The 111,201-nt window shown below is 65.2% G+C and carries 113 protein-coding genes and 1 riboswitch (2 of these 114 running past the window's edge); of the genes, 56 read left to right on the plus strand and 57 right to left on the minus strand.

Translation table 11 applies throughout. The features are described 5' to 3' along the window. The 6 genes from QCE63_RS24165 to QCE63_RS24190 form a co-directional block, all read left to right on the plus strand. Positions 1–368, plus strand: partial view of an amino acid ABC transporter substrate-binding protein gene (locus QCE63_RS24165; protein WP_309836542.1) — the final stretch only. Its footprint begins 589 nt before the window's first position; 368 of the gene's 957 nt are visible here — the last part of the coding sequence; its start codon lies off the left edge, out of view; the stop codon is at positions 366–368. Between the two features lie 121 nt (positions 369–489). Further along, positions 490–1,749 carry a hypothetical protein gene (locus QCE63_RS24170; RefSeq protein ID WP_309836543.1) on the plus strand — a complete coding sequence of 420 codons (1,260 nt, stop codon included), beginning with the start codon at positions 490–492 and terminating at the stop codon, positions 1,747–1,749. Positions 1,750–1,804: 55 nt separating this feature from the next. Beyond that, complete coding sequence (locus QCE63_RS24175) at positions 1,805–2,533, plus strand: NAD(P)-binding domain-containing protein (protein ID WP_309836544.1); 729 nt, start codon at positions 1,805–1,807, stop codon at positions 2,531–2,533. A gap of 404 nt (positions 2,534–2,937) precedes the next feature. Beyond that, the gene (locus tag QCE63_RS24180) at positions 2,938–3,195 is read left to right on the plus strand and encodes a hypothetical protein (protein WP_309817052.1); all 258 of its coding nucleotides are present in this window, start codon (positions 2,938–2,940) and stop codon (positions 3,193–3,195) included. A 43-nt stretch (positions 3,196–3,238) separates the two neighbouring features. Next, positions 3,239–3,496 carry a hypothetical protein gene (locus QCE63_RS24185; RefSeq protein WP_309836545.1) on the plus strand — a complete coding sequence of 86 codons (258 nt, stop codon included), beginning with the start codon at positions 3,239–3,241 and terminating at the stop codon, positions 3,494–3,496. Positions 3,497–3,537: 41 nt separating this feature from the next. Next, complete coding sequence (locus tag QCE63_RS24190; protein WP_309836547.1) at positions 3,538–3,795, plus strand: hypothetical protein; 258 nt, start codon at positions 3,538–3,540, stop codon at positions 3,793–3,795. Between the two features lie 66 nt (positions 3,796–3,861). Here the strand turns inward: QCE63_RS24190 and QCE63_RS24195 are convergent, their stop codons facing one another. From QCE63_RS24195 to QCE63_RS24205, 3 genes are all read right to left on the minus strand, one after another. Next, a complete protein-coding gene (locus tag QCE63_RS24195) occupies positions 3,862–4,233 on the minus strand; it encodes a BON domain-containing protein (protein ID WP_309836548.1) in 372 nt (123 codons plus the stop codon). Positions 4,234–4,436: 203 nt separating this feature from the next. Next, positions 4,437–4,829, minus strand: a complete 393-nt coding sequence (locus QCE63_RS24200; RefSeq protein WP_309836549.1) for a hypothetical protein — start codon at positions 4,827–4,829, stop codon at positions 4,437–4,439. Then, positions 4,802–5,050 (minus strand): hypothetical protein, encoded by a 249-nt coding sequence (locus QCE63_RS24205; RefSeq protein ID WP_309836550.1) that lies wholly within the window; start codon positions 5,048–5,050, stop codon positions 4,802–4,804. Before QCE63_RS24205 ends, QCE63_RS24200 begins: the two co-directional genes overlap by 28 nt. A gap of 746 nt (positions 5,051–5,796) precedes the next feature. Between QCE63_RS24205 and QCE63_RS24210 the strand changes: the two genes are divergently transcribed. Further along, entirely contained in the window at positions 5,797–6,072 is a 276-nt protein-coding gene (locus QCE63_RS24210) for a hypothetical protein (RefSeq protein WP_309836551.1), read from the plus strand. Between the two features lie 92 nt (positions 6,073–6,164). Here QCE63_RS24210 and QCE63_RS24215 read toward each other — a convergent pair whose 3' ends face one another. Beyond that, positions 6,165–7,625: a PLP-dependent aminotransferase family protein gene (locus tag QCE63_RS24215; protein ID WP_309836552.1), complete on the minus strand. Its 1,461-nt coding sequence runs from the start codon at positions 7,623–7,625 to the stop codon at positions 6,165–6,167. An 87-nt stretch (positions 7,626–7,712) separates the two neighbouring features. Between QCE63_RS24215 and QCE63_RS24220 the strand changes: the two genes are divergently transcribed. Beyond that, positions 7,713–8,342 carry an FMN-binding negative transcriptional regulator gene (locus tag QCE63_RS24220; protein ID WP_309836553.1) on the plus strand — a complete coding sequence of 210 codons (630 nt, stop codon included), beginning with the start codon at positions 7,713–7,715 and terminating at the stop codon, positions 8,340–8,342. Between the two features lie 184 nt (positions 8,343–8,526). Beyond that, positions 8,527–9,675 (plus strand): porin, encoded by a 1,149-nt coding sequence (locus QCE63_RS24225; protein ID WP_309836554.1) that lies wholly within the window; start codon positions 8,527–8,529, stop codon positions 9,673–9,675. A 9-nt stretch (positions 9,676–9,684) separates the two neighbouring features. Here the strand turns inward: QCE63_RS24225 and QCE63_RS24230 are convergent, their stop codons facing one another. Continuing rightward, positions 9,685–10,716 (minus strand): porin, encoded by a 1,032-nt coding sequence (locus QCE63_RS24230; RefSeq protein ID WP_404990173.1) that lies wholly within the window; start codon positions 10,714–10,716, stop codon positions 9,685–9,687. A gap of 233 nt (positions 10,717–10,949) precedes the next feature. On the opposite strand from QCE63_RS24230, the gene QCE63_RS24235 reads away from it, so the two are divergent. After that, the gene (locus QCE63_RS24235) at positions 10,950–12,251 is read left to right on the plus strand and encodes an aspartate aminotransferase family protein (RefSeq protein ID WP_309836555.1); all 1,302 of its coding nucleotides are present in this window, start codon (positions 10,950–10,952) and stop codon (positions 12,249–12,251) included. 9 nt (positions 12,252–12,260) lie between these two features. Here the strand turns inward: QCE63_RS24235 and QCE63_RS24240 are convergent, their stop codons facing one another. The 3 genes from QCE63_RS24240 to ampC form a co-directional block, all read right to left on the minus strand. Next, positions 12,261–14,231, minus strand: coding sequence for an aconitase family protein (locus tag QCE63_RS24240; protein ID WP_309836556.1), 1,971 nt, complete (start codon positions 14,229–14,231; stop codon positions 12,261–12,263). Positions 14,232–14,324: 93 nt separating this feature from the next. Further along, positions 14,325–15,218 (minus strand): LysR family transcriptional regulator, encoded by an 894-nt coding sequence (locus QCE63_RS24245; protein ID WP_309836557.1) that lies wholly within the window; start codon positions 15,216–15,218, stop codon positions 14,325–14,327. Positions 15,219–15,221: 3 nt separating this feature from the next. After that, entirely contained in the window at positions 15,222–16,427 is a 1,206-nt protein-coding gene (gene ampC, locus QCE63_RS24250; RefSeq protein WP_404990188.1) for a class C beta-lactamase, read from the minus strand. 108 nt (positions 16,428–16,535) lie between these two features. Between ampC and QCE63_RS24255 the strand changes: the two genes are divergently transcribed. The 7 genes from QCE63_RS24255 to QCE63_RS24285 all read left to right on the plus strand — a co-directional run bounded on the left by QCE63_RS24255 (position 16,536) and on the right by QCE63_RS24285 (position 23,601). Beyond that, positions 16,536–17,417 carry a LysR family transcriptional regulator gene (locus QCE63_RS24255; RefSeq protein WP_309836558.1) on the plus strand — a complete coding sequence of 294 codons (882 nt, stop codon included), beginning with the start codon at positions 16,536–16,538 and terminating at the stop codon, positions 17,415–17,417. A gap of 107 nt (positions 17,418–17,524) precedes the next feature. Further along, entirely contained in the window at positions 17,525–18,034 is a 510-nt protein-coding gene (locus tag QCE63_RS24260) for a MarR family transcriptional regulator (RefSeq protein ID WP_309836559.1), read from the plus strand. A 4-nt stretch (positions 18,035–18,038) separates the two neighbouring features. Continuing rightward, on the plus strand, positions 18,039–20,141 hold the full coding sequence (locus QCE63_RS24265) for an FUSC family protein (protein WP_309836561.1): 2,103 nt from the start codon (positions 18,039–18,041) through the stop codon (positions 20,139–20,141). A gap of 34 nt (positions 20,142–20,175) precedes the next feature. Further along, positions 20,176–20,385 (plus strand): DUF1656 domain-containing protein, encoded by a 210-nt coding sequence (locus QCE63_RS24270; RefSeq protein ID WP_309817100.1) that lies wholly within the window; start codon positions 20,176–20,178, stop codon positions 20,383–20,385. Next, on the plus strand, positions 20,382–21,347 hold the full coding sequence (locus QCE63_RS24275) for an HlyD family secretion protein (RefSeq protein WP_309836562.1): 966 nt from the start codon (positions 20,382–20,384) through the stop codon (positions 21,345–21,347). Before QCE63_RS24270 ends, QCE63_RS24275 begins: the two co-directional genes overlap by 4 nt. Continuing rightward, on the plus strand, positions 21,344–22,807 hold the full coding sequence (locus QCE63_RS24280) for an efflux transporter outer membrane subunit (RefSeq protein WP_404990174.1): 1,464 nt from the start codon (positions 21,344–21,346) through the stop codon (positions 22,805–22,807). Before QCE63_RS24275 ends, QCE63_RS24280 begins: the two co-directional genes overlap by 4 nt. Positions 22,808–23,025: 218 nt before the next feature. Further along, positions 23,026–23,601 (plus strand): DUF1003 domain-containing protein, encoded by a 576-nt coding sequence (locus QCE63_RS24285; protein WP_309836564.1) that lies wholly within the window; start codon positions 23,026–23,028, stop codon positions 23,599–23,601. Between the two features lie 12 nt (positions 23,602–23,613). Here QCE63_RS24285 and QCE63_RS24290 read toward each other — a convergent pair whose 3' ends face one another. From QCE63_RS24290 to QCE63_RS24315, 6 genes are read right to left on the minus strand one after another with little or no spacing between them, the layout of a single operon-like run. After that, positions 23,614–24,240 carry a nucleoside/nucleotide kinase family protein gene (locus QCE63_RS24290; protein ID WP_309836565.1) on the minus strand — a complete coding sequence of 209 codons (627 nt, stop codon included), beginning with the start codon at positions 24,238–24,240 and terminating at the stop codon, positions 23,614–23,616. Beyond that, on the minus strand, positions 24,240–25,115 hold the full coding sequence (locus tag QCE63_RS24295; RefSeq protein ID WP_309836567.1) for a sugar phosphate isomerase/epimerase family protein: 876 nt from the start codon (positions 25,113–25,115) through the stop codon (positions 24,240–24,242). The genes QCE63_RS24290 and QCE63_RS24295 overlap by 1 nt, the downstream gene beginning before the upstream one ends. Further along, on the minus strand, positions 25,112–26,134 hold the full coding sequence (locus QCE63_RS24300) for an ABC transporter permease (protein WP_309836568.1): 1,023 nt from the start codon (positions 26,132–26,134) through the stop codon (positions 25,112–25,114). Before QCE63_RS24300 ends, QCE63_RS24295 begins: the two co-directional genes overlap by 4 nt. Continuing rightward, positions 26,131–27,144 (minus strand): ABC transporter permease, encoded by a 1,014-nt coding sequence (locus tag QCE63_RS24305; RefSeq protein ID WP_309836570.1) that lies wholly within the window; start codon positions 27,142–27,144, stop codon positions 26,131–26,133. Before QCE63_RS24305 ends, QCE63_RS24300 begins: the two co-directional genes overlap by 4 nt. Next, on the minus strand, positions 27,137–28,651 hold the full coding sequence (locus QCE63_RS24310) for a sugar ABC transporter ATP-binding protein (RefSeq protein WP_309836571.1): 1,515 nt from the start codon (positions 28,649–28,651) through the stop codon (positions 27,137–27,139). Before QCE63_RS24310 ends, QCE63_RS24305 begins: the two co-directional genes overlap by 8 nt. A gap of 19 nt (positions 28,652–28,670) precedes the next feature. Further along, positions 28,671–29,663: a substrate-binding domain-containing protein gene (locus QCE63_RS24315; protein WP_309836572.1), complete on the minus strand. Its 993-nt coding sequence runs from the start codon at positions 29,661–29,663 to the stop codon at positions 28,671–28,673. Positions 29,664–29,904: 241 nt separating this feature from the next. Here QCE63_RS24315 and QCE63_RS24320 point away from each other — a divergent pair, with 241 nt between their 5' ends. Next, the gene (locus QCE63_RS24320) at positions 29,905–30,960 is read left to right on the plus strand and encodes a substrate-binding domain-containing protein (protein WP_309836573.1); all 1,056 of its coding nucleotides are present in this window, start codon (positions 29,905–29,907) and stop codon (positions 30,958–30,960) included. Positions 30,961–30,977: 17 nt separating this feature from the next. Here the strand turns inward: QCE63_RS24320 and QCE63_RS24325 are convergent, their stop codons facing one another. Beyond that, on the minus strand, positions 30,978–32,534 hold the full coding sequence (locus QCE63_RS24325; protein ID WP_309836574.1) for an AMP-binding protein: 1,557 nt from the start codon (positions 32,532–32,534) through the stop codon (positions 30,978–30,980). Between the two features lie 267 nt (positions 32,535–32,801). Here QCE63_RS24325 and QCE63_RS24330 point away from each other — a divergent pair, with 267 nt between their 5' ends. Further along, complete coding sequence (locus QCE63_RS24330) at positions 32,802–33,860, plus strand: hypothetical protein (RefSeq protein WP_309836575.1); 1,059 nt, start codon at positions 32,802–32,804, stop codon at positions 33,858–33,860. Between the two features lie 19 nt (positions 33,861–33,879). On the opposite strand, the gene QCE63_RS24335 is transcribed toward QCE63_RS24330, so the two are convergent. After that, positions 33,880–34,776 carry a LysR substrate-binding domain-containing protein gene (locus QCE63_RS24335; RefSeq protein ID WP_309836577.1) on the minus strand — a complete coding sequence of 299 codons (897 nt, stop codon included), beginning with the start codon at positions 34,774–34,776 and terminating at the stop codon, positions 33,880–33,882. Between the two features lie 99 nt (positions 34,777–34,875). On the opposite strand from QCE63_RS24335, the gene phnA reads away from it, so the two are divergent. The 4 genes from phnA (at position 34,876) to QCE63_RS24355 (ending at position 40,333) form a co-directional block, all read left to right on the plus strand. Then, on the plus strand, positions 34,876–36,099 hold the full coding sequence (gene phnA / locus QCE63_RS24340) for a phosphonoacetate hydrolase (protein WP_309836579.1): 1,224 nt from the start codon (positions 34,876–34,878) through the stop codon (positions 36,097–36,099). A 48-nt stretch (positions 36,100–36,147) separates the two neighbouring features. Next, a complete protein-coding gene (locus QCE63_RS24345; RefSeq protein WP_309836580.1) occupies positions 36,148–37,434 on the plus strand; it encodes an MFS transporter in 1,287 nt (428 codons plus the stop codon). A 58-nt stretch (positions 37,435–37,492) separates the two neighbouring features. Next, positions 37,493–38,731, plus strand: a complete 1,239-nt coding sequence (locus tag QCE63_RS24350; RefSeq protein WP_309836581.1) for a glycosyltransferase family 87 protein — start codon at positions 37,493–37,495, stop codon at positions 38,729–38,731. Positions 38,732–38,878: 147 nt separating this feature from the next. Further along, positions 38,879–40,333 carry an MFS transporter gene (locus QCE63_RS24355; protein ID WP_309836582.1) on the plus strand — a complete coding sequence of 485 codons (1,455 nt, stop codon included), beginning with the start codon at positions 38,879–38,881 and terminating at the stop codon, positions 40,331–40,333. 95 nt (positions 40,334–40,428) lie between these two features. Here QCE63_RS24355 and QCE63_RS24360 read toward each other — a convergent pair whose 3' ends face one another. Further along, positions 40,429–41,577, minus strand: coding sequence for a ParB/Srx family N-terminal domain-containing protein (locus tag QCE63_RS24360; RefSeq protein ID WP_309836583.1), 1,149 nt, complete (start codon positions 41,575–41,577; stop codon positions 40,429–40,431). 215 nt (positions 41,578–41,792) lie between these two features. Further along, positions 41,793–41,981: riboswitch (FMN riboswitch) on the plus strand. 87 nt (positions 41,982–42,068) lie between these two features. On the opposite strand from QCE63_RS24360, the gene QCE63_RS24365 reads away from it, so the two are divergent. Beyond that, on the plus strand, positions 42,069–42,566 hold the full coding sequence (locus QCE63_RS24365; protein WP_309836584.1) for a 6,7-dimethyl-8-ribityllumazine synthase: 498 nt from the start codon (positions 42,069–42,071) through the stop codon (positions 42,564–42,566). A 43-nt stretch (positions 42,567–42,609) separates the two neighbouring features. Here the strand turns inward: QCE63_RS24365 and QCE63_RS24370 are convergent, their stop codons facing one another. From QCE63_RS24370 to QCE63_RS24410, 9 genes are read right to left on the minus strand one after another with little or no spacing between them, the layout of a single operon-like run. After that, complete coding sequence (locus QCE63_RS24370; RefSeq protein WP_309836585.1) at positions 42,610–43,404, minus strand: glucose 1-dehydrogenase; 795 nt, start codon at positions 43,402–43,404, stop codon at positions 42,610–42,612. Between the two features lie 19 nt (positions 43,405–43,423). Continuing rightward, positions 43,424–44,884: an FGGY family carbohydrate kinase gene (locus QCE63_RS24375; RefSeq protein ID WP_309836587.1), complete on the minus strand. Its 1,461-nt coding sequence runs from the start codon at positions 44,882–44,884 to the stop codon at positions 43,424–43,426. Between the two features lie 10 nt (positions 44,885–44,894). Further along, positions 44,895–45,977, minus strand: coding sequence for an ABC transporter permease (locus QCE63_RS24380; RefSeq protein ID WP_309836588.1), 1,083 nt, complete (start codon positions 45,975–45,977; stop codon positions 44,895–44,897). 19 nt (positions 45,978–45,996) lie between these two features. Beyond that, the gene (locus QCE63_RS24385) at positions 45,997–47,532 is read right to left on the minus strand and encodes a sugar ABC transporter ATP-binding protein (RefSeq protein WP_309836590.1); all 1,536 of its coding nucleotides are present in this window, start codon (positions 47,530–47,532) and stop codon (positions 45,997–45,999) included. Beyond that, positions 47,529–48,164 (minus strand): DUF2291 family protein, encoded by a 636-nt coding sequence (locus tag QCE63_RS24390; protein WP_309836593.1) that lies wholly within the window; start codon positions 48,162–48,164, stop codon positions 47,529–47,531. The genes QCE63_RS24385 and QCE63_RS24390 overlap by 4 nt, the downstream gene beginning before the upstream one ends. Before the next feature lie 57 nt (positions 48,165–48,221). Then, positions 48,222–49,166, minus strand: coding sequence for a D-ribose ABC transporter substrate-binding protein (locus tag QCE63_RS24395; protein WP_309836594.1), 945 nt, complete (start codon positions 49,164–49,166; stop codon positions 48,222–48,224). 60 nt (positions 49,167–49,226) lie between these two features. Then, positions 49,227–50,024: a GolD/DthD family dehydrogenase gene (locus QCE63_RS24400; protein WP_309836595.1), complete on the minus strand. Its 798-nt coding sequence runs from the start codon at positions 50,022–50,024 to the stop codon at positions 49,227–49,229. A 21-nt stretch (positions 50,025–50,045) separates the two neighbouring features. After that, positions 50,046–50,990: a transketolase C-terminal domain-containing protein gene (locus QCE63_RS24405; RefSeq protein ID WP_309836597.1), complete on the minus strand. Its 945-nt coding sequence runs from the start codon at positions 50,988–50,990 to the stop codon at positions 50,046–50,048. Beyond that, the gene (locus QCE63_RS24410; protein WP_309836599.1) at positions 50,983–51,834 is read right to left on the minus strand and encodes a transketolase; all 852 of its coding nucleotides are present in this window, start codon (positions 51,832–51,834) and stop codon (positions 50,983–50,985) included. Before QCE63_RS24410 ends, QCE63_RS24405 begins: the two co-directional genes overlap by 8 nt. A gap of 191 nt (positions 51,835–52,025) precedes the next feature. On the opposite strand from QCE63_RS24410, the gene QCE63_RS24415 reads away from it, so the two are divergent. Continuing rightward, entirely contained in the window at positions 52,026–52,793 is a 768-nt protein-coding gene (locus QCE63_RS24415) for a DeoR/GlpR family DNA-binding transcription regulator (protein WP_309836601.1), read from the plus strand. Between the two features lie 18 nt (positions 52,794–52,811). On the opposite strand, the gene QCE63_RS24420 is transcribed toward QCE63_RS24415, so the two are convergent. Genes QCE63_RS24420 through QCE63_RS24435 form a run of 4 tightly spaced genes read right to left on the minus strand, consistent with a single transcriptional unit; the run spans position 52,812 to position 55,646 of the window. Continuing rightward, on the minus strand, positions 52,812–53,537 hold the full coding sequence (locus QCE63_RS24420; protein ID WP_309836602.1) for a GGDEF domain-containing protein: 726 nt from the start codon (positions 53,535–53,537) through the stop codon (positions 52,812–52,814). Between the two features lie 2 nt (positions 53,538–53,539). Beyond that, complete coding sequence (locus tag QCE63_RS24425; RefSeq protein WP_309836603.1) at positions 53,540–53,935, minus strand: DUF1987 domain-containing protein; 396 nt, start codon at positions 53,933–53,935, stop codon at positions 53,540–53,542. A gap of 19 nt (positions 53,936–53,954) precedes the next feature. Then, positions 53,955–54,518 (minus strand): SiaB family protein kinase, encoded by a 564-nt coding sequence (locus QCE63_RS24430; RefSeq protein WP_309836604.1) that lies wholly within the window; start codon positions 54,516–54,518, stop codon positions 53,955–53,957. A 12-nt stretch (positions 54,519–54,530) separates the two neighbouring features. Beyond that, on the minus strand, positions 54,531–55,646 hold the full coding sequence (locus tag QCE63_RS24435; protein WP_309837324.1) for a SpoIIE family protein phosphatase: 1,116 nt from the start codon (positions 55,644–55,646) through the stop codon (positions 54,531–54,533). 473 nt (positions 55,647–56,119) lie between these two features. Between QCE63_RS24435 and flhD the strand changes: the two genes are divergently transcribed. From flhD to QCE63_RS24485, 10 genes are all read left to right on the plus strand, one after another. Beyond that, positions 56,120–56,437, plus strand: coding sequence for a flagellar transcriptional regulator FlhD (gene flhD / locus QCE63_RS24440; protein ID WP_309836605.1), 318 nt, complete (start codon positions 56,120–56,122; stop codon positions 56,435–56,437). 12 nt (positions 56,438–56,449) lie between these two features. Then, the gene (flhC, locus tag QCE63_RS24445) at positions 56,450–57,064 is read left to right on the plus strand and encodes a flagellar transcriptional regulator FlhC (protein ID WP_309836606.1); all 615 of its coding nucleotides are present in this window, start codon (positions 56,450–56,452) and stop codon (positions 57,062–57,064) included. A gap of 134 nt (positions 57,065–57,198) precedes the next feature. Next, positions 57,199–57,945, plus strand: a complete 747-nt coding sequence (locus QCE63_RS24450) for an SDR family oxidoreductase (protein WP_309836607.1) — start codon at positions 57,199–57,201, stop codon at positions 57,943–57,945. Between the two features lie 75 nt (positions 57,946–58,020). Then, entirely contained in the window at positions 58,021–58,935 is a 915-nt protein-coding gene (locus QCE63_RS24455; protein WP_309836608.1) for a LysR substrate-binding domain-containing protein, read from the plus strand. 155 nt (positions 58,936–59,090) lie between these two features. Further along, positions 59,091–60,110 carry a MoxR family ATPase gene (locus QCE63_RS24460; RefSeq protein ID WP_309836610.1) on the plus strand — a complete coding sequence of 340 codons (1,020 nt, stop codon included), beginning with the start codon at positions 59,091–59,093 and terminating at the stop codon, positions 60,108–60,110. A gap of 15 nt (positions 60,111–60,125) precedes the next feature. After that, on the plus strand, positions 60,126–60,989 hold the full coding sequence (locus QCE63_RS24465) for a VWA domain-containing protein (RefSeq protein ID WP_309836611.1): 864 nt from the start codon (positions 60,126–60,128) through the stop codon (positions 60,987–60,989). Then, complete coding sequence (locus QCE63_RS24470; protein WP_309836612.1) at positions 60,986–61,846, plus strand: hypothetical protein; 861 nt, start codon at positions 60,986–60,988, stop codon at positions 61,844–61,846. The genes QCE63_RS24465 and QCE63_RS24470 overlap by 4 nt, the downstream gene beginning before the upstream one ends. 4 nt (positions 61,847–61,850) lie before the next feature. Continuing rightward, on the plus strand, positions 61,851–62,831 hold the full coding sequence (locus QCE63_RS24475; RefSeq protein WP_309836613.1) for a vWA domain-containing protein: 981 nt from the start codon (positions 61,851–61,853) through the stop codon (positions 62,829–62,831). Further along, complete coding sequence (locus QCE63_RS24480) at positions 62,828–63,367, plus strand: MxaL protein (protein ID WP_309836615.1); 540 nt, start codon at positions 62,828–62,830, stop codon at positions 63,365–63,367. The genes QCE63_RS24475 and QCE63_RS24480 overlap by 4 nt, the downstream gene beginning before the upstream one ends. A 95-nt stretch (positions 63,368–63,462) precedes the next feature. Then, positions 63,463–64,278 carry an MxaL protein gene (locus QCE63_RS24485; RefSeq protein WP_309837325.1) on the plus strand — a complete coding sequence of 272 codons (816 nt, stop codon included), beginning with the start codon at positions 63,463–63,465 and terminating at the stop codon, positions 64,276–64,278. 10 nt (positions 64,279–64,288) lie between these two features. Here QCE63_RS24485 and QCE63_RS24490 read toward each other — a convergent pair whose 3' ends face one another. Then, entirely contained in the window at positions 64,289–65,254 is a 966-nt protein-coding gene (locus QCE63_RS24490) for a hypothetical protein (RefSeq protein ID WP_309836617.1), read from the minus strand. Between the two features lie 224 nt (positions 65,255–65,478). Between QCE63_RS24490 and QCE63_RS24495 the strand changes: the two genes are divergently transcribed. Both QCE63_RS24495 and QCE63_RS24500 read left to right on the plus strand, forming a co-directional pair. Next, positions 65,479–65,853 (plus strand): hypothetical protein, encoded by a 375-nt coding sequence (locus tag QCE63_RS24495; protein WP_309836619.1) that lies wholly within the window; start codon positions 65,479–65,481, stop codon positions 65,851–65,853. Between the two features lie 15 nt (positions 65,854–65,868). Then, positions 65,869–66,060, plus strand: a complete 192-nt coding sequence (locus QCE63_RS24500; protein WP_309836621.1) for a helix-turn-helix transcriptional regulator — start codon at positions 65,869–65,871, stop codon at positions 66,058–66,060. 18 nt (positions 66,061–66,078) lie between these two features. Here QCE63_RS24500 and QCE63_RS24505 read toward each other — a convergent pair whose 3' ends face one another. Beyond that, the gene (locus QCE63_RS24505) at positions 66,079–67,134 is read right to left on the minus strand and encodes an NAD(P)-dependent alcohol dehydrogenase (RefSeq protein ID WP_309836623.1); all 1,056 of its coding nucleotides are present in this window, start codon (positions 67,132–67,134) and stop codon (positions 66,079–66,081) included. A gap of 49 nt (positions 67,135–67,183) precedes the next feature. Continuing rightward, positions 67,184–67,603 carry a heme-binding protein gene (locus tag QCE63_RS24510; RefSeq protein WP_309836624.1) on the minus strand — a complete coding sequence of 140 codons (420 nt, stop codon included), beginning with the start codon at positions 67,601–67,603 and terminating at the stop codon, positions 67,184–67,186. A gap of 167 nt (positions 67,604–67,770) precedes the next feature. Between QCE63_RS24510 and QCE63_RS24515 the strand changes: the two genes are divergently transcribed. The 3 genes from QCE63_RS24515 (at position 67,771) to QCE63_RS24525 (ending at position 69,861) form a co-directional block, all read left to right on the plus strand. Further along, positions 67,771–68,463 (plus strand): dihydrofolate reductase family protein, encoded by a 693-nt coding sequence (locus tag QCE63_RS24515; RefSeq protein ID WP_309836626.1) that lies wholly within the window; start codon positions 67,771–67,773, stop codon positions 68,461–68,463. Between the two features lie 141 nt (positions 68,464–68,604). Beyond that, positions 68,605–68,973, plus strand: a complete 369-nt coding sequence (locus QCE63_RS24520) for a response regulator (RefSeq protein ID WP_309836627.1) — start codon at positions 68,605–68,607, stop codon at positions 68,971–68,973. 141 nt (positions 68,974–69,114) lie between these two features. Beyond that, positions 69,115–69,861, plus strand: coding sequence for an ATP-binding protein (locus QCE63_RS24525; protein WP_309836628.1), 747 nt, complete (start codon positions 69,115–69,117; stop codon positions 69,859–69,861). On the opposite strand, the gene QCE63_RS24530 is transcribed toward QCE63_RS24525, so the two are convergent. From QCE63_RS24530 to QCE63_RS24540, 3 genes are all read right to left on the minus strand, one after another. Continuing rightward, positions 69,828–70,265: a hypothetical protein gene (locus QCE63_RS24530; protein WP_309836629.1), complete on the minus strand. Its 438-nt coding sequence runs from the start codon at positions 70,263–70,265 to the stop codon at positions 69,828–69,830. The genes QCE63_RS24525 and QCE63_RS24530 overlap by 34 nt on opposite strands. A 38-nt stretch (positions 70,266–70,303) precedes the next feature. After that, positions 70,304–70,531 (minus strand): hypothetical protein, encoded by a 228-nt coding sequence (locus QCE63_RS24535; protein ID WP_309836630.1) that lies wholly within the window; start codon positions 70,529–70,531, stop codon positions 70,304–70,306. Between the two features lie 263 nt (positions 70,532–70,794). Beyond that, positions 70,795–71,064: a DUF4148 domain-containing protein gene (locus QCE63_RS24540; RefSeq protein WP_309836631.1), complete on the minus strand. Its 270-nt coding sequence runs from the start codon at positions 71,062–71,064 to the stop codon at positions 70,795–70,797. A gap of 104 nt (positions 71,065–71,168) precedes the next feature. Here QCE63_RS24540 and QCE63_RS24545 point away from each other — a divergent pair, with 104 nt between their 5' ends. Next, on the plus strand, positions 71,169–71,462 hold the full coding sequence (locus QCE63_RS24545; RefSeq protein ID WP_309836633.1) for a hypothetical protein: 294 nt from the start codon (positions 71,169–71,171) through the stop codon (positions 71,460–71,462). Positions 71,463–71,492: 30 nt separating this feature from the next. Here QCE63_RS24545 and QCE63_RS24550 read toward each other — a convergent pair whose 3' ends face one another. The 5 genes from QCE63_RS24550 to QCE63_RS24570 form a co-directional block, all read right to left on the minus strand. Continuing rightward, entirely contained in the window at positions 71,493–72,896 is a 1,404-nt protein-coding gene (locus QCE63_RS24550; RefSeq protein ID WP_309836634.1) for an NAD-dependent succinate-semialdehyde dehydrogenase, read from the minus strand. Between the two features lie 120 nt (positions 72,897–73,016). Further along, positions 73,017–74,471: a mechanosensitive ion channel family protein gene (locus tag QCE63_RS24555; RefSeq protein WP_309836636.1), complete on the minus strand. Its 1,455-nt coding sequence runs from the start codon at positions 74,469–74,471 to the stop codon at positions 73,017–73,019. A gap of 72 nt (positions 74,472–74,543) precedes the next feature. Continuing rightward, positions 74,544–75,491: a LysR family transcriptional regulator gene (locus QCE63_RS24560; protein WP_309836637.1), complete on the minus strand. Its 948-nt coding sequence runs from the start codon at positions 75,489–75,491 to the stop codon at positions 74,544–74,546. A 57-nt stretch (positions 75,492–75,548) separates the two neighbouring features. Continuing rightward, positions 75,549–76,781 (minus strand): MFS transporter, encoded by a 1,233-nt coding sequence (locus tag QCE63_RS24565; protein WP_309836639.1) that lies wholly within the window; start codon positions 76,779–76,781, stop codon positions 75,549–75,551. Between the two features lie 114 nt (positions 76,782–76,895). Continuing rightward, entirely contained in the window at positions 76,896–77,024 is a 129-nt protein-coding gene (locus QCE63_RS24570) for a hypothetical protein (protein ID WP_309836641.1), read from the minus strand. 159 nt (positions 77,025–77,183) lie between these two features. Here QCE63_RS24570 and QCE63_RS24575 point away from each other — a divergent pair, with 159 nt between their 5' ends. Further along, on the plus strand, positions 77,184–77,624 hold the full coding sequence (locus QCE63_RS24575) for a hypothetical protein (protein ID WP_309836643.1): 441 nt from the start codon (positions 77,184–77,186) through the stop codon (positions 77,622–77,624). Positions 77,625–77,678: 54 nt separating this feature from the next. Continuing rightward, a complete protein-coding gene (locus QCE63_RS24580; RefSeq protein WP_309836644.1) occupies positions 77,679–78,785 on the plus strand; it encodes an NADH:flavin oxidoreductase/NADH oxidase in 1,107 nt (368 codons plus the stop codon). Between the two features lie 16 nt (positions 78,786–78,801). Here the strand turns inward: QCE63_RS24580 and QCE63_RS24585 are convergent, their stop codons facing one another. From QCE63_RS24585 to QCE63_RS24615, 7 genes are all read right to left on the minus strand, one after another. Further along, on the minus strand, positions 78,802–84,345 hold the full coding sequence (locus QCE63_RS24585; protein ID WP_309836645.1) for an AAA family ATPase: 5,544 nt from the start codon (positions 84,343–84,345) through the stop codon (positions 78,802–78,804). Positions 84,346–84,570: 225 nt separating this feature from the next. Continuing rightward, positions 84,571–85,383 carry an enoyl-CoA hydratase/isomerase family protein gene (locus tag QCE63_RS24590; RefSeq protein WP_309836646.1) on the minus strand — a complete coding sequence of 271 codons (813 nt, stop codon included), beginning with the start codon at positions 85,381–85,383 and terminating at the stop codon, positions 84,571–84,573. Between the two features lie 178 nt (positions 85,384–85,561). Then, a complete protein-coding gene (locus tag QCE63_RS24595) occupies positions 85,562–86,347 on the minus strand; it encodes a type 1 glutamine amidotransferase domain-containing protein (RefSeq protein ID WP_309836647.1) in 786 nt (261 codons plus the stop codon). Positions 86,348–86,448: 101 nt separating this feature from the next. Continuing rightward, positions 86,449–87,435 (minus strand): HlyD family secretion protein, encoded by a 987-nt coding sequence (locus QCE63_RS24600; protein WP_309836649.1) that lies wholly within the window; start codon positions 87,433–87,435, stop codon positions 86,449–86,451. A 41-nt stretch (positions 87,436–87,476) separates the two neighbouring features. Beyond that, the gene (locus tag QCE63_RS24605; protein ID WP_309836650.1) at positions 87,477–87,683 is read right to left on the minus strand and encodes a DUF1656 domain-containing protein; all 207 of its coding nucleotides are present in this window, start codon (positions 87,681–87,683) and stop codon (positions 87,477–87,479) included. After that, on the minus strand, positions 87,670–89,145 hold the full coding sequence (locus QCE63_RS24610; protein WP_309836652.1) for an efflux transporter outer membrane subunit: 1,476 nt from the start codon (positions 89,143–89,145) through the stop codon (positions 87,670–87,672). Before QCE63_RS24610 ends, QCE63_RS24605 begins: the two co-directional genes overlap by 14 nt. Continuing rightward, a complete protein-coding gene (locus QCE63_RS24615) occupies positions 89,142–91,298 on the minus strand; it encodes an FUSC family protein (protein WP_309836653.1) in 2,157 nt (718 codons plus the stop codon). Before QCE63_RS24615 ends, QCE63_RS24610 begins: the two co-directional genes overlap by 4 nt. A gap of 327 nt (positions 91,299–91,625) precedes the next feature. Between QCE63_RS24615 and QCE63_RS24620 the strand changes: the two genes are divergently transcribed. The 3 genes from QCE63_RS24620 (at position 91,626) to QCE63_RS24630 (ending at position 93,838) form a co-directional block, all read left to right on the plus strand. Then, a complete protein-coding gene (locus QCE63_RS24620) occupies positions 91,626–91,970 on the plus strand; it encodes a BON domain-containing protein (RefSeq protein ID WP_309836654.1) in 345 nt (114 codons plus the stop codon). Positions 91,971–92,108: 138 nt separating this feature from the next. Beyond that, entirely contained in the window at positions 92,109–92,387 is a 279-nt protein-coding gene (locus QCE63_RS24625) for a hypothetical protein (protein WP_309836656.1), read from the plus strand. Between the two features lie 197 nt (positions 92,388–92,584). Beyond that, positions 92,585–93,838, plus strand: a complete 1,254-nt coding sequence (locus QCE63_RS24630; protein ID WP_309836657.1) for an ATP-binding protein — start codon at positions 92,585–92,587, stop codon at positions 93,836–93,838. Between the two features lie 24 nt (positions 93,839–93,862). Here the strand turns inward: QCE63_RS24630 and QCE63_RS24635 are convergent, their stop codons facing one another. The 3 genes from QCE63_RS24635 to QCE63_RS24645 all read right to left on the minus strand — a co-directional run bounded on the left by QCE63_RS24635 (position 93,863) and on the right by QCE63_RS24645 (position 96,066). After that, positions 93,863–94,543, minus strand: a complete 681-nt coding sequence (locus QCE63_RS24635) for a response regulator (RefSeq protein WP_309836659.1) — start codon at positions 94,541–94,543, stop codon at positions 93,863–93,865. A 122-nt stretch (positions 94,544–94,665) separates the two neighbouring features. Further along, positions 94,666–95,202 carry a DUF3331 domain-containing protein gene (locus QCE63_RS24640; RefSeq protein ID WP_309836661.1) on the minus strand — a complete coding sequence of 179 codons (537 nt, stop codon included), beginning with the start codon at positions 95,200–95,202 and terminating at the stop codon, positions 94,666–94,668. A 186-nt stretch (positions 95,203–95,388) separates the two neighbouring features. After that, the gene (locus QCE63_RS24645) at positions 95,389–96,066 is read right to left on the minus strand and encodes a response regulator (RefSeq protein WP_309836662.1); all 678 of its coding nucleotides are present in this window, start codon (positions 96,064–96,066) and stop codon (positions 95,389–95,391) included. A 325-nt stretch (positions 96,067–96,391) separates the two neighbouring features. On the opposite strand from QCE63_RS24645, the gene QCE63_RS24650 reads away from it, so the two are divergent. The 4 genes from QCE63_RS24650 (at position 96,392) to QCE63_RS24665 (ending at position 99,829) form a co-directional block, all read left to right on the plus strand. Next, entirely contained in the window at positions 96,392–96,736 is a 345-nt protein-coding gene (locus QCE63_RS24650) for a response regulator (RefSeq protein ID WP_309837327.1), read from the plus strand. 510 nt (positions 96,737–97,246) lie between these two features. Then, on the plus strand, positions 97,247–98,653 hold the full coding sequence (locus tag QCE63_RS24655; protein ID WP_309836663.1) for a cytochrome ubiquinol oxidase subunit I: 1,407 nt from the start codon (positions 97,247–97,249) through the stop codon (positions 98,651–98,653). A 22-nt stretch (positions 98,654–98,675) separates the two neighbouring features. Continuing rightward, a complete protein-coding gene (gene cydB / locus QCE63_RS24660; protein WP_309836665.1) occupies positions 98,676–99,674 on the plus strand; it encodes a cytochrome d ubiquinol oxidase subunit II in 999 nt (332 codons plus the stop codon). An 11-nt stretch (positions 99,675–99,685) separates the two neighbouring features. Next, the gene (locus tag QCE63_RS24665; protein ID WP_309836667.1) at positions 99,686–99,829 is read left to right on the plus strand and encodes a hypothetical protein; all 144 of its coding nucleotides are present in this window, start codon (positions 99,686–99,688) and stop codon (positions 99,827–99,829) included. A gap of 133 nt (positions 99,830–99,962) precedes the next feature. On the opposite strand, the gene QCE63_RS24670 is transcribed toward QCE63_RS24665, so the two are convergent. After that, entirely contained in the window at positions 99,963–100,961 is a 999-nt protein-coding gene (locus QCE63_RS24670; protein ID WP_309836668.1) for an AraC family transcriptional regulator, read from the minus strand. A 342-nt stretch (positions 100,962–101,303) separates the two neighbouring features. On the opposite strand from QCE63_RS24670, the gene fdnG reads away from it, so the two are divergent. Genes fdnG through QCE63_RS24690 form a run of 4 tightly spaced genes read left to right on the plus strand, consistent with a single transcriptional unit; the run spans position 101,304 to position 106,532 of the window. Further along, positions 101,304–104,372 carry a formate dehydrogenase-N subunit alpha gene (gene fdnG, locus QCE63_RS24675; protein ID WP_309836670.1) on the plus strand — a complete coding sequence of 1,023 codons (3,069 nt, stop codon included), beginning with the start codon at positions 101,304–101,306 and terminating at the stop codon, positions 104,370–104,372. 9 nt (positions 104,373–104,381) lie between these two features. Then, the gene (fdxH, locus tag QCE63_RS24680) at positions 104,382–105,311 is read left to right on the plus strand and encodes a formate dehydrogenase subunit beta (protein WP_309836671.1); all 930 of its coding nucleotides are present in this window, start codon (positions 104,382–104,384) and stop codon (positions 105,309–105,311) included. Then, a complete protein-coding gene (locus tag QCE63_RS24685; RefSeq protein WP_309836672.1) occupies positions 105,298–105,963 on the plus strand; it encodes a formate dehydrogenase subunit gamma in 666 nt (221 codons plus the stop codon). The genes fdxH and QCE63_RS24685 overlap by 14 nt, the downstream gene beginning before the upstream one ends. 53 nt (positions 105,964–106,016) lie before the next feature. Further along, complete coding sequence (locus QCE63_RS24690; protein WP_309836673.1) at positions 106,017–106,532, plus strand: DsbA family protein; 516 nt, start codon at positions 106,017–106,019, stop codon at positions 106,530–106,532. 27 nt (positions 106,533–106,559) lie between these two features. On the opposite strand, the gene QCE63_RS24695 is transcribed toward QCE63_RS24690, so the two are convergent. Both QCE63_RS24695 and QCE63_RS24700 read right to left on the minus strand, forming a co-directional pair. Next, on the minus strand, positions 106,560–106,868 hold the full coding sequence (locus QCE63_RS24695; RefSeq protein ID WP_309836675.1) for a putative quinol monooxygenase: 309 nt from the start codon (positions 106,866–106,868) through the stop codon (positions 106,560–106,562). A 52-nt stretch (positions 106,869–106,920) separates the two neighbouring features. Continuing rightward, positions 106,921–108,717, minus strand: a complete 1,797-nt coding sequence (locus QCE63_RS24700; RefSeq protein WP_309836676.1) for an FAD-dependent oxidoreductase — start codon at positions 108,715–108,717, stop codon at positions 106,921–106,923. Positions 108,718–108,963: 246 nt separating this feature from the next. Between QCE63_RS24700 and QCE63_RS24705 the strand changes: the two genes are divergently transcribed. Beyond that, a complete protein-coding gene (locus QCE63_RS24705; RefSeq protein WP_309836677.1) occupies positions 108,964–109,806 on the plus strand; it encodes an SDR family NAD(P)-dependent oxidoreductase in 843 nt (280 codons plus the stop codon). Between the two features lie 47 nt (positions 109,807–109,853). Here QCE63_RS24705 and QCE63_RS24710 read toward each other — a convergent pair whose 3' ends face one another. Both QCE63_RS24710 and QCE63_RS24715 read right to left on the minus strand, forming a co-directional pair. Further along, on the minus strand, positions 109,854–110,207 hold the full coding sequence (locus tag QCE63_RS24710; protein ID WP_309836678.1) for a BON domain-containing protein: 354 nt from the start codon (positions 110,205–110,207) through the stop codon (positions 109,854–109,856). 44 nt (positions 110,208–110,251) lie between these two features. Beyond that, positions 110,252–110,467 (minus strand): DUF4148 domain-containing protein, encoded by a 216-nt coding sequence (locus QCE63_RS24715; RefSeq protein WP_309836680.1) that lies wholly within the window; start codon positions 110,465–110,467, stop codon positions 110,252–110,254. Between the two features lie 235 nt (positions 110,468–110,702). Here QCE63_RS24715 and QCE63_RS24720 point away from each other — a divergent pair, with 235 nt between their 5' ends. Further along, positions 110,703–111,026 (plus strand): MoaF-related domain-containing protein, encoded by a 324-nt coding sequence (locus tag QCE63_RS24720; protein WP_309837329.1) that lies wholly within the window; start codon positions 110,703–110,705, stop codon positions 111,024–111,026. 27 nt (positions 111,027–111,053) lie between these two features. On the opposite strand, the gene QCE63_RS24725 is transcribed toward QCE63_RS24720, so the two are convergent. After that, positions 111,054–111,201 carry the 3' end of an SDR family NAD(P)-dependent oxidoreductase gene (locus QCE63_RS24725; RefSeq protein WP_309836681.1) on the minus strand. 647 nt of this gene lie beyond the right edge of the window, so the window shows 148 of its 795 coding nt (coding positions 648–795); its start codon lies off the right edge, out of view; the stop codon is at positions 111,054–111,056.

The following is a 111,201-nucleotide window of genomic DNA, read 5'->3' on the forward strand; positions in this document are numbered from 1 at the left end:
TCCAGGTCGTGCCCGATCACGCGCAGGGCTTCGCGCAGGTAGCGGACGGCCAGGCCGATGCCTTCGCCACCGACGACGTCCTGCTCTACGGACTGATCGCCGCAAACGCCGGCAACGGCGGCGCATACCGCGTGGCGGGCGATTATCTGTCGTATGAACCCTACGGCATCATGTTCCGCAAGGACGATCCGCAGCTCGCGCAAGTGGTGAAAGACACCTTCCAGGAACTCGCGGCCGACGGCGAGATCGAGCGTCAATACACGCGCTGGTTCCTGACGCGCCTGCCTTCAGGCGCCAGCCTCGACATGCCGATGAGCGCGCAACTCGTGGGCATCATCGAAACGCTGGCGGGCGGAGAACGGCAGTGAAGCGCTGACCGCTTCCGCACCGCAGTTCGAACGCGCCGAACCCCGCTTTCGCACGCCGCCCCCTAGGCGGCGATCCCGTCTGTGACTACTTTTGACACAAATTTCGTCACGGACCAGACTCATGAGCGCAAGCGAGCGCAGCGTATCGACCTTGACCGGCTTGCTCGAGGCCGTATCGAACGCGGAAGTTCACCATATCGCCGTCACCGCCGACATCGCGGACATGCCGGGCTTCCGCTTGCTGCCCGGCCAGACGCTGAGCGGCGCCAGTGGCCGCGTGAAGCTGCACTTCGCGAAGGGCGAGGACGGCGTGCAGCTGACCACAGACAATTGCGTCGCGCGCATCGAGCTGAATGCCGATGCGGACCGGCGCGCCATTCATAACGACACGAGCGTGATGCGCCTCGGGCGCATCGACCTGCATGATCTCCGCACGCGCGGCATGGTGCAGCTGCTGGCGCGCGACAATGTCCGCAGCGGCCATATCGCGGCGGAAAACATCGACATCGTCGCGGCCGATACGCGCGCCCATGGAACCCGGCACCGCGGCTATGGCGTCGAGGTGGTACCGGGCGTCTTCACCATCTGGAACCAGCACGACGACCATTTCGTGACCATCACGGCCGACCTCAAGGCCGTCAGCGCGGGGCGCGGCGGCGCGCCCGTGAACGGCAGCGGCATCTTCGTCGGCGGCGCGGGCGATGCCGGCGGCCAGCTGATCGTCGGCCGCATGGAAACTGGCGCCATTCACAGCGATGGCGGCATCGAACATGGCACGGCGGATCGCATCGCGGGCGGCGTGTTCGTTTCCTCCGGCGCCTGCGTGGAGATCGTGCACAACCGCGGACCCGTGACGACCTACGGCGCGAACGACATGGTGCTGGACAACTGGGGCACGGTCGGCTCGTGGGTCGCCGAGGAAAAGCTCACGTCCTACGGCCCCAGCGCCACCGGCTTCGTCAACTTCGGCACGCTCGGCCTGTTGCGGACCCACGCGACGATCGAAACCTTCGGCTTCGGGGCGCGGGGCTTCAGCGACTATGACGGGACCGTGCAGTTTGCCGATATCGACCGCATCGTCACCCATGCGGATGGCGCCGTCGGCATTCAGGTGAGCCGTCCGCTCGGCTCGCTGACGGTTCGGCGCGGCGTCGAGACGCATGGAGCCGCGGGCGAGTCGATGGTGAAGGGTGTCGTGGTCACGCTCGATGCCACGGCGCTCTGCATTCGCAACGGAGCGGCCGTGCGGAAGATCGCCGTCGATGGCGGGCTGCTGACGCACGGCCGCGGCGCCGCGCCGCTCCGGCTGCACGGCACGGTGGAGGACCTGCGCATCAGCGACGGTGCCGGAGCCCTGGGCGGGGGCTTCGCAGCGGTATGAGAAAGAACAACAGCGTCCGCGCGACGCGCGCAATCGGCATGACTCAAGGGAATCCATGAAAACGGCAATCATCGGTCTCGATCAGATCGGCGCTAACCTGTCGCGCAGTCTTGCGCTCGCAGGCGAGTCCATCCTGATCGCGGATCGCGATCACAGGAAGTCGCGCGCGTTCGCGCTGCAATGCAATGGCCGCGCGCACGCCGTCGGGGTCAGCGAGGCAATCCGGCGCGCCGACATCGTGATTCCGTGCATCCACTTCGCCGCCATTCCGCAGTGGATCGAGCGTTATCGCGAGGAGTTGCGCGGCAAGATCGTGGTCGATCCGTCGAATCCGATTGCGCCTGACGGCCAGGGCGGCGTCATGAAGATCCTTCCCGACGATGAATCGGCCGGGCAGATCCTTGCGGCGTTGATGCCGCCCGGCACGAAGTTGGTCAAGGCGTTCGCGTCGATCCGTCCGGAGTCGATGCACGCGGCCGCCAACCGCTGGCCCGATCCCGCCGTGCTGTTCTATGCCGCCGACGACCTCGCGGCCGGCGACGCCGTCGCGTATCTGATTGCGTTGAGCGGCTTCGTGCCGCTGTGCGTGGGCGGTATCGACCAGTCGATCCGCATCGAGGCGTTCGGCGATCTCAACGAGTCGGGCGCGCTGGGGAAGCTGGTTTCGTACTGGGAGGGCCGTGCGCTGCTGAGAGCGTCGCCGCGGTATTCGCGCGCGTCTGCCGTCAAGGCGGTGAGAGAGGTGAAAGAGGTGAAAGAGGTGAAAGAGGGGAAGCCGTTTTAGACAAACCGAAAAAAGCGGAAGGGACTTCATAGAGCCGAACCGCACGCCTGCACGAAGAGCGCGTCTCTTCGTGGTTTGTGCCACGTCGTCTTCCTCCTCCGGAGGATTTGCCCGCTACCAGAAGCGGGCTTTTTTTTGTGGCGCTTCCGCGCGCCGCACATCGTGTTCGCCGCGCGGCGACAGGTCATCGGTTCGCTGTCTCGCCCGACCCGACACTCGGCAGTGACGCATGCACGCCTGGCCAGCGATGCATGCATAATGAATTCAAAATTAATTATTCAAAATCAGATACTTATAAAAAGTATCGAGCAACGGCAACGCGACTGGCACGGCTCTCGCATTAGATGCTGCGAGCGCAACGAATGATGCTCAACCAACCCAACCAGCCATTCAGGAGATTCATCATGTTGAAGATCGACAACCTCGCCGTCAGCAAAGAACTCGACCGTGCCGAAATGGGCGCCATCGTCGGCGGCAGCGTGTTCCAGAACAACGCCATCAACGCCAACCTGCAAGCTGCCGGCGTGTCCTTCGCCAGCCCGCAGACCAACGTCGCCCCCGTCACGCAAGTCGATGCCTCGCAACACCTCGACCTCGACGTGAAGTCCATCACGAAGTCTGTCGGCGCACTCGGCAGCGCGCTGGGCGGCATCGCGCTCTGATCCGCATCCGTCCCATCCCCATCACGCCTTCAGGAGACCCGTCATGTTGAAGATCGACAACCTCGCTGTCCACAAGGACCTCGACCGTGCCGAAATGCGCGCCATCGCAGGTGGTTTCAGCATCATGCAGAACAACGGCATCAATGCGAACTATCAAAGCGGCGTCTCGTTCGCCAGCCCGCAGATCAATGTGGCGCCCGTGACCCAGGTCGATGCCTCGCAATACACCAAGCTCGATCTGACCAACGTGACGAAGTCGCTCGATTCCCTCGGCAGCCTGCTGCAGGGCGTCAAACTCTGATTCACCCGTTGAACACCCCTCTCATCTCAAGGAGCATCATCATGTTGAAGATCGACAACCTCGCCGTCAGCAAGGAACTGGACCGTGCCGAAATGGGCGCCATCGCCGGCGGCAGCGTGTTCCAGAACAACGCCATCAACGCCAACGCGCAAATCGGCGGCGTGTCCTTCGGCAGCCCGCAGACCAACGTCGCACCGGTCACGCAAGTGGATGCGTCCACGCACACGGACCTCGACGTGAAGAGCATCACGAAGTCGGTCAATGCGGTGGGCAGCCTGATCGGCGGCATCGCGCTGTAAGGCGGGACGTCACGCGGGGAGAAGGAACCAGACAACTGTCTCCTTCTCCCCTCCGGCTTTACCGGCTCATTGCCCGCCTTCCTGGATCGTCAGCGCATTCTTCACCGAGCGCACGCCGCTCACGCCCTTGGCAATCGACGTGGCCCGATCGATCTGGGTCGCATCCTGCGCATAACCGGCCAGCGTGATGGCGCCGTTCTTTGCAATCACGTTCATGCCGACCACATCCACTCCGCCCTTCTGAAGCGCCTGTGTCACTTGCCTGCTAAGCGCACGATTGGCCTTGCGCACCGCCTTCTTCGACGTGCCCGCGCTTGCCGAAGGCGTACCGGACTGACCCGCGGCCGAGCCGGAATCGCTGGTCTGCGACCACGCGCTGACGGATGAAACGAGCACCACTGCCACGCCTGCCAGCCTGAGCATCTGAATCAGTTTCATTGTCGAGCTCCTGTCCTTGAGGCCACGCTTGAGGTCATGCCCGAGGTCATGTTCGGGCACGATGGGAAGCGCCGTTTCATCCAGGCGCGCCTCGAAACATTCTAGTCGGCGCCTTGCAGGATGAAAGTCGGACTTGCACGCCTTCTTGCAGGAAGGACCGCTTCGGCAGCGCGCTTTCAGGTCTGATCAAAGCACGCCGTGCCTCAGTGCGCGATGACCGTCGTATCACCCGGTTTGTCCGGCTTCGTGATCCAGATCAGCGGGATGATCGTAATCGTGACGATGGCTGCGCAGTGGAACACGTCGTCGAGGACGGGCATTGCTGCTTGCGTCTGCGCCGTGTTCAGCAGCGAGTGATAGCCCGATCGGGCTGCTTGGGCTGGATTGCCGGGCCAGGATGGCGTGATACAGGATCGTGCGGTCGTTCCACACGACGCTCGCCAACGATGTGCCGATGCCGCCGCCCAATATGCACGCGAAAGTGGAGAGGCGGTGATCGTCAGCGGCGCGAAGAACAGCGCCTTCGGAATGCCCTGCAGCAGCGTGGGCAGCACGATGTGGTCCCCGCTCAACTGGACATGGAAGAACGAGCGCATGGTGTACGCGATTGCGAAGCCCGGTCCATCGCGGGCCCCGCGCCGCGCTCGGCGGGCAGGCTTGCACCGGTTTCCCAGTGCGCGGGCGGCGCGATCTGTTTGTCGCTGCCGATGCCCGCGTAGTCAACGCTGCCCGCCAGGCTCAGCGCCGCGACGAACGCTGACCACGCGGTCCACGCTGGCAGACGTCGCCGTCCCTGTTCACCGAGAAAGCAGTTCATGCTCCAACTCGATTGCGCATGACCGCATCCTGAAGAACAAGGGCATGGACGCGAAGAGCGAGCTTGGGTAGCTGCGGCGGCTCGCACCCGGCACGCCCGTCTTCTAGGCGGAACCCGCGATGCCATGACGGCGTCTCTGCAACGGGACCAGATGGATTGCCGCGCGATGCCCGCGTGCCGCGTCGACGACGCAATCCGCGTAGTCATCGAAAGTCGTCTGTATCAGGTCACGGCCTATTTGCGATGTCCCGGCAAACGCCAACATCGATAACATCGACCCCGCTACGAGGATCGAAACCGTTATCGCCACTGCTCTATTCATGACAGCCACTGTTGAAGATGTTGATGGTCGATGACGCCTGTGCCTCGATTCGATCCCTTCGGATTTCGAATCGTTGAACAAAGCGGCTGAACGGTTCGAAGCATAGTCCCGGCATGTCGGCCGGACTAGAGCGCGACGGATGAATCGCCAGTTCGACGACATCGAACGGACGCGCGGCAGCCATTCCGGCAACCGTTGGTCCGCTGCTGACACCTGGCGCTCTACAGTTTCCACGACGCAGACAGCCCGGTGCCCGTCGAAATGGCCTCCCAGCCCCGATGAAAGTCCGCTCAGGCTTGCAGCACAAGGCTCTGACGGGATTTATCGCGGCCTGCATGCTGCCCTGGCACACCTCTCGCATAAGTAGGTGCGAGCGCAACGATTGGTGCTCAACCAACCCACCGAACCACCCAGGAGACTCATCATGCTGAAGATCGACAACCTCGCCGTGACCAAGGACCTCGACCGTGCCGAAATGGGCGCCATCGTTGGCGGCACCATTTTCCAGAGCGGCACCATCTTCCAGAACAACGGCATCAACGCCAATGCGCAGATGGGCGGCGTGTCGTTCGCGAGCCCGCAGACCAACGTGGCTCCCGTCACGCAAGTCGATGCCTCGACCCACACCGACGTCGATCTGACCAACGTCACGAAGCAACTCACCGCCGTGGGCAGCGCACTGGGCGGCATGAAGCTGTAAGCATCGCCGGGCAGCACACGAGGAGAAGGCGCTCACGCGTCCTTCTCCTTTTTGTTTTTGGTTTTTTGCCTTTTGCCTTTTGCCTTTTGTATTCAGCGCGCTTCGAACACCTTCACGACGCGCCCCAGCGTCGCGATGCCCCGGCGGATCTGGTCCACGGTCAGGCTTGCATAGCCGAGGATCAACCCCGCGACACGGACCGATGCCGCGCGACGCGCACTCGCGAAGAGCGGCGACACCGGATAGACGCCGACGCCCGCCTCGAGCGCCGCAGCGACCAGCGCAGGTTCGTCATCGGGCCGCAGCGAGGGCAGCCACAGCAGCACATGCAGGCCGGCCGCGGTGCCCGCCACGCGCGCGTCGGCGGGCAAGGACGCGGCAATGGCGTCCAGCAGCGCGGCGCGCCGCCGCTCGTACTCGCGACGCATGCGGCGCACATGCCGTTCGTACGCGCCGCTTTCGATCAACGACGCCAGCACGCGCTGTTCGAGCACCGACGCGTGGCGGTCGCTCAGACGCTTGGCCTGACGGAACACCTGAACCAGCGCATCCGGCAGCACCAGATAGCCGAGCCGCAGATGCGGCGACAGCGCCTTCGAGAACGTGCCGATGTAGATCACGCGGCCGCTCGAATCGATGGACTGGAGCGCGTCGATCGGACGCTGGCCGTAGCGGAATTCGCCGTCATAGTCGTCTTCGATCACCCACGCTTCGTGTGCCTGCGCCCATTGCAGCAGGCCGAGACGCCGCCCCACCGGCAGCACCCCGCCAAGCGGAAACTGATGCGACGGCGTCACGTAGACCAGCCGCGCACCGCCTGCGGGCAAGCGGCGCGTGTCGAGGCCGGCGTCATCGACGGGCACCGGCGAGAGCCGCCCGCCAGCCGCTTCGAAACTGTGACGCGCGATCAGATAGCCGGGATCCTCGAAGGCGAAGGCATCGCCGGGATCGAGCAGCAGCCGCGCGCACAAGTCGATGCCCTGTTGCGCGCCGCTCACGATCAGAATGCGTTCGGCGTCGCAGACCAGTCCGCGCGCGCGCCGCAGATACGTCTGCAACGCGCGGCGCAGCGCGGCGTCGCCTTCGGGCGGCACGTAGTAGAGACTGTCCTGCTGGCGCAGCAACTCGGCTTGCCAGGCGCGCCGCCAGAGCTGCGCCGGAAACTCGCGCGCAGCCACCGCGCCGTACAGGAAGTGAATGCCGCCCGGTGCGGGAAGCGGCAGCGGCGGCGTCGCGATGCCGGCCACGCGCCGCCCGAAGTCTGACAACACCGGCGGACGCACTGACGAACGCTTCACCCCCGTCACGGCCGGCGCAACGGGCGGACTCGCGACCCGCGCCGCGCGTCCCGCCGACGTGAGCAGGAAGCCTTCGGCCGCGAGTTGCTCGTAGACGGCGGTCACGGTGGTGCGCGAGACCGCCAGGTCCGCCGCCAGCGTGCGGGTCGAAGGCAGGCGGGCGCCCGCGGGCAAGGTGCCGTCGGCCATCTGGGCACGCAGCATGTCGTAGATGCGCCGGCTGGTTCCGGCGCCCGGTACGCCCAACTGGCCCATGCGAATTCCCTCAAACTGGATCTTCTCATTGTGCCTGTTTCACGCGAGAGTGTCGTCTTCCGCTCCCGTCCCGTTCGAGGTTTCACGATGTACATTCCGCCGCACTTCGCCGTCACGCGTCCCGACGAACTGCATCGCATCATCCATGCGCATCCGCTCGGCACGCTCGTCACGCATGACGCGGCCGGGCTGGACGCGAACCACATTCCCTTCGAGTTCGATCCGGACATCGGCACGCATGGACTGCTGACGGCGCACGTCGCGCGCGCCAACGACATCTGGCAGCGCTGTCCCACCGGCACGCCGGTCATGGTCGTCTTCCGGGGCGCGCAGGCGTACATTTCGCCGAACTGGTATCCGAGCAAGCACGAGGCGCACAAGCAAGTGCCGACGTGGAACTACGAAGTCGTTCATGCGCACGGCACGCTCACCATTCGCGACGACGAACGCTTCCTGCGCGGCATCGTGGCGCGGCTGACGCGCCGTCATGAAGCGAACGAACCCGCACCGTGGAAGATGGGCGACGCGCCGGCCGATTTCATCGAGGGCATGCTGCGCAACATCGTCGGGATCGAGATTGCGCTGACCTCGCTGGTGGGCAAGTCCAAGCTCAGTCAGAACAAGGAAGCGCGCGATCGCGATGGCGCCGCCGACGCACTCGCCGCGCGGGACCACGACGAACTCGCCGAACAGATGCGCCGCGCTGGTCAGGCCTGAGTCGCAACGGCGCGTTTCCGGTTTGCAGGATGATGCGGGATCGAACGGTCATGCATGGGCTGCGGCATCGCACGTGCATGCTTGCGTCGAACAGCCTGGCGCGGCGAAACTGACCAGATGACGCACGCGAGCGCATGCCTTCATGCGTTCGATGTCCGGGCACTCGATCGCACCGACCGATGCCATGCTGACCCGAGCCGTCCCTGCCCTCGCGTTGAGTCTCGCCGGCGGCATCGCGCAGGCGCAGGGCAGCGTCACGCTATACGGCGTGCTGGATACCGGCATCACCTATGCGAACCACGTCGCTTCAGCGAGCGGCAGCAGCGCGCTGCTGCGCCATGGCGATGGCGTCGCGCAGGGCAACCGCATCGGGCTGCGCGGCACGGAAGCGCTCGCCGATAAGCTCGATGCCGTCTTCACGCTCGAAGAAGGTTTCAGCACCGGCGACGGCACGCTCGCGCAGGGCGGCGCCGAATTCGGCCGGCAGGCGTGGGCGGGACTGGAGCGGCATGGCGTCGGTTCGGTGACGCTGGGGCGCCAGTATTCGCTGTCGCGCGACATCCTGCACGACTACGCGATGGGCCATCTGACCTCCGCGGGCAACTACGCGTATCACATCAACGATCTCGATCAGCTGAACCTGAGCCGCATCAACAATGCCGTGCGCTTCACCAGCGACGACTTCGGCGGCTTCTCGTTCGGCGCCTTGTATGGCTTCTCCAATGAAGCGGGCGCCTTCGCGGGGTCGCCCGCTCCCGGCTCTTCACAAACGATGAGCTTCGGCGCGAAATACGCGGCGGGGCCGTTCTCGATCGGCGCTGCCTTCACCGATATCCGCTTTCCCGGCAGCGCACTGCCCGCGTTTCCATCGGCGGTCGCCAACATCGAACTGGGGACGCTCAGCCGCTTGCGGACCGTGGGCGTGGGCACGAGCTATAACATGGGCAGCGCAAAGCTATGGGGCCTGTGGACCCATACGCAACTCACACCGGTCGACGCGCGCAGTTCGACGCTGAACAACTTTGAGATCGGCGCCCGCTATCGCGTCGACACGGCGCTCAGCGCGGGCCTGGGCTATACCTTTTCAAAACTCAGCGGACTGTATGGCGGCAAGTGGCATCAGGTGACAAGCGTCGTGGATTACACGCTGTCGAAACGCACCGATGTCTACCTGCTCGCCGTCTGGCAGAAAGCGTCCGGCAGCAACGAGATCGACGGACACGAGGTGCCCGTGCAGGCGCAGATCGGTTCGAGCACGAGTTTCATCGGCACGTCAGGCACAGCGGCCAGTTCGCAAGTGGCCTTGCGCATCGGCTTGCTGCATCGCTTCTGAGTGCGTGCGTCAGAAGCGCTCGATCATGCCCAGTTGCACGCCACGTATCGGCGCACCGGGATAAGCCGCCGGCAAGCCGACCACGTTCACGCCGCGCAACGTGAAGGTCGCGTCACTTCGATTGCGCAGCAGCGCGCCGCTCGCATATAGCAACAACGCCGGCGAGACATCGTATTCGCACGCGACGCTGAACTGGTCCGCATCGTTGTCGCCGCCCGAGCGGTCGCGCGCGAACGCGTAGCCCAGCGATGCGCGCAGGCGCGGTGAGAACGCATAGCGCATCGACACCGACACGCCGTCGTCGTGATAGCGCGGCGTGCCGCCGTCGCCGTTGAAGTACGCGACGAAGGCCGTCGCATGGCCGAAGCGATACGACACGCCGCCGAGATTCGAGCGCAACGCGCCGCTGCCGTTGGTCTGCTGATGCGCATACGAGACCCGGAACGGGCCGTTGCGATACGCAACGGTTTCATACGAGCCGCCGAGGCCGTTGCCGTCGCCGGCGTCGCGCAAGGCGAGCATCAAGGTGGTCGTGAAGCCGTGGATGTCGGGCGACAGATAAGCAATGCCGTTGTCCGTATAAGGCGTGATCTTCGACAGGTTGTTGAGCCCCGACGCAATCGTGCCCGCGCCGAACGCGTCGAGCCCGCCCTTGAACGGAATGTAGATCGGCGAATACTGGCGGCCCATGCGCAGTTCGCCCCACGGCGCGCCGACACCGATCCACGCCTGCCGGTTGAAGATCGTATTGGCGGTGGCGAAGGTGCCGTCTGCCGAACTGAAGCCGCTTTCCAGATCGAACAGCAGGCGCGTGTCGCTGCTCAGCGCTTCCGAGCCGCGCACGCCGAAGCGCGACCCGCGATACGCGCCTGAATCCATGCGCGGCGTCCAGGAGGAACCGGGATCGGTGACTTCGATACTGGTATCGATCACGCCGTAGAGCGTGACGCTGCTCTGCGCATGGACCGCGCCACACATGAGCACGGCGGCGAGGGAGAGAAAGTAATGACGGATTGCGCGGGCGGTTCGGTTCAGCACCATCGATGAAGTATTGTTATTCGATTGAAAGCGCGAATGAAAGCGCCCGCATGCATGACTGCCAGGCGCGCCGCCCGCCATCATAACCGTGGCAGAAACAATGCGTGCCTTCGTGCAAAAACCAGCAACAGGTATTAGCCCCCTTTCTGGCTCACATTAGAACTATTCGATTCTCCGTCGCCGCGCGGCCCACTAGACTGCAGGTTCCCTCCTCTCATTCCGTCCGGAGACGCACCGTGTCCCTGAACCAAGACGCACGCTTTTGGCGCAACGCCCAAGATCATCTGATCCGCTACGGCGCCACCTTCCAGCCGATGATCATCGAACGCGCGCAAGGCAGCTTCGTCTATGACGCCGACGGCCGCGCCATCCTGGACTTCACCTCGGGACAGATGAGTTCGGTGCTGGGCCACAGCCATCCGGAGATCGTGTCGGTCATCAACGAATACGCGGGCAAGCTGGACCATCTGTTCAGCGGCATGCTGTCGCGGCCGGTCGTCGATCTCGCGACGCGCCTCGCCGAAGTCGCGCCGGGCGCTCTCGACCGCGCGCTGTTGCTGAGCACCGGCGCCGAATCCAACGAGGCCGCCATCCGCATGGCGAAGCTCGTGACCGGCGGCTATGAAGTGGTCGGATTTGCGCAGTCGTGGCACGGCATGACCGGACACGCGGCCTCCGCCACGTACAGCGCGGGCCGCAAGGGCGTGGGACCGGCGGCAGTCGGCTCGTTCGCGATACCCGCGCCCTTCACCTACCGGCCGCAGTTCGAGCGCAACGGCCATTACGACTACCTCGCCGAACTCGACTATGCGTTCGACCTCATCGACCGTCAGTCGAGCGGCAATCTCGCCGCTTTCATCGCGGAACCGATCCTGAGTTCGGGCGGCATCATCGAGCTTCCCGAAGGCTACATGGCGGCGCTCAAACGCAAGTGCGAGGAGCGCGGCATGATGCTGATCCTCGATGAAGCGCAGACCGGCGTCGGCCGCACCGGCACGATGTTCGCCTGCGAGCGCGACGGCGTCACGCCCGACATCCTCACGCTCTCAAAGACGCTCGGCGCGGGCCTGCCGCTCGCGGCCGTGCTGACCACCGCGGAGATCGAGGAACGCGCGCACGAACGCGGTTATCTGTTCTATACGACACACGTCTCCGATCCGCTGCCCGCCGCGGTCGGTTTGCGCGTGCTCGACGTGGTCGAGAACGAAGGACTGGTCGCGCGCGCGGGCAAGATGAGCGAACGGCTCAGAGGCGGCCTGCTGGATCTGATGGAGCGTTTCGACTGCATCGGCGACGTGCGCGGACGCGGCTTGCTGCTCGGCGTGGAAATCGTCAAGGACCGGCACACCAAGGAACCCGCCGATGGCCTCGGCGCGAAGATCACGCGTGCGTGCATGGAGCTGGGCCTCAGCATGAACATCGTGCAGTTGCCGGGCATGGGCGGCGTGTTCCGCATTGCGCCGCCGCTGACCGTCAGCGAGGAAGAGATCGACCTCGGCCTCGACCTGCTCGGCCAGGCAATTCAACGCTCGCTCTGAGCGTGGCGTTCAGGCGGCGTCCGCGTCGAAGCGGCTGCGCAATTCCGCGAACGATGTCACGCTGCCTGCCAGCGCGCTGGCCGCGACCGTCGGCGGGCTCGCGAGCCACACCTTGCCCGGACCCGAGCGGCCCGGGAAGTTACGGTTGATCGCGCTGATCGTCACCTGCGCGGATTCCGTCGACGAACCCGGACCGCAGTTCGCGCACGCTCCGCAAGCGGGCTGCAGCAGGATCGCGCCGACTTGCTCGAACGCCTCCACATAGCCTCGCGCGATGCAGTAGTCGCGCACGTCCTGCGTGCCGAATTGCAAATACAGCCTGACGTGCTCCGGCACGCGCAGTCCACGCGCCGCCGCCCAGGCGAGCACCGCGTGATAGTGATCGAAGTCCTCGCGCTTGCCCGCCGTGCAGGAGCCGCCATACGCGATATCGATACGCGGCCGTTCACCGAGCGCAGCCAGCGCGACGCCATTGCCGGGATCGCCGGGTGCGGCGAGCATCGGCGTGAGCTGCGCGCAGTCGATCTCGATGCGGCCCGCGTAATGCGCGTGTGCGTCGCTGTGCATCCACGGTTCGATGACGAATTCGATGCCGCGCCGCTCCTTGAGAAAGCGCACCGTCTCCTCGTCCGGCGCGACGATGCCCGTGAAGCCGCCCAGCTCGGCGGTCATGTTGGTGAGCGTGGTGCGCTCGTCGGTGGAAAGATTCGCGATGGCCGTGCCGGTGAATTCGAACACCTTGCCTACGCCCGCGCCTGAGCGGATCGCGGGGTCCGCGAGCAGATGCAGCACGATGTCCTTGGCGGTCACGCCGGCGGGCACCGGTCCGCGCAGCTCGATGCGCAGCGACTCCGGCACCGTCATGCGCACCGCGCCCGTGACGAAGGCGTTCGCCATGTCCGTCGTGCCCACGCCGAACGCGACGCAGCCCAACGCGCCGCTGTGCGGTGTATGCGAATCCGTGCCGGCCACGACCTGTCCCGGCAGCGCGTAGCGTTCCGCCATCATTGCGTGCGAGATACCTTCGGAGCCTTCTTCGCGTTCGCTGGCGTCTTCGTTCAGATAGCCGTGATTGCGCACGCCGTAGTCGCGCGCAAATGCACGATGCGCCGCCGACAACTCGCGCACATCCGGCAGCAAGCCGTTCTGCACGTGCAGTTCGCTGCGGTGCGAATACGAAAGATGATCCTCGAACGCGAGCATGCTGTTCACGTCGTGCAGCGCGAGCGGCCGGCCGAAGGTCGCGTGCAGCATATGCGCGGCCATGCCCGTGTAGTACTCGTGGATGAAGCGCCAGTCCGCGCGCACGAAGATGCCGCTGCCCGCTTCGATCGATGCATTCGTGATGTCCGTGGTCAACGCATGGCGCGCGAGAATCTTCTCGACGAGCGTGCGCGGCGTGGCGTCGTCGGAAGGCGCGCTCATGCTCACGTTGCGCATATGCGCCTGGCCGTATCGCAACAGGCCGCCGCTGCGGAGAATCGCGGCCGCGAGCGGATCGCGCCCTTCGACGAGTTCATCGATGTCGATCGCTTCGCCCCGGCGAATGCGCTCGATCAGGCCGAAGTCCGTCGAGGTGAACAGGCCGAGATTGTCCGCGTTCTGCCGATAGATGCGCTCGAAGCTGCGCGCGATCACGAGCCGGATGCCCGCATGGCATTCCGCCAGCGGACTATGTTCGCGCGATGAACCCTTGCCGTAGCGGTTGCCCGCTACCGTCACCTGGAAACCGCCCGCGCGCACCGCATCGCGGCCCAGCGGACGGCGCCCGTCCACATGAAAACCGACATACGGACACTGGCCGAGCCGTTCGTCGAAACGCGTCAGTACGCTGATGGGCGTGATTTCGTCGGTGGAGACATCGTCGCGCAACGGGGCCGCCGCTTCCGCCGACAAGTCTGCGCCCGCCAGTTGCCGTTCGACTTTGTCCGCGTCGGCGCTCAGAAACAGAATCCGCCCGTTCAATTGCAGTGTGGCCATCGCATTCTCCCTGTCTGCCAATCTAGACCGGGACGCATGCGCGGCGGAAGTGCCGGATGAGCAGCGGGGACATCGCGGAATGCGATGTCCGCGTTAACCCTCTCTCTCGATCAACACATCGATCAGCGCCTGAACCGCCTTCAACCGCGAAGACGTGCGCGGCGCATGCACGCGTAGTGAACGCGCGCTGGCCCAGGTCTCGTGCAGCGGCACGCGCACGAAATTGCGCGATCCCGCGAACGCGGATGCCGCGCTCGTCGGCACGATGCCGATGCCCAGCCCCGCCTCCACCATGCGGCACTGCGCGTCGAAGCTGTTGACGGTCACGGAGACATTGAGCGCCGCGCGGGCCGCGTCCGCATGTTCCTTGAGCGTCTGATCGAGCGAGCCGCCCGCCTGCAAGGCCACCAGCGGAAAGCGCACCACGTCCGCGAAGCTCAGTGCATCGGCTTGCGCGAGTGCGTGATCGGGCGGCAGCACGACCATCAGCGGATCGGCGGCGAAATGCCAGGTATCGAGACCGGCCGGTGCGTTCGAACGCGCCGAGATGCCGACGTCCGCGCGGTCGTCGAGGCACGCGCGGATGACTTCATCGCTGATCTGCTCGGTCAGGGCGATATCGACGAGCGGGTAGCGCGCCTTGAAGCGCGTCAGGCGCTCGGGAAGAAAGCCCACGATCGCTGACGCATTCGCATGCAGCCGCACCACGCCGGCCACCTGTCCGCTCAGCGACTGGATCTCGCGCGCCATGCCTTCGAGCTGACTGTGGATGGAGCGCGCGCCGGCATAAGCGTGCTGGCCCGCCTCCGTCATCTGCACACCGGCTGGCGAGCGGATCAGCAGCGCCGCGCCGATGGCGCTCTCCAGGTCCGCGATACGCCGGCTCAACGCCGAAGGCGCGATGTGCGCCCGGCTTGCCGCCCGCGCGATCGATCCCTCTTCAACCACGGAGATGAAGAGCTCAAGACTGTAGGGATCGATCCGCATGCGTCATCGCTTGTCGTTTTGCTTGTCGTTCTGAGGTGCGCCGGTCAGCGCCGTGATGATCGCATACGCGGCCTTCACCCGGTCGTCGTTCGGGATGTTGCGGTTCGCCAGCATCACGATGCCCACGCCCTCACGCGGCACGAACGCGATATAGGTGCCGAAGCCATTCGTCGAACCGGTCTTGTTGATCCAGACGTCGTCGCGCGGAGGCTGCGGCGGATCGATGGCGGTGACGGGCGTCGCGTTCAGGATCATCGGCTGGCCGTTTCCTTCCAGCAGCGCGGGCAACGCCGCCGGATACGGATACTGTTCCCAGATCAGGTCCTGCGTCATCGGACCCGCGTTGAAGTAACCGGCGTGCGTCGCTGTGACCGCGCGCTGCCATGCCGGATCGACACGTACCTGATGCACCTGATTCATGTTGATCTGCATGAAGCGGGTCATGTCGGCGGCCGTGGTGCGCACGCCATACGCCTCGGAGGACAGCACGCCGCCCTTCATGCGGATCGGCCGGTCGTCCTTCGCATAACCTTGCGCATAGTCGCGCTGTTTGGCGGCGGGCACGCGCATGTACGTGTGCGTCAGGCCGAGCGCGGGAAAGAGGCGCGTCTGCATCAGCGCGTCGAAGTCCTGGTTCATGGCGTTCGCGGTAATGAGCCCGAGCGTCCCGATGCCGGGATTCGAATAGGTGCGCACCGTGCCGGGCGGCCGCGCCGGACGCCACGCGCTGAAGTACTGCAACAGTTGGGCGTTGTCGTGGATTGCATCGGGAACCTGAAGCGGCAAACCGCCCGGCGTGTGCGTGCCGAGATTGAGCAGCGTGACCTTGCCGAACTCGCTGCCGTTCAGGGACGCAAGATACTTGCTGACGGGATCGCTGAAGGACAAGTCGCCTTTCGTCTGTGCATACGAGGCGAGCGTCGCGGTGAAGGTCTTGCTGACTGAGCCGAGCTCGAACAAGGTATCGCGCGTGACGGGCTGCTTCGTCTCCTTCGATGCCACGCCGTAGTCGAACACATACGCGCGGCCTCCGACGACGACGCCCACCGCCATGCCCGCAATGCCGTGCAGCGCCATCAAGGGCTTGATGGTCGCATCGACCATCTGGCGGACGCTTGCGTTATCAGAACTCGCGGCCGGCGCCGCACTGCTCGCGCCGACAAAAGAAAAACTGGCCAGTGCCAGACATACCCGCTTGCGGATTTTCATGTTCATTGAAGCTTCTCATAAGTGCCGTGATTGATCCGAGGCGAAATATCCGCCGTTTCAGGCTGCGCCGCAATCGACGATAATTTGCCCAAGCCAAAAGAAAAACTTATGCGAACCTTGCGTCCCTATCTTCCGCTGAATGCGCTGCGCGCGTTCGAAGCCTCGGCGCGGCACCTGAGTTTCACGCGCGCCGCGCAGGAACTGAGCGTGACTCAAGCCGCCGTCAGCCAGCAGGTGCGCGCGCTCGAAGAGCGGCTCGGCACGCCGCTCTTCAAACGCCTGCCGCGCGGTCTCGGCCTCACCGACGAAGGCCGTGCGCTGCTGCCCGTGCTGAGCGAATCGTTCGGCCGCATGGAAGCGGTGCTCAAGCAGTTCGAAGGCGGGCATTTCCACGAAGTGCTCACGGTGGGCGTGGTCGGCACCTTCGCGGTCGGCTGGCTGATGCCGCGCATGAAGGCCTTCGCGCAAACGCATCCGTTCATCGAATTGCGGTTGCTCACGCATAACAATCTCGTCGATCCGGCATCGGAAGGACTCGACTTCGCCATTCGCTTCGGCACCGGCGCGTGGCCCGCGACGCACAGCGCCCTGCTGCTCGACGCCCCGCTCGCGGTGCTGTGCACGCCCGAGATCGCGCGCAACCTGCACACGCCCGCCGACCTCGCGAACGAAGTGCTGTTGCGCTCCTATCGGGCGGACGACTGGACCAGTTGGTTCGAAGCCGCCGGTCTCGACGCCTGGACCCTGAACGGCCCGGTGTTCGATTCCTCGCGCCTGATGGTGGAAGCCGCGTTGCAGGGCGCGGGTGTCGCGCTCGTGCCGTCGCGCATGTTCGAGCGCGAGTTGCGTACCGGGCTGCTGGCACGGCCGTTCGACATTGAAGTGAAGACCGGCAGCTACTGGCTCACGTGGCCGCGTTCGCGACGTCTCTCGCCGGGCATGCGGCTGTTTCGCGACTGGATCGTCGCCGAAGCAAGCGCGACGCCCTGAGCCTTGTTCGACGAGCCTCTCAAGCAAGCCAGCTGAAAGAAAATTCCTCCGTTGTTTATCGTTCGATAGGAGGCTAACGAATAGAGTTCTGGCTATAATCGCGGCCCATGACCTCTCTCGACCTCCTGCGCCGCTCCGTCAGCAGCACGCTCGTGCTCGCGGCGCGACGCTGGCGCCGCACCAGTCACGGCGTGCTCGCCTCGTATGGTGTATCGGAAGCCTGCGCGGTGCCGCTCCTGACCGCCAACCGCCTCGGCGAGGCCGTCCGCCAGGTGACCCTTGCGGAACATGTCGGTATTGAAGGGCCTTCGCTGGTGCGGCTGCTCGACCAGTTATGCGCGGCAGGCCTCGTGCGCCGCGACGAAGACCCGGAAGACCGCCGCGCCAAGACCATCACGCTGACCGACGAAGGCCGCGCCGTCACCACGCGCATGGAAGAGCGGCTGGTCACGCTGCGTGCGCGGCTCTTGAAGGGCGTGAGCCGCGCCGACCTGGAAACCACGTTGCGCGTACTCAACGCCTTCAGCGACCTGTCCGACGGCAATCTCCTTGCCGCGATGGCCGCCGTCGAGCCGCTGCCCAAGCCGGCCCGGCCCGCCGCGAAACGCGGAGCCTAGCAACATGTCCTTTCCTTCCGCGCGCGAATGGCTCTTCTCCGCCAAGACCTTCGCGGCCGCGATGATCGCGCTGTACATCGGCCTTGCGCTGCAACTGCCGCGTCCCTACTGGGCGATGGCGACGGTCTATATCGTGTCGAATCCCTTCGTCGGCGCGACGCGCTCGAAGGCGCTCTACCGCGCGCTCGGCACGATGATCGGTGCGGCGGGCGCCGTGCTGATCGTGCCGCCGTTCGTGGAATCGCCGTATCTGTTCAGCGTGGTCGTCGCGTTGTGGACCGGCACGCTGCTGTATCTCTCCATGTTCGACCGCAGCGCGCGCAGCTACGTGTTCCTGCTGGCGGGCTATACCTTGCCGCTGATCGCGCTGCCCGCGGTCACGGACCCGACCATCGTCTTCGATCTGGCGATGACCCGCACCGAGGAAATCCTGCTCGGCATCGTGGTGGCGAGCGTGGTGGGCAGCGCGGTGTTTCCGAGCCGGCTCGCGCCGACGCTCGTCGAACGAACCGACGCCTGGTTCCGCGACGCGGCATTCTATGCGAGCGAAACGCTGTCCGGCCATATCGCGGGCGCGAAGATCTCAGCGACGCGCCAGCGGCTCGCGGCCACAGTCAATGGCCTGGAACTGCTGCTGAGCCAGCTGACCTACGATCACGCGCGGCCCGACATCATCCGCCGCGCGCGTGCGTTGCAGGGCCGCATGCAGATTTTCCTGCCGCTGATTTCGTCGATGGCCGATCCGCTGATCGAACTCGTCGACAAGCACCGGCAGTATCCGGACGGACTCGAAGCGCTGCTGAAGGACGTCGCGGAATGGGTCGGCACGCCGGCGCCGCGCTCGGCGGAAGAGATCGAGCACGAAGCCGCGCCGGATGCGTTCCGCGCGCGCATCCTTGCCATGCGCCCGTCCGTCGAGGCATTGGCCACGATGGACGGCGCGCTGCTCTCCAATGCGCTGTGGCGGCTCGGACAGGTGATCGATGTCTGGCAGGACATCCGCGCGCTGCGTGCGGCGATCCTCAACGAGACGAGCGAATGGCGTCCGCACTTCCGGCACTGGCGGCTGGGCGGCACGGCGCGTTTCTTCGACCGCGGCATGATGCTGTTCTCGACTGGCGTCGCGGTGAGCGCAATCATCGTCGCGTGCAGCCTGTGGATCGAATCCGGCTGGAACGACGGCGCCGGCGCGGTGACGCTCGCGGCCGTGGCCTGTTGCTTCTTCGCCGCGCTCGACGAACCCGCGCCGCAAGTCTTCACGTTCTTCGTCGCGACCTGTATGAGCGTGGTGCTGGCCGGCCTGTACGTGTTCGCGGTGCTGCCGCACGTGCATGATTTCCCGATGCTCGTCATCATCTTCGCGGTGCCGTTCCTCATCATCGGCACGCTGATTCCGCGCCCGCGCTTCAATCTCGTGACCATGCTCGTGGCGGTGAACACGGCCACCTTCATCAGCATCCAGAGCGCCTACGAAGCCAACTTCTTCGTCTTCATCAACAGCAATCTCGCCGGCGTGGCGGGCCTGCTGTTCGCGTTCATCTGGACGCGCATGACGCGGCCGTTCGGCGCGGAACTCGCCGCCGCGCGGCTCACGCGGTCGGCGTGGGCGGATATCGTGGTGAGCGCGTCGTCGGCGGAAGTCATCGGCGATCAGCGCAATCTCTACGCGCGCATGCTCGACCGCCTGATGCAACTGCTGCCCCGCCATGCATCGAGTGATTCGCAGCGGCATCCTTCCATCGAGAGTTTCCGCGATTTCCGCGTCGCGCTGAATGCGCTCGACCTGCGCCGCTCGCGCCGCAAGCTGCCGGCGGAACTCCAGCATTCCGTCGATGCCGTGCTTGACGCACTGCGCGGCTATTTCCAGTCATGCATCGCGCGCCGCGCGCGCCAGCCGGTGCCGCCGGAGCTGATTCACGGTATCGATTCGGCGAGCGCGCAGGTGGCTGCCCGCGCCATTGCGCAGTCGCCGGCCGCCGACGCCGTCGCCGAAAGATGGCTGCGCGACACGTTGCACGCGCTGGTCGGCATGCGCCTGTCGCTGCATCCGCCTGAAGAGCAGACGGCCGCGCAGAACGGCGCCGCGCCCCGTGAGGAGCCGGCATGATTCTCGTCACCTCTTCATCAACGGAACGCCCAACATGATCGGCGAAATCGACATCCTCGGCGTGTTTGTGCCGGCCGTGCTGGTGCTGATGTTCGTCGCCTACCTCGTGAACCTGGCGATCCGCACCGTGCTCGCGCGCGTCGGCTTTTATCGGTTCGTCTGGCATCGCTCCATTTTCGATCTCGGCATCTACGTGCTGGTGCTGGGTCTTGTCGTCATCGTTTCGCAGCGGCTCATCTCGTGAAAAAAACCTGGTTCTCCCTCGGGCAGATTCTGCTTACGCTCATCGTCGTGACCATTGCGGCCGTCGTGCTGTGGAAGCTGGTCGATTACTACCTGTTCGCGCCCTGGACCCGCGACGGGCACGTGCGCGCCGACGTCATCCAGGTTGCGCCGGACGTGTCGGGGCTCATCACCGAAGTGCACGTGGCCGACAACCAGCAAGTGAAGAAGGGCGACGTGCTGTTCGTGATCGACCGGGCCCGCTATGCGCTGGCGCTGCGCAACGCGCAGGCCGCCGCTCAGCAGCGCCGCGCGACGCTCGATCAGGCGCGCCGCGAAGACGTGCGCAATCGCTCGCTCGGCAACCTCGTGGCGCGTGAAGTGACCGAGGAAACCCATTCGCGTGTGGAGACGGCCACCGCCGCTCTGGCGGACGCCGAAGTCGCCATCGATACGGCCCGGCTCAATCTCGATCGCACCGAAATCGTCAGCCCGGTGGACGGCTATCTGAACGACCGCGCGCCGCGCGTCGGCGAATACATCGCGGCCGGACGTGCGGTGCTCTCCGTGGTCGACATGCATTCGTTCCGCGTGGACGGTTACTTCGAGGAAACCAAGCTGCACGGCATCGACATCGGCCAGCCAGTGGACATCAAGGTGATGGGCGAGCCGAACGTGTTGCGCGGGCATGTGCAGAGCATTGTCGCGGCGATCGAGGACCGTGACCGGCAACAAAGCCCGAGCCTGCTGCCGAACGTGAACCCGGCGTTCAGCTGGGTGCGGCTCGCGCAGCGCATTCCGGTGCGCGTGACGCTCGATGAGATTCCGGCGGACTTTCGTTTGATCGCGGGCCGCACGGCGACCGTGTCGGTGCGCGGCATCGGGCCTGCGATCGGCAAGCGCGCGGCGTCGGAGACATCGCCCGCTTCGGCGCCCGCGCCGACGTCGAGCGTCGCTGCGCCGGCTTCGGGTGCCTCGCAATGAACGGCGTGCGCACGATGAAGGGCTTGGCATTCGCGGCGGCGACGGCCTTCGCGCTGGCCGGCTGCATGACGGTCGGGCCAAACTATGCGCTGCCCGACAAGGCCGCCGTCAACGCGCCCTACGCAAACGCGCCGCTCGAAGGCGCCGATCAGGCGCCCGTCACGCAGGGCGCGGTGCCGTCGAAATGGTGGCGGCTCTATGACGATCCGGTGGTCGATCAGCTCGTCGAGCAGGCGCTCGCGTCAAATGCGGATCTGCGCGTCGCGGCGGCGAACCTTGCGCGTTCGCGTGCCGAAGTGGAGTTCGCCAATCAACAAGGCGGCTTCTCCGGCAAGTCGTCGGCGGCGTTCCAGCGCGCACAGGAATCGGCGGAACAGTATCTGTTGACGGAGAAACTTCCGGTCGTCAACGAAGGCGCGCTCGACCTGTCCGTCTCCTACGAGCTCGATCTGTTCGGCAAGATCAAACGCGGGATCGAAGCCGCGAACGCGGATGACGAAGCCGTCGAGGCCGCGCAAGACCTCGCGCGCATCACGGTGGTGGCGGATGTCGTGCGAGCCTATGTCGAATCGTGCTCGGCGGCGGAGGAACTGGAGATCGCGCGCAAGTCGCTGGATCTGCAAAAGCAGCGCGTGAAGCTCACGCAGCGTCTGCGCGACGCAGGCCGTGGCAATCAGTCCGAAGTCACGCGCGGACAAACCCAGGCCGATACGCTCGCCGCCGACATTCCGCGGTTCGTCGCGCGCCGCCGGGTTGCGCACTATCGCCTGGCGATGCTGCTGGCGCGCGCGCCCGCCGACCTGCCCAAGGCCGCGCTTGCCTGCCGCAAGCTGCCCCGGCTGCGCGCGCCGATTCCGGTCGGCGACGGCGCGGCGCTGCTCAAGCGCCGCCCCGATGTGCGTCAGGCCGAACGGCAACTGGCGTCATCGACGGCGCGCATCGGCGTGGCGACGGCGGCGCTGTATCCGTCGGTGAGTCTGGGGGCGTCGGTGGGATCGGTGGGCGTCGCGGAGGATTTGTTCGGCGCGAATACGAACCGCTGGGCGTTCGGTCCGCTGATCAGCTGGAGCTTTCCGATCAACGGCCAGCGCGCCCGCGTGCAGCAGGCGGAAGCATCGAGCAGCGGCGCGCTCGCGCACTTCGACGGCGTCGTGCTGAAGGCCTTGCAGGAAACGCAGAGCAATCTCGCGACGTATGCCTCGGACACCACGCGCGCCGATGCCTTGCGCATCGCGTACCGTTCAGCCACCCAGTCCGCCGATGAAACCAACCAGTTGTATCGCGCGGGCCGTGAGTCGTTCCTCAACGACCTCGACGCGACGCGCACGCTGACTGGCGTGGCCGCACAGGTCGCCGCGGCCGAAGGTCAGGTGGCGGTGGATCAGGTGAACCTGTTCCTCGCGCTCGGCGGCGGCTGGGAAACGGACGAAGCGGTCGCGCAGAACGGCAAGGGGAAGTAAGGGCACGAGAAGGCCGTGCAGGACCGCAGTCGCGCGTGCAATCCAGAAAAGGCTTCGTGCGCGGACGGAAACGGACGAAGCCGTCGCGCAGAACGGCACGAAGAAGTAACGGCGCGAGAAGCCGTGCAGCACCACAGCCGGGCGTGCAATCCGGAAAGGCTTTGCGCGCGGAAGGATCTAGAGTGGGGAGCTTCAGTCTCTCTGCTCCGGATTCCGCCATGACGCCCGATCAGCCGTCACCCTCCTCAAGCCACGACGACCCGCCATCGGTCGACCATCTGCGCTTCCAGTTGCCGGTCCTGCATTTGTCGAGCGCCTTCGGCAACAACTGGTTCGCGCTCAAGGCCGAGGCGTTCGCGCGCTTCTTCGGCACACCCACGTTCCTGCTGGCGCAGACCTTGATCGTCGTCGTGTGGATCGGTCTGAGCGCCGTGCAGCTCATTCACTTCGATCCCTATCCCTTCGTGCTGTTGAATCTGGCGTTCAGCCTGCAATCCGCCTATGCCGCGCCGATGATCCTGCTCGCGCAGACCCGTCAGGCCGACCGCGACAAGGCGTTCTCCGATGCCGACGCGCGGCACCGCGAAGCGCTCGCGCTTGCCTCGACGCGCCGCGACAAGGCGCTCGCGCAGCAGGCGATGCAGATCGAAGCATTGCTGAAGCAGAACACCGAACTGACCGCGCTGACGCGCGAACTGGCGGAGCAGATCGCCTCGCTGACGCAAGGCGTGCATGAGAAGCTGACGCGCGAGAAACACGCGCGGGCGCCTGACAAGCAGCCCACGCTCATCTGAAGCGCGTCAGCGTCAGGCGGGCGCGGGCCAATTGAACTGCATGTCGGCGCGCAGCCGGGTCGAGTCGATGAGCCGCGCGTTCACATCGTCGGTCTGGCTGACCCACTGTTCCGCCGCCTCCTCGCTGCGGCCGAAGCTCACGTGTCGCGAGAGCAGCCGCGAACGCCGCAGGTTCTGATCGACGTTCACGAACCAGACTTCGTCGAGCAGCGGTTTCACGCCCTGCCAGTGGCCGTGTTCCAACAGCAGGTAGTTCCCTTCGGTCACGATCAGCGGCACTTCCGGCAGCACCGGAATCGCCCCGGCGATGGGTTCCTCGATCTCGCGCCGGAACGCCGGCGCATACACGACCTCATCCGGCCGTTGTTCACGCAACCGACGCAGCAGCGCGACATAGCCGGCGCTGTCGAAGGTGTCTTCCGCGCCCTTGCGTCCCGCGCGTCCGAGCCGCTGAAGCTCCACGTTAGCGAGATGGTAGCCGTCCATCGGCACGACGACGGCCTGACCCGGCAAGGCATCGAGAATGGCCTCCGCCAGCGTTGACTTGCCCGCGCCGGGCGCGCCGACCAGACCGAGAATACGGCGTCCGCCTGCATCGGCGAGACGTTGCAGACGTTCGAGATAGAGTCCGTCGATCATCAGTGATGCGCCCTCGCCTTCGCTGCCGCACCGATGCCGCCCGCCATGAACGCGCGCGCGTGCTTCGCGAGGTCCATGCCGTCGTCCCACAGGTTGCGCCAGATGGCGAGCGCGTTCGACAACTGCTCGTTCACGACCGTCGACGAGAAGCTCTCGAAGGTCACGACGCCCTGATAGTCGATCATCGCGAGCGCATGGAAGAACTGCGAAAAGTCGATGGTGCCCGAGCCGAGATAGCCGCGATTGCTCTCGCCGATATGCACGTAACCGAGCCGCTTGCCGCATTGCAAGACCGGCTGCATGAAGTCCGATTCCTCGATGTTCATGTGGTACGTGTCGAGATGCACGACCACGTTGGGCGCATCCACTTCGTCGATGAAAGCCAGCGCCTGCGAAGCCGTGTTCAGCAGATTGCTCTCGTAACGATTCACCACTTCGAGCCCGAGCGTGACGTTCTTTTTGAGCGCGAAATCGGCGATGCGCTTCAGGGATTCGATCGCATTGCGGCGGCCTTTTGGCGTGATCGGGGCCGAGTACTTCGCCATCGCGCCGTACAGGATGCCGCCGAAATAGCCGCCGCCAAGTTCAGCCGTGATCGTGATGCCCTCTTCCAGCAACGCGACGCCGCGCGCCACGACGGCCGGGTCTTCGTTCGACACGTCCGCGTCGAAAGTCAGACCGCGCGAGCAGCCGATTCCGAGCCCGTGCTCTTGCAACAGATCGCGCGTGAGCGCCAGATCCATGACCTTCGGACCATGCAGCGACAGCTCGACCAGATCGAAACCGGCCTCCCTGGTCTGGCTGATGACCTTGCGCGTCGATTCCGGCGTCAGGTCGCCCGCCCAGACCAGTGCATGTACGCCAAGCTTGTTCATCGTGCCACTCCCTCCGATGCGGTCGCGCGTCTGCGGACCCGGGTTCTTGAAATGCCGCGGGCCCACGCCCAGCGGACGAGCATCACCACCAGCAGGAACACGCCCCACAGCGCGGTGGCGAGGTGCTGGTTCGCGCCGAGCAAATTGAGCCCCGACGCGATCACCTGCAGGATCACCAGCGCGATGACGACCGGCGCCACGCGCCCGAAGCCGCCGAACGGATCGACGCGGCCGAGAAAGCACGCCAGCACCGAAATCAGCAGGAAGGCCTCGCCGTGGCCGACGCGCACCGAGTTGAACTGCGCGGCCATCACGATGCCGGCGACGCCGCACATCAGCCCCGACAGCATATAGATGCGCGTGACGGCGCGCGTCGTGGCGATGCCGGAATAGCGCGTCGCTTCGAGATTCGAGCCGATCATGCGGGTGGCGAAACCCAGCCGCGATCGCGTCATCACGACATGCCAGACCAGCGCGCAGCCGATGAAAATCCATAATGGAATCGGCACGCCCAGCAGCACGCCGTTGCCCATTTCGCGCACGAAGGGCGGAAAGCCCGAGATGTCGCCGCCGCGCGTGAGGAATTCGCCGAGGCCGCGCAGGAAGATCATCATCGAGAGCGAGACGAGAATCGGGCTCGCGCCCGTGCGCGCGATGACCGCGCCCATCACCCAGCCGGATGCGGCGCCCGTCGCGAGCGCGGCAGCCATGCCGAGCGCCACGGCGGCCGCGCCCGCGTCCGCGCCGCCATGCGTGTGCAGCACGTAGGCCATCGCGAGGCCCGAGATATTCGCCGTGAAGGTCACCGCGAGATTGAAGCCGCCGGAGATGAGCGGCATCAGCATGGCGAGCGTGAAGAAGCCGAGTTCGGGCAACTGGAACGCCACCGAGACAAAGGTGCTCGTCGTGAAGAAGCGCTCTGAGGCGAAGCTCATCACGATAATCACGATGACCAGAAAGCCCAGCAGGCCGGCGACATCGGCGGGCACGAGCGAGCCGGCGGGAGCGCGCGTCTTCATGGCGCCGCCTTCGCGCCCGACGACGCCAGCCGCGCGCCGACCAGCTTCGTGAAGCCACCGCTCGACAGGGTGATTGCGATCAGGATGATCGCGCCGATGATCATCTTGAATGCATACGGCGAGATGCCGAGCAGGTTCAGGCCGTTGGCGGTGATGGCGGTCAGCAGGATGCCGAGGATCGCGCCGAGGATCGTGCCGCGTCCGCCGCCCAGCCGCGCGCCGCCGAGCACCACGGCGGCCAGCACGTCGAGTTCGCGGCCATACAGCGCGTTCGGCACGACTTCCTGGACGTAGTGCGCCTGCATCAGTCCCGCGATGCCCGCCATCATGCCGAGCCAGCCGAACGCCACATAGTGCATCGCGCCGATGTTCACGCCGACGCGCCGGGCGGCCTCGGGGTTGTCGCCCATCGCGTAGAGCTGGCGGCCGGTGGTCGTGCGGCGCAACAGCAGCCAGGTGGCCAGCACCGCCACCGCCATGACCGCGACCGGCAGCGCAAGCGTAGCGACGCCGCTGGGCGTATCCACATGGACAATGGACACGCGTTCGACCCACCAGTCCGGCAAGTCGTAGATGGACACGCCGCCCGTCAGGAACATCAGGCCGCCGAAGAAGACGTTGAAGGTAGCGATGGTCACGACAATCGACACGATGCGAAAGCGATAGATGATGGTCGCGTTGATCGCGCCCAGCAGGAAGCCGAAGCACGCGGCAGCGAGGAAGCCCAGCGCCCAGTTGCCGCCGCCGAGCCGCATGACGGTCAGCGCGGTCAGATACTGCGCCACCGAGGCGCCCACCGCGAACGAAATATCGATGCCGCCCGCGATCAGCACCACCAGCAAGCCCACGGCGAAGATGATGTTGACCGAACTCTGGTTGAGCAGGTCGAACAGGTTGGAGAGCGTGAGGAAGGTCGTGGTCGTGAGGCTCAGGCCGATCATCATCGCGACGATGACGAGCAGCAGCAGCGCCTCGATCGAACCGATGCCGAGTCTGCGCAAGTCAGGCATGGACGTCTCGCTCGATGTGTTCCATCGTGGACTTGCCCGGCACGTATTCCCCCGCGATGCGGCCGTCGCGCATGTGCAGGATGCGGTCGGCGTTGAAGTACACCTCGGGGATCTCGTCCGAGATCAGCAGGATCGCCATGCCCTGCGCCGCCAGGTTGTGAATGATCGCGAAAATGCCGGCGCGCGCGCCCACATCCACGCCGACAGTCGGCGAATCGAGGATCAGCAGCTTCGGGTTCGTGGCGAGCCACTTCGCCAGCACGATGCGCTGCTGGTTGCCGCCTGACAGCGTGGACACCGCGTCGTCCGGCTGGCCGATCTTCACGGCGAGCTGCTTGATCCAGTCGTCGATCAGCGCGCCGCGCCGGCGGGCCGAGATCAGGCGCGCGGCGTCGAGCAGACGGTCGAGCACGGCCGCGACGGTGTTGTCGCCGATCGATTGCGGCTGCACCAGACCGAGTTGCAGCCGGTCCTCGGACACGTAGGCGATGCCGGCTCGAATCGCGTCGCGGTTCGAGCGCAACGCGATTTCACGGCCGTCCATGTGAATCGATCCCGCGCGCGGCCGCGTCATGCCGAACAGCGACAACGCAAGCTCGGTGCGTCCCGCGCCCAGCCGTCCCGTGATGCCGAGAATCTCGCCGCGGCGAATGCTGAGCGCGATGTCGCGATACTCGCGCCCGCGCGACAAGCCCCGCACTTCCAGCACCACGGGCGCGGCCGGACGATCCGTCGCGCGCACCGCGTAATCGAAGGTGCGGCCCGTCATCAGTTCCGTGAGGCGCGTCTGCGTCATGCCCTGGGTGGGAAAGGTGCCGACATACTGGCCGTCGCGCAGCACGGTCACGCGCGTGCAGACTTCGAGCACTTCAGCCAGCCGGTGGCTCACGAACACCACGGCAATGCCGTCGGCCGAGAGCCGCCGCACGATGTCGAGCAGCGCGCCAGTTTCGGCGTGACTCAGCGAGGCGGTCGGTTCGTCCATGAACACGAGGCGCGCGTCGCGCACCAGCGCACGGGCGATCGCCACGATCTGCCGCTGCGCAATCGACAGCGACCGCACCGACCGGCCGAGATCGAGCGTCACGCCAAGCCGCTCCAGAATGCGCCGCGCCGCCTGCTTCATCCGCCCGTAGTCGACGAAACGCGGCCACCCGCCGAGGTTCTGCTCGAACGCGATGTTCTCGGCCACCGTCATCTCCGGAAACAGCGCGAGATCCTGCCAGATCACCTGGATGCCGAGGTCGCGCGCCTTCGCCGGATCGAGGCCCGCGATGGACTCGCCGTCCATCAGCATCTGCGCGCCGGCCTCGGGTTGATATACGCCGTTGATGATCTTGATGAGCGTACTCTTGCCGCAGCCGTTCTCGCCCGCGAGACACAGGACTTCGCCCGGCATCACGTCGAACTGCACCGAACGCAGGGCACGCACGCCGCCGAAGTCCTTCGAGATGGCGTCGAGCTTCAGCAGGGGCGTGCGCGCGTCGGTGGCGGCGGGCTGATTCATGTGCGTTGCGGCGACCCGTTCACAGGCCGGTTTTGGCAAGATCGTCGACGGTCTTCTCGTTCAGGTCCACGAGTTGATCGACGATCAGGTTGTGGCCGTCCGGATGCACGACGCCCAGGCCCGGAATGTTCGTGCCGTCCTTCACCGGCTGGCCCTTCGCGACCATCGTGCCGAGCGTCACGAACACTTCCCCCGCCTGCTCCGGATTCCACATGAAGCCGCCGGCCAGCACGCCGTCGTGAACCAGACGCCGCCCTTGCCCTGGCGAGAACGGCCCGAGCACCAGCACCTTGCCCTTCATCTGCTTTTCCTGCACCGCGCGCGCCGCACCAATCGGACCCTGGCTCCCAAATGCAAGAATCGCCTTCAGGTTGGGATGCGCGCGCATCAGGTCGAGCGCGGTCTTGCGCGACGCATCGACGTCTTCCGCCACGCCATAACGGTCGCCCACCAGCGTCATGCCCGGATAGTTGGCCTTGATGTAGGCGATCGCGGCATCGGCCCATGCGTTGTGCAGCGGCACCGTGAGCGAGCCGACGAACACCGCGTATTCGCCCTTGCCGCCGAGCGCCTCGCCGAGACGCTTCGCATAGGCCTCGCCGAAACCCTTCACGGACGCCAGCTCGAAGTCCCAGTCGGCATTCTGCTGTTTCGGCGATTCATGCGTGATGACCTTGATGCCCGCCGCGCGCGCCCGTTGCAGCACTGGTTCGAGCACTTCGGCATCGTTCGGCACGACGCCGATTACATCCACCTTCTGCGCGATCAGGTCTTCGATGGCCCGCACCTGGAGCGCGGGATCGGCGCTGGTTGGCCCGATCATGAACGCCTTGACGCCGAGTTGCGCGGCGCGCTTCTTGATGCCCGCGTCCATCGCGTTGAACCAGGGAATGCCACCGATCTTCACCACCACGCCGATCACCGGCTGATCCGGCGACGCCCAGGCCGGAACGGCCGCCAGCATCAGCGCAACCGAAGCCACGCCTGCACACCATGCGCGAAACAGTTTCATGGACTTGTCTCCTGCGGAGGACTTCCGCCGCATGTCAGGCGGACGCCCGGTCGGGTTGGTCGGAACTCCGCTTGCTGTCCTGCTGCGCCGCGTGCTGAAGTTTTTGCTAAATCCATTCAGCAACTCGGGCTGAGGTATGCTGAATCTATTCAGCAAGGCGGTCGACTCGGACAAACCCTAAAGTCTCCGAGTGCCGCGTTGCCGCTCCCGTCCGGACAAGCACGCGCCTGGAGTCAGCTCGATGGCCAGTCACAAGCCTGCAAGAAAATCGACGATCTACGACATCGCCCGCGCCACGGGTTCATCCACCTCGACGGTCAGCATGGTGCTGAACGGCACGTGGACGCGCTATCGCATCAAGGAGGAAACCGCGCAGCGCGTGCTCGAGAGCGCGCGCAAGCTCGGCTATAACGTCAACCTGAAGGCGCGCGGCCTGAGGCTGTCGCGCTCGGGGCTGGCAGGCATGGTGCTGCCGCACTATCGCAACCGCTTCTTCGCGGGGCTCGCGCAGACGTTTGAAGATCAGGCGCGCAGCCGCGGCCTGTGTCCGATCGTGGTCGGCACGCAGCGCGATCCGGCCGTGGAAATCAGCGTCACCGAAACCCTGCTCGCGCAACGGGTGGAACTGCTGTTCATCGCCGGCGTGCGCAATCCGGCGCCGCTGAACGAACGCTGCGCGGCAGCGGGCGTGCCGTCGATCAACCTCGACTTGCCGGGCGCCGGTGCGCCGTCGGTCGTGTCGGACAATCGCGGCGGCGCGCGCGCGATCACCGACGTGCTGCTCGACAAGCTGCTCGCGCAAGGCAAGTCGCCGCACGAGCTGGTGCTGGTCGGCGGCATTCCCGGCGAATACGCGACCGATACGCGCATCGCCGGCTTCCGCGACGCCTTCGTCGCGCGCGGCATCGCGCCCGCCGCGGATGCCGTCGATTCGTGCGGCTACAACGCCGCCGCCGCGCGCCGCGCGCTGGCGGCGCGACAGGCGACGCTCGGCCGGCTGCCAGCGGGGTTGCTGATGAATTCGATCACCGCGTTCGAAGGGCTGGTCCAGTTCACCTCGACGCTGCCCGCCGAGGCGTGGCGCGCGCTGGTGGTCGGCTGCTTCGACTGGGATCCGTTCGCGGCGCATCTTTCGTTCGACGTGACGATGCTGCGTCAGGACGTGGAGGCGATCATCGCGGAGGCGTTCGCGCTGGCGGATCAGTACGACTCCGCGAGCCGCCCTGTCGTGGTCGTGCCCACGCGCTTCGGGACGATCTTCGAGGAAGCCGAACAGACCCGCGAGTTCGACCGCTAGCAAGCTAGCGGCAGCGCTCACGCGCCGAGCGCGGCTTCCTGTCCCGGCATCGTGTCATCCGGCACAGTCAGCGCCAGACGGCCGATCGCGCCGCGATCCACCTTGCCCTGCTCGGTGAGCGGCACGCGCGGCGCCGTCATCAGGTGCACCGCCTCGGCAACTTGCCTGCCGCAGTTCAGCTCGATCACCCGCCGGCACAACGCGAGATTCAGCGACAGACCCGGCCACGGCATCACCACGACATTCCATAGCTTGCTGGAAGCGGGATAGTCATTGGACACCGCCACGGCGTAGCGCACCTGATGCAACGCACACAGCGACGCCTCGATCTGCGCGGGCCCGAACGGCGCGCCGCCCATCTCGACGATCTCGGTCGCGCGGCCGAGCACATGCAGATAGCCGTGCGCGTCGATCATGCCGACGTCGCCGGTCATGCACCAGCCGCCACAGAACTTGAGCGTCGACTCGACCGGCTGATTGCGATAGCCCTGCGCCACCGAAGCCGATTTCACCTCAATGCGGCCGCTTTCGCCAGGCGCCGCCAACAAGCCGTCGGCCCGGCGCAGACGCAGTTCGACGCCGTTGCGCACACGCCCCGAGCTTTCCAGCGCGGAGGGGTTGGCGAGGTAGTCGGACGGCGTCAGCACGCTCACGAGACCGGCCTCGCTCGCGCCGTACATGTGCGTGAGCACCGGCCCGAAGCGAGCGAGCGCGCGTCGCAGCAGCACGGCCGGCGCCGAACCGCCGATATGCACGATCGAGCGCAGCGAGGACAGGTCGCGGGTGCGGGCGTCCGGATGATCCATCGTCTCGAACAGTTGCGGTTCGACCAGCAGCAGGTCGGTGATGCGTTCGGCTTCGATGGTCGCGAGCGTGTCGGCGGCATCGAAGCCGGGGCGCAGCACCACCGTGCCGCCGCCCGTCAGCGTCTGATCGACGAGCACTTGCGACAGGTAAGCCAGCGCGCCGTTGACCAGCTGGCGGCGCTGCGGAGCGGATGTTGCGCCGACCATCGCCGAATAGGCCGCGAAGCTGCGCAGGCTGGCCTTCGGCACGCCGGTCGAGCCGCCTGACGACGCCACCATCGCGAGATCGTCGGGACGGGCGCGGCTCGACAGCGGCGCGGCCGATTGCAAGGACGCGCGATAGTCGAGCCGCATGGACGCCAGTCCCGTGCCGACATGCACGACCCGCATTCCGACATCCTCCGGTACGAGATGCGCGGTCTCAGCGAACGCGACCAGCAACGCGGGGCGAATACGTTTCAGCAGGGTCGCACGATGATCGACGGAGGCGGCCGCTGGCAGGAACATCGAAGCCGCGCCGAGCAGATTGGCCGCGTAATGGATGGCCAGCGCGGCGGGGCAGTTCGGCGCGAACAGCGCCACCAGCGAACCCCGTCCGATGCCGAAGGTTTCGAGCGCGCGCGCGTATCGGAAGATCGTTGCACGCAGCGCGCGGCCGTCGATGTCGGCATCGCGATAGCGCAGCACCGTCTGGCCGGTGTGTTGCAGCAACTGGTCGAGCAGGATCTCGACGTAGGAGCGGAAGGCCCCTTGCTTGAACTGGTCCATGACGGTGTCTCCCTCGACGATCAATGGACGCAGTCTGCGCGGGCAAAATGAGCTGGAAATGAGCAGGCTCGCGGCGGCGGTGCGAGACGCCTGATGTGCGAAGGAAAAGTTTTGTGCCGGCGGGCTCGCGTCGTGTTATGCGCCCGTTTTCAAATCCATACTGGCGCTCGACAGGCCGATCGTGACGGCTTGACTGCCATTCGGCCGTTTCGCCTATTCATTCGCCGGCACGCTACGTGTCGCGAACGCACAGCAAGGGAGCACCCGATGTTTCGTTTTGCCGGAAGAGTATTCGCACCACGCAGGAAATCGAACCAGACGCGTGCGGGCCGCTCGTCTGCGTCGGGTTCGTCCGCCGGCTTCCAGCAGGCCGCCGAGCCGCTGCCTTACTTCGAGGAAGACGATCCGCTCGACGACGAATTGCGAATCGTGCAGTCGTTCCTGCCCCGCTCGGCCATGCCCGAGGACACGAACACGAGCGGGGCATTAGACGAGGTCGACATGTCGGAGTGGGTCGAGCTGTCCATGCCGGACGAAGTCGATATCTCGGACTGGGTCGAGGTAGCGGCGTCGGACACCCTGCCGGACCTGGGCGGGTTGCAGCAACTCGACGAAACGATGACGGAGGACACCTCGCCGATCGCAACGACGAGCCACGCTGAACTTTTCTTCAATCAAGCCTCTCCTGCTCAAACCCTGTCCGGCAGCCCGGACGAGCACTACGCGCGCTGGTCCTTCAACATCGTCCGCGACACCTTTCTTTCGGGCGGAGCCAAATCGGCCAACAAGTTCCGCAAGGGAGACGCGCATAGCATTCATCGCGTGCAGGCCGCCATGCGGGCTGTCGCGGCGGTTCAGGAGGCCACCTATCGAAACGCTCCGACCGACTACTCTGCCGTCTTGCTCTCACGCGCCGGCAATTGCCAGGAAATGGCCGGCGCCGCGGCGCAGTTGATCCTGTCGAACGGTGGACAGGCCACGGTCTATGCAGTGGACTATCAAGGCAGCCATGCCTTCACGCTGGTGGGCCATGTCCCGCCAGGCGCAATAGATCACGTAGGCCTGCAGGACTATGACGGCTGCTGGGTCGTCGATCCCTGGGCGGGACTCGTCTGCCCGGCGCGTGACTACTGCGGGGCGTTCGATCAGCAGATGTCCACCTGGGCGGGCCGGCACAAACTGCTGTCCTGGAATAACGAATGGATCGAACCCACGGATCCGCACTGGCTCCTGGCCATCTTGAACGGACCCAAACATCCCGTTTCGGCCCAACCCGCGCCACGCCTGGCCGCGTTCCAGGCGCACTCGCGGGCGGGCCGGTCTTAACGTCCGTTTGTGGGTCCGTTCATGCGTGCGCCTCAGCGTCGCCGTTCGCCCGCAGCCAGTCGACGAAATCGCGCATGTGAACCGGCTTGTCCGCATCCAGCGGTACCAGCGCGTGATATGTCGCGCCGTTCGCCGTCAGTTCCGGAAACGGCATGCACACGCGGCCGGACGCGCAATCGGCGTCCAGCGTCGGCAGCGGGCCAATGCCGAAACCCAGGCCGTCCACCACCGCCTGCAGCGTCACGAAGAAGTGATCGAAACGCAGCATGCGATGCGCGCGCAATGAAGCATGGCCGACAGCTTCGAGCCACGCTTCCCAGTCGCCCGGACGCGTCTCGCTGGTCAGCCAGGTCGCGGCCGCCAGCTCTTCGACACGGCTCAGACCCGTGCGCTCCAGCAGCGCCGGGCTCGCGATCACCGTCATGCGTTCCCGGAACAGCGGCCAGCTCTGGAACTGGCCGCCCGGCGGCACATAGCGGCGGATCGCCAGATCGAAGCTGCCGCGCAACGCGGGTTCGGTGGACATCGCGGTGGACACGCGCACGTCCACGTCCGGATGACGCTCGGTGAAAAGCGGCAAGCGCGGAATCAGCCAGCGCATCGCCACGGTTGCCGACGCGCTCACCCGGATCACCTTCACGCGATGATCGCGGCCGTAGCGCTCGGCGGCATCGGCGATATGGTCGAACGCCGCGCTGATCTCCCGCGCGAACGCCCGCGCATGCGGCGAGGCCGCCATGCTCTGTCCTTCACGCGCGAACAACGGCTGGCCGAGCCACTCCTCGAGAATCGCAATGTGTCGGCTGACCGCGCCGTGCGTCAGGTTGAGCTCGCGCGCCGCCGCCGAATAACTGCCCGCGCGCGCGGCGACTTCGAACACGCGCAACGCGTTGAGAGGAGGAAGCTTGGATCGCATATGTGATTTTTTCTGACAGGTATCGCGTCTTTATTTCGATTGTGTGAGCGAAACGCTCATCTTACGCTGGGAACCGACTCAACCAGACAAGGTGCGCTCATGTCCTCCTCAATCACCGTCAACTCCCGTTCCTATCAGATGCCTGCGGCGCCGACCATCGTGGTGTGCGTCGATGGCTGCGAACAGGAATACATCAACCAGGCCATCCTCGCGGGCGCAGCGCCGTTCCTCGCGCGGCTCGCCGACACCGGCACCGTGCTGACCGGCGACTGCGTGCTGCCGTCGTTCACCAACCCGAACAACCTGTCGATCGTCACCGGCGCGCCGCCTTCGGTGCACGGCATCTGCGGCAACTTCTTCTTCGACGAGGACACCCGCACCGAAGTGCTGATGAACGACCCGAAGTACCTGCGCGCACCGACCCTTCTCGCGGAGATGGCGCGCGCGGGACAGCGCGTGGCCGTGGTGACGGCGAAGGACAAGCTGCGCGCGCTGCTCGGTCACGGCTTGCACGGCATCTGTTTCTCGGCGGAGAAGGCCGATCAGCTGGATATCGAGGTGCACGGCGTGACCGGGATGATCGAGCGGACCGGCATGGCCTTGCCTTCGGTGTACAGCGCGGAGCTGTCGGAATTCGTGTTCGCGGCGGGGCTGTCGCTGCTCCAGCATGAGCGCCCGGACCTCATGTATCTGTCGACCACCGATTACGTGCAGCACAAGCACGCGCCCGGCACGCCGGAGGCCAACGCCTTCTACGCGATGATGGACCGCTACTTCGCGCAGTACCACGACGCGGGCGCGGTGCTCGCGATCACCGCCGATCACGGCATGAACGCGAAGACCGATGCGCTCGGCCGCCCGCGCATCGTCTTCCTGCAGGACCGGCTCGACGCCCGCTTCGGCGCCGATGCCGCCCGCGTGATCCTGCCGATCACCGATCCCTACGTGGTGCATCACGGCGCGCTCGGTTCATACGCGACCGTGTATCTCGGGGAGCGCGCGCCGCAGCGCGACGTGACGGAATTCCTTGCCGGCCTCGCGGGCGTCGACGCGGTGCTCACGCGCGCGCAGGCCTGCGAGCGGTTCGAACTGCCGCCGGACCGCATCGGCGATCTGGTCGTGCTCGGCGAACGGCTGACCGTGCTCGGCAGCGCCGCGCACCAGCACGATCTCTCGGGTCTCACGGTACCGCTGCGTTCGCACGGCGGCGCGTCCGAGCAGCAAGTGCCGCTGCTCTTCAACCGCAGGCTGAGCGGTATCGACGCAAACCGCCGGCTGCGCAACTTCGACGCCTTCGACCTCGCGCTCAATCACCTCGCCTGAATACCGCACAACGAGCGCGACACAGAATCGCGCCAACCAGGAGACACCATGCCCTCTGATACACCCGACGTTCTGGATTACGCACTATCGCGCCAGGAGACGACGCGCGCGCAATATCGCTGGCGCGCGCTGATCGGCGTGACGTTCTGCTATCTGTTTTATTACACCGGGCGGCAGACGCTCGGCTTCGCGGTCGCCGGCATCCAGCACGACTTCGGACTGTCGAAATACGAGATCGGCTGGATCAGCGCGACCATGCTGTGGTGCTACGCGGGCGGCCAGTTCGTCAACGGCAATCTCGGCGACAAGCTCGGCGGCAAGACCATGATGATCGCGGGCGCGGTGCTGTCGCTCGCGGCGAACTGGCTGTTCAGCTTCGGCCACGGCTTCGTGTTCTTCCTGCTCGCGTGGGGGCTGAACGGCTTCTTCCAGTCGATGGGTTTCGCCCCCGGCAGCCGCCTGCTGTCGAACTGGTGGGACGACCGCCATCGCGGCTTCGTGTACGGCGTGTATGTGGGCTTTTCGGGATTCTCGTCGGTGCTCGCGTACATCCTTCCGGTGCTGATCCTGGGTACGCTGCATCTCGGCTGGATCTGGATCTTCCGTCTTGCGCCGCTCTCGATGCTGCTCGGTGCGCTCGTGCTGCTGTGCTTCGTCGCGGAGCGTCCCGAGGACAAGCATCTGCCTGCCGCCGAATCGTCCGGGGCGGCTGCCCCCGCTTCTCCCGGCGACGAACTGAGCAGCGCGCAACGCTACCGGCTCGTGCTCGGAAACTGGAAGCTGTATATCACGGGACTGGCCATCGGCCTGCAGAACGCGGCGCGCTATGCGCTGGTCGTGTGGGTGCCGGTGCATTTCCTGGGCATGGACTGGAAGACCTCGTCCTCGCTGATCGATCCCAAGTGGATCACCATCGCGTTGCCGGTGGGGATGGCGCTCGGCTCGCTGTCGAACAGCTGGATCTCCGACGTGCTGTTCCAGGGCAAGCGCTATGTGGCGATCGTCTGGTACATGGTGCTCGCCTGCGCGACCGCGGTGTGGATGATGTTCGTGCCGCATGGCAGCCTGCTGGGCGTGGCGCTGCTGTTCCTGTGCGGCTTCTTCGTGTTCGGGCCGGCCTCGTCGTTCTGGGCGCTGTGTCCGGATATCTTCGGACGGCGCGCGGCCGGCACCGCAACGGGCGTGCTCAATACGATGTCGTATGCGTTCGCGGGCATCGGCGAGCCGGCCATCGGCCACGTCATCGATGCGACCGGTCACACGACCATCATCTTTCCGATTGTTGCGGGTCTGTGCGCGGGCAGCGCACTGATGTCGATGTTGATCCGGCGCTGAGCCGGACGGGTCAACGGGACGGCTCAAGAACGCCCTCCCGTTGCCGATATAACGGCTCATGCCCATCGTCCCGACCCGACTGTCCGACGCCCCCGCCGCCGCGCACTGGCTGAACCTGAAGCGCCTGCGGGTCTATTGCCTCTCGACGCTGCTCCTGCTGGTCATTGTCGGGGTACGCACCGCGCATTATTCCTGGGGCCTGTACGGTCATCCGAACGGTTTCGACTTCACGACCTTCTGGGCTGCCTCACGCCTGTGGCTCGAAGGCCGGCCGCTCGCCGCCTATTCGCTCGACGCGCTGACCGAAGCCGCGCGACACATCTCGCCGCGCTTTCCCCGGGTTGGACCGTTCTTCTATCCGCCGAATTTCCTGTTGCTGCTCAAGCCGCTCGCGTGGCTGCCGAGCCCGGTCTCCTACGCGATCTTCGCGCTGCTCACGGCCGGCCTGCTCGTGACGCTGTTGCGCCGCGTGCTGCCGATGCGCGAGGCCCTGTTGCCGATCCTCGCCTTTCCCGGCCTCTGGCTGACCATGGCGCAAGGCCAGAACGCCTGCCTCACGGCGGCGCTCGCGCTGGCTGCTTTCATGAACCTGCAGAAGCGGCCGGTGGTGGCGGGCATCTGCATCGGCCTGTTGTCGATCAAGCCGCATCTCGCCATTCTCTTTCCGCTGGCGCTGGCCTGTGCCGGCATGTGGACCGCCTTCGGCGCGGCGGCGGTGACGGTGGTGCTGTTCACCGGCCTCGCGCTCGCTGTGTTCGGGCTCGGCGCGATCCCGCCGTTCCTGCATGGCATGAGTCTCGCCAGTCAGGCGATCGCCCAGGGCACGCTGCCGTGGACCCAGACGGCCAGTCTGTTCGCAACGCTGCGGCTCGCGCACGTGCCGGTCACGGCGGCCTATGTGGCGCAGGGCGGCCAGGCGCTCGCCGCGACGCTCGCCGTCATCTGGGTGTGGCGCCGTTCGGACGACCTCGCCGTGCGCGCCACGGCGCTGGTCGCCGCCACCTGCATGATCAGCCCGTACATCTTCAACTACGACACCACCTGGCTTGCCGTGCCGATCGCCTTATATGCGGCGAAAGGCCTGCGCGACGGCTGGCTCCCGTGGGAGCGCGAGGCGCTGTGTATCGCGTGGGTGTATCCCGTGCTGGGCGATCTGTGCGGCGTCACGCTGCACGCCGGGATCGGGCCGCTCGTGTTCGCCGCCTTGCTCGCGCTGGCGGTGCGTCGCGCGCGGCATGAACAGGGCGTGATGCCCGGCGCAGTGCCGATGCGCACGGAACCGCAGCCGCAGGGTTAACGAGAACATCGCCGATTGCGATGCCCCCGCTGCCGAAGCGGCACTTTTCGCGCACCGCCGCCCCGTCTAGATTGGCCAGCAATGAGATGGAGGCGCGCGCGGAATGATACGAGCCTGCGTCATCCAGAAAAACGACTGGAGACAATCATGGCCATTTCGGCAAGCGCCCCGCTACACCAAACCCTTCATGCCGCGCCCGCGCCGGCCGTGGCGGCGGACACCGAGCCGCCTGACCCTGGCGGCCTGATTTCAGCCCGGCTCGACCGCCTGCCCGCGACCCGCGCCGTCTGGAAGCTGGTCCTGCTGCTGAGTCTCGGCTTCTTCTTCGAACTCTACGACCTGCTGTTCACCGGCTACATCGCGCCGGGGCTGGTAAAGAGCGGCCTGCTCACGCCGACTACGCCCGGCCTGTTCGGCACCTCGGGTGTCGCGAGCTTCATTGCGGCGTTGTTCTGCGGGCTGTTCATCGGCACGGCGGCGTGCGGCTTTCTCGCCGACCGCTTCGGCCGCCGCGCGATCTTCACGTATTCGCTGCTCTGGTACGTCGCTGCCAATACGGTCATGGCCTTCCAGGACAGCGCCGGCGGTCTCAACTTCTGGCGCTTCGTCTCGGGACTCGGCATCGGCGTCGAGCTGGTCACGATCGGCACGTATCTCTCCGAGCTCGCGCCCAAGCATCTGCGCGGCCGCGCCTTCGCGGTGTGCCAGGCGGTGGGCTTCTCGGCGGTGCCGGTCGTGGCGTTCTGCTCCTGGCTGCTCGTGCCGCGCGCGCCGTTCGGGTTCGACGGCTGGCGCTGGGTCGCGCTGCTGGGCGGCGTGAGCGCGCTGTTCGTCTGGTATTTCCGGCGCAACCTGCCGGAAAGCCCGCGCTGGCTCGCGAGCAAGGGCCGCATCGACGAGGCCGATGCCGTGCTGAAGACTCTCGAAGCCGCCGTGGCGCGGCAGCACGGCGCAGCGTTGCCGCCGCCGGGCGCGCCCGATCCGGTCGCGCGCAAGGCCGGTTTCGCGGACATGTGGAAACCGCCGTATCGCCGGCGCACGGTGATGCTCATCCTGTTCCACATTTTCCAGACGGTGGGCTTTTACGGCTTCGCCAACTGGGTGCCGACGCTGCTCGTCAAGCAAGGCATCACGGTGACGTCGAGTCTGCTGTACACCACCCTCATCGGACTCGCGGCGCCGCTCGGCCCGCTGCTCGGCTATCTGATCGCCGACCGCTTCGAGCGCAAGCATGTCATCGTCGCGATGGCGGCGCTCAACATCGTGAGCGGGCTGTTGTTCAGCCAGACGTCGTCGGCGTCGTTCATCGTCGTGCTCGGTGTGTTGCTGACGCTGGCCGGCAACATCATCTCGTTCACGTACCACGCCTACCAGCAGGAGCTTTATCCGACCGCCATCCGCGCGCGCGCCGTGGGCTTCGTCTATTCGTGGAGCCGCCTGTCGGCGGTGTTCAGCTCGTTCGTGATTGCGTTCACGCTCAAGGAGTTCGGCGTCACGGGCGTGTTCGTGTTCATCGCCGGGGCGATGACGCTCGTGATGCTCGCCATCGGGCTGATGGGACCGCGCACGCTCGGGAAGTCGCTGGAGAGCATCTCGCATTGAAGCATCGGCGACAAGCGTCGGGCGGATTCACGAAACTCGGCATGCAGGATGAACATGCGCGGCGCCGTCCCAACCGGACCGCGCCGCGCGCATTTTCACTTCAGGCCGTTACGCGCCTTGTAGTCGAGCGTATAGGCCAGCTTGCCCGGCTTCGATGCGCTGAGCGGCTTCAGAAGATCGCCGAATTCGCCCTTGCTGTACTTCTTGCCCGCATTGATTGCGTCGAGCCGGCCCAGGTCCTTGCCGGTCTTGCCGTCGATGATGGGATCCGTCGTCGCGGCCATCTTCAGCGATGCGTTCCACACCGCGTTCAGGTAGCCGCTATCGGCGGTCGCGGGATCCGGATCGGTGGCGCCGAGCGTGGTCAGCGTGTAGCCGGTCAGCGGGAAGTTCGCGCGCAGCCAGTCGGCCCAGTAGAACTCGAGGAAATCCGTGGACGGCGTGGGCTTGCTGTAGCCGATGTCGCGCGTGAAATACACCAGCGAGCGATACACGTCGTTCTGCATGCCCTGCTTCAGGCCCAGACCGGCGGGCAGCTGCGCCGCCGTGATCGGCGCGCCGTTGGCGTCCTTCAGGCGCGTGTAGCCGCGATTCTGCATCTCCGACCAGAACGTCGTGCCCGAGTACGCGCTCAGGTTGTCCTTCACGATGACATGCACATGCAGCGTCGGGCCGCCGTCGGGGACTTCATAGTAGGTCGAGAGACCATGATGACCGTCGGTCAGAAACAGCGAGTCGCCGTTCGGGCCGATCACGACCGGGTTCAGGACAGTGGTATCGCGCGTGGCGGTGTCAGTGGTCGTGCAGGTGAAGCTGGTCGAATCCGTCAGCTTCGAGCTGGCCGACGAGCCGTCCGTCGCCAGGCTGTCGAGACCTTCGTCGGCGCAGAAGTCATCGAACTTCTTGGTCGGATCGGCTTCGTAACGGCCGAGCTTGTAGTAGATCTGGTCGTAGCCCAGTGCGGCTTGGGTCGGATGCAGCTCGCCGAGCGTGACGTCGAGCATCTGGCCCGCGCTCGCGGCGGCCCATTGACCGGCCTGGACGGCTTGCGGTGGCGTCGAGACCTCGGGGGACGAAGCCGAGGTCGGCGCGGATGCCTCGACGGGCGTGGACGCGCTGGCCGGCGCGGAGGCCGTATCCGTGGCGGCGGCGCTGTTCGCGGCGGGGGTCGTCGAGTTGCCGCCACAAGCGGCAAGCGCGATCAGCAGTGGAAGTGTGGTGCTCAGGGCGATCTTGTTATGCACAGGTTGATCCCGGACGGAGACAGTAAGCAGGCTTGTCAAAAACCCGCGAGCTTGCCGTAGGGATGTGAAAGACGTGTGAAAGCAGCCGGATTGCTTCCTGGTTTGCGTGATCGGTCCGGTGGAACGAAGCCTGACAGGCCCAAGGGGCATCCGGCGCAGGCACGCGGATCATGATAAGGTACGCCTCGTTTCCCGTATCTCGATTTTGTCGGGGAACACGTTCTCGGGGCGGGGTGCGATTCCCCACCGGCGGTAATCGTTTCCTGCTTGCAGGAGACGTAGCCCGCGAGCGCTCACCGGTTGTCCTGCCTGTCCAATCCCATTGGACCCGGCGCACCGGCGAGGTCAGCAGACCCGGTTGGATTCCGGGGCCGACGGTATAGTCCGGATGAAAGAGAACAGGACGGCTCGCGCCGCCCTTCGTCACGCCGCGCGCGTGCGGGGGCTAACGGCTGTCCTTCGCCCTGTTCACACCAAACAGGCTGAAGTCCATGAACATGAATCACACCAACGAAGCACAGGCTGTCTCTTCCGCAGGTGCCAGGCGTCCTCGCGTGGCCTTCGTCCAGGCATGCTGGCATCGCGACATCGTCGATCAATGCAAGACCGCCTTCATCGAGGCCATGCTCGCGAAGGGCTATGCGCGTGAAGACATCGATCTTTATGAAGTGGCGGGCGCCTTTGAAATTCCGCTGCACGCCAAGCATCTCGCGCAAAGCGGACCCTATGCGGGCATCGTCGCGGCGGGGCTCGTGGTCGACGGCGGCATCTATCGCCATGAGTTCGTCGCGCATGCGGTCATCGACGGCTTGATGCGCGTCCAGCTCGACACCGGCACGCCGGTGTTCTCCGCGGTGCTGACGCCGCATCACTTCCATCACGGCGAAGAGCACGTCCGCTTCTTCAGCGAGCATTTCCTCGTGAAGGGCGCCGAGGCCGCGCATGCCTGCGCCGACACCATCGCCAAGCTGAGCGCGCTGCCGGTCTGAGCACCGCGCGCTTCCGCCGGCCGGTATGCGCCGGCCGGCGGGCTCAGGACATGAACATGCCGCCGTCCACGTTGACGGTCTGGCCGGTGATGTACGCGGCGTCCTCCGAAGCGAGGAAGGTCACGAGTCCGGCCACGTCCGCGCCGTTGCCCGCGCGCTTCATCGGAATGTTGGCGACCCACTCGGCCATCAATTCACCGGGCTTGTAGTCGCCGAGCAGCTTGCCCCAGGCTTCGTCGTTGTAGGACCACATGTCGGTGGTGATGATGCCTGGGCAGAACGCGTTCACCGTGATGCCGGTGGGCGCCAGTTCCTTCGCGAGACTCTGCGTGATGCCGAGCACGCCGAACTTGCTGGCCGCGTAGTGCGGCGTGTACACGAAGCCCTGCCGCGCCTGCCCCGACGCCGTATTGATGAGCCTGCCGGTCTTGCCCGCCCGCAGCATGCGCGTGGCCGCTTCCTGGCAGCACAGGAACACGCCCTTGGTGTTCACGGCCATGACCTTGTCCCAGTCGGCTTCAGTGAGTTCCGGCAGCTTCGCGATGGTGATGACGCCCGCATTCTGCACCGACACATCCACCTCGCCGAGCGTGGTCGCCACCTCTTCGTAAAGCGCCACGACCTGCTGCTTGTCCGTCACGTCCATCTCGACGGCCAGCGCCTCGAAGCCTGCTTCGCGCAAGTGCGCGGCGGCATCGTGCACGCTCTTCTCGTTCGCGGTCACGCAGACCTTGGCGCCTTCCCGCGCGAAGCGCTCCGCGATGGCCAGTCCGATACCCCGGCTGCCGCCCGTCACGACCACAACCTTGCCTTCGAACCGCTTGGCTTGATAAGTCACGTTCCCTACTCCCAGGTTTTCAAAGTCGATTGATCCAGCGCAGCCATTGCGCATGATTGTCCGCGGCCGCCGCGACGCCGCTTCCCGGCTCCACGCGCCGCGCCACCACGCGCCTGGCCTGATACGCATCCAGCGAATCCGCCAGTCCCGCCTGACATCCGGCCAGCGCCGCCGCGCCCGCCGCCGAGATCTCGCTGACGGCGAGCGTGCTGACGGGCCGGTCCAGCGTGTCGGAGAGATACTGCAAGAGGAACGGCCGCTGCGTCAGTCCGCCGTCGAGATACAGTTCGGCGAGCGGCACATCGGCGGCCTGTTCCATGACCGTGATGACATCCTTGATCTGATACACGATGGATTCATACGCCGCCCGCGCCACGTGCTGCCACGACGTCGAGAAATTCAGCCCGACGATCTGCGCGCCGCCCGGATACTTCCAGTGCGGGCAGCCGATGCCCGAGAACGCCGGAATCAGGAACACGCCGCCGTTGTCGTAGTCGGTGAAGGCCTGCTCGGCGTGGGCGAAGTCATCGAAGAGATGCAGCTTTTCCTTGAGGAACGCGGGCGTGGAACCCGCGCTGATGACGATGCCCTCCAGCGCGTAATCCACGCGCTCCCCGATGGCGAAGCACAACGTGGACACCAGTCCGTGTTCCGGTTCGTGCGCCTTCGCGCCGACGTTCATCATGATCGACGAGCCCGTGCCCATCGTCGCCTTCGCTACGCCCGGACGCAGGCATCCTTCGCCGACAGCCGCCGCGTGCGAATCGCCGATCATCGCGAGAATCGGCAGCGGACGGTCCAGCAGGCCGTCGAAGTCGGTCGAGCCGAAGTCGGAGGCCGAAGGCCGCAATTCCGGCAGCCGCAGCCCTTCCAGCCCGAACAGCGCGACGAGCTCACGATCCCATTCGAGCGCGCCGAGATTCAGCAGCATCGTGCGCGACGCGTTGGTGTAATCGGTGCGATACGCCGCTCCCTTCGTCAGCCGGTACAGCAGCCAGCTGTCCACCGTGCCGAAGAACGCCTCGCCCGCTGCAATGCGCGCGTGGACGCGTTCGTCGTTCTCGTTGAGCCAGACGAGCTTGGTGCCGGAGAAATACGGATCGATCAGCAAGCCGGTCTTCTGCGCGATCAACGGCGCGAGCCCGTCGCCCTTCATGCGTTCGCAGATGCCGAGCGAGCGCTGGCACTGCCACGACACCGCCGGCACGATGGGCTCGCCCTGCCGGTCCCACAGCACGACCGTCTCACGCTGGTTCGAGATGCCGATCCCGGCAATCTCGCCCTCGTAGTTGCTCAAACACTGGCGCACAGCCTTCAGCACCGAGTCGTACAACGCGTTCGCATCCTGCTCGACGAAGCCCGTGCGCGGCGTGTCGCAGGCCACCGGCGCGAAGCCGCGCGCATGCACGTGGCCTTCGTTGTCGAAGATGAGCGCCTTGGTGCCGCTCGTGCCTTGATCGATTGCGAGAATGGTCTTCATCGTCCGGGCCTCATGCGGTGAGCGACACCATGCGCGACTGGAGACGCTGCTGCAACTGATCGACGACCACCGCGAAGATGATGACGAGGCCCTTGATGACCATCTGCCAGAAGTCGCTGATGCCGCACATCACCATGCCGTCGCCGAGAATGCTGATCACGCACGCGCCCACCACCGAGCCGAACACTGTGCCGCGCCCGCCCATCAGCGCAGTGCCGCCGAGCACCACCGCCGCGATGGCGTTCAGTTCATAGGTCTGGCCGGTCAGCGGATGCGCGGTCTGCAATTGCGCCGTGATGACCAGTCCGACAATGGCCGCGCAAAAGCCCGAAAACATGTACACGAACAGCTTCACGCGATTCGTGCGGATGCCCGAGAAGCGCGCGGCCTGCTCGTTGCCGCCGATCGCGTAGATGCGCCGTCCGAGCGGCGTCTTGCGGGCGATGAAGATGGTGATGGCGGCGAGCACGATCATGATCCAGACGGGCATCGAGAGGCCGAGGATCGTGCCGTTGCCGATGAATTCGAAGCCCGTGTTGCCGAGCGCCGGATTGCCTTCGAGGTCGGCGAAGGTGCTGCCGTTGTTGACCAGCAGCGCCGCGCCGCGCACCACGTAGAGCATGCCGAGCGTCGCGATGAAGGGCGCGACGTTGAGCATGGTGATGAGATAGCCGTTCACCGCGCCGATCAACGCGCCGAGCAGACAGGCGATGAGCGCGACGCCCCACGGATTGAAGAAGACCACGTGATGCCCGATCTTCACGCCTTCGAGCAGCAAATAGCCCGCCGCCATGCCGCTGATGCCGACAATCGACCCGACCGACAGATCGATCCCGCCAGTCAGGATCACGAGCGTCATGCCGATGGAAAGAATCGCGACCACGGTGACGTGCTTCGCCATGATGAGCAGATTGCCGGTGGAGAGAAAGCTTTCCGTGGCCAGCGAGAACACGATGATGATCGCGAACAGCGCGATAAAGATGCGCAGCTTGAGCAGGTTCACCGCGAAGCGCGCTGCTGCATAAGCGCCCTGACGATTGTGCTTCGCGTGCACCGGCGTCACCGGCGGATTGCTGCTGTTGGGTGTATTCATGGTTCGGATCTCGTTCCTTTCACACTACGGCGGTCGCGGGCGTCGAGGCGCGCACGATGCGCTCGCTGTCGAACTGCCCGCGCTCCAGCACGGCAGTCAGCCGGCCGCTCGCCATGACGAACACGCGGTTCGATACCGCCATGGCCTCGTCCAGCTCGGAGGTCGCATAGATCACGGCAATGCCGGATTGCGCGAGCAGACTGATGGTCTTGTAGACATCTTCCTTCGCGCCGACGTCGATGCCGCGCGTCGGCTCGTCCATCAGCAGCACCTTGGGCCTCGTCAGCAGCGCCTTGCCGATCACGACCTTCTGCATGTTGCCGCCCGAGAGCGACGTGATCGGTGCATCGACGGAAGCGGCCTTGATGGCGAGCCTCTTCACGATGTCGTCCGCCGCTGCCACTTGCCGGTCGCGCGTCAGTGAACCGACAAAGCGCCGCGTGAACTTGCCGAGGCTCGACAACGTCATGTTTTCAAGGATCGTCATCAGTTGCACCATGCCCTGCTTCTGACGATCTTCCGGCACCAGCGCGATGCCCGCTTCGATGCGCTTCGGAATCGGCATGTCCTCGATGGCCTTGCCCGCCAGCTCGATCTCGCCGAGCGCGAGCGGATTGGCGCCGAGCAGCGACTCCAGCAGTTCGGTGCGGCCCGCGCCCATCAGCCCGTAGATGCCGACCACCTCGCCCGCCTTCACCGAGAACGACACGTGATCCACGGCGTAGATGCCGTTTGAACGCTTGAGCGCGAGGTCCTTCACCTTGAGCACCTCCGCGCCGATGCTGTGCTGCTCGAAGGCGAAGCGCTTCTTCGACGAGCCGACCATCGCTTCGATGATCCATGGAATGTCGATGTTGGCGATCTCGTCCTCGGCGACGAGCCGGCCATTGCGCAGCACCGTGATGCAGTCGCCGATGGCCATGATCTCTTCCAGCCGGTGCGAGATGTAGATGACCGTGACGCCTTCATCCTTCAACTGCCCGATGATCTTGAAGAGAATCTCCACTTCCGTCTTCGACAGCGCGGAAGTCGGCTCGTCCATGATGAGCACCTTGATGTGCTTGGACAGCGCCTTGGCGATCTCGATCAGCTGCTGCTGGCCCACGTAGAGATCGCCGAGCCGCGTGCGCGGGTCGATCGCGATATGCAGGCGGTCGAGCAGCACCTTCGCCTGATGATTTTCCCGCTTAGACACGATCACGCCCGAACTCGTGATCTCGTTGCCCGCGAAGACGTTCTCGGCGACCGTCATGTCGGGAAAGAGATTCAGCTCCTGAAAAATGATGCCGATGCCGTGTTTCTCCGCGCTGCGCACGTCGCTGATCTGCGCGAGCTGTTCGTCGATCCAGATCTCGCCCGAAGTGGGCGTCTCCGCGCCGGCCAGCAGTTTCATCAGCGTGGACTTGCCCGCGCCGTTCTCGCCGATCAGCACGTTGACCTTGCCGCGCCGCACCTTGTAATCGACATCGATCAGCGCGGCCGTGCCCGGATACTGCTTCGAGAGGCCGCGCGTCTCGATCACGTTCACCGGGTTCAGGGTTCGGGGTTCGCTCATTTCCAGACCACCGGAATCGCGCGGATCTCGCCCGCAGGCTCGCTCCAGCTGCTGTAGACGGCGGCGGCGTCCACGCTGTCGCCGGCCTTCAGCTTCAACGACTGCTGCACGCGCGCCACGACCAGCTTGTTCAGTTCCTGGCCGAAAGCGGCGAAGCGGGTCTGGTCGTCGAAGTCGCTGTACTTGACGCCGGGAAAGCCGTCGCGCACGCCAGTGCCGACCACCACCGGACCCATCTCCAGCACCACGCTCACCGGCTCGCCGCCGCTCGCCGGCGCCACCTCGACATACGCCTTGCCGACCCGCGAAGTCGAATCGATGCGCGTCACCTTGCCCTGCACGCGCAGCCAGAAATTGCACGGAAACGCATTGCTCTGACGGAAGCCGAACTGCTTGCAGGCGTCGTCGAAATTCTGGTTCAACGCGCCGATCACCTGCGCTGCGGGCTTGGCGTTCTTGTCGGCGTAGGGAATGAGCTGGTCGCTCAGCATCTTCGCGGCGTCCGGGCCCTTGTGCTGGCCCTGGCTGCGGATTTGCGCCAGCTCGGTATCGGTCACGACGTGACACGCGGCGAGGCTCAGCACGCACAGCGTCAGCAGCGCGCGCCAGCCGGTGGAAACGGGATGAACCATGACGACCTCACTTGACAAGCCCTGGCAGCGGGCCGCGCCCGCTGCCGTTCGCGCACCTTACTTCGTGTAGTAGAAGTCCTTGACCTTCGATGCGTTGTCTTTCGTGATCAGGATGCCGCGCGTCAGTTGGCGCTCCGGCTCGCCGGTCTTGCCGGTGTTGATGTATTTGTCGAGCAGGTCCACGCCGTGGATTGCGATGCCCTGCGCCTGCAGCATCACGGTGGCCTTCAGCTTGCCCGCGAGAACCGAATCGCGCTCGTCGTTGCTGCCGTCGATACCCATCACGACGACATCCTTGTGCCCCGCCGACTCCAGCGACGCAATGGCGCCCAGCGCCACCGGCCCGTTACCGCAGATCACGCCCTTGATGTTCGGATGCTCCTGCAGGATCGAATCCATCGCCTGCTTGCCGGGCAACAGCGCGCCCTTGGCATCCTGGCGCGCGACCATCTTGAGATCGGGATATTGATCCAGCACCTGATGGAAGGCTTGCGAACGCGTGACGCAGTTCTTGTCGGCGAGATTGCAGGTCAGCTCGACATATTCGCCCTTCTCGCCGATCGTCTCGACGAAGCGCTGCGCCACTTCGGTGCCCGCTTGCAGGTTGTTGTGACTCAGCTGCGCGATCGCAATGCCGTCCTTCGGAATCTCGCGGTTGATCAGCACGACCGGCACATTCTTGTCCGCCGCCGCGCGCACCGTGGCGACGCTCGCGTTCGAATCCGCGTTGTCGAGCACGATGCCCTTCACGCCCTTGCCGATCACCAGGTTCACGAGTTCGTTCTGCTTGTTCACGTCCTCGCCGTGCGAGAGCACGATGGTGTCATAACCGAGCTTCTTCGCCTCGGCTTCCGCGCCCTTGGCTTCGGCCGCGTAATAGGGATTGTCGAGCGCGTTGACGAGAATCGCGATGGTGCCCTTGCCCGCGGCGTGCGCACTGCCGGGCATCACGGCGGCAAACGATACGGCTACCGCGGCTGCGACTGCAAGCTTCTTCCACATGTTGTTGTCTCCGGTTTGGTTTGTCTTTCTGGAACAGCGTGGTCTTGCTCGGATGACGACTCAGGCGATCGTGTAGCCTCCGTCGATCATGATGTCGGCGCCCGTGATCATGTCCGCGCCGTTGGACAGCAGGAAGAGAATCGCGGCGGCGATTTCGTCGGTGTAGGCGAAGCGTCCGACCGGAATCAGCTTCTTCATGTTCTCGCCCTTCTCGCCTTCCCAGGCGGCGGCGCCCATCGGCGTCAGCACGACCGTAGGCGACACCGTGTTCACCGTGATGCCGCGCGGCGCCCATTCCTTCGCCAGCACCTTCGTCATGCCGATCAACCCGGCCTTTGCCGAGGTATAGGCGCAATGCTGGTCGATAGCGACCGTCGCCGCCTGCGACGCGATGTTGACGATCTTGCCGCCATGTCCGCTCGCGAGCACGATGCGCGCGAAGTGTTTCGCGCACAGGAACGGCCCGGTGAGATTCACGCCGATCTGCCGCTGCCATTCGTCGAAGGTGATGTCTTCGGCGCGCGTCAACGTGATGCAGCCCGCCGCGTTGACGAGCAGATGCACATCGCCGAAATGGTCGCGCGCGGCGGCCATGGCGCGCTCGACTTCGGCTTCGTTGGCGACATCGCAGGCAAAGGCGCGTGCATTGTCAGCACCCAGTTCCGCGAGCGCGGCCTGCACGCGCGGTTCCTCGAAGCCCGGATACAGAATCGCCACGCGCGCGCCTTTGGCGATCAGCGCGGCATTGGTCGCCATTGCAATGCCGCCCAGGCCACCCGTGACCACGGCGACCTTGCCGTCGAGGCGAAAATCGAAATCGACGCCGTGGCGCAGCGACATGTCGTATTGAATGCTCATGTGCGTCTCCGTCCTGTTGTTCTATTGCGCGCACAACGCGCGCACGGCGTCGGCGATACCCGCCGCGTCGATGCCATAGTGTTTGCGAATGCCCTGCCGCGTGCCGTATTGCGCGAACTCGCCTTCGGTGATGCCGAGCGTGGTCAGCGGGCGATTGATGCGACGGCGCGCCATCAGCATGGCCACGGTGGCGCCAATGCCGCCGTGCAGCGAATGCTCCTCCACCGTGACGATGGCTTCATGACGCTGAACAATCGCCGCGAGCGCGTCCTGATCGAGCGGCCGCAGCGAGGACAGGTTGACGAGCGTCGGATCGAGCACGCCGTCGCGGCGCAGCGCCTCGCAGGCATCGAGCGCTTCTCCGACCACCGAGCCGAGCGCAATGACCGCGACCTTCGACCCTTCGATCAGCACGTCCGGCCGGCCCGGCTCGAAGCGATAGGACGCGTCGTGCACGACGGGGAATTTGGCGTTGTCGAGCCGGATGTAGACAGGTCCGTCCACCGACACCGCATGGTCGATCACCTGCGCCGTTTCCATCTCGTCGCACGGCGCGAAGATCTGCACGGTGCCGAAGCCGCTCATGATGGAGATATCGTCGATCGCGTGATGGGTCGAGGCCAGCGGACCGTAGGCGACGCCCGCATTGAGCCCGAGCATCTTGACGTTGGTCGCGCTGTAGCAGACGTCGTTCTTGACCTGCTCATTCGCCCGGCCGACGAGAAACGGCGCCGCGTTTGCCGTGAACACGATATGCCCGCCGAGCGCGAGGCCCGCGGCCATGCCGACCATGTTCTGCTCCGCGATGCCCACGTTGATCACGCGCTCCGGAAAGCGTTCGAGATAAGGGCCGATCTTCGAGGTGGAAGTGGAATCCGCCACCACGACGATGATGTCGCGTCCCGCCGAAGTCAGCCGGTCGATTGCGCTCACCGCGCCGTCACGCAAGTCCGCGTAGTCACGCATGGTCGAGCTCCTGCAACGCCTGCTTGAGTTGATCTTCGGTCGGGAACTTGTGATGCCACGCGGGCACGTTCTCCATGAAGGAGACGCCGCGCCCCTTGATGGTGTGCGCAATCACCACTTTCGGCTTGCGGTTGTCGTAATCGAGACTTTCCAATAGTTTCCAAATGGAGTCCACCTGGTTTCCATTGACGTCGTGAACCTCGAAGCCGAACGCGCGGAATTTCTCGTCGAGCGGATCGAGATCCATGATGTTGTGCGTGAAGTCCGCCAGTTGCAGGCGATTGCGGTCCACGATCACCACCAGGTTCGACAGCTCGAAGTGCGCCGCCGCCATCGCGGCTTCCCAGTTGGAGCCTTCCTCGAGTTCGCCGTCGCCGGTCAGCACGAACACGCGTCCCGTGCCGCCGCTGCGCGCGGCGTGGCGCTGCTTCGCCATCGCCAGGCCGGCAGCTATCGGGAAGCCATGGCCGAGGCCGCCGGTATTCACCGTGACCCACGAAGGCAGCTTCTGCCGCACCGGATGGCCTGGCAGACGGCCGTCGTCCTTCAAGTACGTGAGCAGTTCGCGTTCGGGCAGCCAGCCCAGTTCCGCGAAACACGCATACAGGCCGCCCACGCCATGCCCCTTGCTGAGAATGAACTCGTCATGCCAGCGCACGCGCTGTCCTGCCTCGACCTCATAGCGCAGCACATGAAAATACAGCGCCGCCAGGATGTCCGCCTCCGACATGTCGCCGCCCGTGTGACCGCTCTTCGCGTTGGCGTTCATCACGCAGATCTTCTTGCGGATGTCCTGCGCCCGACGGTGTAGCGCATCGCCGGACTGCTTGAAAGGGTTTTCCATTCCTGCTCCCAGACTTCCCGTTTGCCTGAAAGCAAGTTTCTTTTACTTTCTTTCGAAAGTCAAAGAGAAGCAAACGAAAGAAGGGAAAACACCTAAGCAAGGCGCGGCAGCGCGTCTGATGAGGCAGAATAGGGCTTGAAGACGGGCATACAGACGCGCGTGCCGGGCGACGCGTCGGCGGGAAACCAAAAATGGATCAACGGACCAGAACAGAAAAAATTTTCGAACGCGTGCAGGCCGCGAAACTGGTGAAGCTGTCAGAGCTTTCCAGCGAATTCGGCGTTTCCATGCCGACGATTCGAAAGGACATCGACGAGTTGCAGCGTCTTGGGCGCGTGGAACGCGTGCATGGCAGCGTGCGGCTGACGTCGACGCAACCTGAAACCGCGCGGCGCGCCGACCACGCGCCCGTGCTGCCCACCAGCCCGGAAAAGGCGTTGATTGGCAGGAAGGCGGCGAGCCTGATCTCGAACGGCGACTCGCTGATTCTCGACTGCGGCGCCACCACCACCGAACTCGCGAAAAACCTGCTCGACCGGAAGAACCTGCGCATCGTGACGAATGCGCTGAACATCGCCATCCTGCTCGGCGCGGAGCCGACCAATCGCGTGATGCTCACTGGCGGCATCTTCAAGGCGGAGACGGTGGCGGTGTCGGGCGAGAAAGCGTCGGCCTTCTTCGAAGGCATGTTCGTCGACAAGCTCTTTCTCGCGGCAGGCGGCGTGTCGATGGAATCGGGCATCTCGTATCCGGACTTCATCGACCTGCATGTGAAGCGCGCGATGATCGACGCCGCGAAGACCGTCTATCTGCTCGCGGATTCGAAGAAGTTCGGCAAGCGGGAGTTCGCCGCGTTCGGCGCGATGGAAAGCATCGACTGCCTGGTGACGGACGAAGGCCTCGGCGACGAGTTCGTCACCTGGCTGAACAACAGCGGCACGCGCATTCTCTACGCGTGAATCAGTGAACGAGTCGCGCTATTGCGTGGCGAATTCAACACGATTACGTCCGCTGCGCTTGGCGCGATACAGCGCCTCGTCGGCGAGACCATAGGCGGTATCGAAGCCGGTTCCAGCGCGGTTATGACTGACGCCGAAGCTGACCGTGATGCGGCGGTCCAGTGACGGCACCACGCGCGCCTCGCTGATGGCGGCCCGCATGCGTTCGGCGAGCGAGGCGGCGGCGGCGTGATCGTCGCCGGGCACCAGCACCGTGAACTCCTCCCCGCCCACGCGGCCGATGAAACCGTCCTCGCCCACGATGCGGCGCAGACACTCGACGACACCGAGAATCACGGCATCGCCCGTCGGATGACCGAAGTCGTCGTTGACGCGCTTGAACTCGTCGATGTCGAGCACGATCATCGTCGCGCTGCGCTCCTTCAGCGTGCGCGTGGCCTGCTCGATCACGGCGCTGCGGTTGAACACGCCGGTCAGCGCGTCGTGCGAAGCGCGGTGCGCGAGTTGCTGCGCCAGAACCTGCATCTCGCGTTCGGCGCGGTCGCTGCGGCCGATCAGACGGCGCGTTTCACGCATCAGGCGCTCGAAGTGATCGATGAGCGCGCCCAGCGACTGACGCAAGGCTTCGGCATCCGCACCGTCCGCTGCATGCTCGCCGCGCGCTTTCTCCAGCGCGGCGGTCTCGTTCTCGAACAGATCGGGGGCGTGCGCGGGCATCGGGTCGCCGGAGGAGATCGAAGTCATCCTCAGCGTCCCGGGTAAGCCACCGGACGATCCGTGAACTCGATGGCATCGAAATCCGCCTTCAGTTCCTCGCCGAACTCGGCGATCGTCTCGTCTTCTTCGTCGTGATACCAGTTCATCAGCACGCGGCAGCCCGACTGCGCGGCCTCATTCAGCGCATCGAACATGCTGAACAGCATCTTGGTGCTCGAACTGTTGAAGTACGTGAGCGCAACGTCGATGGTGACGGCCGCGTCCGTGTTCACCGCAAGATACTTGCGCATCCGCTCGATGACGGGCGCATAGAAGGCCGCCGCGTTCTCCGGATACGACTCACCCTTCAGCAGCAACGCATGCTGATCGAAACGAAAATCGACCTCGGGCGACGTGGTCGTGGCGGCAATATAGAAGTTATCCATGATTTCTTGCGCCTTGTGCTCAGATAATGGCCATGAGGCAAAACAGCGTGGTTCCGGGTTCGTCGGCACGCGGATGAAAAGCGAATTCGAGTGGCGCGCTGGCATCGCGCGCCATCGTGAGGAAGCCCATGCCGGCGCCCTTGCTGTCTTCCGGCGTCTCGGCGCGCAACGATTCCTTATAGGCTTGCTTGATCTGCTCGAGCGACATGTGACGCAAGGGCTCGAGCTTGTTGCGCAGGCTTTCCACTTCGGCGCTCGACATCGGGTTGACGCACAACATGACGTGACGATCGCCGTCGCGGGAGATGCAGACCGCGCCCTCGCGAATGGAGCCGTCTTTCGCGCCGTCGCGCGCCAGCGCATTCGACGAGTAATGCACGATGTTCTGCGACAGCTCGACGAACGAAGAGAACAGCTTGCGCCGCGTCGGACCGTTCACGCCGGCCACTTCCAGCTGCAGTTTGACGACCTCGCCCATCGCCGCGACGATGTTATGCGAGAAGTAGCCCTTGTGATAGAAGAGCACGTTGCGTCGCTGCGCCAGGTCGAAAAAGGCGCTGTCTTGATCGAGTAGTTGAGACATGCTTGGGAAGAGCTAGAGTCGCACACAAAAGAACGTTACGTCGTCGCGCCGGGGCTGCACGCTCTGCCAGTCCGCAAGCGTCAGCCGCAGCCGTTCGCAGAGGGCCGCCGCCGGTTCGGCGCGATGCTCGCGAATCACATCGAGCGCGCGACGCCGGCCGAAGGAAATGCTGCGCGGTCCGCCGATCTGATCGGTCAGGCCGTCCGTGCAGATGAACAGCAGGCTGCCGGCCGGCACGGCCACCGAGTGCAGGTTCCACGCATAGTCCGCGTGGCTGTCCACGTAACCGACGCCCATGCGGTCGGCGGCGAGCGTCTCGAACTCCGTCGCGTCCGGCGCCAGGATATGCAGCGCGATCCGCGCGCCGGCGAAATGCAGCACGTTTTCGCGCGTGTCGAACCAGAGGAACGCGGTATCCAGGCCGTCGTTCGAACGGGCCTCGCCGGGCGCGCTGTTCACCTGACCGAGCAGACCCTTGACGTTGCGGTTCACCGCCGAAAGCAATGCGGCCGGATCGCGCGGCCCCATCTGTTCGAGCGCCTGCGACAGCGAAGCCGAAGCCAGCAGCGTCATGAATGCGCCGGGCACGCCGTGGCCGGTGCAATCGGCGACGGCGCCGAACCAGCCATGCGGAAACGCGGCGAAGTGATAGAAGTCGCCGCCCACGACATCGCGCGGCTCCCACTGCAGCGCGGCGCCCGGCAATTGGGTGGCCAGCGCTTCGTCGGAGGCGCGCAGCATCGCGCGCTGGATCACGCTCGCGTACTCGATGCTCTGCATGATCTGGCGGTTTTTCTCTGCCTGCATTTCCGCGACGGCGCTGACCAGTTCCAGACCGCTGCCCACGCCCGCAAAGCGTCCGCCCCGCGTCACGATGAAACCGTCCACCAGCGCTTTCTCACCGGCTTCGACCGTCCTGAACGCAAGCGTTTCGATGCTTTCATCCGCATCGACGACCAACGGCTCCTTGTCCATGAAAGCAATGCAGCTTTTCTTGTCATAAAGCTCGCGGTGAAAGGGCTTGCTCATCTGCGACATGAAAATATCGCGATTGATCAGGCCGATCGGGCGCAGATTTTCAATCACGGCCAAACTTCCCATATGGCGGCGCGCCGAGAAGATTTCCATCACGAGGGAATTCGAATCCTCGGCGTCCACGAATGGAACTTCCTGGGATAAATCTCCCGCGACGCGTAAATTGCGCTGGCCGGAGAAGCGGTAAAACCTTGAAAACGCAGGGTGCATCGGGACGTCGAAGGTTGAGAAAACAGAGCACGCTAAGGCTTCTGTGTGAAGTTTTGGTGACAACAAAGCAGGTGATGTTTTCACCACACCGTGCAAACGTTTGCCGAATGGACCTCTTTTTGGCAATGCGTTCTCGTCTTGCTACCCGCGAAAATTGCCGGCCGTTCAGCGATCGAACAGAAATAAATCCCGAATCGCTCCTTTGCATTATGCGGATTCTATTGATTAATACTATTCGTCTGAGTATTGAAACACTTTCGGTGAGTGTCTAAACTGAAATTAATGATTCTTCGCGACACAGGCGTGAATGAATCGACTGGCAACAGCCCGCTTATAAATCTCAAAGGCTGAATACCATGGACCATCAAGACACACAGGAAATCATTCGCGAAATCAATTTGTCCTATCTCATTCTTGCGCAGAGGCTGCTACGCGAGGACCGGGCAATCGGCATGTTCCGTCTGGGTCTGTCCGGGGAGGTGGCGGACCTGCTGAGCGGCCTTTCACTGCCGCAGGTCGTGAAGCTCGCATCGGCGGATCAGTTGCTGTGCGCGTTCCGCTTCAACGACCGCATGCTGCTCTCGGCGCTCACGCAGGCGCCACGGCATGCCGATGTCGCCTCCACGCATGCCGCCATTCTCATGGCCGGGCAACCCGCCCGCCAGTTTGTCTGACGCGGGGACTCCATGAATACGCCAGCGAAGAAAACCGTGACCGAGGACGCCCAGGAAGTGTTTCGCGCCATCGCGCTGATTCAACTGGGCGCGCGCATGCAGGTGCTCGAAAGCGAACTCAAGCTGTCGCGCGACCGTTTGATCCGGCTGTATCGCGAAGTGCGGGGCGCATCGCCGCCCAAGGGCATGCTGCCTTTCTCGGCGGACTGGTATATGCCCTGGCTGCCCAATATTCACGCGTCGCTGTTCTTCAATACCTACCAGTTCCTCAAGAACGATGCGAAGTGCTCGCACCTCGACGCCCTCACCAAAGGTTATCGCCTGTATCTCGAACATTGCGCGCGCACCGACACCGAACCGGTGCTCGATCTCACCCGCGCATGGACCCTGGTGCGCTTCTTCGAAGCCGAGATGCTGCAACTGACGCCCTGCTGCCGCTGCACGGGAAAGTACATCGCGCACAAGCACGACTTGCAGCATGGCGTCGTGTGCGGCGCGTGCCAGCCGCCATCGCGCGCGGGCAAGACGCGCAAGGCCGCGGCGCGCGCGGCGGAGCAGACCTTCGCAGCGGTGGCCGAAGACGAGCTTTCGGCATCGCCGGATTTCATTCCGCCGCAGGCCGCGTGAAGCCAACGTAGTTTTTCTTCTCCGCCCGCACAGATCATCTCGTTTGTCGGGGACGGACCGTTCGTCGATAGTGAAGTCACGGGCAACGCAACACAGCGAAGCCCTTCACCTCACCACTATCGAAGGAGTCGGTCATGAAGCTCAACGACAAGGTTGCACTGATCACGGGCGGAACCTCGGGTATCGGTCTGGAAGCCGCGAAGCTGTTTCAGCAGGAAGGCGCGAAGGTCATCGTGACGGGCACGCACCCGGGCCGTCTCGATGAAGCCGCCCGGCTCCTCGGCGACTCCGCGATGACGCTCAACGTCGACCTGCGCGATCCGGCTCAGCTTGACCGGGCGATCGTCGAGATCGTGGAAACGCATGGACGCATCGACATCGTGTACGCCAACGCGGGCGCCGCCACCGCCGCGCCGCTCGAAGCCGTGACGCCCGAACAGATCAGCGAGCAATTCGCGCTGAACTTCAACGGCGCGTTCTTCACCATTCAGAAAGCCGTGCCGCACATGCCGAAGGGCGGCGCGATCGTCGTCACCACGTCGTTCCTGAATGAAACCGGCACGCCGGGTTTGTCGGTGCTCGCGGCGACGAAAGCGGCCTTGCGCTCGCTGGTCCGTTCGGCCGGCGCCGAACTCGCGCCGCGCGGCATTCGCGTCAATGCCGTCAGCCCGGGCCCGATCGCCACGCCCTTTCACGGCAAGCTCGGTCTGTCGGAGAAAGAACTTGCCGCCGCCGGGGAAGGCATTCAAGCCGCCGTGCCGCTGAAGCGCTTCGGCGAAGCGCGGGAAGTGGCTCAAGCCGCGCTGTTCCTCGCCAGCGACGACGCCGCCTTCGTGACCGGCACGGAGATGGTAGTTGACGGCGGCCTGACGCAGTTCTGACAACTCGCTTCGCGCTCTGGCCGGGCGCGGCGCATTTCGGTAGATTGAGCGCATCTTCCGCATGCAGGAGCCATCATGCGAGCGCCCGGCAACCTGAACGCGCTGCGAGCCTTCGAAGCGGTCGCGCGGCATCTGAGCTACACCGCCGCGGCCAACGAACTCAACGTGACGCCCGCGGCGGTAGGCCAACTGATTCGCGGGCTCGAAGGCACGCTCGATGTCGAACTGTTTCATCGCTCGACATCGGGTGCTTCACGACTCACGCTGACCGACGCCGCCCGCGACGCCCTGCCCGATCTGCAAGGCGGCTTCGATCTGCTTTCCAACGCGATGGAAGCGCTCAAGGCCAGCAAGTCGCGCATCGTCTTCACGGTGACCGTGCCGCCCGCCTTCGCGGACAAGTGGCTGCTGTGGCGGGTCGAACGCTTCCAGCGCCGGCATCCTTATTACGATCTACGCATCGACACGAGCGGACGCCTGACGGACTTCACCGCCGAGCGCATCGATGCCGGCATCCGCTACGGCGCGGGCGTATGGCCCGGTCTCGACGCCACCTTCCTGCTGCGCGACGAGTTCTTTCCGGTGTGCAGTCCCACGCTGCTGCACGGACCTCACGCGCTGAAGTCGCCGCTCGACCTGCACCATCACGCGCTGATTCACGATACGTCGATGAGCGGCTTCGGCGTCTTCCCCACCTGGCGTTCATGGCTGCTGCATGCCGGTTGCCGCGACGGCGTGGACACGCGGCGCGGCCTGCAACTCAACGACTCCGCGATGGCGCTGCAAACGGCGATGTCCGGCAATGGCGTCGCGCTCGGCAGGACGACGCTGGTCGAGCGCGATCTCGCCGAAGGCCGCCTCGTCAAGCCATTCGATACGGTGCAGAGCTGCGAACTCGCTTACTTCCTGGTGCATCGCAAGGGCGGCGGCGACCAGGCGCCGCTGCTCGCGTTCAAGGCCTGGCTGCTCGAAGAGGCGGGCTTGCGCTGAACCGCTTTGTCCGCGACACACTGTCATTGCGCAAGGACACTGTGCTCCCTCACGCCGCGCTCAAGGCGGCCTTCCCGCGTGGGCATGTCTTATGCATTCCCTGACGCCGGCGTCATCGAGACCCCTACATTCGAAGCACAGCACAGCGCGACTTCATGGCATCCGAAACCGAACTCGAAGACTGGCGCGGCGAAGCCCGCAACATGGAGGCCGCGGTCGCGAACGCCGTCGTCGGGCAGGAAGCGATCTCGCATCTGATCAACATCGCGCTCTATGCGCGGGGCCACGTGCTGCTGGAAGGCGGCGTGGGCGTCGGCAAGACCACCTTGTTGCGCGCCTTTGCCCGCGCCACCGGAGGCGACTTCGAGCGCGTGGAAGGCACCATCGACCTGATGCCGGGCGACCTCATCTATCACACCTTCGTCGATGCCGACGGCAAGCCGCGCATCGAACCCGGTCCCTTGCTGCGTCACGGCGAAGGGCTCAGCACGTTCTTCTTCAACGAGATCAACCGCTCGCGTCCGCAAGTGCAGTCGCTGCTGCTGCGCGCGATGGCCGAGCGCACGGTGTCCGCCTTCGGCCGCGACTATCGCTTTCCGCACCTGACCGTGTTCGCGGATCGCAACAAGGTGGAGAAGGACGAGACCTTCGAGCTGGCGTCGGCGGCGCGGGACCGCTTTCTCTTCGAACTCAACATGCCGACGCCGCAGGACGACGACGTGCGCCGCGCGCTGGTCTTCGAGCCGAAGTTCCATGACGTCGATGCCCTGATGGAAAGCGTGCCACGCGCGGTGATCGACGCGACGCGGCTCAATGTCATCGGCGCGGCGATCCAGCGCAGCGTCACGCTGAGTCCGCGCATCGAACGCTATGTGCTCGATATCTGGCAGGCGACCGAAACGCCGCGCCGCTACGGCATCGAGCTGCCCGACGTCGACATGGACCGGCTGATTCTCGCGGGCGCGAGTCCGCGCGGCATGAGCGCGCTGGTGCGTGCGGTGCGCGTGCGCGCGTGGCTCGAAGGACGTCTGCATGCGCTGCCCGAAGACGTTCATGCGGTGCTGCTGCCCGCGCTCGGTCACCGGGTTTTCTTCACGCCCGTCTATGAAATGCGCCGGCAGGAACTCGCCGATGCATTGACCGCGATGATCGTGCGCACGATCGCGGTTCCCTGAACTGAACGCCGGGTCATGAAGGATCCCGTCGAATTCCACTACCGGCTGCCCGGGCGCGCGAGCGGCTTCCGGCCCGGTTCGCATCCGGGCACGAGCTTCGGCGCGGGACAGGAGTTCGCGATGCACGCGCGGTTGTTCGATCATCCCGATCCACGCCGGCTCGACTTGCGCGCCAGCCAGCGCGCGGTGCCGCCGCAATGGCTGGTGCGGCTGCATTTGCAGCGCGTCGCGGTGCCGGTGCAAGTGCTGGTCGATGTCTCCGCTTCGATGCGCTTCGGCGCGCAGCGGCCGAAGCTCGATCTCGCCGCCGAGTTCGTCGAGGCGCTGTGCTACAGCGCGTTCCGGGCGGGCGATCAGGTCGGCCTGCTCGGCTTCGACCACGACGTGCGCGAAGACCTGTTCATGCCGGCGCGCCATGGCCGGGGTGTCGGCGATGAAATGGGGCAACGGCTGCGCACCTGTTCCGTATCCGCGATCCCGGCAAACCCGGCGACGGGGCTTGTGCGTGCGCTCGAACGTCTGGCGGGGCGGCGCGGTCTGGTGTTCCTGGTGTCGGATTTTCACTGGCCGCTGGAAGTGCTCGACGCCGCGCTCGATCGTCTGGTCCATGCGCGCCTCGTGCCGATGGTCGTCTGGGACACCGCCGAAACCGAGCCGCCGGCCAACGGGCGATTTCTTCAGGTTCGCGACATCGAGGATGGCCGACGCCGTGCGCTGTGGCTGCGGCCTGCGATGGCGCAGCAGTGGCGCGACAACGTGGCGAAGCGCCGCGCGGAGTTGAGCGGCGTGTTGCGCAAGCGCGGTGCGACTCCGTTCTTCATCGAGGGTGCCTTCGATGCCGAGGCGCTCTCGCGTTACTTCCTGGAAACGACGGCATGAGCCGCGGCATAGGCGCGATCGGCGCGGCTGCATTGCTGCTGTGCGCGATCCTCGCCCGCGCCGAACCGGCGATGACGGCCACCGTCGCGCAGCCGCGTGCGTTCGGCTACCTGCTCGGCGACGTGCTGACGCAGCGCGTGCTGCTGTCCTCCGACGGACATGCGCTCCACGGCGTGCCGCTGCCTTCGGCGGGGCGCGTCGGCGTGTGGCTCGAACGGCGTCCGGCGCGTATCGAGGAAGACGCTCAGGGACAGCCGTGGATGGTGATCGAGTATCAGGTCATCAACGTCGCGCAGACGCTCACGCAGACCAGCTTGCCCGCGCTCGAACTGAAGCCCGCCGATGGCGCCTCGCTGAACGTGGCTGCATGGCCGATCAGCGTCGGGCCGTTGACGCCGCGCAATGCGTTCCGCAACGGCGCACTTCCGGCGCTGCAACCCGACCGCATCGTCACGCCGACGGATGGACCGGCCGCGCAACGCCGCATGATCGCGATGCTCGGACTGCTGATGCTGACGGTACTGGCGTGGGCCGCATGGTGGACATGGCGCACGCGCAAGGACGCGAGAACGCTGCCGTTCGCGCGCGCGTGGCGGGCGATACGCCGTATGGACACCACCGGCGACGCCCCCTGGGTCCACCTTCACCGCGCATTCGATGCCGCCGCCGCTCAGGTCGTTCATACCGCGTCCTTGCCCGCGCTGTTCGCCCGTGCGCCCTATCTCGAAGCACTGCGGCCGCGCATCGAGCTTTTCTACGCGCGCTCGCAGCAGCGCTTCTTCACGCCCGACGCAGCGCCGGCCGAAGACCTGCGCGACCTCGCCCGGGCGCTACAACGCGCGGAACAGAGGCGCTGACGCGATGCCCGTCGACTTCCTCCGCCCCTGGCTGCTGCTCCTGCTGCCGCTCGCGCTCCTGCCGTTGCTGCCAAGGCCCGCCGAATCGTTTGCCTATTCGTTCGTCGACTGGCTGCCGCGCGATCCGCTCGGCTCGGCCATCGATCACGCCCGGCGCATTTGCGCGCTGCTGGCGATGGCGGCCATCGTGATCGGGCTGGCAGGTCCGGGGCGCTCGCACGTACAGGCGATACGCACCAGCAGCGCCGCCGAAATCCTCATCCTGATGGACCGGAGCGCAAGCATGGACGCGGTCATGTCGAAGACGCCGGTCAGCGAGCCGAGCGGGCAATCGAAGAATGCCGTGGCGCGCCACGCGCTCGAACACTTCATCGCCGTGCGGCCCGACGACCGCCTCGCCTTCATGATGTTCGGCATCAGTCCGATTCTCGCCGTGCCGTTCACCGCCGATCACCGCATCATCGACGCGGCGCTCGACGGCACCGGCATCGGGCGCGGCATGCCGGATACGCGGCTGGATCGCGGCCTGATCGCGGCGATCCAGCAGTTCGACGGACGCGCGTATGCCGCTCGCCGCGCCATCGTGCTGGTCTCGGACGGCGGCGCCAATCTCGACGCCGCCGCGCGCGAAGCAATCCGCAGCGGGCTGACGCGCAACCGCGTCGCGCTGTACTTCGTGTATCTGCGCAGCGGCGTCTACAGCCCCGATCTCACGAAGCCCGCAGCCGCCGACGACCGCTCGGAAGAAGCGGAGCTGCATCGTTTTTTTCAGGGGCTCGCGACGCCCTACCGGCTCTATCAAGCCGAGGATGCCGCCGCCATGGCCGCCGCGATGGCCGCGATCGACAAGCAGCACAGCACGCCGCTGTCGTTCTCCGAACGGCTGCCGCGACAGGACGACAGCGCGTTCTGCTTCGCCGCCGCGTTGCTGACGAGCGCGCTGCTGCTGGCGCTGCGCGGCGTTCAGGTGCGGAGCTGGACATGAGACGCGGCGCGATCCATCTCGCCTTCGGGGCCGTCGCCGTCGCGTTCGCGGGGCTGGCCTTGTACGACTGGAGCGTGTTCCGGCATGCGCAGACGGTGACGCGCGACGTGCATGACGTGACGATCGACAAACCGGGCACGCCGGGCGCAGCGGGCGAAGTGAGGCTGGCGCACGCGGCAGCGCTGGCCAAAGCCGGACGCGTCGATGACGCCCAGCACTTGCTCGATCCGCTCGCGGCGCAATCCGGCGATCGCCGGCTCCAGACGGCCGCCCTCTTCAATCTCGGCAACCTGTATCTGCGCGAAGCCGCCGGTAACGAAGCCACCGGTCCCATCCGCTCGCTGCCGTTGCTGGAACAGGCCAAGGACCGTTACCGCGCGGCGCTGCGCATCACGCCCGGCGACTGGGACGCGCGCTACAACCTCGAACGCGCGCTATGGCTCGCGCCCGAAACGCCGGGCGACGAGGACGAACTCGACATCAAGCATCAATCCGCCGTGAGACTGCGCGGCGCGCAAAGCGAGGATCTGCCGTGAACGCCGCCGTCGCCCTTGCCTCTGCGCGAGCGCCGCGCGGACAACGCAACTGGGCGCTCGCCGCCGCCGCGCTGCTGCTCGCCGCCGCCGTGTGGATGCCGCCGCTGATGCTGCCGAGGAACGTCGTCAGCACCATCGTCACCTTCGACATCACGCAGAGCATGGATGTCGAAGACGTCGGCATTGGCAATGCGCCCGTGAGCCGGCTCGAGTTCGCGCGCGTGGCCATGCGCGACACGCTCGAACGCCTGCCGTGCGGCTCGCGCATCGGCTGGAGCATCTTCACCGGACAGGGCACGCTGCTGCTCATGCCGCCCGTCGAGGTATGCGGCAACTTCGACGCATTGCAGGCTTCGCTCGACGGCATCGGCGGCGACATGCGCTGGACCAACTGGAGCCGCATCGCGGAAGGCGGCGTGTTCGCCGCCGTGCGGACGGCGAAGAGCGTCGGCCACGATACCGGCGTGCTGCTCATCACCGACGGTCAGGAAGCGCCTCCCGTTCTCCCCGATGAACCCGTCAACGACGTGCCGCGCGGGCAAGTAAAGGGATGGCTGATCGGCGTCGGCGGCGATCAGCCCGCGCCCATTCCGCGCACGGATCGCAATGGCCGGCGGGTCGGCTATTGGCAGGCTGACGAGGTGATCCAGGTGCCCACCCATTCGAACGCAGGTGTCAGCGCGCAAAGTCACGAGGAGCTTTCAGCGTTGCGCGGCGAGTATCTGGCGTCGGTGGCGCAGCAGATCGGCTTCGATTACCGGCGTCTGCGCGTGCCGCAGGATCTGTTCGCGGCCATAACCGACCGGCGCTATACCCATCGCGACAGCGTACCGACCGACATCAACTGGCTTCCCGCCGCGCTCGCCTTGCTGTTGCTGGCATGGCGCTTTCTGCCGCAGCGCACTCCATGAGCGCTGAACGTCAGGCTGCCTTGCCGCCCACGGCCTGTTCCTGTTCGATCCAGATCTGGCTGTCGGGGAACCAGAATGCATCGGGCCGTGGCGGCACGGCCAGAGTGACAGGCAGATCGGGATTAAAGATCTTCGACCACGCTGACAAATAGGACGGCGTCTTCACGACGTGCCCGCAACGCGCCAGCAGCAGGCTCGACACGAGCGCTTCACGGCCGATCGCAAGACCCGGATAGCCGCTGAAATGTATTGCGGCGTCGCCTTTCGAGAGCAGCTGCGCAGGCGCCACGCTGATCGGGCGTTTGAAAGGCCAGGCGAGAAAGAAGTCGATGAAAGCCTGTTCGTCGCTTGACACGTAGAGATTCGTCAGGTGCGGATTCAGCGCGAGCGTCCGTTCGACGAGCCGGCAGAAGTCGCTCCACGCCACCAGGAACGCTTCGAACTTCTTGTCCGTGCCACGGAAGTGGACGCCGAGGGTGGCGGTGGAAATATCGAGCGTGTCGCACGCCGCCGCGACTTCTTCGCGGATCGATGCCGCAGGCCGGTAATACGAATTGAACAATTCGCTCGCACTGCGCAGGCGCAGCGCGCTTTCGTAACGTCGCCTGAAACCCAGTTGCTCCAGGTCCCGTACCACGGAAGTCCGGACCCGGCGCGGCGGCATCGCGCCGCCGGATGCGCGCACGTTCTCAAAGAGCGCCGCGAACCAGTCGATCCGGCCTTCCGCGTCGCCATACAGCCCGCCGCGCGCGGAGACCTGAGGCGTCAGCCGCTTCTCCTCGCAATGCACGAGGATGAACAGCACCATCTGCATCACGGAGAAAAAGCCCGAGGTCTCCCTGATCTCGATCGCAAACACATTGCGATTCAGCCGCTGCCGCGCATGCAGCGAAAAACGAACCGGCGTGGCCAGCGAATGCTTGAAGCCTTCGCTGCGCCGGAACTGTTTCACGCGCTCCACCACCCTTCGCAACATGTGCGGCCCCGATTGATTTTTGTTCGCTTCGATTGGTGCTGACGATCAGGCGGCTGCGGTAACTTTGAGTGCCAAGCGTAGCATCGGCCGACACCGGCAAGAATAAATTACGCGATCGTTCTGTTGGCTAACAAACGCGCTCATGGTCATGTAAAGCACGCTTTACATGATCAAAACGGTTCGCTATGCTGTAAAGCATCCTTTACACGCAGAGAGACGTCGGCATGAACCGATATCGCAAGGAAATGACCGCAGCCATGCTGGCCTATGTGGTCTTGCTGATAGCGTCGGTGGGGTGGCTGCGCTCCGGCACGCTCGACAACCAGACGGCCCGCATTGCGGTCGCGCTGTGCCCGATGATCGCCGGCCCGTTCATCTGCTGGGTCGTCGTGCGGCAGTTGCGGCGCGTCGACGAACTGTTCCGGCGCGTCCAGCTCGAAGCGCTGGCCATCGCGTTCGCGGGCACGGCGCTCATCACCTTCAGCTATGGCTTTCTCGAAGGCGTCGGCTTTCCGAAGCTGTCTCTGTTCGTCGTGTGGCCCGTCATGGCCGTGCTGTGGATCCTGGGCAGCGTCTTCAGTGCGCGCCGCTACCGTTGAGCCGGTGCGCCGGTCATGAAGAACTGCATCCGTGCGCTGCGCGCCGAACGCGAGTGGTCACAGACGGACCTCGCCGGCGCGCTCGGCGTGTCGCGCCAGACGGTGAACGCGATCGAGAACGGCAGGTACGATCCGAGCCTGCCGCTCGCGTTCGCTATCGCCCGCGTGTTCGGGCTCAGGATCGAGGAGATCTTCGAGGAGGAGTAGAAGCGGCCAAGGGTGCGTTCAGAACTTCATCACGGCCCGGCCAACCACATCGCCGACGCGCAGCCGGTTGAGATAGTCGTTCAGTTCCTCGAAGCCGAAGGTCTTGACCGTGTGACGGATCTTGTCCTGCGCGGCCAGCGCCATCACTTCGCCGAGATCGGTGTTGTTGCCCCAGAACGAGCCGTGCAAGGTCTGCTCGCGCGAGACACGCGGAAACAGCGGAATGTCGATGCGATCGCCCACCAGGCCCACATCGGCATAGTGGCCGCTGATCGACAGGAGACTCATGGCCAATTGCACCATCTCGGGTGCGCCGGCGCAGTCCATGGCGGCGTCGATGTCATTGCGGCCCACCAGCTGATGCAATTCGCGCCCGATATCAGCGGATGATTTGCCCTTGATATCGACGATGTAATCCGCGCCATATTCACGCGCGATGGCGAGCTTCTCCGCATTGCGTGCGAACGCAATCACCCGCGCGCCCGCGCCGAGGATCTTCGCGTACTGCACCGCATAGCCGCCCAGCCCGCCGACCCCAAACACGCCGATCAAACGATCCGGGCCCAGCGCGCCGGCATCGCGCAGCTTCTTCAGGCCGCGATACGGCGTGAGGCCGGCGTCGGTCAACGGCGCGAGGGTCTCGAACGACAAGCGCTTGTCCACCTTGATCAGATAGCGCGCCGGGACGGGAATGAACTCGGCGAAACCGCCCACCGGACCGAAGCCCGGCCAACGCACGTTGGGGCAGATATGCGTGTTGCCAATCTGGCAATGGCGGCAGATCCCGTCGCCCCAGCCGGGCGCGACCACGACATGATCCCCTTCTTCCAGTCCCGCCGCCGCGGGCACGATGCGGCCGATCTTGCTGATGACGCCCGTGATCTCGTGGCCGAGGGTGATCGGCGTGGGAATGTCAGCGTACTTGCGGAAATAGCCGTCGATGAGCTGGACATCCGAGCGGCACATCCCGCAGGCCTTGACCTCCACGAGCACTTCGTCTTCGCGGATGTCGGGCACCGGAATGTCTTCCAGAACGAGCGGCTTGCCGTATTCGTGCATGCGTGCAGCTTTCATGTGCGTGTCCTCAGGCTGAGTGGATCGAAGAAGGGAAACGTGCGGAGCGTCATTGCTCCAGTGCGGAGAGGGCAGCCATGGCGACCTCGATATCCTGCTCGACGGTGCCCGCGCTCGTGCCCACCGCGCCGATGATCTGCCCGCGAAACACCACGGGAATGCCGCCGCCGAAGATGACGACCTTGCCCGCGTTGCTCTGCTGGATCCCGAACAGCGGCCTGCCCGACTGGGCCAGCGCGGCCAGGTCCGAAGTCTTCTTGTCGAAGATGCGCGCGGTGACGGCCTTGTCGATCGCGAGATCGATGCTGCCCAGCAGCGCGCCGTCCTGGCGCACGAATGCGAGCAAATGGCCGCCCGCATCGACGACGGCGAGGTTGTAGGCAATCCCCAGACTGCGTGCCTGCTTTTCGCCCGCGGCCAACATGGTCTTCGCGTCGTCGAGGGTCAGGGTTTCGAAGGATCTCGGCATCTCGTTCTCCGTACAGTTCACTGGACGCCAACGATACGTGAGGCTTACAGGCGCGTCGGCGGCGCGTGTGTTCCGGCAAACACCACGCGTGCGGGGCGGAAAACATCGTTGAGACGGATCGTCTATCGTTCGCTCTGAACATCCTTCCTGCTACGGAGCGCGCGAGCATGAAACCCTATGTCGTCGTACACATGATGTCTTCGCTGGACGGCCGCAGTCTCACCGACGGCTGGCAGATGAAATTCGTCTTCAAGCTCTACGAAGACACCGCCGCGCGCTTCGAGGCCAACGCGTGGATATGCGGGCGCGTGACCATGCAGGAGGTTTCCCACGGCGACGATTACCCCAGAGGACTCGCGAAAGGCCCCGTGCCGCGCGTGAACCGCTTCGTCGAACGCGCGGCGACGCAATACGCGATCTCGATCGACCCGCATGGCCGCGTTGCATGGAAGAGCAATACCGCGCTCGGTTCGCACGTGATCGAAGTGCTGACCGAAGGCGTCAGCGACGACTATCTGGCCTGGCTCCAGTCGATCGGCGTGTCATACCTGTTCGGCGGCAAGGACGAGATCGATCTGGCCGGCGTGATCCAGACCCTCTCGTCCGAACTGGGGCTGAAGCGGCTGATCGTGGAAGGCGGCTCGCGGGTGAGCGGCGCGTTCGTCAACCAGCGCCTGGTGGACGAAGTGAGCGTGCTGATCGTGCCGCTCGTGGACGGACGCAGCGAGCATCCAGCGTCCTTCGAAGTCGCGATGAACGAATGGACCACGCCGGCTTACCTGACGCTCACGTCCATGGAGCAACTCGAACGCGGCGCGGTCTGGCTGCGCTACACGGTGGCGGCGGCGCCCGCCGCCTGACCTCCGCCGCAACGCACCTATACCAACGTATAAGTTGTCACGCCCCGCCTGCGAAGTTTAGGTTGACTCTGGAAGGACATCAGTCAGAACACAGGGGGCCGTGACGTCTCGGACCGCCCCTGAGTGACCTCGGGGATCTCCGTGACCGACAGCGCCCTCGTTTCAATCGTGGAAGACGACGAATCGGTTCGGGTGGCGACCGAGAACCTGTTGCGCTCCCTGGGCTGGCCGGTGATGTCGTTCGGCTCGGCGCATGCGTTTCTCGCCTCGGACGCGGTCGGCCGGACCGGCTGCCTGATCTCCGACGTCACCCTGTCCGGCATGACTGGCATCGAGATGCACGCATTGCTCATCTCGCAAGGTCGCGCGCCGCCGACCATCTTCATCACGGGCTTCCCGAATCCGCACGACGAAGCCCTGGTGCTCGCCAACGGAGCCCACGCCTATCTGGAAAAGCCGGTGGAGTCGCACGTGATTCTCGCGCTGGTCCGCAAGGCCATCGCGCTTTGAAGCTCTGCAACGCAGCGTGCCGCTCGCGGGCTCACGCCATCCTCAGCGAATGTCGCCCTGCCGTCCGCCGCACGCTGGAGAAGTTCGAGCTATGGACCCGCAATTGTCCCGAGAATTTTCGCAATCGCGAGGCGCACCACCGTGCGCGACACGGTGAACGTGCGCATCCCGCATACGCGCGCGCTGCCCGCCGTGCTGCCTGAGTCGATCCTGCGCTATGTCGCGCGCACCGGCGAAAGCCTGCTGCTCGACGACGCCCGGCATCAAAGCCCGTTCTCGATGGACGACTATCTGCGGCGGCGCGAATGTCACTCCATTCTGTGCCTGCCGCTCATCAAGCAGGCGAAGCTGATCGGCGTGCTGTATCTGGAGAACACGCTGACGCCTTATGCGTTCACGCCGGCGCGGATCGACGTGCTCTTCACCGTGGCGCGGCCGCGGCGCGGCGACGACGTCGGCATCGGCGTCATCAGTCTGGTAGATCTGACGGAACGTATTCGCGCGCAGGAAATGCTCCAGCGCGTGCAGGCGGACTTCGCGCACGCGGCCCGCATCTCGATGCTCGGCGAACTGACCGCTTCCATCGCGCACGAACTGAAGCAGCCGCTGGCGTCCATCGTGCGGCGCGAACTCACCATCCGCGTCGGCGCGCACGATGACGCGACGCTCATCTGCGCAGTGGAGGACAGCGGCCCCGGCGGCGACGCCGCGCATCTGCACAGCCTGTTCGAAAGCTTCTTCACGACCAAGGAAAACGGCATGGGCATGGGCCTGCCGATTTGCCGCTCGATCATCGAGGCGCACGGCAGCCGCATCCGTGCCGACAACCAGTCCATCCACGGCGGCGCGCGTTTTTACATCAGCTTGCCGGTTGCGGCGTCCAGATGATCGGTTGCCAAGCCGAATTGCCGGGCGATCGACGCGAGACGGTCGCGCCACTCCCATTGCAGGAAGATGTCGTGTACGTTCTGAAGACATGACAGCAACTCGACCGTGCGCGCGTCGAAGATATTGATGCCCGCGCGCAGCAGCGCGCGTTTCAGCGCTTCGACGCCGGCGTCCATGTAGACCGGCACGGCGCCGCGCGGCTTGAGGATGTTGCGCACGGGAATGCCTTCCATCGCGGTGACGTAATCGCGCGCACGGATGAGACTGCCGACCGGGCACCCGCCGCGATGATTGCGATACGCGCCGCCGCCATGCGGAAGCAGCGCGGTGCGTCCCTGCGACAGGAGATGACGGAAAGCGTGATCGTAGATCTGCTGGTGCGTGAGGAAAGGCGGGTTCTTCATGATGGTGCTCCGATGCTTTACAGCGAAGGCTTGAAGAATCAACTGCACGATGCACGGACGGAGCCGCAGCGGGACGGCGCGGACACGCCCGCATGTTCTTCGAGCCAGAGTCTTTCGAGCGGCAGCAGTGAGTCGTGATCGAGCGCCGTGATCGTCGCCGGAGGATGCGTCTTCAGCATGCCGGCGAGTTGCAGCGCGCCGAGCGACGCGCACAGGATCGCGGCCACGCAACAGATATCGAACCAGCAACTTCTCAGGCGTCTCATGAGCGGCTTCCTGAACACGTCTCCGTGTATCGAACTCTAGTCCGCGCTCGCTTCCTGCGCCTTCCTACCAGGGTTCAAGCGCCTGCACACAAAAGGTTCGGCGCGGTGAACGTTCGGTTGGCTCGCACGGTCATCATGTCAACAGATACCGCGCAAGCCGTCATCAAATTCCCCGAAACCTGCAAAAGTCGCGTGTTGTGTCATACGAAGGTAGGGGAGATCGCGACGGGCATCGAGTCAGATGCACGTCGCGAAATGATTCGCTATTGGCTCTGTGCAGCCTTGCGCTCGGCGCGCTGGATGTCGCCGGGATAGCTGGCGTCGTCGTTGCGCGCCGGATCGTAACCCGCCGCTTCCAGCTTCTTCAGTTCGGCATTGCGCTTCGCGCGGGCTTCCTTGCGTATCTCCTTGCGTTGCGCCTGGGTGGTGGGCGCGCCATCGCCGGACGTCTGCGCGACCGACACGTTCGGCAGAAGCCATGCCAGGGCCGTCACCGCCGCGACAGCGGCGTACCGGTTCATGCGTGGTTTCATTGTGATGCCTCCTTCTGGATCGTGCGTTGGTGGAATCGATGGAACATGAAAGCGGGTACCTGAAGTGTTCGACTAACATGGGTCCCGAATCGATGGAGAGACCCATGAAAATCGCTCTCGGCTTGGCGCCTGTTTTCCGCCCGGCGCTATGTGTTTTCACACTGGCCTGCGCATGCGCGAGCCACTCCGCCTTCGCCTACACGATGAAGACGTATCACGGCGAAGGCGCGAGCCGCATCGAGGCGTGCTCGCTCGCCCGCAACGATGCACTGTCGCCGACGGCCGGAGAAGCGCACGGTCATCTGCTGAAGCTCGGCAAGTGCGACTGCGGCAAGTCGGGCGCAAGCGGCAAGGCGAGTGCATGGCAATGCACGGTGCAGGTCACGCACGAACGCTAGGCCACCCGCACCGCATCACCGGAATCGTGCTCAGCCGACGTTCTTGATCCACACGCCTTGCGCATTGACGAACTCGCGCAAACCGAAGTGCGATAACTCGCGGCCATAGCCGCTCTTCTTCACGCCGCCCACCGGTATGCGCGGATTCGACGCACTGAAGCCATTGACGAACACGCCACCGGTCTCCAGGCGCCGCGCGATCTCACTCGCCTTCTTCAAGTCCGAGGTCCAGAGATTGCCGCTCAAGCCGTATTCGCAGTTGTTGGCCAGCGCAATCGCCTGTTCCAGGTCGTCCGCCACGGTCAGCGCGGCCACCGGGCCAAACACTTCCTCGTCGAATGCGGCCATGCCCGGGGTCACGTCGCCCAGCACCGTGGGTTCGTAGAAATAGCCTGGACCTTGCATCGGCTTGCCGCCCAGCAACAGCTTCGCGCCGCTTGCAATCGAACGCTCGACTTGATCGTGGACGCCATCGCGCAAGTCGCCGCGCGCAATCGGACCGATGGTCGTCGCCTCGTCGAGCGGATCGCCGGCTTTCACGGCACGCGCTGCTTCCACGTATCGTTCCGTGAATTCCTGCGCGATGGACCGCTCCAAAATGAAACGCTTCGCCGCGAGACAGACCTGACCCGCGTTCTGAAAGCGCGCCTCGACGCCCACCTGAACCGCCTTCTCCAGATTCGCATCGGCGAGCACGATATACGCGTCCGCGCCGCCCAGTTCCAGCAAGCTCTTCTTCATGGCCCGGCCCGCGACCGACGCCACCGATGCCCCCGCCCGCATGCTGCCCGTCACCGTGACGGCGGTAATGCGCGGGTCTTCGATCACGGCATCGACGTCCGCGTTCCGGATGTGGAGATTCGTGAACGCATGCTTCGGAAAGCCGCTCGCCTCGAACACGTCTTCCAGTGCGTAGGCGCAGCCCTTGACGTTGGCCGCATGCTTCAGCACGAAGCCGTTGCCGGACAGCATGATCGGGCCGGCCGCGCGCATCACTTGCCAGAAGGGAAAGTTCCATGGCATCACGCCGAGGATCGTGCCGATGGGCAGGAACGACACATGAACCTGATCGTCGCCGTCCACTTTCACGGGCTCGTCGGCGAGAATGGCCGGGCCGTGCTCCGCGAACCACTCCATCGACAGCGCGCATTTCTCGATCTCCGCGCGCGCCGACTTGAGCGCCTTGCCCATCTCGCTGGTCGCCAGCAGCGCAAGCGGCTCGGCACGGCTGCGCAGCATCGCAGCGAGACGCCGGTAACACTCGACCCGCTCGTTCATCGACGTGCCGCGCCAGCGTGCGCTGGCCGCCGCGTTGTTGGCCAGCATGCGTTCGAGCTCCGCCGGAGTCTGGTACTCGTAGGTGCGGATCAACTCGCCATTGGCAGGGTTGCGGGATACGGTGCCTGCCTTCGATTCCATCGCTGCCTGATTCATCATCTTCTCCGGTTAGCCGTAACGGCGCTCGCATTTTGACTCGGGAAGGCGCGTTCGCTCTTTCGTGAAGCGTCGGCTTTTTGCCGTTTCGTGCGGGACCGATAGCTCGCGTTCAACGCTTCAGAATCTCAGGTCGTGGAGCTTGCGCACGCCATCCACCAGCCATTCGAAAATCGATTGCTCCGAGTGCGCAGCCGGCGTCGGCGTGCCCAGTGCATCGAGTGCTTTCTGGCGGCGCGACAGTTGCCGGCACATCAGCTTCGCGACTTCCGGGTTGGCCTTCAGGACCGGTGTGAGATCGTCCTTTTGCAAGCGGTACACCGCCGTGTTCGTCAACGCCGTGACGGTGACACGCGCGGCCCGCCCGGCAAGCAGCCCAGCCTCGCCGATGGCATCGCCCGGACCCAGCCGTCCAACGCCCACTTGCTCCGCGCCCTCCTGCGCCATCACGTTGAGCACGCCGCTATCAACGATGATGAGACTGTCCGGAACCGTCCCCGGCGTCATGACGACTTCGCCCGCGTCGTACGCGTGACGCGAGAGCCGCGGCGCGAGCTGCGCCAGTTCCTCCGCGGCCAGCGGCGCGAACAATTCGAAGCGCCGCAAGATGTTCACGCGCGCGTCAGCCGCCGCTGCCGCTGGCGCCGTCGCGCCGAGCGAGCGCAGTTCGACGCCCGCCGCCGCCAGATGCCGGTAGCACAGGTCGTAGAGCTCGTTGATGACCGCGACCTTCTTGCCGCTGTCATCCACATACGCCGTGGCCTCGTACAGGAACGACACCGGCGTGACGCTCTTGACCATCGCGAACGGCGCGGGATCGGGCAGGATCGCGCGGACGCTCTTCAACGCACGATCCAGTGCATCGAGCACGATCTTCGGACGCGCCTCGGGCGAGATCTCGATGACGATGCGCACGCCATGCAGCGCCACCGGCCGGCTGCTGTTGACGATCTTCGCCTTGGCGGCCACGGCGTTCGGCACGATGACCACGTCGCCCAGCGCGGTCAGCAGGTTGGTCGAGCGCCAGTTCATCTCCAGCACCTTGCCATCCACGCCGTCAATGCTCACCCAGTTCCCGACTTCGTAAGGTTCCGTGCTGTTGATGACGATGCCCGCGAAGACATCGCTGAGCGTGCTCTGGATGGCGAGGCCCAGCACGATGGCCAGCGCCCCCGAGGTCGCGACGAGCCCGCGCACCGGCAGTTCCAGCACGAAGCCGAGCGCCGCGACACTCGCCGCGAGAAACACCACCGCGCCGAACACGTCCTCGAACAGCCGCTGGCGACGCCATGTCCTCGGCAGCAACAGCGTATCCAGCGCCATGCTGAGCAGGCGCGCGCCGGTCAGCCACCAGATGATTTCCAGAATCTGCCCGAGCACGTGCAACGTCATCGACCCGGCCAGCGGCGCCTGCGAGAACGGACTGAGCCCGGAGCTGAACAGCACGAAGCTGAATAGCGAGTAGATGACCAGCCGGATGAGCAGGCGCGTGACTTCGTTGCGCGGCAGCGCGCAGGACCAGGCGGCGACATCGATGGCAACCAGCGCGAAGCCGAGAATCAACGAATGGTCCACGCCCGCTCCGGCGATGAAGGTTGAAGGAATGCGCACGAAGCCGCGTGCGTCATGCGCCGCAAGAACCGCACGTCAGCCGGAGGGCGTCACCGGTTCGCGGCACTCCATCACGCCCATGGGCGCGACGTGCATCCGGTCGCTGAGGTGATCGGCGACGAAATCCAGAAACGCCGTGATGCGCGCCGACAAGCGCGTCTTGCGATAGAACACCGCGTGAATGGGCCGGAGCGACTCCAGCGTCAGCTCGGGCAGCACTTGCACCAGACGCTCGGTGCGGCGTGCGTCGCAGGTCATGTAGTCGCTCAGACAGGCAATGCCCACGCCGTCCATCGCGAGCGCGAGCAGTGTTTCGCCGCTCGATGCGCGCAGCGCCGGGCGCGCCTTGTAGATTGCCGCGCCGTCATGACGGAGCGGCCAGTGATTGAGCGTTTCGAGTTGCGAATAGCCGAGCAGCGTGTGGTTCGCAAGTTCCGCAGGCGTGGCCGGCCAGCCCGCGCGTGCCAGATAGGCGGGACTCGCGAGCAGACGCTGACGGCTGTCGCCGAGCTTGCGCGCATGCAGCGACGAATCCCGCAGCGCCCCGATGCGAATCGCAATATCCGTGCGATGCTCGATCAGGTCGATGATCTCATCGCTGCTGTTCAGTTCCAGTTCGATGTCGGGATAGGCGGCGTGAAAGTCCGCCATCAGCGGCGCGATCACATGCTGCATGAAAGGCGTCGCGGCGTTGACGCGCAGGCGCCCCGCAAGCTGGCTGCGGCGCGAGATGGTTTCCGCTTCCGTGCGCTCGACCGACGCGATGATCGTGCGCGACTGTTCGAGGAAGAAGCGCCCTTCGTCGGTCAGTTCGAAGCTGCGCGTCGTGCGCCGCATCAGCGTGGTGTCCAGCTTGCGCTCCAGACGGCTCAACTGACGGCTCAGCGCCGAGGTCGGCAGATGCAGCTTTTCGGCGGCGCGCGTGAGCGAACCCATGTCCACAATGGCGATGAACGCGGACATCTCGTCGAGCGTGATCTTCATGACAACGCCGCACTCAACGTGATGGAGCGACGCGTGACCATCGGCATGACGTGCATCTCACGACACCGCGACGGTCTGGCGCACGTGCGACAGCGTGCCGAGGAACACGATCAATCCGGCGGCGGTGAGCGCGAAGCCCGCCCACGCCGGCGACAGCAAGCCCCAGCCCGCGCCGATGGCCGCGCCGCCCGCCGCCGCACCCAGCGCATTGGCGACATTGAGCGAGGCGAGGTTCATCGCGCCCATCAGCGTCGGCGCTTCGGGGGCGAACAACGTGAGACGGACCTGGATGGTCGGTATCGCGATCATCATCGTCAGGCCGACGCCGAACAGCGCCGGCATCAACACCCATTCGCGGGATCCAAAGCTCGCGAGCAGCGCGAGGACCACCAGCGCGGACCCGAATCCCACGATCAGTCCCGCTGCGGGATACGCATCCGAAAGACGCCCGCCCGCCAGATTGCCGATCGTCATGCCGACGCCGAACAGCGCGAGCGCCAGCGGAATGCGCGAGCGGTCCAGCGAGGCGACGTCCGTCACCAGCGGCCCGATGAAGGTGTACACCGCGAAGATGCTCGACACGCCGAGCGCGGCCACGATCATCACGGCCCAGACGCGCGGCTTGCGCAGCGCGCCGAGTTCCTGGCCGAGCGGGCCGCCGTCGAGCGCCCGGTTGCGCGGCAGCCACGCCCACGAAGCCAGCAGTGCGAGCACGGCGATTCCCGCTACCACCACATAGGTCTGCCGCCAGCCGAGATGCTGGCCCAGGAAAGTCGCAAGCGGCGACCCGACGATGGTCGCTACCGTCAGCCCCGCCATGACGATCGCGAAGGCCTTGCCCGACTGTCCCTCGCCGACGACATAGGAGGCCACCACGGCGCCCGCGCCGAAATAGGCGCCTTGCGGCAGTCCGCTGATGAAGCGCGCCGCCGCGAACATGCCGAGATTCATGGCCGCCGCCGAGAGCAGATTGCCGACGATGAACAAGCCGATCAACAGCAACAGCAGCGTGCGCCGGTTGAGCCGGCTCGCCATCAGCGTGACGACCGGCGCGCCGATGACGACGCCGAACGCATAGGCCGTGATGGCGTTGGTGGCCTGCGCGAGACTGAGGTCGAGACTCGCCGCGAACAACTGGATGATGCCCATGCTCGCGAACTCGGAGGTGCCGATGCAAAAGCTGCCGAGCGCCAGCGCGAACAGCGTGAGGCCGCGCCGGTGCGCTTCGGCCTCGTTGGTGCAATGCACCGGCACAGCATGGCACTGCGCCTCGAAGGCTTTCTCGTGCATGAGCGCGTTCCGGTCGAGTGTATGTCCCTCGACGATAGACATCGCGGACGCCCCGTGCACCGGACGATGCGAAGCGGCAAAGCGCGCGATCCCGCAAATGCGCGATGCATAAGCTCATTGCAGGCAGATGGAGCGGTAATCCACGGTGCGCCGGTAAACACTTCTGCCCAGCCACGCGACGAAGGTGTATTCGATATAGGCGTTGCTTCCGATGAAGATCCAGTTCTGTAGCGCGGGGACCATGGCGACACACTCCTTGCACGGATGACACGACGGCGAGCGTCTCGCCATACAGGGAAGCTTAGGTTCGCGAAGGACGCGTCACAATCGTACCGTGGCATACATGCGCACTGCCGCCGGACAGCGGCGCTATACGTTGGTATGAAGGCGCAACGAAAGACAATGAACGGACTCTCGATTTCTCAGACCCTTGCCGAACGACTCGAGGCGAACCGGAAAAAAACCGGCATACAGGAAAGCAGCGCATGCGGTGCAGGGGCAATATCGCTTCACGCAAATGCGTGCCGTGTCTCCTCGGACAGAACCGCTTCTGTCCTTCGCGCCCGCTCACGAGCGGGCTTCTTTTTTGCCGGCCCCGGGCGCGCACTCTTTCTCTTGCTGAACTCGTCGGAGGTTGAAATGAAAGCGTTGAAACCTTTAACTTTCGTGCTGCTCGCCTGTTCGCTGGCCTCGACAGCCGCGCTCGCCCAGACCCCCGCGCCCGCCTCCACGGACGCCGCTCCGATGCACAAGCATCATCCCTTCGGCGAACGCCGCTGGAACAGCGCGCCCGAAGAATGTGTGGGACCCTCGGGCTACTGCGTGCCCTACTTCGGCAGCTGATTCCGAGCGCGCTTCGTTCACCCGCACCCGACTTCATCCGGCAAGGAGACGCTCTTGGCTAAACCCGCTCTTTTCACGCCAATCCACGTAGGCAAGCTCGAACTCAAGAACCGGATCATCATCGCGCCGATGTGCCAGTACTCCGCCGTCGACGGCTGCATGAACGACTGGCATCTCATTCATCTCGGGCATCTGGCGCTCTCGGGGGCGGCGCTGCTGACCATCGAGGCGACAGCGGTGGTGCCCGAAGGCCGGATCACTTACGGCGACGTTGGCCTGTACGACGACGCGACGCAAGCCGCCATGCGCCGCACGCTGGACGCGGTGCGCCATGTGTCGGATATGCCGATCGCCATCCAGTTGAGCCATGCGGGGCGCAAGGCTTCGACCGAAGTGCCGTGGAAGCCCAGTCAGCAGTTCGCGCCGGGCACGGAGCACGGCTGGCAGACGGAAGCGCCTTCCGCCGTGGCGTTCGCGGATGGTCAGGTGTTGCCGCATGCGCTCGACCGCGCGGGACTCAACCGTATCCGCAACGCTTTCGTCAGCGCGGCGCGGCGCGCGCACGATGTCGGCATCGACGTGATCCAGCTGCACGTGGGACACGGTTATCTGCTGCATCAGTTCATCTCGCCGCTGTCCAACCGGCGTGAGGACGAATACGGCGGCTCGCTCGAGAACCGCATGCGCTTCCCGCTCGACGTGTTCCAGGCGGTGCGCGAGGCGTTTCCGCCGCACAAGCCGATCACCGTGCGCATCTCGGCCACGGATTGGGTGGACGGCGGCTGGAGCATCGAGGAGACAGTCGAATTCGCGCGCGTGATGCAGAAGCATGGCTGCGACGCGATCCATGTCACCAGCGGCGGCCTGCATCCGGCGCAACAGATTCCCGTCGGACCGAACTACCAGGTGCCGCTCGCGCGCGCGGTGAAGCACGCGGTGGAGATTCCGGTGATCGCCGTGGGCCTCATCACGGGCTATGAGCAGGCGGAAGCCATTGTCGGGACCGGCGATGCCGACATGATCGCGCTCGCACGCACCATTCTCTATGACCCGCGCTGGCCATGGCATGCGGCCGCCGAACTCGGCGCCCGGGTGCGCGCGCCCAGTCCTTATCTGCGCTCGCAGCCGCGCCGCTTCAAGGATCTGTTCGAGAGCGAATAAAGCCAAGCCCGGTGCGTCACGCGCCGGGCTTTCTCGCCGCCGCCAGGCGCAGCTCGAACACCGCGCCCTGCGGCTCGTTCGGCAGCACGCGCAAGGTGCCGCCATGGGCATCGACGATCGAACGGCAGATCGACAGGCCCATGCCCATGCCGGTCGCTTTCGTCGTGTAGAACGGTTCGAAGAGCTGCTCGACATTGGCCTCGTCGATCCCGCGCCCGGTATCGCTCACGGCGATGATCACGTCGCCACCGGCCTCGTCCAGGCGCGACACGATGCGCAGGTCGCGCGTCGTGTCGGACGTTTCCACCATCGCTTCGACCGCGTTCATCATCAGGTTCATGATGATCTGCTGCAATTGCACGCGGTCTCCTTCGACCGGCGGCAAACCCCGCTCCAGTTCCGTCTCGACCCGCACATGCTGCTTCGCCGCCTCGCCGCGCACGAGCGCGACGACCTCGTGTACGGCATCGTTGATCGCGAGATGTTCGTGGCGCACCGGCGCCTTCTTGACGAGTTCGCGGATGCGGCGGATCACGTCGCTGGCGCGCGTGCCGTTGTTGACGACGCGCGTCAGCGCCGCATGCACTTCGTCGAGGTTCGGCGGCCGTGCCTCGAGCCAGTGAATCGCGGCCTGGGCGTTGAACACGGCCGAGGCCACCGGCTGACGGATTTCATGACTGATCGACGCGGTCAGCTGCCCGAGCGTCGCAATGCGGTTCGCGTGCGCCAGTTCGCGCTCGATCTCGTGAAAGCGCCGCTCGCTGTCGCGCGCGGTGGCCTCGGCGCGCTTGCGTTCGGTCAGGTCGACGACGAACGCAACCAGTTGCTCGGTTGCATTGCCGAACATCGCGGCCCCGAGCAGCACCGGCACGCGGCTGCCGTCCGAGCGGATGTATTCCTTCTCCACGGGCTGCAACGCGCCGGTCCGCCGCAACTCGGCGATGCTCCGCAGGTCCTGTTCGTGCCATTCGTCCGGCGTGATCTCCAGGCAGTTGACGCGGCCCGCTGCCAGATCCTCGCGCGTGTAATCGATGATGCGCAGGAAGGCGTCGTTGGCTTCGTAGATGGGACCGCGCAGGTCCCAGATGAACACGCCGACGATATTCGCATCCACCAGCCGCCGGATCCTGGCCTCGCGTTCGGCGAGGTCGCGGTACAGGTGCGAGATCTCGAGCGAGGTCGCGGCCTGCGACGCGAGCAGTTTCAGCACGGCGACGCGGCTCGCGTTGAAGACATGCGAGACCAGGTTGTTTTCCAGATACAACAGCGCGATGGGCTTGCCCCGGTGCACCAGCGGCATGCAGGCCACGGAGCGCGCGTGATGGTCGCGGAAATAGGGATCGGCGGAGAAGTCGTGCTGCCGCGTGGCATCGTCGACGATAACGTTCTCGCGCATCCGGAAGGCGAACTGGACGACCGAGATCGGCACGCGGCCCGAGTTCAACGGCGCACTGTCCGGATTGACGCTGATGATGCCGTCCACCGTGCGGGCTTCCGCCTCGATGCGCAAGCCGTGCTCGTCGCTCGCGATCAGCAGGCCACGCTCCGCGCCCGCATGTGAAATGGCCGTGCGCATGACCGTGTGGATCAGGTTGTCCAGCACGATCTCGCTCGAAATGGTCTGCGACAGACGGATCACGGTCACGAGATCGAGATGCTCGACCGGCGCCTCGATGGCCTGCGCACCGGCGCTCTCCTGATAGCCGTGCGCAAAACGCGGCAAGGCGGCGTCGATCTGCCTGACCTTGGCTTTCGCGCCCCAGCGCATGAATGCGTCGCGCGCGTTGCGCTGGTACATCTGCGCGATGTCCGTCAGCTCCTGCGCCGCATGGAAGCGCGCCGCCGCCTGGCACGCGACGGCTTCGTTGTGTACAAAGCCGTTCGCCCGCGCCGAGCGGATCGCAAGATCATAAAGCCGTTGAGCCGCCATCACGTCGCCATGCAGCCGCGACCATTCCGCGCTCACGAGCAACGCGCGGTTCTCGAAGTTCTCGGGACAGTGCCGTGCCCAGACTTCCAGCTGGCTGCGATGCGCGGCGATGGCTTCGGCATGAACGCGCCGTTCCTCGGGCGTGGCGGCGTCCCAGCAGGCCGCGTGACTCAGCGCGCCGTAGAAGTGAAACTCGGCGGTCTCGAACTGCGACGTGCCGACCCACAGCAACTGCGCGGCGTGCTGCTTCGCCTCCAGCGCGTCCGCGAATTCATCGGCGAAGTAGCGCGCCTGCAGCTTGCGCACCCAGTAATCGAACGCCGGCAAGGCCAGTGTCGGTGATTCCGAGAAGTGCGCTTCGAAGGCGGCTTCGTTGAAGTCGTCGTCGTCGAAGCTGCCGAAGCGTTCCGTGAGCCCGCACAGCGAGCGGACCAGGCCGCGATACGTGACGAGCATGTCGCTCACCAGACCGAAGCGCACCCGCTCCGAGATGGTCAGCGCCACGTCGATCTCGGTCTTCACGTCATCCAGCGGATCCCCGACCGACACGTGGTTCTGGATCAGATCGCAGCAGGAATAGAGCGTGTAGGTCAGGTCGCCGGTTTCGCTCGCCATCTTGAAGGCGCGCTGGATGGGCTTGCGTCCTTCGCGCACGTGCCGCGCCCACGGCACGACGATGTTGCCGAACGAAGTCGAGGTGCGTGCGCGGTAGCGCGTGAGGCCGCGCTGTTCGACGAGTTCATGACCAAGACAGCCGAAGCGATAGCCCGCGTCGTACTGGTCGAAGAACGGTCCCATGTAGGCCGCGAGCCAGACATAGGCATAGCAGGACGCATCCGCGTTGCCGTGTTCCAGGCTCAGCCGCACCATCCGGCACAGCACGAGCGCACAAAGGTTCGAATCCGTGAAGAAGGCCGGCGTCACGATCTCGCTCAGCACGTCGAGCGTGTCCTGCACGTCGGGGTTGTCGAGCAGTGGCAGCTGGATGAGATCCTCGATGGCACGCTCGCCCAGCAGCGCGCCGATGCGCGCATATTCCTCGTGGACCGCCTCGCGCGACGGATGCGCCGACCAGTCCGTGCCGTTGCGGCGCAGATAGTCGAGACAGATGGCCACGCTGCGTTCGCTCAGGTCCTGCGTCGTGCAGAGCGTGATGCGCAGGCGCGTCACCTGCGCGACGTGATGGTTGGTCCGCGCGCGGCGTTCCAGTGCGGCGAGCCGCGCCTCGGCTTGCGACATGCGGGTGCAGAGCAACTCGCATTCGGCGCGCAGAAATTCGATCGAGAAGCTCAGCTCGTAGCGTCGGTCCCAGTCCTCGTCCGTCAGCAGGTCGCTGCCTGCGGCGAGATACGCCAGCGCCGAAGCGTAGGCAGCCGACGCCTTCGCGCGCCGGCCGGCGAGCAGGTTGAGCGCGGCGACCTGTTCGCGCTCGTCGTCATCCACGATCGACGAGGCCGCGCGGTTGAACTGGCCGACGATCTCGAAGACCAGCTCTTCCTGCTGCCCCGGCGGCGTGTGCGTCACCAGCAGGCGCGCGATGCGCAGATGGGTGGCGGCGCGCTCGCGTGCCGTAATCAGCGCGTAGGCGGCTTCCTGCACGCGGTCGTGCAGGAAACGGTAGGCCGTGCCGGTGCGCAGCACGAGCCCGGCCTGCACGGCGGCGGCCAGCGCCTCGCGCACGTTCGGGCCCGGCATCTCGCAGATGATCTCCAGCTGCGCAAGCCGCGCCGCATTGCCGACGCACGCAAACTGCCGGAGCACGGCCTGACAGCCGGGCGGCAGGCGCGCCAGCTTCGCGACCATCAGGTCGACCACGTTCTCCGTGTACCCTTTCGCGTTGATGCGGTCGAGGTCCCAGGTCCACTGGCCGCTGATGTGATCGAACGCGACCAGCCCCTCTTCGCCCAGCGAAGTCAGGAACTGATGGACGAAGAACGGATTGCCGCCCGTCTTCTGATGCAGCATGCGCGCCAGCGGCACGGCCTTGGTGGTCGGGCAATGCAGCGCGTCGGTGACGAATTGTTCGAGATGCTCGCCGGCGAGCGGCCGCAGCGCGATCTCCTGCACCGCGACGCCCGCCGCGCGCAGATTCGCCAGCTTGCGCATCAGCGGATGATCCGGGCCGACCTCATTGTCGCGATACGCGCCCACCACCAGCAGATGCCCCGACTCGTTCTGCATCAGCAGGTCTTCGAGAAAATCCAGCGTCGCCATGTCGAGCCATTGGAGATCGTCGACGAACAGCGCAAGCGGGTGATCGGCGCGCGCGAAAACCGCGATGAAGCGGCGGAACACCATATGGAAGCGGCGCTGCGCGTCCTGGGCGGACAGCACGGCCACAGGCGGCTGTTCGCCGATGACCTTCGCCAGGTCGGGCACGAGATCGGTCATCAACAGGCCGTTCGCGCCGAGTGCGTCGCGCAGCGCGGTGCGCCACGCGTCGAGTTCGCTCTCGCTCTTGCTCAGCAGCAGCCGCACGCCCGACTGGAACGCCTTCGCCAGCGTGGCGTACGGAATGCCCCGGTTGATCTGGTCGAACTTCCCGGCCAGGAACAGCCCGCTGCGCGGCAGCAGCGCCTTGTGCAGTTCGTTCACGACCGCCGACTTGCCGATGCCCGCATAACCCGACACCAGCAGCAACTCGGCGCGGCCGCGCTTGACGACGCGATCGAATGCATCGAGCAGCGTGTCGCGTTCGGTCTTGCGGCCATACAGCTTCTCGGGCACGAGCAGCTTGTCGGGCAGATCGACCTGACCCAGCGCAAAGCCTGCAATACGCCCGTGCGCGTCCCAGCGCGCCAGACACTGGCGCAGGTCGTGCGCCACGCCGCCGGCCGTCTGATAGCGTTCCTCGGCGGTCTTGGCCAGCAGTTTCATCACGATCGCCGAGATGGCGGGCGGCACCGTGCCCAGCACGTCCGCGGGCGGCGCCGCCTGGGTCGCGATATGGCAATGCATAAGCGCCATCGGATCGGTGGCGTCGAAGGGCAGGCGGCCCGTCAGCAGGCGATAGAACACGACGCCCAGCGAATACAGGTCGCTGCGTGAATCGACCGAGCGGTTCATGCGGCCGGTCTGCTCGGGCGCCATGTAGGCCGGCGTCCCGGCGATGAACTCGGGCGCTTCCGGCGACTGCATCTCCTGCCGCAGCGACGACGCAATGCCGAAGCCCGTAATGCAGACCGCCCCGTTCGAGCGGTCCACCAGAATGTGCGTGGAATTGATGTCGCGATGCACGAGGCCTTGCGCATGCACCTTGCCGAGCGCGGAGGCAATGCTCACGGCCAGACGCAGGGACGCGGCGGCGTCGAGCGGCGCGGACAGCCTGGTGAGCGGCTCGCCGTCGCAGTGCTCGAACACCAGCAGCATGCGGCCCTGCTCGCGCAGCAACGCCAGCGGACGCAGCGTGGACCCGCTGGCGAGCTTCGGCGCGAGCGCATATTCATGCGCGAGCCGGTCGATCACTTCCGCGCGCGGATGGTCCTGTACCGGCGTCATCAGCAGCACCGGTTCGGAACTCGCGTCATCGAGGCGGCGCCTGCCCCGGTAGACCCTGTACGCCCCGTCCTCCCAGGCGGCCTGGAGAGGTTCGACAGCCACCGACTCGTGTATCGACGTGATCGAGGTCATGGACAGGCTTCCGGGGCGGCAAGGGCTTTCGCGCTGGAGCATGGCAATGCTCGAGCGGCACAGTCATGAAGTGGGAGCCTTGGCAGACAGATCGCTGGCGGCTGGTGGAAGCGCCGCAGCGCGGCGTGACGTCGAAGGTACCTTGACGGCGGCCAATCCGCAACCGGGCCCGCCGCGAGCACCGTCATCGCGGCCTGAGTTGCGGAACGATTCAAGGCGCCGTGCTCATGAGGTCTTGCCGGCGGACGACAGCCGCCGCCAGATCGGCACGTTTGCGCTCGCCGGCGCTTTCTTCGCGCAGGACGCGGACCTCGAATCGTGCGCTTCGGACCCGCTGACGGGCGACGGCGAGCCTTCGATATCGTTCAGCAACTTCTTCGCGATGCGCTGTTCCAGCGGCGAGAAGCCAAGCAGTTCGTGCACGAGGGCATCGGTGGCCCGTTCGAGTTCGGTATCGACGACGAACTCGGTCGCCACGCCCCATTCGTACGCCTGTGCGCCGCGAATGTAGCGTGCGCGCATGACGATGTCCTTGGTCCTGCCGATACCCACCGTCTTCAACAGCCGAGCCGCCGCCCCGGCGCCACCCGACGCGCCCAGCTTGCGCGCGGGCAGCGCATACAGCGTGGTCTCGGTGGCGATGCGGAAGTCGCAGGCCAGCGACAATTCGAAGGCGGTGCCGAAGCAATAGCCCCGGTTCGCGGCGATCACCAGCTTGCTGCACCGCGACGGCGCGTCCATGTGCCATGCAAGTTGTGCGCGCTGCGCCGGCGTTGCATCGACGATGCCGTCGACGTCGCCGCCGCTGCTGAAATGCTCGCCCTCGGCGCGCACGACGATCACGCGCACCGCAGGGTCGGTGTCCAGTGCGCTGAATACCGCGCTGAGATGTTCGCCCTGACGCAGCGAGATCAGATTCAGCGGCGGCCGGTCGAGCACGATGTCCGCGCGGCTGCCGCCCTGGCTCGTCCCGACGCGGAAGCCTTCGAGATTGTCGAATCGGTCCGGACACGCCCCGTGGTCCGCAAGCGTCGCCATGATCATGTTCCTCTGCGTGCAGGTTTGGATTGCGCAACACTGCGCAATCGCCGGCATTCTGGTCCATGCCATGCTTGAATTATGAGCGCGGTTCAGCGACGTTCGGATTAACCAAGGTTAAGCGTGGTAAAGATCGGCTGGCTATCGTCCGACCATAGGACGATAGCCCGGCAGAGGCTCAGCGTTCCAGCGCGGCAAGCAGCGCATTCGCCACCAGATGATCCGAGCGCGGGTTCTGTCCGGTGATGAGTTCCCGGTCTTCGGTGAGGTGGGGATCGAACACCTTGGTGTTACTCGTGACGATGCCGCCGGCCGCCTGCAACGCATCGCCGACATAGAACTTCATCCTGCCGTGCAACAGCTGTTCTTCGGCGACCTTGTCCTCGTCGTTCGAAAAGATCGTCATCTGGTAGCCCGCGTAAGGCCAGCCGCCGCCCACCGCCTTCGCTCCGGCCAGATCGTCACGGTCGAGCGCCGCGCGGAACGCCTTCATCTGCGGCACCGCGGCGATCAGTGCAATGGGACCATGGCACAGCAGCGCCGTAGGCTTGCCCGTGTCATGAAAATGCCGCAGCACCGTGCCCATGTCCTCGTCCTGAGCCAGATCGACGATGGGTGCATGCCCGCCCGGCACGAAGACCGCCGCGTAGCCGTCCAGGCCCTGCTCGACCGTCGTGCGGAGCGTCACGGGATTGACCATCGCGGGATAACTGTCGAAGAAGTCCAGCGCCTTCTGGAAGGCGGCTGCGTCGTTGTTGAAGTGCGACGCATCGCGCGACACGGCGTCGATGATGGGTTTCTTGCCCGTCGGCGTCGCGAGCACGATCTCGTAGCCGCCCGCCACCAGCGCCATTGCGGGCACGACCAGCTCGTTCAGGTACACGCCGATTTCCGCGCGCTTGCCGCCCTGCAATTCCAGCGTGTCCGCCGACGACGAAACCACCAGTACTGTTTCCTTGCTCATAGCGCCTCCGGTGTGGTGTGAACCGGCATGATGGCTGCAAGTCCCGCAGGCGTCTTGTCGAAAGCACCGGGTTTATCGACCGGGCACGCGTCGGGCGGGCTTCAGTGCGTTGCGGTTTGCGCCGCCACTTGCGACGTGGTCTGCGCGCGCAGCGTGATCGTGCAGGTCATGCCCATCGCGATATGCACGCCGCGCGGCACGCGGTCCAGATGAATGCGCACCGGCACGCGCTGGGCCAGCCGCACCCAGGTGAAGATGGGATCGACATTCGCAAGCAGTTCGCCCGAGCCGGTGGGATTGTCACGATCGACGATGCCGCTCGCGATGCTGTCAACATGCCCGTCGAGAATCACATCGCCGCCCAGCAGCCGGACGTTGGCCTGGTCGCCGACATGCACGCGCTGGATCTTGGTTTCCTCGAAATAGCCGTACACCCAGAAGGAATTCGAATCGATCATCGCCATGCGCGCGACACCCGCGCTCGCATAATCGCCCGGCCAAAGGTTGAGGTTCGTGATATAGCCGTCCGTCGGAGCGCGCACTTCGCTGCGCACGGCGTCCAGACGCGCCGTCTCCTGCCGGACCAGCGCCGCCTTGAGCGCCGCTTCGGCGGCGGTCCAGGCGGCGCGCGCGGCGTCCGTCGCGGACTGTGATTGCTGCGCCTGCAACGACGCATCCGAACGCAGTTCCTCGGACACCACATCGCCCGAGAGCCGCGCACGGCGCGACGCCTGATCGCGGCGCATCCTCGCCTCGAAGCGGCTCGCGTTCACCAGCGACTCGGCCTGGCTCATCTGCGCCCGGGCGCGCGCCACGTCGGCATTGGCTTGATCCACGGCATAGCGGAAGCGGTCCGGATCGAGCACGTAGAGCACCTCGCCCTTGCGCACGAACTGGTTGTCCTTCACCCGGACTTCCTTGACGAGACCGGAGACATCGGTGGCGAGATTGATGACGTTGGCGCGCACGCGGCCATCGCGCGTCCAGGGCGAGTACATGTAACGCTGCCAGATCAGATGCAACAGCACGAACGCGACCAGCAGCGTGACGAGCGTGACGACGATCCGGATCACAACCTGCTTGTTCATCCTGGTCCCGTGGTTTCGATGAAGGCGGCAACGGCCTGGGTTCAATACCGGTAGAAGATCAATGACGTGCCGCAGAACAGCGCGATGAACAACGCCACCCTGAACAGCCCCGGATGCCACGCGAAGCGATACACGCCGAGTTGCGCGAGCACGAGGTCGAGGACGATGTAGCACACGGCGCATGCCACCAGCACCAGCAGCAGCACCGGCGCGAAGAAGCCGAACAGGTCGACGTCAACGGGAAACATCGCGGTCTCCCTCGCTCATGCGGGCAGGGATCGGCTCCACGTCCGCGCCGCCGCCCAGATCCTTCATCAGCAGCACCCATGCATCGGCGCGCTGGCCGTGCAGCAACGCCAGCTCCCGTTCCTGTTGCAACATGACCTTCTGCGCGACCAGCACATCGAGATACTCGGTAATGCCGCCCTTGTAGCCGCGATTGGCGAGGTCATACGCGCGCCTCGCCGACTGGAGCGCCGCCTGCGTCGATTGCTGGCGCGTCTGCAGCGATTGCAGCAGGGTCACCGTCTGCGCGACCGCCTGCATCGCGGACAGCACGGTCTGGTTGTAGCCGAGCACGGCATCGTCGTATTCGGCCACGGCGACACCATAGTTGCCGCGCCGGCGGCCTGCGTCGAAGATCGGCAACGAACCCGCCAGGCCCACGCTGTGTCCGGCCGCATCGCTATTGAGGAAGTTGAAGAAGCCGCCGAAGGGCGCGAGCGACGCCAGCGACGCGCTCGCCACGAGGTTGATGTTCGGATAGAAATCGGCATGCGCGGCGCCCACTTTCTTCGCGGCGGCGGCGGCGCGCCAGCGCTGCGCCACGACATCGGCGCGATGACCGACCAGTTCCGCCGGCAGCGAACCCGGCAGCCCGATGACGATATCCATCGGCAGCGAGGGGCGCGTGAGGCTGTCGCCGAATCCCGGACCTTCGCCCGCCAGCAACGCGATCTGCAAGCGCGCAACCGCGATGGCATAGCGCGTGGCCTGGATATCCGTGATGCCGGCCTGATACTGCGTCATCGCCTGGCTTGCGTCGATCTCGCCGCTGATGCCCGCCTGCCGGCGCGCGGTGGTGATGTCCAGGTTGCGGCGCTCTTCCGCGTTGATCGACTCGTAGATGTCCAGCAGCCAGTATTGCAGCGCCATCTCGGTATAAGTTCTCGCCACCGCCGTTTCCAGCTCCACCCGCGCGAACTGCGCGTCGGCGGCGGTGGCCTGCACGGTATCGAGCGCGCGCTCGGTCAGCGAGCGGTTCTTGCCCCACAGATCGAGGTCGAAGGACAGCGCGACGGCCGCCGAATTGTTCCAGACCGTCATGCCGCCCGGCGGCGACGGCGTCGCGTAGCGCGGAAAGCGGCTGCGCGCGAAAGCGGCCGTGCCGTCGAGGTTCGGCAGCTCGTCGGCGTGCAGCGCGCGCGCCTGCCAGATCGCCGCCGTGACGCGCGAGCGCACGATCGCAAGCGTCGGGCTGCCCGCGACGGCGCGCGTCATCAAGGCATCGAGCTGCGGGTCGTGCCAGCTCTGCCACCAGGTGCCGGCCGGCCAGTTCGCGTCGCCGGCGGTCTGCCGCAACGCGTCACCGGAGTCGATCTGCGCCGGTTCGATGAAGGACGCCTCCGGCTTGATCCCGTCCGCGCTGATGCAGCCCGCCAGCGACACCACGGCCGCCAGCGCGACACCCATGACGAAGCGCGGGCTCATGACTTCACCGGCCGGGCGACGGGCGGCAAGGCGGACTGACCGGTCAGCGCCGCACGGGTGGAATAGAGCTGCGCACGCAACGGGAACAGCACGCGCCACGCGCCTGGCGTGTCATGCGCGGCAGGCGTTCGCAATACCTGCAAGGCCCGCTCGGTCGCGGCGATAGCCTCTGCCGTGGTGGGTTCATCGTTCGATGCCGTCACCGCCGCCATCGCGTTCAGCCAGTCGCGTTGCGCATCGCTCCAGGCCTGCGGCAACGCGCGGCCGCCTGCGTCGCCGAGCTTGCGCACATCGAGCAGCGCACTGGCCATCCAGAACTGGCCGAACGCCCATTTCGCCGTGCGCTCATGTTCCTCGGCGGAGACGTCCGGCACCGTCATGATGCGCACGATCAGATCGCGGATCGCACGGCCGGTTTCCACCGAGATATCCGCATCGACATCGCCGCGCGCGGCATCGACGAGCAAGCCGCGAATCCGCGCGCTGTACTTCCTGACGAGCCATTCGCCTTCGCGCGGCAGCACCAGCGAGAAGGCGCTCGCCGCCACCGCGATGCCGAACAGCAGGCCGAAGCTGCGGTCGAGCAGATAGGGCGGATCGTAGACGGCGACGTTCGCGGGCGTCAGCACATAGCAGAAGTACACGTTGAAAATCGCGCCCAGACCGGCGTACTGCGGAAACGAGTTCACATAGCTGCCGGTGAAGATCACGACGGCGAGGCACAGCGCGAACCACGCGACATCGGCCGCGACGGGCATCACGACGAAGTTGACGAAGAAGCCGATGACGGCCGCGAAGAAGCAGCCGACGAACGCCTGCCAGCTGCCCTTGACCGGCGTGGGGCTGAGCGAATAGAACCCGCTCGTGATGCCCGCCGCCACCACCGCGATCGCGCCGTTGGTCCACCCCGACGCAATCCACGCGGCGCCCACGACCGCCATGGCCGTCGCGGCGCGCAGTCCCGACACCAGCGCCGTGACCGGGCTGGAACGGATCGGCACGCGGCGCATGAAGGCAATGGCCTGCACCACGGGCAGCGAGAAGCGGATCTTCGGCGGGTCCAGCAACACGCGGCACGCGCCGCAGAATTCGAGCAGCGACGACGCCGCCGAGTACACCTCCGCGCCGGCCATTTCGATCGCCGTGCGGCCCGCCGCGCTCGCCGTCTCGTTCGCGATGCCCTGCTCCACCTGCACGGGCAGCGCTTCATCGAGCACGCGCAGACGCGCATGCAAGTCATCCAGTCCGGCCTTCGTATGCAGGCGGGCTTCGTCGACCGGTTCGGCGGCCTGGGCCAGCGCGCTGAACAGCCCGTCGATGCAGGTGCGCGCCTGCTCGTCCGTGTCCTCGGCCAACGCCGCCTGGCGCGCGCGATGAATCGCATGAACCCGCGTGATCGCATCGAGGAAGGTGCGCTCCACCTCGATCAGCGCGTCGTTGCGCAGGCGCATCTCCGGGTCTTCGAACACGGCGGCCGTGCGCAGGTCTTCCATCGATGCGCTTTCCCGCACGAGCTTGATATAGGCGTCGACGGTGTCGTCGGCGGCGTGGCCGAGCGCCGCCGAACGATACGCGCCCAACAGCGCGATGACCGCCGACGCGCGCCACTTGACCAGCGCGGGCACGACCTTCTGCGGCAGGACGAGCGCGCTGATCAGGCTGCCCGTCGCCACGCCGATCACGACTTCGCTCACGGTGTAGATGATGTTGGTGGTGACGTCGTAGGGATTGGCCCACTCGGGCACCGTCGTGATGCAGGCCGCATAGCCCGACAGCACGAAGCCGTAGGACTGGTAGTTCTTGTAGTACGACGAGCCCGCCACCGAGAAGCCCACCCAGATGGCAAGGCCCGCGAGAAACAGCAGCGGCGCCTGCGCGAAGTGACTGATGAGCAGGAAGCCGGCAATGCTTCCGCAGCAGATGCCGATGGTGCGATAGAACGCCCGCGCAATGGTCATCCCGCTTTGCTGGTTGATCATCACGATGACGGCCGAGACCATCGACGTGCCGGGTGAACGCAGTTCGAGCAGCATGCAGACGAGCATGCTGACGATCACGGCCAGCGCGGACTTCGAGGCATAGATGACGCGCGGGGCTTCGTCGGCGCGATAGACGAGCAGCTCGTTGCGGAAGTCCTGCAGAAGAGTAGACATGCCAGTTCAACCCCGACCCGGTGAGCTTGACTTGTGGGTATGCGCGGAACCGTGCCGCGATCCGGTCATCCGCCGCACAGCCGGTCGGGTACACGGTCGGCCTCATGGTAAGGCCGTTCACCCGTGCCGCTCTTTTCACAACGCACGATGCATTGCGCGATCCGCTCGGCGTCGCAAAGTAATGCCGTCGAGTCTTGGCGGAGTATGAACAATCGGTGATCGGCCAAAAAAGCCGTTCATTCCGAAAAGACGTGTTCACGTTGGCTTTCTACACTGCGTGCAAACCTCGATGCGTCATCGAGGATCACGTTGACAAGGAGAGTCGCAATGTCTTTATCCAGGAGCCGCCTGATCGCCGCCATCATCGTTGCCGCCGCGGTGGGCATCGGCACGGCCCACGCGCAAACCGACGCCACGGCCCCCGCCCCGACCAGCAAGGAGGCCGCAAGAAAGCAGAATCAGCAACTCGAAACGAAGGTCCGTCATACGCTGGGGTCGAGCAAGGAGATCGACACATCCGGAATCATGATCGTGGCCCGGAGCGGCAGCGTCACGCTCGACGGCACCGCGACGGATGACGCACAGATTCAACTGGCCGTCACGACCACGGCCAAGGTGCCTGGCGTCACGCGCGTGACCAACAACCTGCGCGTGCGTGAAGCAGGTCACTGAAGCAGGTCACTGAAGCGGGTCACTGAAGCAGGTCATTGAAGACGCACGGACTTCGGTCCTGTAGCTCCCGCTCCGCTTCGGGCGCCGCCGTTCTTCGGCCCGAAGCGGAGTCTTGTATGCGCTGTCCGGAGTGCCATTGTGAAAAGAGTCGATCTGGTTTCATGCTTTCTCGCCGCCGCCAGCGCCTGCACGCTTTCTACCGCACATGCGGGCGGATACGGGCCGGCGCCGTTCTACCGGCCTGAGACTGGCGCGCCGGCCTCGGAACGCGGCATCAGCACGCAGACGCTCGCCGCCGAACAGGCGCAGCACCGTGCGTGGGGCGCGGAGGACGTCGGCGGGTCGAGGGACGATCAGTCGCAAGCCGGCTATCGCTTGCCTTCGCCGTTCGACCGCTCGCTCTTCAGGCATCACTGACGCGCGCTGCATGACACCGGCCCGTCGCGCGCTTTTCGCGGCGATGCGCGTAGACTCTGCCTGTCGTGCTTCCTGCTTGTGCGTCGAATGCCGGTAGCGCCGGCCAGGAAGCGATTGATGCTGTCAGCCGCGCACCGACGACCCCGCACCCGTTCGTCAACGCGCTTGGTTCGTTCCGTTACCGAGGACAGGGCGACATGCCGGGCGATCATGACGAGCGCATGACCACCGCAACAACTGCGACCATCGCGCCGCCCTCCTGGCGCGACGCGCTCGACTGCGTGATCGAAACGCTCTTGCGCGTCGCGCTGACCAGTGCGGGCGCCACCGGCGCTCACATTCTGCTCGTGCGGCACGGCTCGCTCGCGCCCTGCGCGAAGGCTCATCTTGAACACGACGTGATCGTCGAATACCAAACGGCAATCGACCCGGATTCGCCGGTCATGGCCGTGGCCCGCACGGTCGCGGAAGCGGGCCGGCCCGTCTCGCTGCATACGGAGCGCGCCATCGAGCGGCTGTGCAGCGCTACCGGATGCCGCGTCCGCCGTCCGTGGTCCGCTTTCGGCATCCCGCTGCTACGCGATGCGCGTCTGCTCGCCGTGCTGGTGCTGGAACACGATCGGCTCGACAAGGCATTTCCCTCAAGCAGGCGCGCGCTGCTCGAACAACTCGCCCCGCAGATGGCAGCCGCGCTGGCGAACGCGAGCCCGGCGCGCGCGCCAGCGGATACCGCGCCGTGCCGAAACCCGGGCGAGGCCAGCAGGATCACGGCAATTGGCGAACTGGTCGCGTCGATCATCCATGAGATGAGCCAGCCGCTGAGCGCGATCGATGCCTCATCGGGCGCGGCCATGCGCTGGCTCAGGCGCGACGAGCCGAACCTCCGCGAAGCCATCGTCAGTCTCGAAAGCGTGCAGAGCTGCGCCGTGCGCGCGAAGGCGATCATCGAACGTCTGCGCACGCTGAACCGGCAGGCCAGGATCCCGTTCCAGGCGTTCGATATCCACGATGCCGTGCGCAAAGCCGTGCACACGGCGCGGCCGCGTATTGATAGCGCAGGCGCCAACGTCCGGTTCGCCGGCATGCACGATGTCCGCAGCGTCATGGGCAACCGCGCGCAGATCCAGCAGGTGATCGAGATCCTGATCGCCAACGCACTCGACGCCATGGACGGCGTCACGGACCGCGCGCGCATCATCAGAATCTCGTCCCTGCCCCGCGACGACGCGCCGGTCATCTCGATCGCGGACTCCGGCCCCGGCGTGGCGCTCGACCTGAAAGAGACGATGTTCCGCCCGTTCGTCACGACCAAACCCCAGGGCATGGGCATGGGGCTGTGCATCTGCAAGCGGATCGTCGAAGCGCACGGCGGCACCATCTGGACCGAGAACATCAGTCCGTGGGGCGCGCGCTTTTCGTTCGAACTCGGACTGTCACGCGATGCGGGCTGACTGCGCATCACCGCAGCGGACGGCTTACTCCTGCGCAGGCCGCGCCGCTTCTCCCACCGGAATCCCCAGCAGCCGCGCCTTGCTGCGGAACTCGGCCAGGGTGCCCACGCCGAGCCGCTTCATGCCTTCGCCGCGATACACCCGCACCGTGATTTCGCTCACGCCGAGTTCGTCGGCAATCTGCCGCGCGGGCACGCCCGAAGCACACCGGTTCATGACCTGCCGCTGGCGCGGCGTGAGTTCGAGCCAGCGTTCCTGAAGGTCCTGCAGCGCGGTGGCGTCGGCCAGCCGCACGCGATCCTTGTTCACGGCTTCGGCCACGGCATCGAGCAGATCCTGATCGCGCAGCGGCTTGGTGAGGAAATCCACCGCGCCGGCTTTCATGGCCTTGACCGTCATGACAATGTCGCCATAGCCGCTGATGAAGATCACCGGATGCGCGATGCCGCGGCGCGACAACTCCTGCTGCACCATGAGGCCGCTCAGCCCGCGCAGGCGCACATCGAGCACGATGCACGCCGGCCCCTCGCCGATCAGCCCTTCCTGCAAGGCCTCGATCAGCGCCTCGCCGCGCGAGAACACGCTCGCGTTGAGTCCCGCGGAACTCAGCAGTTGCCGTAGCGACTCGCGCACGTGTTCGTCGTCATCGACCACGAGGACTGTTGGCGCAACAGTCTTGCGTAGTCCAGGCAGGTTGTCGTCCACCGTTTCGTCCTGTTCATGCAACGTCTCTACTATAGCCTTGCAAAAAACGACCCGCCATGCGACGCCCTTCGTCAGGCGCCGCATCTTTCCTGACGAGGAATCGCAGCGTCATCGCGGTGTGTTCAGGCCGGCGATCCATGCGAGACGAGCGCGCCGATCCGGTACGCGTCCACTGGCTCGATGGCCTTCGGCATCGCCGCGTTGCGGTGCATCGACGCATTGCGCTCGATGGCGAGCTTCCCCCATGCCTCGCTCAGCGACGATCCGTACTGCACACATGCCTCGACGGCCGAAGCCAGGACCATCGCGGCGACGTTGCGCGGCACCGGACGCGCAGGCCGCGGACGGAAGATTTCATCGCCGGGCGCAATGGCCGCGCCGCTCATCGCGCAGCGCCCCGACACCCGCGCCCGCGCCGCCACCCACAACTGGTCGCGATAGCAGCAGCGCGTGGCGTCGCGCCAGTCGAGCGTCACCGTGAAAGCGGTCGGACGGTCCACCACGCTCACGCTCAGGCTGCACTGGGCGTCGGCATCGGCGGGCGTCTTGCGGCGCGGCGCGTCGAAGTCCGCTTCGACACGCGGCTCCGGGTCCGCAGGCATGGAGAGTAGCGTGATCGTGCGCGACCAGGGATCGACGAGCTTCGCATCTGACAGCATCTGCGCCTCCTTGAAGGAACGGGGTGGCCGCGAGGAGCGGCAACACGGTGACTTCAAGGTAGCGCGACGCGCACCGCCGAGCCAACTCTACGATGGGCTGCGTCCGGAGGGGAAACAATGGGCGACCCTATACCTTGGTCTAGGGAAACGCCGGAATGCGCGACGGACAAGGCCGGCGCGGCCAGCTTACTGGCGGCGCGACAGGGCGCGCGGTTTCACGCCGAGGACTTCGGCCTGGCGCACGAGGTCCACCACGGAGCGCACGGCCATTTTGCGCATCACCTGCCCGCGATGCAGCTTGATGGTGATCTCGCTGACATGCATTTCGTCGGCGATCTGTTTGTTGAGCAGGCCGCCGAGCACGAACTCCAGCACTTCGCGCTCGCGCGGGGTCAGCGACTCGAAGCGCCCGCGCAGCGCGGCCGTCGACGATTCGAGCAACAGCCGCGCCGCATCGCGCTGCAGCGCCTGGGTGACGGCATCGAGCATGTCCTGCTCGCGGAACGGCTTGGGGAAGAAGTCGAGCGCGCCGGCCTTCATGGCCTTGACCGACATTTCGACATCGGGATAACCCGTGATGAACAGAATGGGAATGTGCGGCGCGATCTTCGCGATGGCCTGCTGGAACGCGAGGCCGCTTTCGCCGCGCAGCCTGACGTCCAGGATCAGGCAGCATGGAATGTTCTCGCGCGTGAAATCGACGAATTCGAGCGGCGAGCCGAACACCTGTACGTGATGTCCGACCGAACGCAGCAGGCTGCCGAGCGACTGCCGGACGTCCTCGTCGTCGTCGATGATATAGACGATCGAAGGCGGCAGTCTGCCGTCATCCTGTCCCGAAGCCGAAGTCATCGTGGTGGTCATGCGACTGTCCCTCGTGCGGTGAGGTCATCTGCGAAACGGCGCGGAATCGGGCGTGCGTTCGTGCGTATGTTCGTGTATCAGGGCGCGCTGCCGCCGCGCGCTTCGCCGCCATTGTAGCGGGGAACGTCCACCCGGTTCAGGTCTGATTGCGCATGCCGGACGCGCTTTTCGGGCAACCCCGTTTTTATACCTAGGTATGGTTATCCGGACCCGGACGACGATTTATTCTGTAAATCAAAATCAAACAACCCAAGGGCTGTCGCACATTTAACCCGAGGGGGTTCAGCCGAGGAATCCCGTGAGTTCTGTCGCGCTCGTGTCCATAGTGGAAGACGACGAATCGGTTCGGAAGGCGACGGAAAATCTCATTCGATCCATGGGATGGGATGTGCTCACTTTCGATTCGGCCGAGGCATTCCTCGACTCGGGCGCCGTCGTGATAACGCGCTGCCTGATTTCAGACGTCACGATGCCCGGCCTGTCCGGCATCGAGATGCACGCGCAGTTGCTCGCGACGGGCCATGCGCCGCCCACCGTCTTCATCACCGGCAATCCCACCGCGCAGGACAGCGCGACGGCACAGGCCAACGGCGCGCTCGCCTATCTGGAAAAACCGGTCGATTCGAATACGATCCTGCACTACGTGCAGCAGGCGCTGGGCACGCCCTGAAACGCCGCTCTCCATTCGGCGAATCGCCATTCGTCCGGGTGCTTCAAAGCGCGTCTTTCAGGGAAGGTTTTTCCCTGAACCGCTAATGCGACATTCGCTCCGCCGGGATCGTGCGTTTGCGTCCGGTTCGAAAAGCGATAATCCGGTTCGGGCGACACGGGTTGAAATCCCGTCGCGTTGAAGTTTCATTTATCAGGAAAACGAAGACCGTGCGACCGCGTAATGCAACTTGTCCGCGCAATTCATTTTGCGCGAATTATTGAATCAACCGGGCATTTGTAATTCGATCTGAAATTAAGCTGCGCAGGGCGGCGGCACGGATTAATCAACAGGCCACGTCGCGCTGCGCGCGCATTGCCGCCTCCCCCTACGTCGGTATAGGGGCTTTGCGTCGCACGGTTGCCGGAACATACCGCCGTACGATTTCGCCGCGCCGGCGTTCGCGCTACTGTGCTGTTGCCAACGGGCCCTAACCCGCGCTGAACCGCGCCTCACAGCAGGGACTCCACGATGGATGCCAACGCGCTCGATCTGTCTCGAATCCAGTTCGCCTTCACGGTGTCCGTGCACATTATCTTTCCGGCGCTGAGCATCGGGCTCGCGAGCTTCATCGCGGTGCTGGAAGCGCGCTATCTGATCACCGGCAAGCCGCACTTCAAGGAACTGTGCGTCTACTGGTCGAAGGTGTTCGCCGTCGGCTTCGGCATGGGCGTCGTGTCGGGCGTCGTCATGGCCTACCAGTTCGGCACCAACTGGTCGGGCTTTTCGAGCTTCGCCGGACCCATCACCGGACCGCTTCTCACCTACGAAGTGATGACCGCCTTCTTCCTCGAAGCCGGCTTCCTCGGCGTGATGCTGTTCGGCTGGGAGAAGGTCGGCCCGAAGGCGCACTTTGCGGCCACCGTGCTGGTCGCCATCGGCACGCTCATCTCCACCTTCTGGATTCTCTCGTCGAACAGCTGGATGCAGACGCCGCAGGGCTTCACGATCGAGCACGGCCACGTGGTGCCGGTGGACTGGTTCGCCGTCATCTTCAACCCGTCGTTTCCGTACCGGCTCGCGCACATGACGATGGCCGCGTTCATCGTCGCGGCGCTGGTGGTCGCGGCGACCGGCGGATGGCATCTGCTGCGCGGCCGGCGCGACGCGGAAATCAAGACCATGTACTCGATGGCGCTCGGCCTGCTGCTGTTCCTCGCGCCGATCCAGGCGTTCGTCGGCGACCAGCACGGCCTGAACACGCGCAAGCATCAGCCGGCGAAGATCGCCGCCATAGAGGGCCTGTGGGAGACGGAGAAAGGCGGCACGTCGCTGAACCTGATCGGCTTTCCCGACATGGACAAGGAAGAAACCCGCTATGCGATCAAGGTGCCGCATCTGGGCAGCCTGATCCTCACGCATAGCTGGAACGGCGAGATTCGCGGGCTCAAGGAATTCCCGAAAGAGGACCGGCCAAATTCGTCGCTGATCTTCTGGACCTTCCGCATCATGGCTGGTCTCGGCGTGCTGATGATCCTCACCGCGTTCGCCGGCCTGCTGCTGCGACGGCGCGGCGCGCTCTTCGAGAGCCGCTGGTTCCAGTGGCTGACCGTGCTGATGGGCCCGGCGGGCGTGGTGTCGCTGATCGCGGGATGGGTCACCACCGAAGCGGGACGCCAGCCCTGGGTCGTGTACGGCGTGCTGCGCACGCGCGACGCCGTGTCGCCGCTGACGGCGCAGAGCGCCGGCGTCTCGCTGTTGATCTTCGTCGTCGTGTATGCGCTGGTGTTCGGCACCGGCGTGTATTACATCGTCAAGCTGATCCGGAGCGGGCCGGGATGCGCGGCAGACCGCAGCGCGCCGCCCGCTTCTGCCCCTGTGCCTGCCGCCTCCGTCGAGGTCAGCGGCCGCCGGCCGCTCGCCGCGGCAACCGACTGATCACCGCTACCGGAGCATCCGCATGGACGTCACTGTGATTTGGGCCGCCATCATCGCCCTGGGTCTTTTCATGTATGTCGCGCTCGACGGCTTCGATCTCGGTGTCGGCATGATGTTTCCCTTCTTCCCCGACGAAGGCGAGCGCGACATCATGATGCACAGCATCGCGCCGGTATGGGACGGCAACGAAACCTGGCTCGTGCTCGGCGGCGCCGCGTTGTTCGCGGCCTTCCCGATGGTCTATGCCGTCGCGCTGTCGGGGCTCTATTTGCCGATCGTCTTCATGCTGGTCTGCCTGATCTTCCGCGGCGTTTCATTCGAGCTGCGCGGCAAGGCCAGCCGCACGAAGAACCTCTGGAATCTCGCGTTCATCTGCGGCTCGGCGGGGGCGGCGTTTTTTCAGGGCGTGATATTGGGCTCCTATCTGCACGGCATTCCGGTGAAGAACGGCGTTTTTTCCGGCGATCCCTTCTTCTGGGTCACGCCGTTCAGCTTCTTCACCGGCATGGGTCTCATGGTGACCTACACCCTGCAGGGCGCCACCTATCTGGTCATGCGTACCGGCGGCGCGTTGCAGGAACGGCTGCATGCGCTTGTCTGGCCATTGACGCTCGCCTTGCTCGGCTTCATCGTGGCCGTCAGCATCTGGACGCCGTTGACCAATGCGCAGGTTGCGCTGCGCTGGTTCGATTCCTCGTTCCGCTACCGGCTTTATCCGATTCCCGTGCTGGTCGCGCTCGCGGCCTTCCTCATGTACCACGCGGTCAAGCGCCGCTCCGACGGCCTGCCCTTCATGGTGTGTCTCGTGCTGATCCTGCTCGGCTATATCGGCCTGCTCGTCAGCATCTGGCCGTATGCGATTCCCGCCAGCGTCACGCTGTGGGACGCCGCCGCGCCGCGCTCCAGCCAGCTTTTCGCGCTGGTCGGCGCCGTCATCATCATTCCGGTCATCATGGCCTACACCACGGCCGGCTACTGGGTCTTCCGCGGCAAGGTCTTGCCGGGCAGCAGCTACGAATGAAGGAGCACACCATGTCCGACACCCCGCACGACACCGAAACCACCGTCGGCAAGCGCATGATGTGGTTCGTCATCCTTTGGCTCGTCGGCTTTGCGGGCACCATGCTGCTCGCGCTGCCGTTCCACTTTCTCGTCGCGGCCTCGATGCATCATTGAAGGTAGCGACGCGAGCATCAATGGAAAGCCCCGTTGCGCTCTCCCGGCGCAACGGGGCTTATCTTTTCTGCTTCTCTCAGGTCCTGCCCTGCTTGCGTCCGACGCCCAAGCGCCGGACGCCCTTCAACATCCTTCAGCCGCCGTTCGCCATCGCCGCATGCAGCGCGCCGTGCTTGGCGCGCCACCGGTAAGGCGTGTCGTCGACGTGACGGCGAAACACCGTCGTGAAATGCGCCTGCGTCCGGAAGCCCACGCTGAAGGCGATATCCGCGACCGTCGAGCGCGTCGTGGCCAGCAGCGTCTGCGCATGCTGGATCTTGCGCCGCAGGATGAAGGTATGCGGTGAGGTGCCGGTCGCCGCACGGAAGCGCGCGGCGAAGTGCATCGGCGACAGCCCGACTGACGCGCCCAGTTCGGCAAGCGTGAGGCTCTGGTCGATGCGCTGGTCGATGAAATCCACCGCGATCTTCACGCGCCACGCTTCGAGCGGCGACACCGACGACGCCCGTGGCGGCTTCACCGCCGCACGCGCCGCGATGATCTCCAGCAGCCGCGCGAGGATGGACAGCACGATGCCGTCGGCATACATGGAGCTCGCCGACGCACGGCCATGCACCGTGCGCAGCAGCGTGCCGGTCAGCTTGATCGCCACCGAATCGCGCACGTGCAGCGGCGCCTTGCCGAAGATCCCGGCCATGTCCGGCACCGTGCCGGCGTCGAGCCATTCGGTCAGCGTCCCGCAGGGCACGTGCACGTGCATGAAGTCGGTCGCCGTGTGAAAGGTGCCGCGCACGTCGAAACCCGGCGGCACGACGATCATCGCGCCCCGGTCGATCACGCCATCGTGAAACGGCATCTCGTTCGCCGCCAGCGTCGCGAGCGACTGCCGCAGGCAGAGCGCGACCAGCAATTCGTCGGCGGGCACCTTCGCGCTCCAGGTGCGGGCGCCGTCGCTGGTCCAGCGGAACACGTCGAAGCCGTTGAGCGCGGCGTCGTCCTCTACGCCGTTCGGCGGCTCAGGAGGCTCCGCCTGAACCTTCGCGACGAGCAGTGCCTCGCCGGTCCCGGCGACGCCATGGCGCGGCACTGCGGGCCATGACGGCGCTGGTTTGCTTTCAAGTGATTCGAACATGGTTCTATCCTCGGCCGTGATTCGGTCTTGCGACCGTGCTGCAAGCGGGAGTCCCGCGCGCCCTTTCCAGCCATGCCGGAATGAGCCAGCTTACGGATCAACGATATCGCCCCGCGTGCGGCGTCGGTAGTCTACGGCGGTATGGAGCGCGGACCGCACATGGTCCAACGCCCTAGACGAACGTATAGGGTCGAGGCGGGGTCGACGCGTGTGATTGGAGCAGCGCTCCTGGTTCCAGCGAGGCGGCAAGGAACGTGCATTCCCGCAATACACAAACGCGCCAGTGGTGAACCATACCGATTGTCCCCGCAGACTCATCGCGGTCACATTCAGGATGCGTCCATGGATAGTCTGACTCGCCGCCAGTTCCTCAAGCTCTCCGCCACCAGTCTGGCGAGCTCGAGCATCGCCCTGATGGGTTTCTCGCCAGACCCGGCGCTCGCGGAGGTCCGACAGTACAAACTCAGCCGCACCACCGAGGTCCGCAACACCTGCACCTACTGTTCGGTGGGCTGCGGCATCCTGATGTACGCGCTCGGCGACAACGCCAAGAACGCGAAAGGCAGCATCATCCATATCGAGGGCGATCCGGACCATCCGGTCAACCGCGGCACGCTGTGCCCCAAGGGCGCGAGCCTGCTCGACATCGTGCACAGCGAGGCGCGGCTCAAGCTGCCGGAATATCGCGCGCCCGGTTCCGACACCTGGGTGCCGATGACCTGGAGCGACGCCTTCGACCGCATCGCGAAGCTGATGAAGGCCGACCGCGATGCGCACTTCGAGCACCAGACGCCTGACGGCAAGACCGTGAACCGTTGGGTGACGACGGGCTTTCTCGCGGCATCGGCGGCCAGCAACGAGGCGGGCTATCTGACGCACAAGGTAGTGCGCAGTCTCGGCATGCTGGCCTTCGACAACCAGGCGCGCGTCTGACACGGCCCCACGGTGGCAGGTCTTGCCCCGACGTTCGGACGTGGCTCCATGACGAATCACTGGGTCGATATCCGCAATGCCGATGTCATCCTCGTGATGGGCGGCAACGCGGCCGAAGCGCATCCGTGCGGCTTCAAATGGGTCACGGAGGCGAAGGCGCATCGCGGTGCGAAGCTCGTCGTGGTGGATCCGCGCTTCACGCGCACGGCGTCGGTGGCGGACTATTACGCGCCGATCCGCACCGGCACCGACATCGCGTTCCTGGGCGGCGTCATCAACCATCTGTTGAGCACGGACCAGATCCAGCACGAGTACGTCCGCAACTACACCGACTTCAGCTTCATCGTGCGGGAGGACTTCGCGTTCAAGGACGGTCTGTATTCCGGCTACGACGCGCAGAAGCGCAAGTACGACAAGACCAGCTGGGAATACGAACTCGGCGCCGACGGCTATGTGAAGACCGACCCGACGCTCGCGCATCCGCGCTGCGTGTATCGGCTGATGAAGGAACATTACTCGCGCTACACGCCGGAGATGGTCGAGAAGATCTGCGGCACGCCGCGCGAGAAGTTCCTGCACGTCTGCGACATGCTCGCCAGCACGGCGGTGCCGGGCCGCGCCGGCACGCTGTTGTATGCGCTCGGCTGGACCCATCACACGGTGGGCGCGCAGATCATCCGCACCGGCGCGATGGTGCAACTCCTGCTTGGGAACATCGGCATCTCGGGCGGAGGGGTGAATGCGCTGCGCGGCCACTCGAACATCCAGGGCCTGACGGACCTCGGCCTGCTGAGCGAGATGCTGCCGGGCTACATGGTCCTGCCGCGCGAGGAGGACCAGGACTATGCGGGCTATCTCGCGCGCCACACGCCGAAGCCCATGCGGCCGAACCAGCTCGACTTCTACCAGAACTACCCGTCCTTCTTCGTCAGCATGATGAAGTCCTGGTACGGCGACGCCGCCACGCGCGAGAACCACTGGGCCTACGACTACCTGCCGAAATGGGACAAGACCTACGACGTGATCCAGAACGTCGAGCTGATGACGCAGGGCAAGATGACCGGCTATGTCTGCCAGGGCTTCAATATCATCGCGTCCGCGCCGGACAAGGCGAAAGTGTTCGACGGACTGTGCAAGCTGAAGTGGCTCGTCATCATGGATCCGCTCGCCACCGAGACTTCGGAGTTCTGGAAGAACCATGGCGATCTCAACGACGCCGATCCGGCGCAGATCCAGACCGAAGTGTTCCGCCTGCCGACCACTTGCTTCGCGGAAGAGAACGGCTCGGTGGTCAGTTCGTCGCGCGTGTTGCAATGGCACTGGAAAGGCGCGGACGCGCCCGGCGAGGCGCTGGCCGATGCCGAGATCATGTCGAGCATCTTCATGCGCATGCGGGCGATGTATCGCAAGGACGGCGGCGCATATCCCGATCCGATCCTGAACCTGAGCTGGCCTTACGTGAACCCGGAAGCCCCGACGCCGGAAGAACTGGCGCAGGAGTACAACGGCTCCGCGCTGACCGATCTCGCCGATCCGTCCCGGCCGCACGTTCAGGTCGTCAAGGCCGGCCAGCAGCTGTCGAGCTTCTCGCAACTGCGCGACGACGGCAGCACGGCCAGCGGCTGCTGGATCTTCTGCGGCGCGTGGACCGAGCAGGGCAACATGATGGCGCGCCGCGACAACGACGACCCAACCGGCATCGGCCAGTCGCTCGGCTGGGCGTGGGCGTGGCCGGAGAATCGCCGCATTCTCTACAACCGCGCGTCCTGCGACACCGCTGGCCGTCCGTTCGATCCGACCCGCCAGCTGATCCGCTGGGACGGCCGCGCGTGGCGCGGCGCCGACGTGCCGGACTACAAGGCGGACGAAGCGCCTTCGCTCGGCATGGGGCCGTTCATCATGAACCCGGAAGGCGTGGCGCGCTTCTTCGCGCGCGACGAGATGAACGAAGGTCCGTTCCCCGAGCACTACGAGCCGTTCGAAACGCCGCTCGGCTATAACCCGCTGCATCCGGATCATCCGGAAGTGACGAGCAACCCGGTGGCGCGCCTGTTCGATTCCGACCGCCGCAAACTCGGCCGCGCGCCCGAGTTCCCGCACACCGCGACCACCTATCGCCTCACCGAGCACTTCCACTTCTGGACCAAGCATTCGCGGCTCAATGCCATCGTGCAACCGGAGCAGTTCGTCGAGATCAGCGAGCAACTGGCGGGCGAGATCGGCGTGGTGGCGGGCGACCGGGTCAAGGTGTCGTCGAAGCGCGGCCATATCGTCGCGATCGCGGTGGTGACCAAGCGCATCAAACCGCTGATGGTGGACGGCAAGCGTGTCGACACGGTGGGCGTGCCGCTGCACTGGGGCTACAAGGGTCTCGCGAAGCCGGGTTATCTCGCCAACACGCTCACGCCTTCCGTGGGCGACGGCAACACGCAGACGCCCGAGTTCAAGTCGTTCCTCGTCAAGGTCGAAAAAGTGTGAGGCTCGTTCATGTCCCTGCAATCGCTCGATATCAAACGTCTTTCCGCGACCACCGTGGTGCCGCCCAGCGACCGCAGGCCGGTCACCGGCACGGTGGCGAAACTGATCGACGTGTCCAAGTGCATCGGCTGCAAGGCGTGCCAGACGGCCTGCATGGAGTGGAACGACCTGCGTGACGAGATCGGCGACAACGTCGGCGTGTATGACAATCCGCGCGATCTCTCGGAGCACTCGTGGACCGTCATGCGCTTCACCGAGTACGAGAATCCGAAAGGCGATCTCGAATGGCTGATCCGCAAGGACGGCTGCATGCATTGCTGGGACCCGGGTTGCCTGAAGGCGTGTCCCTCGCCCGGCGCGATCGTGCAGTACACGAACGGCATCGTCGATTTTCACGAGGAAAACTGCATCGGCTGCGGCTACTGCATTGCCGGATGTCCGTTCAACGTGCCGCGTCTCTCGAAGACCGATCACCGCATGTACAAGTGCACGCTGTGTTCGGATCGCGTCGCCGTGGGGCAGGAACCCGCGTGCGCGAAGACCTGCCCGACCGGCGCCATCATGTTCGGCACCAAGGAGGACATGAAGGCGCAGGCCAACGACCGCATCGTCGACCTGAAGCAGCGCGGCTTCGAGCACGCGGGGCTGTACGACCCGGCGGCCGTCGGCGGCACCCATGTGATGTACGTGCTGCACCACGCGGATCAGCCCTCGCTGTATCACGGACTGCCCGACAAGCCGCGCATCAATCCGATGGTCGGCATCTGGAAAGGCATCTTCAAACCGGTGGGATTGGCGATCCTCTTCCTGACCATCATCGCGACGTTTTTCCATTACATCCGGATCGGTCCCAACAAGGTGCATCCCGAAGACGAGGAAGCCGCCCGTGCCGAGATGGACGCATTCAAGGAGAAGGAGAAACAGGATGGACCACACTGAAGGCGGCGAGGAAGTCCTGATCGAACGCTACAACGCCAACGAGCGCTCGATTCACTGGGTCACGGCCATCAGCTTCGTGATGCTGGCGCTGTCAGGGCTCGCGCTGTTTCATCCCGCGCTGTTCTGGCTCTCCGCGCTGTTCGGCGGCGGCCAGTGGATGCGCATTCTGCATCCGTTCATCGGGCTGGTGATGTTCTCGGCGTTCTCATGCCTGGCGCTGCGCTACTGGCATCACAAACTGATCGACTGGGACGATATCAAATGGCTGCTGCATATCGTCGATATCCTCAACAACCGCGAGACAGGGGTGCCGGAAGTCTCGCGCTACAACGCGGGCCAGAAGATGCTGTTCTGGACGCTGCTGCCTTGCATGATGCTGCTGCTGGCATCGGGCATCGTGATCTGGCGACGCTATTTCTCGGCGTACTTTCCCATCGATGTCCTGCGCCTCGCCGCGCTCGCGCATGCGCTCGCCGCGTTCGTGCTGATCACCGCCATCCTCGTGCATATCTACGCCGGCATCTGGATACGCGGCACGCTCGGCGCGATGCTGCACGGCACTGTGACGCCAGGATGGGCGCACAAGCATCATCCGCGCTGGTTCCGCTCGGTGGCGAAGGAGCGGGCCGCGGCGAAGCCATCGACCGACTGACATGCCCGCGGACGGTTCAGACCGGCCGCATTACTCATCATCCAGGAGCCTTCATGAGCACACTCTATCTGCCGGTCAGCGCCATCGATCACGTGCAAGGTGCAAGCGACGCGCCGGTCACGCTGGTCGAGTACGGGGACTTCCAATGCCCGTATTGCGGCGCGATGCATCAGGTCATCAAGGAAATTCAGCGCGTGATGGGCGCGAAACTGCGCTTCGTGTTCCGGCATTTTCCGCTGACGGAACTGCATGAACACGCGCTGCGCGCCGCGCGCTTTGCCGAAGCGGGCGCGGCTGTGGACCGGTTCTGGGAAGCGCACGACATCCTGTTCGACAACCAGGCCGACCTGAGCGACGGCGCGCTGGAACAGTATGCAAGGCTGGCCGGGATTCCGGGTCCGGAACTCGCGGCCGCCTTCGAAGGCGCGCACGATGCGCGGATCCAGCGCGACTACACGAGCGGCGTGCGCAGCGACGTGCAGGGCACGCCGACCTTGTTCATCAACGAGGTTCGCCATGACGGCGCGCATGACATCGAGACCCTGCTCGCCGCCATGCAACGCATCTGACCGTGTTGATAGCGCGACGCCTGTGAATCAGGCGTCGCCCGGAAAGACATCCACGGCCTTGACGACCACGGCCGTGCGCTCCGCCAGATCGCCGATACGCGACAGATAGTGCTGGAAATGCGCGGTGCTTCGGTGCGAGGCGATGGCATCGTGGCTCAGATAGAGTTCGTCGAGCACGAACTGGCCGGCGTTGTCGACGTCCTGCCAGAGGTCATAGCGCAGATTGCCGGCTTCCGCGCGTGACGGCCCGGCCATGCCGCGCAACAGCGTGCCGAGTTCTTCCTCTCGCCCCGGTTTCGCTTTCAGGATGGCGACGACTTTCACATTCGAGGTCACGGGTGTTTCTCCTTCGCAAGGTGAGCGCGCGTGAGCGCATGACTATTCGGCTTCAATGTACCTGATGCGCGGCCAGGAATTCATGAACCTGCGCAACGACGGACGCGCCCTCGCCCACGGCCGCCGATACCCGCTTGATCGAACCGAAGCGCGCATCGCCGATGGCGAACACGCCGTCCACGCTGGTTTCGAACGGACGCGGGTGCTGTTCGAGACCGCTGCGCGCCGCATTGCCGGTCAGCACGAAGCCCTTGTCGTCGGTGTCGACGCTGCAATCCCTGAGCCAGCGCGTATTCGGTTCGGCGCCGGTGAACAGGAACAGATGCCGGACCTCGAAGCTGCGCTCGCCCAGCGGTCCGCGCGTGTTGACGCCCGTGAGTCCGGCGCTGTCGCTGGACAGCGAGACCACCTCGGTGTCCGTGTACAAGGTCACGTTCGTGAGCCGCGCGATGCGATCGATCAGATACTGCGACATGTGCTCCTGCAAACCATGCCCGCGAATCAGCAGATGCACCCGCTGGGCCCGCGACGCCAGATACACGACGCCCTGTCCCGCCGAATTGCCGCCGCCCACCACGACCACATCCAGTCCCCTGCATAGCTTGGCCTCCACCGGCGACGTGCCGAAGAACACGCCCCGGCCGGTGAGCTTCTCCAGTCCGTCGATGTCGGGCTTCAAATAAGCCGCGCCCGATGCAATCACGACCGTATGCGCGGCCACGCGGCGACCGTCCTCCAGTTCGACTTCCAGCGGCGAGCATTCGCAACGCAGCAGTCTGATGCGGGTGGGAATGGAAATGTGAACGCCGAACTTCTGCGCCTGCACGAAGGCTCTTCCCGTCAGCGCCTGCCCCGAGATGCCGGCAGGAAAGCCCAGATAGTTTTCAATCCGCGCGCTCGTGCCCGCCTGACCGCCGGGGCCCCAGCTGTCGAAGATCACCACCGAGAGTCCCTCGGACGCGGCATAGACTGCCGCCGCAAGTCCGGCCGGGCCCGCGCCGACGATCGCCATGTCGTAGGTATGCTGCGGGTCGAAGCTCGGCAGCCAGCCGAGCCGCGACGCCACTTCGTTTTCATCCGGCGCGCGCAGCACGGTGCCGTCGGGACAGACCATGATCGGGAAATCCGCGGGCGTCGCGGAGACGCGTTCGAGCAGGGAAAGCGTTTCGGGATCGTCCTGCGCATCGATTAACGAGTAGGGATACGCGTTGCGCCTGAGCAGGTCCTGCAACGAAATGACGCGAGGATCGGTCGAATTGCCGATCAACACCGGACCGCTGCCCCGCTCGATCAAGCCCGCGCGCCGCAGGATCAGCGCGCGCATCACCTTCTCGCCAACCTCCGCTTCCATGACCAGCAGCCGCCGCAAGTCGACGCTCTGCACGACGATCGCCACCGTGTCCTCGACCACCACGCCGTCGCCGAGACAGGGATGCCCGAACAGCTGCGCGATCTCGCCCATGAACTGCCCGGTCCGGTATTCGAAGATGCGGTGCACGCGGCCCACGGCATCGCGCCGGATCACGCGCACGAGTCCGCTCAGCATGATGACGAGGCCGGGACTGGGACGGCCCATCGTGAACATGGTCGCGCCGGCGCTCCAGCTGAGCGCTTCGCCGAAGCCGCCGATGCGGTCTATCTCGCGTGCCGAGAGCACCGGGAACATCTGCTCGACGCGGCTGGACAGCGGCGAATACGCGCCGTCCGCATCGGCGCGGGCGGCGGACTGCAGATCCGTGATGCCCGACTCGTCCGTTTGCTGATCCTCTTCCTGAGGAGATTCGATCTCCCATGCCAGCGTCGCCGCCGGCGTGGGGCGCGTGTTTCCGGAGTCACTGTCGCCGCTCATCGATGCCTCGTGGAAAAGCCGTTGGAACCTCACGAATCTAATCCACGCGCGTTCGACGTGCGGGCTTCCGTGCGATGTCGACAAGTCCCTGCAATAGCGAGACCGGGTCTTGCCGCTTCGCACGGTTTGCGCAGGTCAACTGAAAGCGGCAGGCGCCACGGCATTCGCTTAACGTCGGACCGGTGCAACGCGCGGCATCCGAGCGGCGCCGCATCCGATCCACACATCGCATGGAGAGCGAAAGTCATGCAGGATTTCAACGGCAAGGTCGTCGTCATCACGGGTGGCGCAACGGGCATCGGCTTCGCGCTGGCCCGGCAGTTCGGCCAGCAAGGGGCGCAATTGCTGATCGCCGGGATGAACCCGGCGCGCCTGGAACACGCCGCGAAGGAACTCGCGGGTCACGCATCGCGCGTCGAGATCTTCGAATGCGACGTAACGGCCCGCAATCAGGTGGAAGCGCTCGCCGACTTCGCATGGAGCAAGTTCAAGCAGGTCGATGTGATCGTCAACAACGCCGGTGTCGGTCCCGTGCCATCGAGCGTGATCGACGCGCGGCCCGAAGACGTGCAGAGCGTGCTGGCGGTGAACCTGTTCGGCGTGCTGCACGGGGTCTCGGTGTTCGGCAAGCGTTTCATCGCGCAGAAGACGCCGTGCGCGATCTATAACGTCGGCTCGGAAAACGCGTTCTTCAATGCGATTCCGGAAGGCGCCGGATATGTCGCGAGCAAGCACGCCGTGCTCGCCGTGACCGTGGCGTTGCGCGAAGAAGCGCCCGACTTCATGGATGTCGCGCTCATCTGTCCGGGACTGGTCCGCTCCGAGCTTGCGAAGGAAACGCAGGAAGGCATGGACACGGACAAGTACGCGGCCATTGTCATGAAGCAGATCAAGGCCGGCGAGTTCTACATCATGTCCCATGCGTACAACTTCGTGCGCATCAGCGCGCGCTGGCGCGAGGTCGAGGCCGCCTTCAGGAAATATGCGCCGCGCTATGAAGGCGACATCGAGTTCGACGTGCGGACGCTCGGCACGAAGAACGGCTGGTATCCGCGCTATCCGGATGCGTCGGCAGACCTTCCTGTGTAGCGCCGCGCCGCGGCGAGGCGCTCATGTCCTCGCCGCGCTGCCTCGGCTCAACCGTTGCCGCCGTGAAACAGGCCGAGCTTGTTGTTCACGGAGGTCACGCCCTTCACCGAACGCGCAACGTCGCCCGCCACTGGGATCTGGTCGCCGCTTCTGACCGAACCCGACAGCGTCACCACGCCACTCCGCGCGCGGACGAACACGCCTGAGCTGTCGAAGCCCGGCGTCTTCAGCAGCGCACGCCGGACCGCCTTTGCCAGCGCGCGGTCGGCGCTCTTCTGATTCGTCGTGTTTGCGCTCGTGGCGCCCTGATTCACCGGTGCATCCGTCGTCTGCGCCATGAGTCCCGGTGGCGCCATCAGGCAGGCGCAGGCGAGCATCATCGATACGGTTCTGACTCTCATGCCAATCTCCTTCAGGTTGAGCGCCACGCCGGTCCAGATGTGGATCAGCGCGTCCCACTGATGCGCGCGGCGTCCCGACGCCGCTTTTCCGCGACACGCGCCTGGGCGTCCTCGATGTCGTAAGGAAACCGGTGACTCGATGCCTGCGCCGGATGGTAGCCCACCGCAGCCAGTTCCTCGAGTTCCTCGCGGGCCTGCGCACGCGTCATCGGCTGGTCCGGCGACTGCGCGTTCGCACCGGATGTCATCAGCATAGTCATCAGAAAGTCAAACGTCAGTTGCCGGAACCTCATGTTCGCCTCCGTGCGCCCACGGGGAAAACGATAAGGGCATAACGTCAGCCCCGCGCGCTGCCGTGGCTTTGTATAACGGGCGCCGGGGTATTGGGGAAGCGCTAACTTCTGATGAATGCATTCGGCAAGCGCTCGTTCGCTCCGGCAAGACATCGGCGACGCTCATCGTTAGCCTGAGCCTCACAGACAACCACCGTGGATGATGAGCATGGACACCCGCATCGCGCCGTTTGCAGGCAAGACCTTCGAAGTCCGCTATCGAGGACTGACGGCCATCAACGCCTATGCGAGCGACGGCAAGCGCATGCGCTACGAGATCACGGAAGGCGCCTTGGCCGGCGCGCACGGCGAGGTCGAATACACGTGGAAGGAAGTAGCGAGCCAGGTCTTCGCAATCGTCTGGCAGGAAGCCGATGCGTCGACCGTCGTGCACGTCGACGATTTCGCCAAAGGCGTGTCGCTGTCTTACTTCACGACGCCGAAAAACGAGTTGTTTCGGCTGGAGGGAAGCCTGACAGAACGCTAGCCGCCGCACAGGCTTCCCGTTGCACGTTCAGCCAATGGACTCCACGATGCCGCCATCCACCCGCAACGCGGCGCCGGTCGTCGCGGAAGCCTCGACCGAGCACGCATACAGCACCATGTTCGCCACTTCCTCGACCTTCGCGGCGCGCTGGATGATCGACGAGCCGCGCGTCGCC

This window comes from Caballeronia sp. LZ065, from assembly GCF_031450975.1.
Taxonomy (GTDB): Bacteria; Pseudomonadota; Gammaproteobacteria; order Burkholderiales; family Burkholderiaceae; genus Caballeronia.

Coding starts and splice junctions, on each gene's coding strand:
- QCE63_RS24285 (WP_309836564.1), top strand. CDS start 23,026: ATGACGCCCGATCAGCCGTCACCCTCCTCAAGCCACGACGACCCGCCA.
- QCE63_RS24685 (WP_309836672.1), top strand. CDS start 105,298: ATGGACCACACTGAAGGCGGCGAGGAAGTCCTGATCGAACGCTACAAC.
- QCE63_RS24495 (WP_309836619.1), top strand. CDS start 65,479: ATGAACCGATATCGCAAGGAAATGACCGCAGCCATGCTGGCCTATGTG.
- QCE63_RS24465 (WP_309836611.1), top strand. CDS start 60,126: ATGAAGGATCCCGTCGAATTCCACTACCGGCTGCCCGGGCGCGCGAGC.
- QCE63_RS24355 (WP_309836582.1), top strand. CDS start 38,879: ATGGCCATTTCGGCAAGCGCCCCGCTACACCAAACCCTTCATGCCGCG.
- QCE63_RS24300 (WP_309836568.1), bottom strand. CDS start 26,134: ATGAAGACGCGCGCTCCCGCCGGCTCGCTCGTGCCCGCCGATGTCGCC.
- QCE63_RS24545 (WP_309836633.1), top strand. CDS start 71,169: ATGAAAATCGCTCTCGGCTTGGCGCCTGTTTTCCGCCCGGCGCTATGT.
- QCE63_RS24710 (WP_309836678.1), bottom strand. CDS start 110,207: ATGAGAGTCAGAACCGTATCGATGATGCTCGCCTGCGCCTGCCTGATG.
- QCE63_RS24325 (WP_309836574.1), bottom strand. CDS start 32,534: ATGGACCAGTTCAAGCAAGGGGCCTTCCGCTCCTACGTCGAGATCCTG.
- QCE63_RS24425 (WP_309836603.1), bottom strand. CDS start 53,935: ATGGATAACTTCTATATTGCCGCCACGACCACGTCGCCCGAGGTCGAT.
- QCE63_RS24205 (WP_309836550.1), bottom strand. CDS start 5,050: ATGAACTGCTTTCTCGGTGAACAGGGACGGCGACGTCTGCCAGCGTGG.
- QCE63_RS24705 (WP_309836677.1), top strand. CDS start 108,964: ATGCAGGATTTCAACGGCAAGGTCGTCGTCATCACGGGTGGCGCAACG.
- QCE63_RS24290 (WP_309836565.1), bottom strand. CDS start 24,240: ATGATCGACGGACTCTATCTCGAACGTCTGCAACGTCTCGCCGATGCA.
- QCE63_RS24420 (WP_309836602.1), bottom strand. CDS start 53,537: ATGACTTCGATCTCCTCCGGCGACCCGATGCCCGCGCACGCCCCCGAT.
- QCE63_RS24570 (WP_309836641.1), bottom strand. CDS start 77,024: ATGGTCCCCGCGCTACAGAACTGGATCTTCATCGGAAGCAACGCCTAT.
- QCE63_RS24225 (WP_309836554.1), top strand. CDS start 8,527: ATGCTGACCCGAGCCGTCCCTGCCCTCGCGTTGAGTCTCGCCGGCGGC.
- flhC (WP_309836606.1), top strand. CDS start 56,450: ATGAATACGCCAGCGAAGAAAACCGTGACCGAGGACGCCCAGGAAGTG.
- QCE63_RS24200 (WP_309836549.1), bottom strand. CDS start 4,829: ATGCGCTCGTTCTTCCATGTCCAGTTGAGCGGGGACCACATCGTGCTG.
- QCE63_RS24480 (WP_309836615.1), top strand. CDS start 62,828: ATGAGACGCGGCGCGATCCATCTCGCCTTCGGGGCCGTCGCCGTCGCG.
- QCE63_RS24240 (WP_309836556.1), bottom strand. CDS start 14,231: ATGGCCACACTGCAATTGAACGGGCGGATTCTGTTTCTGAGCGCCGAC.
- QCE63_RS24510 (WP_309836624.1), bottom strand. CDS start 67,603: ATGCCGAGATCCTTCGAAACCCTGACCCTCGACGACGCGAAGACCATG.
- QCE63_RS24720 (WP_309837329.1), top strand. CDS start 110,703: ATGAGCATGGACACCCGCATCGCGCCGTTTGCAGGCAAGACCTTCGAA.
- QCE63_RS24645 (WP_309836662.1), bottom strand. CDS start 96,066: ATGACCACCACGATGACTTCGGCTTCGGGACAGGATGACGGCAGACTG.
- QCE63_RS24460 (WP_309836610.1), top strand. CDS start 59,091: ATGGCATCCGAAACCGAACTCGAAGACTGGCGCGGCGAAGCCCGCAAC.
- QCE63_RS24565 (WP_309836639.1), bottom strand. CDS start 76,781: ATGCACGAGAAAGCCTTCGAGGCGCAGTGCCATGCTGTGCCGGTGCAT.
- QCE63_RS24535 (WP_309836630.1), bottom strand. CDS start 70,531: ATGAGACGCCTGAGAAGTTGCTGGTTCGATATCTGTTGCGTGGCCGCG.
- QCE63_RS24180 (WP_309817052.1), top strand. CDS start 2,938: ATGTTGAAGATCGACAACCTCGCCGTCAGCAAAGAACTCGACCGTGCC.
- QCE63_RS24665 (WP_309836667.1), top strand. CDS start 99,686: ATGTCCGACACCCCGCACGACACCGAAACCACCGTCGGCAAGCGCATG.
- QCE63_RS24185 (WP_309836545.1), top strand. CDS start 3,239: ATGTTGAAGATCGACAACCTCGCTGTCCACAAGGACCTCGACCGTGCC.
- QCE63_RS24230 (WP_404990173.1), bottom strand. CDS start 10,716: ATGGTGCTGAACCGAACCGCCCGCGCAATCCGTCATTACTTTCTCTCC.
- QCE63_RS24470 (WP_309836612.1), top strand. CDS start 60,986: ATGAGCCGCGGCATAGGCGCGATCGGCGCGGCTGCATTGCTGCTGTGC.
- QCE63_RS24190 (WP_309836547.1), top strand. CDS start 3,538: ATGTTGAAGATCGACAACCTCGCCGTCAGCAAGGAACTGGACCGTGCC.
- QCE63_RS24455 (WP_309836608.1), top strand. CDS start 58,021: ATGCGAGCGCCCGGCAACCTGAACGCGCTGCGAGCCTTCGAAGCGGTC.
- QCE63_RS24210 (WP_309836551.1), top strand. CDS start 5,797: ATGCTGAAGATCGACAACCTCGCCGTGACCAAGGACCTCGACCGTGCC.
- QCE63_RS24305 (WP_309836570.1), bottom strand. CDS start 27,144: ATGCCTGACTTGCGCAGACTCGGCATCGGTTCGATCGAGGCGCTGCTG.
- QCE63_RS24715 (WP_309836680.1), bottom strand. CDS start 110,467: ATGACTATGCTGATGACATCCGGTGCGAACGCGCAGTCGCCGGACCAG.
- QCE63_RS24610 (WP_309836652.1), bottom strand. CDS start 89,145: ATGAGCCCGCGCTTCGTCATGGGTGTCGCGCTGGCGGCCGTGGTGTCG.
- QCE63_RS24595 (WP_309836647.1), bottom strand. CDS start 86,347: ATGAGCAAGGAAACAGTACTGGTGGTTTCGTCGTCGGCGGACACGCTG.
- QCE63_RS24400 (WP_309836595.1), bottom strand. CDS start 50,024: ATGAGCATTCAATACGACATGTCGCTGCGCCACGGCGTCGATTTCGAT.
- QCE63_RS24295 (WP_309836567.1), bottom strand. CDS start 25,115: ATGAACAAGCTTGGCGTACATGCACTGGTCTGGGCGGGCGACCTGACG.
- QCE63_RS24700 (WP_309836676.1), bottom strand. CDS start 108,717: ATGAGCGGCGACAGTGACTCCGGAAACACGCGCCCCACGCCGGCGGCG.
- QCE63_RS24505 (WP_309836623.1), bottom strand. CDS start 67,134: ATGAAAGCTGCACGCATGCACGAATACGGCAAGCCGCTCGTTCTGGAA.
- QCE63_RS24575 (WP_309836643.1), top strand. CDS start 77,184: ATGAACGGACTCTCGATTTCTCAGACCCTTGCCGAACGACTCGAGGCG.
- QCE63_RS24430 (WP_309836604.1), bottom strand. CDS start 54,518: ATGTCTCAACTACTCGATCAAGACAGCGCCTTTTTCGACCTGGCGCAG.
- QCE63_RS24655 (WP_309836663.1), top strand. CDS start 97,247: ATGGATGCCAACGCGCTCGATCTGTCTCGAATCCAGTTCGCCTTCACG.
- QCE63_RS24450 (WP_309836607.1), top strand. CDS start 57,199: ATGAAGCTCAACGACAAGGTTGCACTGATCACGGGCGGAACCTCGGGT.
- QCE63_RS24490 (WP_309836617.1), bottom strand. CDS start 65,254: ATGTTGCGAAGGGTGGTGGAGCGCGTGAAACAGTTCCGGCGCAGCGAA.
- QCE63_RS24630 (WP_309836657.1), top strand. CDS start 92,585: ATGCCGGGCGATCATGACGAGCGCATGACCACCGCAACAACTGCGACC.
- QCE63_RS24335 (WP_309836577.1), bottom strand. CDS start 34,776: ATGCGATCCAAGCTTCCTCCTCTCAACGCGTTGCGCGTGTTCGAAGTC.
- QCE63_RS24515 (WP_309836626.1), top strand. CDS start 67,771: ATGAAACCCTATGTCGTCGTACACATGATGTCTTCGCTGGACGGCCGC.
- QCE63_RS24350 (WP_309836581.1), top strand. CDS start 37,493: ATGCCCATCGTCCCGACCCGACTGTCCGACGCCCCCGCCGCCGCGCAC.
- QCE63_RS24215 (WP_309836552.1), bottom strand. CDS start 7,625: ATGGGCCAGTTGGGCGTACCGGGCGCCGGAACCAGCCGGCGCATCTAC.
- QCE63_RS24220 (WP_309836553.1), top strand. CDS start 7,713: ATGTACATTCCGCCGCACTTCGCCGTCACGCGTCCCGACGAACTGCAT.
- QCE63_RS24550 (WP_309836634.1), bottom strand. CDS start 72,896: ATGAATCAGGCAGCGATGGAATCGAAGGCAGGCACCGTATCCCGCAAC.
- QCE63_RS24485 (WP_309837325.1), top strand. CDS start 63,463: ATGCCGCCGCTGATGCTGCCGAGGAACGTCGTCAGCACCATCGTCACC.
- QCE63_RS24320 (WP_309836573.1), top strand. CDS start 29,905: ATGGCCAGTCACAAGCCTGCAAGAAAATCGACGATCTACGACATCGCC.
- QCE63_RS24245 (WP_309836557.1), bottom strand. CDS start 15,218: ATGCGGATCGATCCCTACAGTCTTGAGCTCTTCATCTCCGTGGTTGAA.
- QCE63_RS24540 (WP_309836631.1), bottom strand. CDS start 71,064: ATGAAACCACGCATGAACCGGTACGCCGCTGTCGCGGCGGTGACGGCC.
- QCE63_RS24590 (WP_309836646.1), bottom strand. CDS start 85,383: ATGGCGACGCTTGCGGACCACGGGGCGTGTCCGGACCGATTCGACAAT.
- QCE63_RS24280 (WP_404990174.1), top strand. CDS start 21,344: ATGAACGGCGTGCGCACGATGAAGGGCTTGGCATTCGCGGCGGCGACG.
- QCE63_RS24385 (WP_309836590.1), bottom strand. CDS start 47,532: ATGAGCGAACCCCGAACCCTGAACCCGGTGAACGTGATCGAGACGCGC.
- ampC (WP_404990188.1), bottom strand. CDS start 16,427: ATGAAAATCCGCAAGCGGGTATGTCTGGCACTGGCCAGTTTTTCTTTT.
- QCE63_RS24435 (WP_309837324.1), bottom strand. CDS start 55,646: ATGGAAATCTTCTCGGCGCGCCGCCATATGGGAAGTTTGGCCGTGATT.
- QCE63_RS24640 (WP_309836661.1), bottom strand. CDS start 95,202: ATGCTGTCAGATGCGAAGCTCGTCGATCCCTGGTCGCGCACGATCACG.
- fdxH (WP_309836671.1), top strand. CDS start 104,382: ATGTCCCTGCAATCGCTCGATATCAAACGTCTTTCCGCGACCACCGTG.
- QCE63_RS24255 (WP_309836558.1), top strand. CDS start 16,536: ATGCGAACCTTGCGTCCCTATCTTCCGCTGAATGCGCTGCGCGCGTTC.
- QCE63_RS24690 (WP_309836673.1), top strand. CDS start 106,017: ATGAGCACACTCTATCTGCCGGTCAGCGCCATCGATCACGTGCAAGGT.
- QCE63_RS24265 (WP_309836561.1), top strand. CDS start 18,039: ATGTCCTTTCCTTCCGCGCGCGAATGGCTCTTCTCCGCCAAGACCTTC.
- QCE63_RS24395 (WP_309836594.1), bottom strand. CDS start 49,166: ATGTGGAAGAAGCTTGCAGTCGCAGCCGCGGTAGCCGTATCGTTTGCC.
- flhD (WP_309836605.1), top strand. CDS start 56,120: ATGGACCATCAAGACACACAGGAAATCATTCGCGAAATCAATTTGTCC.
- QCE63_RS24405 (WP_309836597.1), bottom strand. CDS start 50,990: ATGCGTGACTACGCGGACTTGCGTGACGGCGCGGTGAGCGCAATCGAC.
- QCE63_RS24670 (WP_309836668.1), bottom strand. CDS start 100,961: ATGTTCGAATCACTTGAAAGCAAACCAGCGCCGTCATGGCCCGCAGTG.
- QCE63_RS24410 (WP_309836599.1), bottom strand. CDS start 51,834: ATGGAAAACCCTTTCAAGCAGTCCGGCGATGCGCTACACCGTCGGGCG.
- QCE63_RS24175 (WP_309836544.1), top strand. CDS start 1,805: ATGAAAACGGCAATCATCGGTCTCGATCAGATCGGCGCTAACCTGTCG.
- QCE63_RS24560 (WP_309836637.1), bottom strand. CDS start 75,491: ATGAAGATCACGCTCGACGAGATGTCCGCGTTCATCGCCATTGTGGAC.
- QCE63_RS24260 (WP_309836559.1), top strand. CDS start 17,525: ATGACCTCTCTCGACCTCCTGCGCCGCTCCGTCAGCAGCACGCTCGTG.
- QCE63_RS24310 (WP_309836571.1), bottom strand. CDS start 28,651: ATGAATCAGCCCGCCGCCACCGACGCGCGCACGCCCCTGCTGAAGCTC.
- QCE63_RS24600 (WP_309836649.1), bottom strand. CDS start 87,435: ATGAACAAGCAGGTTGTGATCCGGATCGTCGTCACGCTCGTCACGCTG.
- QCE63_RS24530 (WP_309836629.1), bottom strand. CDS start 70,265: ATGAAGAACCCGCCTTTCCTCACGCACCAGCAGATCTACGATCACGCT.
- QCE63_RS24345 (WP_309836580.1), top strand. CDS start 36,148: ATGCCCTCTGATACACCCGACGTTCTGGATTACGCACTATCGCGCCAG.
- QCE63_RS24605 (WP_309836650.1), bottom strand. CDS start 87,683: ATGTTTCCCGTTGACGTCGACCTGTTCGGCTTCTTCGCGCCGGTGCTG.
- QCE63_RS24620 (WP_309836654.1), top strand. CDS start 91,626: ATGTCTTTATCCAGGAGCCGCCTGATCGCCGCCATCATCGTTGCCGCC.
- QCE63_RS24170 (WP_309836543.1), top strand. CDS start 490: ATGAGCGCAAGCGAGCGCAGCGTATCGACCTTGACCGGCTTGCTCGAG.
- QCE63_RS24365 (WP_309836584.1), top strand. CDS start 42,069: ATGAACATGAATCACACCAACGAAGCACAGGCTGTCTCTTCCGCAGGT.
- QCE63_RS24195 (WP_309836548.1), bottom strand. CDS start 4,233: ATGAAACTGATTCAGATGCTCAGGCTGGCAGGCGTGGCAGTGGTGCTC.
- cydB (WP_309836665.1), top strand. CDS start 98,676: ATGGACGTCACTGTGATTTGGGCCGCCATCATCGCCCTGGGTCTTTTC.
- QCE63_RS24315 (WP_309836572.1), bottom strand. CDS start 29,663: ATGAAACTGTTTCGCGCATGGTGTGCAGGCGTGGCTTCGGTTGCGCTG.
- QCE63_RS24615 (WP_309836653.1), bottom strand. CDS start 91,298: ATGTCTACTCTTCTGCAGGACTTCCGCAACGAGCTGCTCGTCTATCGC.
- QCE63_RS24380 (WP_309836588.1), bottom strand. CDS start 45,977: ATGAATACACCCAACAGCAGCAATCCGCCGGTGACGCCGGTGCACGCG.
- QCE63_RS24415 (WP_309836601.1), top strand. CDS start 52,026: ATGGATCAACGGACCAGAACAGAAAAAATTTTCGAACGCGTGCAGGCC.
- QCE63_RS24500 (WP_309836621.1), top strand. CDS start 65,869: ATGAAGAACTGCATCCGTGCGCTGCGCGCCGAACGCGAGTGGTCACAG.
- QCE63_RS24375 (WP_309836587.1), bottom strand. CDS start 44,884: ATGAAGACCATTCTCGCAATCGATCAAGGCACGAGCGGCACCAAGGCG.
- phnA (WP_309836579.1), top strand. CDS start 34,876: ATGTCCTCCTCAATCACCGTCAACTCCCGTTCCTATCAGATGCCTGCG.
- QCE63_RS24270 (WP_309817100.1), top strand. CDS start 20,176: ATGATCGGCGAAATCGACATCCTCGGCGTGTTTGTGCCGGCCGTGCTG.
- QCE63_RS24585 (WP_309836645.1), bottom strand. CDS start 84,345: ATGACCTCGATCACGTCGATACACGAGTCGGTGGCTGTCGAACCTCTC.
- QCE63_RS24330 (WP_309836575.1), top strand. CDS start 32,802: ATGTTTCGTTTTGCCGGAAGAGTATTCGCACCACGCAGGAAATCGAAC.
- QCE63_RS24475 (WP_309836613.1), top strand. CDS start 61,851: ATGCCCGTCGACTTCCTCCGCCCCTGGCTGCTGCTCCTGCTGCCGCTC.
- QCE63_RS24390 (WP_309836593.1), bottom strand. CDS start 48,164: ATGGTTCATCCCGTTTCCACCGGCTGGCGCGCGCTGCTGACGCTGTGC.